This window comes from Acinetobacter sp. PFS20 (genome assembly GCF_052261015.1).
Taxonomy (GTDB): domain Bacteria; phylum Pseudomonadota; class Gammaproteobacteria; order Pseudomonadales; family Moraxellaceae; genus Acinetobacter.
Window position 1 is genome coordinate 3,113,526 of sequence record NZ_JBPVZE010000001.1, and the last position, 115,343, is coordinate 3,228,868.

General features: G+C 37.6%; 111 protein-coding genes, 1 other RNA gene, 1 pseudogene and 1 riboswitch (1 of these 114 only partly in view). Of the genes and pseudogenes, 47 read left to right on the forward strand and 66 right to left on the reverse strand.

Going from position 1 to position 115,343, the window contains the following annotated elements; translation table 11 throughout:
- The first annotated feature begins 37 nt into the window (after positions 1 to 37).
- The 8 genes and pseudogenes from ACS125_RS14640 to ACS125_RS14675 all read left to right on the forward strand — a co-directional run bounded on the left by ACS125_RS14640 (position 38) and on the right by ACS125_RS14675 (position 11,731).
- On the forward strand, positions 38 to 895 hold the full coding sequence (locus ACS125_RS14640; RefSeq protein ID WP_004791915.1) for an alpha/beta hydrolase family protein: 858 nt from the start codon (positions 38 to 40) through the stop codon (positions 893 to 895).
- 323 nt (positions 896 to 1,218) lie between these two features.
- Positions 1,219 to 4,074 (forward strand): phosphoenolpyruvate--protein phosphotransferase, encoded by a 2,856-nt coding sequence (ptsP, locus tag ACS125_RS14645; protein ID WP_443272941.1) that lies wholly within the window; start codon positions 1,219 to 1,221, stop codon positions 4,072 to 4,074.
- 15 nt (positions 4,075 to 4,089) lie between these two features.
- Positions 4,090 to 5,037 (forward strand): 1-phosphofructokinase, encoded by a 948-nt coding sequence (gene pfkB, locus ACS125_RS14650; protein ID WP_443272943.1) that lies wholly within the window; start codon positions 4,090 to 4,092, stop codon positions 5,035 to 5,037.
- Entirely contained in the window at positions 5,024 to 6,742 is a 1,719-nt protein-coding gene (locus ACS125_RS14655; protein ID WP_443272945.1) for a fructose-specific PTS transporter subunit EIIC, read from the forward strand. Before pfkB ends, ACS125_RS14655 begins: the two co-directional genes overlap by 14 nt.
- A gap of 848 nt (positions 6,743 to 7,590) precedes the next feature.
- Complete coding sequence (locus tag ACS125_RS14660) at positions 7,591 to 8,055, forward strand: MarR family winged helix-turn-helix transcriptional regulator (RefSeq protein ID WP_031948545.1); 465 nt, start codon at positions 7,591 to 7,593, stop codon at positions 8,053 to 8,055.
- Positions 8,056 to 8,235: 180 nt separating this feature from the next.
- Positions 8,236 to 8,451: a hypothetical protein gene (locus ACS125_RS14665; RefSeq protein WP_003652142.1), complete on the forward strand. Its 216-nt coding sequence runs from the start codon at positions 8,236 to 8,238 to the stop codon at positions 8,449 to 8,451.
- Positions 8,452 to 9,051: 600 nt separating this feature from the next.
- Positions 9,052 to 11,147, forward strand: a pseudogene (locus ACS125_RS14670) (sensor domain-containing protein).
- 140 nt (positions 11,148 to 11,287) lie between these two features.
- On the forward strand, positions 11,288 to 11,731 hold the full coding sequence (locus ACS125_RS14675; protein ID WP_004791904.1) for a universal stress protein: 444 nt from the start codon (positions 11,288 to 11,290) through the stop codon (positions 11,729 to 11,731).
- A 56-nt stretch (positions 11,732 to 11,787) separates the two neighbouring features.
- On the opposite strand, the gene ACS125_RS14680 is transcribed toward ACS125_RS14675, so the two are convergent.
- The gene (locus ACS125_RS14680) at positions 11,788 to 13,227 is read right to left on the reverse strand and encodes a glucose/sorbosone family PQQ-dependent dehydrogenase (protein WP_443272948.1); all 1,440 of its coding nucleotides are present in this window, start codon (positions 13,225 to 13,227) and stop codon (positions 11,788 to 11,790) included.
- A gap of 393 nt (positions 13,228 to 13,620) precedes the next feature.
- Here ACS125_RS14680 and ACS125_RS14685 point away from each other — a divergent pair, with 393 nt between their 5' ends.
- Together ACS125_RS14685 and ACS125_RS14690 are read left to right on the forward strand one after the other, a co-directional pair.
- Positions 13,621 to 14,253 carry an SOS response-associated peptidase family protein gene (locus ACS125_RS14685; RefSeq protein WP_443272950.1) on the forward strand — a complete coding sequence of 211 codons (633 nt, stop codon included), beginning with the start codon at positions 13,621 to 13,623 and terminating at the stop codon, positions 14,251 to 14,253.
- Between the two features lie 225 nt (positions 14,254 to 14,478).
- Positions 14,479 to 15,933 carry a SulP family inorganic anion transporter gene (locus tag ACS125_RS14690; protein ID WP_443272953.1) on the forward strand — a complete coding sequence of 485 codons (1,455 nt, stop codon included), beginning with the start codon at positions 14,479 to 14,481 and terminating at the stop codon, positions 15,931 to 15,933.
- Positions 15,934 to 15,976: 43 nt separating this feature from the next.
- Here ACS125_RS14690 and ACS125_RS14695 read toward each other — a convergent pair whose 3' ends face one another.
- The 6 genes from ACS125_RS14695 to kynU all read right to left on the reverse strand — a co-directional run bounded on the left by ACS125_RS14695 (position 15,977) and on the right by kynU (position 22,004).
- The gene (locus ACS125_RS14695; protein ID WP_443272955.1) at positions 15,977 to 17,161 is read right to left on the reverse strand and encodes a S8 family peptidase; all 1,185 of its coding nucleotides are present in this window, start codon (positions 17,159 to 17,161) and stop codon (positions 15,977 to 15,979) included.
- 238 nt (positions 17,162 to 17,399) lie between these two features.
- Positions 17,400 to 17,513, reverse strand: coding sequence for a hypothetical protein (locus ACS125_RS14700; protein WP_228128898.1), 114 nt, complete (start codon positions 17,511 to 17,513; stop codon positions 17,400 to 17,402).
- A 193-nt stretch (positions 17,514 to 17,706) separates the two neighbouring features.
- A complete protein-coding gene (locus tag ACS125_RS14705) occupies positions 17,707 to 17,991 on the reverse strand; it encodes a DUF6527 family protein (protein WP_004791894.1) in 285 nt (94 codons plus the stop codon).
- A gap of 561 nt (positions 17,992 to 18,552) precedes the next feature.
- Entirely contained in the window at positions 18,553 to 19,299 is a 747-nt protein-coding gene (locus ACS125_RS14710; protein ID WP_443272958.1) for an alpha/beta hydrolase, read from the reverse strand.
- Positions 19,300 to 19,306: 7 nt separating this feature from the next.
- Entirely contained in the window at positions 19,307 to 20,713 is a 1,407-nt protein-coding gene (locus tag ACS125_RS14715) for an amino acid permease (RefSeq protein ID WP_443272960.1), read from the reverse strand.
- Between the two features lie 40 nt (positions 20,714 to 20,753).
- A complete protein-coding gene (kynU, locus tag ACS125_RS14720) occupies positions 20,754 to 22,004 on the reverse strand; it encodes a kynureninase (RefSeq protein WP_443272962.1) in 1,251 nt (416 codons plus the stop codon).
- 147 nt (positions 22,005 to 22,151) lie between these two features.
- On the opposite strand from kynU, the gene gigD reads away from it, so the two are divergent.
- On the forward strand, positions 22,152 to 22,601 hold the full coding sequence (gene gigD, locus ACS125_RS14725) for an Lrp/AsnC family transcriptional regulator GigD (RefSeq protein WP_443272964.1): 450 nt from the start codon (positions 22,152 to 22,154) through the stop codon (positions 22,599 to 22,601).
- 29 nt (positions 22,602 to 22,630) lie between these two features.
- Complete coding sequence (locus tag ACS125_RS14730) at positions 22,631 to 23,170, forward strand: GNAT family N-acetyltransferase (RefSeq protein ID WP_443272966.1); 540 nt, start codon at positions 22,631 to 22,633, stop codon at positions 23,168 to 23,170.
- On the opposite strand, the gene ACS125_RS14735 is transcribed toward ACS125_RS14730, so the two are convergent.
- Positions 23,152 to 23,445, reverse strand: a complete 294-nt coding sequence (locus tag ACS125_RS14735; RefSeq protein WP_004791883.1) for a hypothetical protein — start codon at positions 23,443 to 23,445, stop codon at positions 23,152 to 23,154. The genes ACS125_RS14730 and ACS125_RS14735 overlap by 19 nt on opposite strands.
- A 401-nt stretch (positions 23,446 to 23,846) precedes the next feature.
- Here ACS125_RS14735 and ACS125_RS14740 point away from each other — a divergent pair, with 401 nt between their 5' ends.
- The 4 genes from ACS125_RS14740 (at position 23,847) to ACS125_RS14755 (ending at position 26,679) form a co-directional block, all read left to right on the forward strand.
- Positions 23,847 to 24,533 carry an HAD-IA family hydrolase gene (locus ACS125_RS14740; protein WP_443272968.1) on the forward strand — a complete coding sequence of 229 codons (687 nt, stop codon included), beginning with the start codon at positions 23,847 to 23,849 and terminating at the stop codon, positions 24,531 to 24,533.
- Positions 24,517 to 24,945, forward strand: coding sequence for an RNA-binding S4 domain-containing protein (locus ACS125_RS14745; RefSeq protein WP_005306259.1), 429 nt, complete (start codon positions 24,517 to 24,519; stop codon positions 24,943 to 24,945). Before ACS125_RS14740 ends, ACS125_RS14745 begins: the two co-directional genes overlap by 17 nt.
- Before the next feature lie 145 nt (positions 24,946 to 25,090).
- On the forward strand, positions 25,091 to 26,137 hold the full coding sequence (gene recA, locus ACS125_RS14750; RefSeq protein ID WP_049836882.1) for a recombinase RecA: 1,047 nt from the start codon (positions 25,091 to 25,093) through the stop codon (positions 26,135 to 26,137).
- 59 nt (positions 26,138 to 26,196) lie between these two features.
- Positions 26,197 to 26,679: a regulatory protein RecX gene (locus ACS125_RS14755; protein WP_192453971.1), complete on the forward strand. Its 483-nt coding sequence runs from the start codon at positions 26,197 to 26,199 to the stop codon at positions 26,677 to 26,679.
- Between the two features lie 14 nt (positions 26,680 to 26,693).
- Here the strand turns inward: ACS125_RS14755 and ffs are convergent.
- Positions 26,694 to 26,790, reverse strand: an RNA gene (ffs, locus tag ACS125_RS14760) — signal recognition particle sRNA small type.
- A gap of 313 nt (positions 26,791 to 27,103) precedes the next feature.
- On the opposite strand from ffs, the gene ACS125_RS14765 reads away from it, so the two are divergent.
- Positions 27,104 to 27,967 carry a YbgF trimerization domain-containing protein gene (locus tag ACS125_RS14765; RefSeq protein ID WP_111854123.1) on the forward strand — a complete coding sequence of 288 codons (864 nt, stop codon included), beginning with the start codon at positions 27,104 to 27,106 and terminating at the stop codon, positions 27,965 to 27,967.
- Positions 27,968 to 28,025: 58 nt separating this feature from the next.
- Here ACS125_RS14765 and lpxA read toward each other — a convergent pair whose 3' ends face one another.
- The 12 genes from lpxA to rimO all read right to left on the reverse strand — a co-directional run bounded on the left by lpxA (position 28,026) and on the right by rimO (position 40,364).
- Positions 28,026 to 28,814 (reverse strand): acyl-ACP--UDP-N-acetylglucosamine O-acyltransferase, encoded by a 789-nt coding sequence (lpxA, locus tag ACS125_RS14770; RefSeq protein ID WP_003652175.1) that lies wholly within the window; start codon positions 28,812 to 28,814, stop codon positions 28,026 to 28,028.
- The gene (gene fabZ, locus ACS125_RS14775; protein WP_003652176.1) at positions 28,811 to 29,296 is read right to left on the reverse strand and encodes a 3-hydroxyacyl-ACP dehydratase FabZ; all 486 of its coding nucleotides are present in this window, start codon (positions 29,294 to 29,296) and stop codon (positions 28,811 to 28,813) included. Before fabZ ends, lpxA begins: the two co-directional genes overlap by 4 nt.
- Positions 29,297 to 29,302: 6 nt before the next feature.
- Positions 29,303 to 30,373: a UDP-3-O-(3-hydroxymyristoyl)glucosamine N-acyltransferase gene (lpxD, locus tag ACS125_RS14780; RefSeq protein WP_049836884.1), complete on the reverse strand. Its 1,071-nt coding sequence runs from the start codon at positions 30,371 to 30,373 to the stop codon at positions 29,303 to 29,305.
- Positions 30,374 to 30,377: 4 nt separating this feature from the next.
- Positions 30,378 to 30,878 (reverse strand): OmpH family outer membrane protein, encoded by a 501-nt coding sequence (locus ACS125_RS14785; protein ID WP_004643108.1) that lies wholly within the window; start codon positions 30,876 to 30,878, stop codon positions 30,378 to 30,380.
- Positions 30,879 to 30,918: 40 nt separating this feature from the next.
- Positions 30,919 to 33,429, reverse strand: a complete 2,511-nt coding sequence (gene bamA, locus ACS125_RS14790; protein ID WP_443272973.1) for an outer membrane protein assembly factor BamA — start codon at positions 33,427 to 33,429, stop codon at positions 30,919 to 30,921.
- A gap of 36 nt (positions 33,430 to 33,465) precedes the next feature.
- On the reverse strand, positions 33,466 to 34,821 hold the full coding sequence (gene rseP, locus ACS125_RS14795; protein WP_144734646.1) for an RIP metalloprotease RseP: 1,356 nt from the start codon (positions 34,819 to 34,821) through the stop codon (positions 33,466 to 33,468).
- 1 nt (position 34,822) lies between these two features.
- Positions 34,823 to 36,019, reverse strand: coding sequence for a 1-deoxy-D-xylulose-5-phosphate reductoisomerase (gene ispC, locus ACS125_RS14800; protein ID WP_174765174.1), 1,197 nt, complete (start codon positions 36,017 to 36,019; stop codon positions 34,823 to 34,825).
- Complete coding sequence (locus ACS125_RS14805; RefSeq protein ID WP_004791856.1) at positions 36,020 to 36,844, reverse strand: phosphatidate cytidylyltransferase; 825 nt, start codon at positions 36,842 to 36,844, stop codon at positions 36,020 to 36,022.
- Positions 36,844 to 37,596 (reverse strand): polyprenyl diphosphate synthase, encoded by a 753-nt coding sequence (gene uppS / locus ACS125_RS14810; protein ID WP_004791854.1) that lies wholly within the window; start codon positions 37,594 to 37,596, stop codon positions 36,844 to 36,846. The genes ACS125_RS14805 and uppS overlap by 1 nt, the downstream gene beginning before the upstream one ends.
- A 5-nt stretch (positions 37,597 to 37,601) precedes the next feature.
- Positions 37,602 to 38,156, reverse strand: a complete 555-nt coding sequence (gene frr, locus ACS125_RS14815) for a ribosome recycling factor (RefSeq protein ID WP_004791853.1) — start codon at positions 38,154 to 38,156, stop codon at positions 37,602 to 37,604.
- Between the two features lie 85 nt (positions 38,157 to 38,241).
- Positions 38,242 to 38,970: a UMP kinase gene (gene pyrH, locus ACS125_RS14820; RefSeq protein WP_004791851.1), complete on the reverse strand. Its 729-nt coding sequence runs from the start codon at positions 38,968 to 38,970 to the stop codon at positions 38,242 to 38,244.
- Positions 38,971 to 39,020: 50 nt separating this feature from the next.
- Entirely contained in the window at positions 39,021 to 40,364 is a 1,344-nt protein-coding gene (gene rimO / locus ACS125_RS14825; RefSeq protein WP_004791849.1) for a 30S ribosomal protein S12 methylthiotransferase RimO, read from the reverse strand.
- A gap of 342 nt (positions 40,365 to 40,706) precedes the next feature.
- Here rimO and glnL point away from each other — a divergent pair, with 342 nt between their 5' ends.
- The 5 genes from glnL to ACS125_RS14850 all read left to right on the forward strand — a co-directional run bounded on the left by glnL (position 40,707) and on the right by ACS125_RS14850 (position 45,950).
- Entirely contained in the window at positions 40,707 to 41,816 is a 1,110-nt protein-coding gene (glnL, locus tag ACS125_RS14830; RefSeq protein ID WP_004791847.1) for a nitrogen regulation protein NR(II), read from the forward strand.
- A complete protein-coding gene (gene glnG, locus ACS125_RS14835; protein WP_174728712.1) occupies positions 41,803 to 43,296 on the forward strand; it encodes a nitrogen regulation protein NR(I) in 1,494 nt (497 codons plus the stop codon). The genes glnL and glnG overlap by 14 nt, the downstream gene beginning before the upstream one ends.
- 252 nt (positions 43,297 to 43,548) lie before the next feature.
- Entirely contained in the window at positions 43,549 to 44,202 is a 654-nt protein-coding gene (locus tag ACS125_RS14840; protein ID WP_151963020.1) for a TetR/AcrR family transcriptional regulator, read from the forward strand.
- 112 nt (positions 44,203 to 44,314) lie between these two features.
- Positions 44,315 to 45,232: an ornithine carbamoyltransferase gene (argF, locus tag ACS125_RS14845; RefSeq protein WP_151963021.1), complete on the forward strand. Its 918-nt coding sequence runs from the start codon at positions 44,315 to 44,317 to the stop codon at positions 45,230 to 45,232.
- Positions 45,233 to 45,425: 193 nt separating this feature from the next.
- Positions 45,426 to 45,950 (forward strand): protein tyrosine phosphatase family protein, encoded by a 525-nt coding sequence (locus ACS125_RS14850; RefSeq protein WP_004791839.1) that lies wholly within the window; start codon positions 45,426 to 45,428, stop codon positions 45,948 to 45,950.
- Here ACS125_RS14850 and ispF read toward each other — a convergent pair.
- Positions 45,938 to 46,429 carry a 2-C-methyl-D-erythritol 2,4-cyclodiphosphate synthase gene (gene ispF / locus ACS125_RS14855; protein WP_004791837.1) on the reverse strand — a complete coding sequence of 164 codons (492 nt, stop codon included), beginning with the start codon at positions 46,427 to 46,429 and terminating at the stop codon, positions 45,938 to 45,940. The two genes, ACS125_RS14850 and ispF, sit on opposite strands and share 13 nt — an antisense overlap.
- 99 nt (positions 46,430 to 46,528) lie before the next feature.
- On the opposite strand from ispF, the gene ACS125_RS14860 reads away from it, so the two are divergent.
- A complete protein-coding gene (locus ACS125_RS14860; protein ID WP_199944479.1) occupies positions 46,529 to 47,173 on the forward strand; it encodes an A1S_1983 family putative colistin resistance protein in 645 nt (214 codons plus the stop codon).
- Between the two features lie 44 nt (positions 47,174 to 47,217).
- Here the strand turns inward: ACS125_RS14860 and ACS125_RS14865 are convergent, their stop codons facing one another.
- From ACS125_RS14865 to galE, 7 genes are all read right to left on the reverse strand, one after another.
- A complete protein-coding gene (locus ACS125_RS14865) occupies positions 47,218 to 48,462 on the reverse strand; it encodes a D-amino acid dehydrogenase (protein ID WP_013197482.1) in 1,245 nt (414 codons plus the stop codon).
- Positions 48,463 to 48,637: 175 nt separating this feature from the next.
- Positions 48,638 to 48,725, reverse strand: a riboswitch (glycine riboswitch).
- Between the two features lie 150 nt (positions 48,726 to 48,875).
- A complete protein-coding gene (locus ACS125_RS14870; RefSeq protein ID WP_004791829.1) occupies positions 48,876 to 49,367 on the reverse strand; it encodes a hypothetical protein in 492 nt (163 codons plus the stop codon).
- A gap of 321 nt (positions 49,368 to 49,688) precedes the next feature.
- A complete protein-coding gene (locus ACS125_RS14875) occupies positions 49,689 to 50,240 on the reverse strand; it encodes a cysteine hydrolase family protein (protein WP_004791827.1) in 552 nt (183 codons plus the stop codon).
- Between the two features lie 298 nt (positions 50,241 to 50,538).
- The gene (locus ACS125_RS14880) at positions 50,539 to 50,769 is read right to left on the reverse strand and encodes a hypothetical protein (protein ID WP_004791826.1); all 231 of its coding nucleotides are present in this window, start codon (positions 50,767 to 50,769) and stop codon (positions 50,539 to 50,541) included.
- A gap of 414 nt (positions 50,770 to 51,183) precedes the next feature.
- On the reverse strand, positions 51,184 to 51,501 hold the full coding sequence (locus tag ACS125_RS14885; RefSeq protein ID WP_238611554.1) for a hypothetical protein: 318 nt from the start codon (positions 51,499 to 51,501) through the stop codon (positions 51,184 to 51,186).
- Positions 51,502 to 51,704: 203 nt separating this feature from the next.
- Positions 51,705 to 53,099, reverse strand: a complete 1,395-nt coding sequence (fumC, locus tag ACS125_RS14890) for a class II fumarate hydratase (protein WP_004791824.1) — start codon at positions 53,097 to 53,099, stop codon at positions 51,705 to 51,707.
- A gap of 116 nt (positions 53,100 to 53,215) precedes the next feature.
- The gene (gene galE, locus ACS125_RS14895) at positions 53,216 to 54,223 is read right to left on the reverse strand and encodes a UDP-glucose 4-epimerase GalE (RefSeq protein WP_174759666.1); all 1,008 of its coding nucleotides are present in this window, start codon (positions 54,221 to 54,223) and stop codon (positions 53,216 to 53,218) included.
- A 65-nt stretch (positions 54,224 to 54,288) separates the two neighbouring features.
- On the opposite strand from galE, the gene tusD reads away from it, so the two are divergent.
- The 4 genes from tusD to ACS125_RS14915 are packed head-to-tail and all read left to right on the forward strand — an operon-like array spanning position 54,289 to position 55,684.
- The gene (gene tusD / locus ACS125_RS14900; RefSeq protein ID WP_004791822.1) at positions 54,289 to 54,657 is read left to right on the forward strand and encodes a sulfurtransferase complex subunit TusD; all 369 of its coding nucleotides are present in this window, start codon (positions 54,289 to 54,291) and stop codon (positions 54,655 to 54,657) included.
- 44 nt (positions 54,658 to 54,701) lie between these two features.
- Positions 54,702 to 55,052 (forward strand): hypothetical protein, encoded by a 351-nt coding sequence (locus ACS125_RS14905; RefSeq protein WP_174728075.1) that lies wholly within the window; start codon positions 54,702 to 54,704, stop codon positions 55,050 to 55,052.
- Between the two features lie 17 nt (positions 55,053 to 55,069).
- Positions 55,070 to 55,354 carry a DsrH/TusB family sulfur metabolism protein gene (locus tag ACS125_RS14910; RefSeq protein ID WP_107880843.1) on the forward strand — a complete coding sequence of 95 codons (285 nt, stop codon included), beginning with the start codon at positions 55,070 to 55,072 and terminating at the stop codon, positions 55,352 to 55,354.
- A gap of 18 nt (positions 55,355 to 55,372) precedes the next feature.
- On the forward strand, positions 55,373 to 55,684 hold the full coding sequence (locus tag ACS125_RS14915) for a TusE/DsrC/DsvC family sulfur relay protein (RefSeq protein WP_443272984.1): 312 nt from the start codon (positions 55,373 to 55,375) through the stop codon (positions 55,682 to 55,684).
- 2 nt (positions 55,685 to 55,686) lie between these two features.
- Here the strand turns inward: ACS125_RS14915 and ACS125_RS14920 are convergent, their stop codons facing one another.
- The gene (locus tag ACS125_RS14920) at positions 55,687 to 56,550 is read right to left on the reverse strand and encodes a DMT family transporter (RefSeq protein WP_443272986.1); all 864 of its coding nucleotides are present in this window, start codon (positions 56,548 to 56,550) and stop codon (positions 55,687 to 55,689) included.
- 123 nt (positions 56,551 to 56,673) lie between these two features.
- Here ACS125_RS14920 and ACS125_RS14925 point away from each other — a divergent pair, with 123 nt between their 5' ends.
- A complete protein-coding gene (locus ACS125_RS14925; RefSeq protein WP_443272988.1) occupies positions 56,674 to 58,065 on the forward strand; it encodes an aminotransferase-like domain-containing protein in 1,392 nt (463 codons plus the stop codon).
- Between the two features lie 16 nt (positions 58,066 to 58,081).
- Here the strand turns inward: ACS125_RS14925 and ACS125_RS14930 are convergent, their stop codons facing one another.
- The 12 genes from ACS125_RS14930 to ACS125_RS14985 form a co-directional block, all read right to left on the reverse strand.
- Positions 58,082 to 58,564, reverse strand: a complete 483-nt coding sequence (locus tag ACS125_RS14930) for a winged helix-turn-helix transcriptional regulator (RefSeq protein WP_004791810.1) — start codon at positions 58,562 to 58,564, stop codon at positions 58,082 to 58,084.
- Between the two features lie 217 nt (positions 58,565 to 58,781).
- On the reverse strand, positions 58,782 to 60,017 hold the full coding sequence (locus ACS125_RS14935; RefSeq protein ID WP_443272990.1) for a molybdopterin molybdotransferase MoeA: 1,236 nt from the start codon (positions 60,015 to 60,017) through the stop codon (positions 58,782 to 58,784).
- Positions 60,017 to 60,940 carry a bifunctional molybdenum cofactor biosynthesis protein MoaC/MoaB gene (gene moaCB / locus ACS125_RS14940; protein WP_014207007.1) on the reverse strand — a complete coding sequence of 308 codons (924 nt, stop codon included), beginning with the start codon at positions 60,938 to 60,940 and terminating at the stop codon, positions 60,017 to 60,019. Before moaCB ends, ACS125_RS14935 begins: the two co-directional genes overlap by 1 nt.
- Positions 60,941 to 60,963: 23 nt before the next feature.
- Positions 60,964 to 61,449 carry a molybdenum cofactor biosynthesis protein MoaE gene (locus ACS125_RS14945; RefSeq protein ID WP_013197471.1) on the reverse strand — a complete coding sequence of 162 codons (486 nt, stop codon included), beginning with the start codon at positions 61,447 to 61,449 and terminating at the stop codon, positions 60,964 to 60,966.
- A 3-nt stretch (positions 61,450 to 61,452) separates the two neighbouring features.
- A complete protein-coding gene (locus ACS125_RS14950) occupies positions 61,453 to 61,707 on the reverse strand; it encodes a MoaD/ThiS family protein (protein WP_031962498.1) in 255 nt (84 codons plus the stop codon).
- Complete coding sequence (moaA, locus tag ACS125_RS14955; RefSeq protein ID WP_443272993.1) at positions 61,708 to 62,748, reverse strand: GTP 3',8-cyclase MoaA; 1,041 nt, start codon at positions 62,746 to 62,748, stop codon at positions 61,708 to 61,710.
- 228 nt (positions 62,749 to 62,976) lie between these two features.
- Positions 62,977 to 65,250, reverse strand: coding sequence for a molybdopterin-dependent oxidoreductase (locus ACS125_RS14960; protein WP_443272996.1), 2,274 nt, complete (start codon positions 65,248 to 65,250; stop codon positions 62,977 to 62,979).
- Positions 65,251 to 65,399: 149 nt separating this feature from the next.
- Positions 65,400 to 66,029 (reverse strand): molybdenum cofactor guanylyltransferase, encoded by a 630-nt coding sequence (gene mobA / locus ACS125_RS14965; protein ID WP_443272998.1) that lies wholly within the window; start codon positions 66,027 to 66,029, stop codon positions 65,400 to 65,402.
- Complete coding sequence (locus ACS125_RS14970) at positions 66,026 to 68,809, reverse strand: molybdopterin-dependent oxidoreductase (RefSeq protein WP_443273000.1); 2,784 nt, start codon at positions 68,807 to 68,809, stop codon at positions 66,026 to 66,028. The genes mobA and ACS125_RS14970 overlap by 4 nt, the downstream gene beginning before the upstream one ends.
- Before the next feature lie 18 nt (positions 68,810 to 68,827).
- Positions 68,828 to 70,450 carry a nitrite reductase small subunit NirD gene (nirD, locus tag ACS125_RS14975; RefSeq protein ID WP_443273002.1) on the reverse strand — a complete coding sequence of 541 codons (1,623 nt, stop codon included), beginning with the start codon at positions 70,448 to 70,450 and terminating at the stop codon, positions 68,828 to 68,830.
- 14 nt (positions 70,451 to 70,464) lie between these two features.
- Complete coding sequence (gene nirB / locus ACS125_RS14980) at positions 70,465 to 73,011, reverse strand: nitrite reductase large subunit NirB (RefSeq protein ID WP_443273004.1); 2,547 nt, start codon at positions 73,009 to 73,011, stop codon at positions 70,465 to 70,467.
- Between the two features lie 27 nt (positions 73,012 to 73,038).
- The gene (locus tag ACS125_RS14985) at positions 73,039 to 74,379 is read right to left on the reverse strand and encodes an MFS transporter (RefSeq protein WP_016140699.1); all 1,341 of its coding nucleotides are present in this window, start codon (positions 74,377 to 74,379) and stop codon (positions 73,039 to 73,041) included.
- 455 nt (positions 74,380 to 74,834) lie between these two features.
- Here ACS125_RS14985 and ACS125_RS14990 point away from each other — a divergent pair, with 455 nt between their 5' ends.
- Together ACS125_RS14990 and ACS125_RS14995 are read left to right on the forward strand one after the other, a co-directional pair.
- Entirely contained in the window at positions 74,835 to 75,425 is a 591-nt protein-coding gene (locus tag ACS125_RS14990; RefSeq protein WP_016140698.1) for an ANTAR domain-containing response regulator, read from the forward strand.
- On the forward strand, positions 75,426 to 76,448 hold the full coding sequence (locus ACS125_RS14995) for an ABC transporter substrate-binding protein (protein ID WP_174728047.1): 1,023 nt from the start codon (positions 75,426 to 75,428) through the stop codon (positions 76,446 to 76,448). It begins immediately after the preceding gene.
- 1 nt (position 76,449) lies between these two features.
- On the opposite strand, the gene ACS125_RS15000 is transcribed toward ACS125_RS14995, so the two are convergent.
- Positions 76,450 to 76,569 (reverse strand): hypothetical protein, encoded by a 120-nt coding sequence (locus ACS125_RS15000; RefSeq protein ID WP_081399497.1) that lies wholly within the window; start codon positions 76,567 to 76,569, stop codon positions 76,450 to 76,452.
- 499 nt (positions 76,570 to 77,068) lie between these two features.
- Between ACS125_RS15000 and sbnA the strand changes: the two genes are divergently transcribed.
- From sbnA to accC, 11 genes are all read left to right on the forward strand, one after another.
- Positions 77,069 to 78,073 (forward strand): 2,3-diaminopropionate biosynthesis protein SbnA, encoded by a 1,005-nt coding sequence (sbnA, locus tag ACS125_RS15005; RefSeq protein WP_312821810.1) that lies wholly within the window; start codon positions 77,069 to 77,071, stop codon positions 78,071 to 78,073.
- Positions 78,074 to 78,094: 21 nt separating this feature from the next.
- The gene (sbnB, locus tag ACS125_RS15010; RefSeq protein WP_443273008.1) at positions 78,095 to 79,108 is read left to right on the forward strand and encodes a 2,3-diaminopropionate biosynthesis protein SbnB; all 1,014 of its coding nucleotides are present in this window, start codon (positions 78,095 to 78,097) and stop codon (positions 79,106 to 79,108) included.
- A 71-nt stretch (positions 79,109 to 79,179) separates the two neighbouring features.
- Entirely contained in the window at positions 79,180 to 80,820 is a 1,641-nt protein-coding gene (locus tag ACS125_RS15015; protein WP_443273999.1) for an IucA/IucC family protein, read from the forward strand.
- Between the two features lie 3 nt (positions 80,821 to 80,823).
- Positions 80,824 to 82,029, forward strand: coding sequence for an MFS transporter (locus ACS125_RS15020; RefSeq protein ID WP_443273010.1), 1,206 nt, complete (start codon positions 80,824 to 80,826; stop codon positions 82,027 to 82,029).
- Positions 82,026 to 85,553, forward strand: a complete 3,528-nt coding sequence (locus ACS125_RS15025; RefSeq protein ID WP_443273012.1) for an IucA/IucC family protein — start codon at positions 82,026 to 82,028, stop codon at positions 85,551 to 85,553. Before ACS125_RS15020 ends, ACS125_RS15025 begins: the two co-directional genes overlap by 4 nt.
- Positions 85,546 to 86,319, forward strand: a complete 774-nt coding sequence (locus tag ACS125_RS15030) for an HpcH/HpaI aldolase family protein (RefSeq protein ID WP_443273014.1) — start codon at positions 85,546 to 85,548, stop codon at positions 86,317 to 86,319. Before ACS125_RS15025 ends, ACS125_RS15030 begins: the two co-directional genes overlap by 8 nt.
- 153 nt (positions 86,320 to 86,472) lie before the next feature.
- Positions 86,473 to 88,722: a TonB-dependent receptor gene (locus tag ACS125_RS15035; protein WP_443273016.1), complete on the forward strand. Its 2,250-nt coding sequence runs from the start codon at positions 86,473 to 86,475 to the stop codon at positions 88,720 to 88,722.
- A gap of 267 nt (positions 88,723 to 88,989) precedes the next feature.
- The gene (locus ACS125_RS15040) at positions 88,990 to 90,315 is read left to right on the forward strand and encodes a Y-family DNA polymerase (RefSeq protein WP_443273018.1); all 1,326 of its coding nucleotides are present in this window, start codon (positions 88,990 to 88,992) and stop codon (positions 90,313 to 90,315) included.
- A gap of 235 nt (positions 90,316 to 90,550) precedes the next feature.
- Positions 90,551 to 91,006 carry a type II 3-dehydroquinate dehydratase gene (aroQ, locus tag ACS125_RS15045; protein ID WP_004791768.1) on the forward strand — a complete coding sequence of 152 codons (456 nt, stop codon included), beginning with the start codon at positions 90,551 to 90,553 and terminating at the stop codon, positions 91,004 to 91,006.
- 17 nt (positions 91,007 to 91,023) lie between these two features.
- Positions 91,024 to 91,443 carry an acetyl-CoA carboxylase biotin carboxyl carrier protein gene (locus tag ACS125_RS15050; protein WP_004791766.1) on the forward strand — a complete coding sequence of 140 codons (420 nt, stop codon included), beginning with the start codon at positions 91,024 to 91,026 and terminating at the stop codon, positions 91,441 to 91,443.
- A 17-nt stretch (positions 91,444 to 91,460) separates the two neighbouring features.
- The gene (accC, locus tag ACS125_RS15055) at positions 91,461 to 92,831 is read left to right on the forward strand and encodes an acetyl-CoA carboxylase biotin carboxylase subunit (protein ID WP_174740718.1); all 1,371 of its coding nucleotides are present in this window, start codon (positions 91,461 to 91,463) and stop codon (positions 92,829 to 92,831) included.
- A gap of 47 nt (positions 92,832 to 92,878) precedes the next feature.
- On the opposite strand, the gene ACS125_RS15060 is transcribed toward accC, so the two are convergent.
- Together ACS125_RS15060 and ACS125_RS15065 are read right to left on the reverse strand one after the other, a co-directional pair.
- Positions 92,879 to 93,382, reverse strand: a complete 504-nt coding sequence (locus ACS125_RS15060; RefSeq protein WP_004791762.1) for a hypothetical protein — start codon at positions 93,380 to 93,382, stop codon at positions 92,879 to 92,881.
- A 155-nt stretch (positions 93,383 to 93,537) separates the two neighbouring features.
- The gene (locus ACS125_RS15065) at positions 93,538 to 94,701 is read right to left on the reverse strand and encodes an MFS transporter (protein ID WP_443273022.1); all 1,164 of its coding nucleotides are present in this window, start codon (positions 94,699 to 94,701) and stop codon (positions 93,538 to 93,540) included.
- A 261-nt stretch (positions 94,702 to 94,962) separates the two neighbouring features.
- Between ACS125_RS15065 and ACS125_RS15070 the strand changes: the two genes are divergently transcribed.
- Positions 94,963 to 95,595: an SOS response-associated peptidase gene (locus ACS125_RS15070; RefSeq protein WP_443273024.1), complete on the forward strand. Its 633-nt coding sequence runs from the start codon at positions 94,963 to 94,965 to the stop codon at positions 95,593 to 95,595.
- A gap of 49 nt (positions 95,596 to 95,644) precedes the next feature.
- Here ACS125_RS15070 and ACS125_RS15075 read toward each other — a convergent pair whose 3' ends face one another.
- The gene (locus tag ACS125_RS15075) at positions 95,645 to 96,058 is read right to left on the reverse strand and encodes a hypothetical protein (protein ID WP_443273026.1); all 414 of its coding nucleotides are present in this window, start codon (positions 96,056 to 96,058) and stop codon (positions 95,645 to 95,647) included.
- A gap of 585 nt (positions 96,059 to 96,643) precedes the next feature.
- On the opposite strand from ACS125_RS15075, the gene ACS125_RS15080 reads away from it, so the two are divergent.
- Genes ACS125_RS15080 through ACS125_RS15090 form a run of 3 tightly spaced genes read left to right on the forward strand, consistent with a single transcriptional unit; the run spans position 96,644 to position 99,632 of the window.
- Positions 96,644 to 97,138, forward strand: a complete 495-nt coding sequence (locus ACS125_RS15080) for a LexA family protein (RefSeq protein ID WP_443273028.1) — start codon at positions 96,644 to 96,646, stop codon at positions 97,136 to 97,138.
- A 2-nt stretch (positions 97,139 to 97,140) separates the two neighbouring features.
- Entirely contained in the window at positions 97,141 to 98,439 is a 1,299-nt protein-coding gene (locus tag ACS125_RS15085; protein ID WP_443273030.1) for a Y-family DNA polymerase, read from the forward strand.
- A 38-nt stretch (positions 98,440 to 98,477) separates the two neighbouring features.
- Complete coding sequence (locus ACS125_RS15090; protein WP_443273032.1) at positions 98,478 to 99,632, forward strand: hypothetical protein; 1,155 nt, start codon at positions 98,478 to 98,480, stop codon at positions 99,630 to 99,632.
- 122 nt (positions 99,633 to 99,754) lie between these two features.
- Here the strand turns inward: ACS125_RS15090 and ACS125_RS15095 are convergent, their stop codons facing one another.
- The 15 genes from ACS125_RS15095 to ACS125_RS15165 form a co-directional block, all read right to left on the reverse strand.
- Complete coding sequence (locus tag ACS125_RS15095) at positions 99,755 to 100,300, reverse strand: glycoside hydrolase family 108 protein (RefSeq protein WP_443273034.1); 546 nt, start codon at positions 100,298 to 100,300, stop codon at positions 99,755 to 99,757.
- Positions 100,301 to 100,341: 41 nt separating this feature from the next.
- Positions 100,342 to 100,731, reverse strand: coding sequence for a hypothetical protein (locus ACS125_RS15100; protein WP_443273036.1), 390 nt, complete (start codon positions 100,729 to 100,731; stop codon positions 100,342 to 100,344).
- A gap of 76 nt (positions 100,732 to 100,807) precedes the next feature.
- A complete protein-coding gene (locus ACS125_RS15105) occupies positions 100,808 to 101,059 on the reverse strand; it encodes a hypothetical protein (protein WP_443273038.1) in 252 nt (83 codons plus the stop codon).
- 11 nt (positions 101,060 to 101,070) lie between these two features.
- Positions 101,071 to 103,194 carry a phage tailspike polysaccharide lyase family protein gene (locus ACS125_RS15110; protein WP_443273040.1) on the reverse strand — a complete coding sequence of 708 codons (2,124 nt, stop codon included), beginning with the start codon at positions 103,192 to 103,194 and terminating at the stop codon, positions 101,071 to 101,073.
- Between the two features lie 62 nt (positions 103,195 to 103,256).
- On the reverse strand, positions 103,257 to 103,865 hold the full coding sequence (locus tag ACS125_RS15115) for a hypothetical protein (RefSeq protein ID WP_443273042.1): 609 nt from the start codon (positions 103,863 to 103,865) through the stop codon (positions 103,257 to 103,259).
- Complete coding sequence (locus ACS125_RS15120) at positions 103,858 to 104,451, reverse strand: DUF2612 domain-containing protein (protein WP_443273044.1); 594 nt, start codon at positions 104,449 to 104,451, stop codon at positions 103,858 to 103,860. The genes ACS125_RS15115 and ACS125_RS15120 overlap by 8 nt, the downstream gene beginning before the upstream one ends.
- Complete coding sequence (locus ACS125_RS15125; RefSeq protein ID WP_443273046.1) at positions 104,451 to 105,635, reverse strand: baseplate J/gp47 family protein; 1,185 nt, start codon at positions 105,633 to 105,635, stop codon at positions 104,451 to 104,453. Before ACS125_RS15125 ends, ACS125_RS15120 begins: the two co-directional genes overlap by 1 nt.
- A 2-nt stretch (positions 105,636 to 105,637) precedes the next feature.
- Positions 105,638 to 105,991, reverse strand: a complete 354-nt coding sequence (locus ACS125_RS15130) for a hypothetical protein (protein WP_443273048.1) — start codon at positions 105,989 to 105,991, stop codon at positions 105,638 to 105,640.
- A gap of 34 nt (positions 105,992 to 106,025) precedes the next feature.
- Positions 106,026 to 106,688 carry a Gp138 family membrane-puncturing spike protein gene (locus tag ACS125_RS15135; protein WP_443273050.1) on the reverse strand — a complete coding sequence of 221 codons (663 nt, stop codon included), beginning with the start codon at positions 106,686 to 106,688 and terminating at the stop codon, positions 106,026 to 106,028.
- Between the two features lie 2 nt (positions 106,689 to 106,690).
- Positions 106,691 to 107,650, reverse strand: coding sequence for a phage protein (locus ACS125_RS15140; protein ID WP_443273052.1), 960 nt, complete (start codon positions 107,648 to 107,650; stop codon positions 106,691 to 106,693).
- On the reverse strand, positions 107,651 to 107,944 hold the full coding sequence (locus ACS125_RS15145; RefSeq protein WP_443273054.1) for a phage baseplate plug family protein: 294 nt from the start codon (positions 107,942 to 107,944) through the stop codon (positions 107,651 to 107,653).
- A 1-nt stretch (position 107,945) separates the two neighbouring features.
- A complete protein-coding gene (locus tag ACS125_RS15150) occupies positions 107,946 to 108,539 on the reverse strand; it encodes a phage baseplate protein (protein WP_443273056.1) in 594 nt (197 codons plus the stop codon).
- A 60-nt stretch (positions 108,540 to 108,599) separates the two neighbouring features.
- Positions 108,600 to 109,322, reverse strand: coding sequence for an HNH endonuclease (locus ACS125_RS15155; protein ID WP_443273058.1), 723 nt, complete (start codon positions 109,320 to 109,322; stop codon positions 108,600 to 108,602).
- A 3-nt stretch (positions 109,323 to 109,325) separates the two neighbouring features.
- On the reverse strand, positions 109,326 to 110,555 hold the full coding sequence (locus ACS125_RS15160; protein WP_443273060.1) for an AAA family ATPase: 1,230 nt from the start codon (positions 110,553 to 110,555) through the stop codon (positions 109,326 to 109,328).
- Positions 110,533 to 110,922 carry a hypothetical protein gene (locus ACS125_RS15165; RefSeq protein ID WP_443273062.1) on the reverse strand — a complete coding sequence of 130 codons (390 nt, stop codon included), beginning with the start codon at positions 110,920 to 110,922 and terminating at the stop codon, positions 110,533 to 110,535. Before ACS125_RS15165 ends, ACS125_RS15160 begins: the two co-directional genes overlap by 23 nt.
- Before the next feature lie 57 nt (positions 110,923 to 110,979).
- On the opposite strand from ACS125_RS15165, the gene ACS125_RS15170 reads away from it, so the two are divergent.
- Both ACS125_RS15170 and ACS125_RS15175 read left to right on the forward strand, forming a co-directional pair.
- Entirely contained in the window at positions 110,980 to 111,330 is a 351-nt protein-coding gene (locus tag ACS125_RS15170; protein ID WP_443273064.1) for a lysozyme inhibitor LprI family protein, read from the forward strand.
- A gap of 37 nt (positions 111,331 to 111,367) precedes the next feature.
- Positions 111,368 to 111,724, forward strand: coding sequence for a lysozyme inhibitor LprI family protein (locus tag ACS125_RS15175; protein ID WP_443273066.1), 357 nt, complete (start codon positions 111,368 to 111,370; stop codon positions 111,722 to 111,724).
- Here ACS125_RS15175 and ACS125_RS15180 read toward each other — a convergent pair.
- The 5 genes in view from ACS125_RS15180 to ACS125_RS15200 are tightly spaced (at most 15 nt apart) and all read right to left on the reverse strand, a layout consistent with a single transcriptional unit that may run on beyond the window.
- Positions 111,721 to 113,745: a hypothetical protein gene (locus ACS125_RS15180; RefSeq protein WP_443273068.1), complete on the reverse strand. Its 2,025-nt coding sequence runs from the start codon at positions 113,743 to 113,745 to the stop codon at positions 111,721 to 111,723. The genes ACS125_RS15175 and ACS125_RS15180 overlap by 4 nt on opposite strands.
- A 7-nt stretch (positions 113,746 to 113,752) precedes the next feature.
- A complete protein-coding gene (locus ACS125_RS15185) occupies positions 113,753 to 113,944 on the reverse strand; it encodes a DUF6889 family protein (RefSeq protein ID WP_405210344.1) in 192 nt (63 codons plus the stop codon).
- Positions 113,941 to 114,405: a phage tail assembly chaperone gene (locus tag ACS125_RS15190; protein WP_443273070.1), complete on the reverse strand. Its 465-nt coding sequence runs from the start codon at positions 114,403 to 114,405 to the stop codon at positions 113,941 to 113,943. Before ACS125_RS15190 ends, ACS125_RS15185 begins: the two co-directional genes overlap by 4 nt.
- Positions 114,405 to 114,848 (reverse strand): phage structural protein, encoded by a 444-nt coding sequence (locus ACS125_RS15195; protein WP_016802833.1) that lies wholly within the window; start codon positions 114,846 to 114,848, stop codon positions 114,405 to 114,407. The genes ACS125_RS15190 and ACS125_RS15195 overlap by 1 nt, the downstream gene beginning before the upstream one ends.
- A 15-nt stretch (positions 114,849 to 114,863) precedes the next feature.
- On the reverse strand, positions 114,864 to 115,343 hold the 3' end of the coding sequence (locus ACS125_RS15200; RefSeq protein ID WP_443273072.1) for a DUF3383 domain-containing protein. Its footprint extends 996 nt past the window's final position; only the last 480 of its 1,476 coding nucleotides appear in the window; its start codon lies beyond the right edge, outside the window — the gene reads right to left on this strand; its stop codon occupies positions 114,864 to 114,866.

Consider the following 115,343-nt stretch of genomic DNA (forward strand, 5'->3'; position numbering starts at 1 on the left):
ATTAAAGTCATTAATAAGCCAATCATTACGCAATATTATGGATAACACTTTTGAATCATTTTGGATGACCTGCGAAGATGGTTATCAACTTGCAGCACAATTTTATCCAACTCAATCAAAGAAATCGGTACATCCTGTTTTGATTTGTCCAGCAACAGGTATTACAAAAAACTTTTACCATTCTTTTGCTACATGGTTAAGTCAGCAAGGCTATGATGTATTAAGCTTTGATTTCCGTGGAATTGGAGATTCATTGCATGGGCCATTAAAGCAAAGTACAGCGAGTATTAATGATTGGGGAACGCTTGATATCCCTTGTGCAATTGAAACTTTATTAGAAAAAACTCAAGCAGAAAAAGTTACTCTTCTTGGCCATAGTGCGGGTGGGCAACTGCTAGGGATTGTGCCAAATTTTCATAAAGTAGCAAAAGTTGTTGCAGTAGCAGGTTCTACAGGCCATGTAAAAGGACTAAAAGGTAAAACAAAATTTCTAGCCCCTGTCATGTTTAACGTTATCTTTCCAATTTCAAGTAGTTTAAAAGGCTATGGTGCTACTCAATTTATTGGAATGGGTGAAAACTTGCCTAAAAAAGTCGCACAACAGTGGCGAGAGTTTTGTAGTCACCCGGGCTATGTGAAAAATGCTATTGGTAAAACTATCTTTCATGACTTTCATACTGAAATTATTTGCCCTATTACTTCAATTTGGGCAAGTGATGATGAAATTGCTACTCAACACAACGTTGCAGATTTATTAAGTTTATATCCGAATGCGTCTACTAAAATGCTAGAACTGAACCCAACAAAACTCGGCTATAAATCAATTGGGCACATGTTAATGTTTAAAAAATCACATCAAAAGCTATGGTCAGTCTTAGAGCAAGAAATTCAATAGTAATTTAAATTCTATCATTTAGTTTTTGCCTCTATGCCCGTAATCCGGTGTAGAGGTTTTTTTATTATTAGCAGTCCCCCATTTTATAAAATAACTTTATTAAATTTATAGTTACCATAAAAAACTAAAATATATTAAGTCATGATTCCTTTGTATTTTTAATAAGCATTATTTACGTAAATACGTCGATATAAACTTAAAGTTCTGCTATGGTAATTTGTCTGAAGCTGTTGTTTAAAAACAGGTAAACCAACCTATTTTAATACAAACAGCTTCTTTTTTTCTGTTTTAGTTAAAACCTAAGAAATTGTTCAAGGATAAGTATGCTAGCACTCGAGCCTCGACATATTCATATGAATCAACATGCTGTTGATAAAAAGCATGCATTACAGTGTCTAGTAGATATATTAGTAAAAGATGGGTTAGTTACACCTGAATATATGACAGGACTCATCAATCGTGAACAACAAAGCGCTACCTATTTAGGCCAAGGTATTGCTATTCCGCATGGTACTCCACAATCCCGTGAATTTATTTTACAAACAGGTATTCGATTAGCTCACTTCCCTGAAGGAATAATATGGGATGGGGAAAACACGATTTATTTAGCTGTTGTTATTGCAGCAAAATCTGATGAGCATTTACAAGTACTACAAATATTAACTAGAGCGTTAATGCAGGATGTAAGTGAACAAGTAAAAAATGCGACGCAACCTGAGCAAATTATTGAACTATTACAAGCTCAACCCCTATCCTTAACTCTGCACGAAAATTTAATTCAAACTGAAATTGAATCTCAAGATATCGAAGACTTATTGTGGTCAGCCTCTCAAATTCTCAAAAAACATAATTTCGTAAAATGTGGTTTTTTAAGCTCACTTGAGCCAGATCAAGTTATCCAGTTACAAGACCAGATCTGGTCTATTTCAAGTAGTAAGTTTGTTCAACAGCCAGCAATCAGTATTGTAAAGCCACGCCATGCTTTAGATGTAAATGGACAAAAACTGAATACACTCGTCTGTATTGCTGCCAATGAGCAGTTAGATAGCCAAAGATTCAACCGACTGATTGATATTTTATTTAATCCAGAACAAGTCGCACAGCTAGATCAAACACAAGCACCAAATGAGATTGCTAAAATTATTGGTGCTGATGTTATTCCAGATTGGCCTCATCGTTCAGTTGTATTAGCCAATGCCCATGGCTTACATGCTCGACCAGCGACTCATTTGGTAAACTTAACTAAAAGTTTTCAAGGTGATATTCAAATCGCAGTAGACGATGGTAATTTTGTTTCGGCCAAAAGTTTGACGCGCCTCTTAGCTTTAGGGTGTAAACGTGGCCAGACTTTACGTTTTATTGCTGAACCGGAAACAGATGCTGTAGACGCTTTAGATAAAGTTATTCAGGCCGTGCAACAAGGCTTAGGAGAAGAGGTTGAACCAATTCAATCTTCAGATAGCCAAGAAGCTCAATCGCCTCAAACAGTAAAATCATTGCCGAAAACATTGAGTACAAATACAGGTATTCCAGCTTCTAGTGGTCTAGCTTTTGGCCCCGTACATGTCATCAAACCTAAGGTTTATCAATACGAACGTATGGGTTTAAGCGTTAAAGCAGAAAAAGAGAAAATTGATATTGCTCTTCACGCAGTTAAAAACAATATTCACCAAGTTATTGCAAAATCTGAAGTAGCTGAAATTAAGCAAATTTTCCAAGCACATTTGGAAATGCTAGACGACCCAGATCTTATTAATGGTGTTTATCAAAAGATTAACTTAAACCTTTCTGCTCCTGCTGCTTGGCATGAACATATTGAAGCAGCAGCTAAAGAGCAAGCAGCTTTACCAGACCGCTTACTGGCTGAGCGTGCTACAGACTTACGTGATATTGGCGATCGGGTTTTAGCACAGCTCTGTGGTGAGGTTATCATCGAGGAACCTAAAGAGCCTTATATTTTGATCATGTATGATGTGGGCCCAAGTGATGTGGCGCGCCTTAATAAAGATCGAGTAGCGGGTATTTTGACAGCTGTAGGTGGTGCAAGTGCACATAGCGCTATTGTTGCTCGTGCTTTAGGTATTCCTGCAATTGTTGGTGCTGGTGATCAAATACTAGAGATTGAACAAAAAAGTTCTCTTTTAATTAATGGAGATACAGGAACTTTTGTATTAAACCCGAATACTCAGCAAATCGAACAAGCAAAACAAGAACGAGAGCTTCAACAAAAAATTCGTGAAGAGGCTGAACGTCACAGCCAAGAACCTGCGATTACCCTAGATCAACATCAAATTGAAGTTGCTGCCAATTTAGGAAAAGTTCAAGCTACAGCTCATGCAGTAGAATGTGGTGCTGAAGCAATTGGCTTACTTAGAACAGAGCTTGTTTTTATGGCTCATAGCAGTGCTCCAAGTGAAGCTACTCAAGAAGCAGATTACCGTGTTGTGCTAGATGCCCTCGCTGGTCGCCCACTTGTAGTACGTACTCTTGATGTAGGTGGTGACAAACCACTTCCTTACCTTCCAATTGCTGAAGAAGAAAATCCATTTTTAGGCTTAAGAGGTATCCGTTTGACACTAAGACAGCCAGAGCTGTTACGTCAACAACTTATCGCTTTGCTTAAAGCCGCAGATGATCGTCCTTTACGAATCATGTTTCCAATGATTGGCCGTGTGGAAGAATGGCGTGCTGCCAAAGCTATTCTTGATGAAGTTAAAACTGTACATCCATGCGCCAACTTACAAGTTGGTATTATGATAGAAGTTCCTTCTGCTGCCTTACTTGCGCCTATTCTTGCTCAAGAAGTGGACTTTTTCAGTATAGGAACAAATGACTTAACCCAATATACTTTAGCTATTGACCGTGGTCACCCTATCCTCTCGGCTGAAGCAGATGGCCTCCACCCAAGTATTTTGCAATTGATTGATCACACTGTAAAAGCTGCGCACAAGCATGGCAAATGGGTGGGTATATGCGGAGAACTCGCAGCTGATCCAAAAGCTGTACCGATTCTTATGGGATTAGGCGTAGATGAGCTCAGCATGTCTCCAAATAGTATTCCTTTAGTAAAAGCCCAAATTCGTACACTTAACTACAGCCAAGCTCAAGCGCTTGCAAAAAGCGCACTACAATGTGAGAGCGCTACTGCTGTACGTCAGTTATCCGAACAAGAAATCTAAAGATTAGGAACAGTAATGGCTAAAGTTTTAACAATTACTTTAAATCCTGCAATTGATGTAACGATACAACTCAATGAGTTACAGGTTGGCGAGGTAAATCGCCAAGAATCTGTAGAAATACATGCAGCAGGCAAAGGATTAAATATTGCACAAGTTTTAAAAGATTTGGGGCATGAAGTTATTGTTTCTGGCTTTCTAGGAACAACGAACAGACAAATTTTTGATGATCATTTTAAAGAAGCTCAATTCCAATCTGAGTTTATTTATATTGAAGGTGAGACTCGTCAAAATATAAAAATTGCTGAACATTCTGGGCGTATGACCGATTTAAATGGAAAAGGTTTCTTGGTTTCTGAACTAGATAAAAAGAACCTCTTTCAAAAAATCCAAATGATTTTGCCACAAGTAGATGTAGTTGCCATTGCCGGGAGCCTTCCACAAGGTTTTAGTATTGATGAATTACAGCAACTTATTAAGCTCATTCAACAGCAAGGGAAAAAAGTTGCACTTGATACAAGTGGTAAAGCATTGGTCGCTGCAATTGAATGTCAACCATGGATGATTAAACCAAATACAGATGAGTTAGTAGAAAGTTATCAGCTTCCTGCTACGACTTATTCTGAACAAAAAAAGCTTTTTGAAAACTTAGCTAAAATTGAGCATGTCGTTATTTCGATGGGCGAAGACGGTGTAAACTGGCTACACGACACTCACCCACTTCATGCCAAAACCCCTAAAGTGATCGTTAAAAGTACCGTTGGTGCAGGTGACTCTCTTTTAGCAGGCATGATTCATGGCCTAATAAATGGCTTCTCTGACGAAGAAACATTAAAAACGGCTACGGCAATTGCGAGCCATGCTGTAACTCAAATTGGCTTTCGGATTCCAAATGCCGAAACGCTAAACCAGTTAAAAGCCCAAACTACAATCAATTCATTGAGTGAATCTGATGCCAACTGCTAAACATTTATTATTTGTCATTAATAGTCCGCAACAGCAAGTCAATGCTTTGATTTTAGCTCGTAAACTTGCACAAGTCGCATCCCAACAGGGTTATCCAAATAACATTATTTCGCTTGATGAATTCGAAATAAGTGAAAATTTTGATCAAGTCATTGTTGTTGGACAACGCCCGAAAAATCTTAATAGTTTTGGTACACATCCATTATCTTTTATTAGCATTGAAGAGATAAAAAATGATGCTCACACAGCTTTCCAAACTGCCTTAGATCATTTTAAGCCAGCTCAAGATTGGCTAAGTGATAATAGCTTAGTAGTAACTACTACTAAAAAGTTTGTAGCAATCACTGCGTGTCCTACGGGTGTTGCCCATACTTTTATGGCTGCGGAAGCTTTACAACAAGGTGCAGAAAAGCTTGGATATGAGATTGAAGTAGAAACACAAGGTTCTGTTGGTGCAAAAAATATTTTATCAGCTCAAGCTATTGCTGAAGCGGACATTGTGATTCTTGCCACTGACATTGAAGTTAACACAGACCGTTTTGTAGGTAAGCGTGTTTATCGGTGTGGTACAGGATTTGCTCTAAAGCAAACAGATAAAGCCTTTGCTGAAGCAATCAGCAATGCACAAGTTTTAGAACAAGGTAAGCAACAAGCTTCGACAGAAAATAAAGATAAAACCGAAAAAGTTGGCGTATATAAACATCTCTTAACTGGTGTTTCTTTTATGTTGCCTATGGTGGTCGCTGGAGGTCTGTTAATTGCTCTCTCCTTATGCTTTGGTCTAAATGCTGCTGAACAAGCAGGTAGCTTACCCGCCATATTAAAACAAATCGGTGCTGCTGCATTTATGCTCATGGTCCCGATGTTATCGGGTTATATTGCCTATTCAATCGCTGATCGCCCTGGTCTTGCACCTGGTCTAATTGGAGGATTACTCGCCTCTCAACTACAAGCAGGTTTTTTAGGGGGTATTGTTTCAGGTTTTCTTGCGGGTTATATCGCGCTATTTATTGCTAAAAAACTTAAACTTCCTACAAGTTTAGAAGCACTTAAACCGATTTTAATTATTCCATTATTAGGTACATTATTTGTTGGTCTGATTATGTTCTACGTGGTTGGACAACCTGTAGCACATATTTTCGAGTTAATGAAAGACTTCTTAAATAACATGGGTACAACAAATGCTGTGTTAATGGGAATTATATTAGCAAGCATGATGTGTATCGATTTAGGCGGTCCAATCAATAAGGCAGCCTACGCTTTTACTGTGGGATTATTGACAACAAATACCTATATGCCAATGGCAGCAACAATGGCGGGTGGTATGGTCCCTGCTATTGGTATGGCTATTGCGACTTTCATTGCTAAAAATAAATTTAGTACCGGAGAGAAAGATGCAGGTAAGGCTGCTTTCGTATTAGGTTTATGTTTTATTTCCGAGGGTGCAATTCCCTTTGCAGCTAAAGACCCAATGCGCGTTATTCCAACTTGCATTTTAGGGGGGGCTGTAACTGGAGCTCTTGTTGCATTATTCCATTGCGAATTAGTTACTCCTCACGGCGGCGTATTTGTTCTTTTAATTCCAAATGCAATTAACCATGCTTGGCTATATCTCGCTGCTATTGCAGCAGGTAGTATCGTTACAGGCATAAGCTATGCGATTGTTAAGAAAAAAATAGAAGAAAAAATTGTGACCACTGCATAATTAAAAAAGGGAGAATATAAATTCTCCCTTTTTTACATTTCATATGTTTTAACAAATAAAATTCTTCAATTACCCGCTTTACGCTACTCGCATAATTTAATCTGAATAACTGTCGCTATAAGCTGCGCTAGCACTCCCTCCTCCAACTTTATTGTTAAAGTGAACCTATCTGAGATTTAGATGATGAGTAGCATAAACATGAGCAAAAACTCTTAAAAATTTAATTTATAGACAAAAAAACTAAATATATAAGGTTAACCACTCCATCAGATATTTAATTTTATATATAATAATCAATAAGTTAATAAATAAATCAAATTTATTTCACTAAATAATAGATGATTCATGTTAAATGTATGGTAAATTTCACAACCCACAAAATTAAACAAATAATTGATATTTATAAATATTTATTATTTAAATGTCTTAATTTTTCATAATTATGACTTTAGAGACAAAAACTATCTCGTTCAATGCCACGTTCAAATCATCATTTTTTTTCTACGATGCGCTTGTAAGCCAATATCGTTCAATTAACGATCAAGCAAGCCTAGATGCAATCTTGTATATCTGTTCAAAGATTTTAAGGAATTAATGGCTATGACTCATCAAATCACATTAACTTTCAACAAACTTTGACCATAGTAGAAGAGTATTTTTAGTTTGTGCAAAGTATAGGAAAACTTATCAAGACAAGGTCCTTTAAACCATGTCATTGTTAAATTTAGCTATATAAATTTTGCTCACCAAGTAAAGTCCTGATATAACTTGCTTGATGAAACTATATTTTTCAACTATTAAAGATAGTTCACCAGAAATGCGATCCACCAAGGTATGGGGAAAAGTCAATGACAAAGAAGTATGCGCGTTTTTTACCTACAACAGAATCTTTTACTCTTGAAGATTTTCCATATTATTGGATTACTCAAGTACATGCTCAGTATGTACAAAATATTGATAATGCTTTAAAAAAATATGGTTTAGATAACTCACGTCGACGCATTATGTTGGCTTTAAGTAGTAAGCCCCATGCGAGTGTTTCTGAACTTTCAGATATGATTATTTCAAAAATGTCGACGACTACCAAGATTGTTTATCGTTTAAAAGATGAAGGTTTGGTGGAAACCTATTCTTGCCAGACCGATGGTCGAATCACCCGCGTAGTACTTACAGACAAAGGTATTGAAATGATCAATAAGATTAATGATCTAACCAGCGTAGTACTCGAACAATCTTTCGAAGGTATCACCCCTTTGCAATTAGAAAAAATGATGGAAAGTTTAAAATTACTTTTAAAGAATCTTTCTCGTTAAAAATAAGATAGACATCTTATTAAGCTCTCTTAGGAGAGCTTTTCTATTTTAATGCCTTGTCTAGCTATTGATAGAAACAACACCTCACATAAAATAAGCAATTAACTTCTCATCTGTTGACTTGAGTCCTTAACTCCAGTAGAAATTCTCTTTCAACAACTGCATAGCAAATTTTTGAAAATGGCTAAAAGAAAATACAAAAGTGACAAGTTTCAAGTGCGTCGTATTAACCGTCAATGGTGGGTACTTGAAAAAGACCTTGAATCAAACTGTTATTTAAAACATGAACAAGTGGCAACAAAAACCTTAGCAAACAACTATGCCGATGATTATATTGAACAATATTATATGAATCTTTATATTCAACAAGAGTTGAAAAAGCCTGAAACTGTATAAAAAAGCCATTTGGCTTTTTTTATTTTTAATATTTAAAGATTATAAAGTCAAAAATTAAGGATAAAAAAAACCTACATCTTGGGGAAAATGTAGGCTATAAAATGCACAAAAAGGAAATATATATCCTTCTTGATGGAAAGAATTTTACGATAATATAAGCCTTTATTTTATATTACTTTTGTAAACTTAATGGTGGTTATTGTATTTTTTAGACTTTTTAAAATCTCCGCTCTTATATATATTATGGTTAAATTTTGGCTTATTAAGATTTTAATCCTCGCAATTTAATCCTTCTCATTTTTTATAATTTATTTTCATGGCTTTTATTAAGATAGTCCTGCAAAGACCAATATAAGTTTCTGTTTTAATAAGTTTTTTACAAAAATAAGCATAAATCTTTTTTTAACTTAAGACAGATAAAAATTAATAAATAACAAAAACATAAATTAAATATTAAGTATATAATTTATTTAAGATCTCAATTTTAGTTCAAAAAAAAGACGATTGAAATTTATTTATTACTGTTTTGATTACTACAGAAAGATTACAATAACGACTAATAATTAGATTACCCGCCCATACAATCTTTCTAGGCATGTTATGACTTCAATGTCGAACAACACCCAAAAGCATTTTATTGTTGAGCAGATTCCACTACCGACTTGGGTCAGTGATGAAAATGGCTTGATATTATATTGCAATGTAGAGTGTACAGAATATTGGCAGGATACTTTTTCTCCATTACCTCAGCAATGGTTAGATTTTATATCTCCTGTCGATTTAGACGAAGTCAAAAATAGATGGCTCGAAGCAATTCGCCTGCGAAAAAGAATAGAATTAAAATGCCGACTTTTACAAAGTGGCAATCAATATAGATGGTGCAAACTTTCCATTCAAGCATCTAAATATCGCGGCTCTTCTCTAACTAGCGAATGGTATGTCAGCTTTTTAGATATTGATCACGATATTCAAGAGCAACAAAACTTGCAAAAGAATATTGAAATACAAAATCAAATGTTAGACATCAGTGTAGATTGCATTAAAGTATTAAATGTAGACGGCACAGTTTCTCATATGAATAAATCAGGATGCCTCGCTTTAGGTGTTCCTGTTGATGAAACAAAATTTGGGATGAAATGGCTTGAGCTATTGCCACCTCATATTCGTAAACGTGGACGTGTCGCTTTAAAAAAAGCCCTTCAAGGCAAAGTTGCCAGATTCGCTGGAATGAGTTGTTTACCAGATCAGGACCCCGAATATTGGGATAATATGTTGACCCCGATTCATCGGGAAAATGGGGAAATCATACAAATACTGTGTGTATCTCGTAACGTCACTCAACAGCATCTGACAGAAAATCAACTTAGAAATATGAGTGAACGAGATGAGCTGACCGGATTATGTAATCGGCGTTCATTTAAATTTCAGCTTAAACGAACCCTCGCATATTCAAAAGACAGCCAAACAAGTGTGGGTTTACTATTAATTGACCTTGATCATTTTAAGCATATTAATGACACATTAGGGCATAGCGCAGGCGACCATCTTTTAAAAGTTTTATCCAAACGTTTTAATCATTGTGTTGATGATGAAAGATGCTTTGTCGCAAGACTGGGTGGAGATGAATTTGCGGTTATTATTAATAACCTTAAATCTGAAAGTGATGTGCGTGACCTAGCCGCAATTTTACTTCAGCAGCTGAATCAACCTATTACCTATTTAGGCAATGTTCTAAATGGCGGTATGAGTATTGGTTGTGCGATTTATCCTCAAGATGCCGTCGATCAATCAGGTTTACTCAGTTGTGCAGATATGGCATTGCATGATTTAAAAGCACGTGGCCGTGGTGGTATTCGCATGTATGACCCATGCATGATGCAGATGACCGAAACAGTCGCTTCTCAGCTTAATTTAGCACGTCAGCTTATTCGTCATCATACCATCCAGCCCTACTATCAACCTAAAGTCGATTTAAAAACTCATCGTGTTGTAGGTTTTGAAGCTTTATTGCGATGGCATACAACTTCCGCTCAAAGAGGCTATCCTTCTCAAATTGCAGAGGCTTTTAAAGATTATAATTTAGCGAGTAAAATCGGTGAAACGATGCAACATCAAGTTTTACGTGACATCGCAAAATGGATAGATCTTGGTATTAAACCCCTTCCTGTTTCACTCAATGCTGCTCCAGTTGAGTTTCTAAGAGACAACTATGCTGAACGGCTTTTGAAAAAAATCAATCAATTTCAAATTCCAACACATTATATTGAAGTAGAAGTCACTGAACATATGTTGGGCGATCGAGGTTCAGAGTATGTGATCCGTGCACTTAATAAATTAAAACAACATGGCGTACATATTGCTCTAGATGACTTTGGTACAGGTTTTTCATCACTTACCCATATCCGTGACTATCCAATTGATAGTTTAAAAGTAGACTGTAGTTTTATACAAAAGATGCAACATGACCCATCAATTTATGCGATTGTTCAAGCAATTGGATTACTTGCTCCAAATTTATCACTGGGGCTTATTGCAGAAGGAATTGAAACCCCTGAACAAGAAGAACTACTTCGACAATTTGGATATAGTATAGGCCAAGGATTTTTGTTTGAATCTGCTATAGATGCCAATCAAGTCATTTCAATACTTAAACAGAATCAACTTACTTAAAAAGTCACTATCACACTTTAAGATAAAATTTATAATAAAATCTCTCACTTTTTTTCATACTAAAAATAAACAATAATCTTTCAAAAATTGTTCATAATATAAGCATAAAGATAATAAATCGGTGTTTTGGCACCATACATTGTCACAGGACAATAAGGAGCAATATATGAGTTATCACCATATCTTGGTTCCAGTCGATGGTTCTCCTACTTCACTCATTGCTGTCAATCATGCAGCAACACTTGCTAAGGCCTTTGGTAGTAAAGTGACTCTAGTATATGCGCTTACTATAGATCCTTTTATTTCTGTAGAATTCATTGATAGTACAGAATTGGCACAGGATTACTTTAATAAAGCTAGAGCATCTATTCAGGGTATTTTAGACCAAGCGAAAGAACAATTTAGCCAACACGGAATTTCTGTTGAAACAAAAATTGTTGAGGGTCAAACAATTCATACAGAAATTATTAAAGCCGCTACTGAACTCAAAGCAGACCTATTAGTGATTGGTTCTCATGGTCGAAAAGGGTTTAAAAAGTTCTTCTTAGGAAGTGTGACTCAAGCTCTTTTAGGAGAAATTCATTTACCGGTATTAGTCGTAACTGAGTAGTTTTTCTTAATCTAAAAAAACCGATCTTATGTAGATCGGTTTTTTAATGGCCTGTGTTACTGAGCTTTATATGTAAATTTAATTAGAGATCCTGGATTTTCTAATGTATTCGTTACAGAACCATCATCTTTTTGGACATTTCCAGCAGTATCAGTCAACACGTATAAAACATTCCCATCTGGACTTGCAATCACGTCACGATAGCGGTTGTTGCTTTTAAACATCGGCACAGCGTCATCATAAGTAGCACTGTAAGTTGGATCTAACTTAATACGGAAAATAACTCCGCGTTTTAAAGATGGAACTAATAATGTATTTTCCCAACCCGCAATTGCTTTTTTGCCGCCCTTATAGACATAAGCAGATGACGGTGCAACGGTTGGCCAGCAAATGTAGGTCATATCCCCACACGTTGGGTCATTATAGTTATAGGTATCCTGCACGGTATATAAAGTTTTTAACGGCGGTACAAAGTTTTTACCAGTCCATTCAGACTCTTTCGTCACAGGTACACCTGCTGCTACTTTTAAACCATTTTGCCCTAAATCTTTAATTTGTGCTTTATTGGTTGCTGCTGAATAATTTGCATAGGCATAACCACTGTCATCTTTATAACCTGCTACATTTGGCCAACCATAGTTCCCCCCTTTAACAATGAGATTAATTTCATCGTCAGAGTTTGGGCCCTGTTCAGATTGCAATAGTTTTCCATTCGGAGTAAATGCTAAGCCCTGTGGATTACGGTGTCCGAGCGTATAAATATGGCTAACGACTCCGTTAAAACTTGGGTTATCTTTTGGAATACTTCCATCAAGATTTAAGCGTAGTACTTTACCCATATAGGTATGATAGTTTTTGCCATTCAACTCTTGTTGAGTCGGCGTATGTTGTGCTTGATTTGGCAAGAATAAATAAGCAAGCTGGTTACGTCCTTGATCACCAATCGTATAGTAAATCTTTTGGTCTGGACCAATGACAAGACGACCGGATTGATGGTCTTTCGATGAAGGTAATCCTGCTAATAAATCGACTGGCTTCTCAAGCGTATCAGTTGACTTGTTATAAGTATATCGACGAATAATTGTTTGATTCGGTAGTTCTTTATCTGTAGATTTCGGATTTTTAAATGTACCTGAAATATAGATATAAGGATTATTTTTAAAATCAGGATGGAAAGCAAAGCCTAACAAACCATTTTGTCCATCAGCATCATTTACAATCTCAGGCACCTGAAAAACTGTTTTTACGCTACCTGTCTCTGGATTCACTCTTAGAATCTTGCCTGTTGCCCGCTCTGTTAACCAAATTTGATTATCAGGTCCCCACAACAAAGCATGTGGCTTATTTAAATTAGATAGAATAACTTTCTTGTCAAAGTTTTCTGATTTTGCTTTAGCAAATTGAGAGGGAGTTAGAGGAACATCAGCAAATGTTGAGAGTGTAACTAGCTGAGCAGCGCCTAATAAAGCAATTTTAACCAATAAATGTTTATTCATGTGTCCACCTTATAAATTGTCAAAATTTTCCGAGAATTTTTAAACCTCTAATAAAGGGTTTGTACGAGTTCTCTATATAATTTGTATTATGATGAATAACGAATCTATTAAAATCTAAATTTCTGAAAGGCTCTGTTGCATAAAAGTAGCTATTAAAACTGAATAAACTCTCTTTAAGATGAGTAACTTAACTATATGATTTATCTCTTCTATTCATTTTATATCTGAAACTTTTTTGAAATAGCTATCAGTTAAATAAATATTTATTAACGAAGTAATTGATAGTTAAAAATTAATACTCAAAGAGACAATTCTAATTATAAAAATATACATCACTAAAGACTAAAAGTTAGAAGCTGTAATTGAGAGCTATTTTTACAACGAAGGTGTCTTATGTGTGCAAACTTTAAACCTATTAAGAAAATACATGCCAATCAATTAGACTTATTTGAACCCACTTTTGAATATAAGATGGATATTTTCCCAAGTGATGATTGTCCCCTCCTTTTATTGAATCAAAATGAGCTTGTGTGGCGAAAAGCTAAATTTGGAATGCTCCCTCCCTATGCCAAAGAAATCGCATTCAAATATGCAACTTATAATGCCAGAACAGAAACTGTAGAACAAAAGCGCACCTTTAAACATGCATGGTTAAATAACCAATTTGCGCTTGTCCCTGTCGAAGCCATTTATGAACCTAAATATATCAATGGAAAAGCACATTGGTATGGTATTTTCCGGCAAGATGGACAACCTTTTACACTTGCTGCGATCTTTGAGGAAACACTTATTGATGAACAGAAAGTGAGATTAATGTCGCTATTAACAATCAATGCTGATCATCACCCTTTTATGAAACAATTTCATAAACCAGATGATGAAAAACGTTCGATTATTGTGATACCGGATCATCTCAGAAATGATTGGCTCAACTGCACTCATTCTGAAGCAAAAGACTTTTTCTTAGATATGCCTTCGAATGAGTTTACTTCAATGCCGAAAGCTGAAATGAAAAATTATGATTAAGTCAGTTTAGTCGACTTAGGTTAGTCAACCTTAAAAACTTATGCTATTCTTCGGGCACTTTTAAATGCCTCAAACTCTCTATACCTATGACACTTACGCCACCTTAAGTTTATTTACGCTTATCTCCTGTAAATAACTCATCACTGTTTAGTGATGTGGTGTAGTCGCTTGTGTTGGTATATCACATCACTAGCCTTTCAAAATTTAGAACTTAGGCTATTTCTCATGTTATCGAATGTCCGAGAACAATGGTTCTCTAATGTCCGCGCAGATATTCTTTCCGGTCTTGTTGTGGGTCTTGCTTTAATTCCAGAAGCAATTGCATTTTCAATTATTGCGGGTGTAGATCCCAAAGTCGGTTTATATGCATCCTTTTGTATTGCCGTTATTATTTCTTTCGTAGGCGGTCGTCCCGCTATGATTTCGGCGGCTACAGGCGCAATGGCTTTGGTTATGACAACGCTCGTAAAGGATCATGGACTTCAATACTTATTTGCAGCAACGGTATTGACTGGCGTCATACAAATTTTAGCTGGATATTTCAAACTCGCTAAACTCATGCGTTTTGTTTCTAAATCGGTGGTTATTGGATTCGTTAATGCCCTCGCCATACTCATCTTTATGGCTCAATTACCAGAATTGGTAAATGTGACATGGCATGTCTACTTACTAGTAGCAATTGGTTTAGGAATTATTTACCTTTTCCCCTATATTCCAAAAATTGGAAAGTTCTTTCCCTCACCTCTTATTTGTATTGTAGTAGTCACATTACTCGCTATTTTTTTAGGTTTTGACGTTCGAACAGTGGGTGATATGGGATCATTACCAGATACGTTACCTATATTTCTAATCCCGAATATTCCGTTAAATTTAGAAACCCTTCTTATTATTCTTCCATATTCTTTAGCCCTTGCCGCGGTTGGCTTACTTGAATCGATGATGACTGCAACAATCGTTGATGAAATGACAGATACATCTAGTGATAAATTTCAAGAATGTAGAGGTCAAGGTATCGCAAATATTGCTTCAGGTTTTATGGGCGGCATGGCTGGTTGCGCCATGATTGGTCAATCAATGATTAATGTAAAATCGGGTGGTCGTACACGTTTATCCACTTTCTGCGCAGGCATATTCTTACTTATTTTAGTTGTATTTTTAAGTGATTGGTTAAAGGTGATTCCTATGGCAGCTCTGGTTGCTGTCATGATTATGGTATCGATCAGTACTTTTGAGTGGAACTCTCTGACTCAATTTAAAAATAATCCTAAAAGTAGTAATGTCGTTATGATCGCTACCGTTATTGTAGTGGTGGCTACCCATAACTTGGCGCTAGGTGTATTAACTGGCGTATTACTTTCAGCACTTTTCTTAGCAAATAAACTTGAAAACGATATTCGTATAGAAACTTCATTCGAGAATCAAGCTCGTCTATATGAATTAAGAGGTCAAATATTTTTCAGTTCATCTGAAAAATTTATGCAAAGTTTTAACTTTAAAGAAGCAGTTAAAGAAGTCATTATTGATCTCACCCATTCTCATATTTGGGATGTGACTTCAGTTGCTATGCTAGATTCAGTAGTAAATAAATTTCAAAAGAACGGTATTAAGGTAACGGTTCGCGGCTTAAATGAAGCCAGTTCAATCATGATTGATAAATACGGTACTCATGCAAAAATCTAAAAAAGGTCCTTCGGGACCTTTTCCAATTTTAAAACTTCCTTTATTAAGGTGATTTATATAATAGCCGATTTGGGCTACCAGAAGGATTTTTTACCACATTACTACTTGCTTGATTTAAAAGATTGGTCGAGATGGTCTGAGGTGTTGCTGTAGGTGTACTTTGCAACATTTCAGCTACAACACCAACAACATGTGGAGTAGCCATTGAAGTTCCATTTAAAACTTTAGTTGCTGTATTACTTCCAATCCATGAAGAATTGATCTGGCTTCCCGGCGCAAAAATATCAACGCAGCTTCCATAATTAGAATAACTCGCTCGTGTATCAGTATTATCTGTAGCAGCGACAGTAATTGCTTTACTCACTCTTGCTGGAGAAGAGCTACAGGCATCTGCATTAGAATTTCCTGCAGCGACAACCATCACATAACCGTTATTAAATAAGTTTTCTACTGCGCTATCTAAGGATGTGTTCGCATCACCGCCTAAAGACATATTCACCACAGCTGGCTTTTTACCATTTTTTAATATCCAATCTAACCCTGCAATCACGTTACTCGAAGCACCAGACCCATCACATCCTAAAATTCGTATTGGTACTAAACTTACGTTTTTAGCAACACCATACGTACTCCCACCAACTGTTCCTGCTACATGAGTACCATGTCCATTACAATCTGTTGTACCATTTCCGTCAGATATCGCGGTATAGCCACTTAATACACGCCCAGAGAACTGTTGATGTGTAGATAATATTCCCGTATCAACAATATAAGCTGTTGTGCCCGAGCCTGTTTGCAAATATGAATAAGCTGAATCTAAAGGTAAAGTTTTCTGATCAATACGGTCTAAGCCCCAATCTGGATTGCTTTGTGTAGTTGCATCAATTTTCATGACTGTGTCATTTTCTACTAAAAGAACTTTGGGATTTTTTTTCATGGCTTCAACAAAAGCAGTACCCGCAACATCGGGTAAATAAATTGCAAATCCCTTAAGTACAGTATCGTAAGTCTGTAATATTTTTCCCCCATGTTCTTTAGCAATACTTTGTGCAAAATCATTAGAAGGGCCAACATCCTTATTGAGAATAACAATATATTGGTTTTTAATAATTCCTTTTGCTTCAGAGGAGCTTAATACAGAATTTGTTGTAGCAGGTGCTGCATGGACATGGACTAGATTGACGGCGGCCATTGATAAGAAAGCAGCCGATATTTGGCAAAATTTCATAAAGAATCTCCATATTTTTTACTTCAGACATCGTTGTTATGATCAATACAGTCTTTATATTTAGAGGTTAAAATTTTTTAGAAAGGAATTTTTATTATATTCTCCATGTATTATAACCAAGTTATATTTTCATAAAACTTGGGTCTATACAATACTCTTATCTTTTTCAATTAAAAGTGAGAACCAGTTCAAATAAATTAAAAAATCGAAGATTATTTTAGTCTATTGATAATTTAGATTAATTGGGATGTATAATGTAAAAATATATAATCATTAAAAACAATATAAATGTAGAAATAATGAGATATGTTCCAATGGTGTTAAAACTTCTTAAAAATTTCCAGATATCCATAAATAAAATATAAAACAGTGAATTATATAAATTTTTGCAAATTTCAATCCTAGCTTCAACCAAAATAAATTTACAATTTCTTTAACTATACGTATTTAGTATTAAACATGTAAAGATATACTAAAAAAGTCTTTATTACTTACCGATTATAAAAATTTTAAATAATTTTAAATATATAATACAAATACCAAAATTAATAAAACCTATAATTTTTTAATTTTAGTTCTGGCAACTCAACCGTACATCCTGCTAAATGATGTCTACAGTTAACACTATATTCAATAAAACCACCTTTAATAAAGTAATTACAATGCCCATACATAATTATGAGCTGATCAAAAGTTGGTTTTTCCAAATCATGATTAAAAGTCCACTGGTTACCATTAGAAAAAGGATAATGTACAGGAATATAGTGAAGATACCCGCAACCTGGACACATATGTTTATACATGTCACCTTCAAAATATTGTACTTTCATAAAGGCTCCTTTATAAATAAAAAAACCCACTCATGAGAACCGACTAAATTAATTACTTTCAAATGCTATATATATTATTTAATTATTTTTATAATTTTTATTTTCTTATATTTTATCGAGCCTATATGACAAACTCATGAATGATTAGTAAGCTTATATTTTAATTAATCTATTTATTAAATGATAATTCAAGTTAAATCATGAAAAGAAAATCCTAATTTATTTCTTATTTATCACAGGTATATCTTATTCATTCATATTAATCTTTGGATAGATATTATAGCTACATCACCCTTTATCTTATTGTTTTTAAAAGTAAAATAAAAAAGTCCGCATCTTGGGAAGCTACGGACTTAAAAACTCAACTAAACAACAGCTAAACAATTTATTGTCTAGTGAGAAAGCACTATCTTTTTAATCTAATTAAGTTCCACTGTTAGGTCAACAACAATAAATAATTTCTACAAAAAAATAGGTTGAGATGTGATTCATCTCACACTTTATCTTTCTATAAAATTAATTACTCATACAATCACATTGCATATATTGTAATTCGACTGCTTAAACTAATATAGACTTAAAATAGTGTTCCAAAATAGAGTAATGATTAACTTTAGGAATAAGCTTAAAAGAAACAAAATTCTGATCTTGCTCTTTTTTAATTTCAAAATAATTTTGGCTTTGCCATTTCAACTCTTCGAGCTCAAGCTCACCACAGAAAATTGAACATGGAATAGTAATTTGATCACTGTGATGAATAGGACTATATTTTAAGATATCTTCGCTTGAAAGATTGAGAGCATGATTTAAATGAGTGCTTTGTATAGGCCTTAAGTCATAAATTCCACTTAGCAACACCATCTCAGATATGAATGGATGTCCTAATGACAAAGCAACCAGATGCGCCCCTGCTGAATGCCCAACCAGAACCATCTCATCGGTTCGCCAGTTTTGCTCTCGAATAAAATCGAGAGCTTGATTAACTTGAGAAGCAATATCTGAAATTTTGCTTTGTGGTGCCAGATCATATTCTAAAAGAACACACTGGGCTCCTTTTGCTAGAACATACGGTACGATGAATCCAAACTCTGATTTATCACACCATTGCCAATAGCCGCCATGAATAAAAATAACAGTCTTTTTAGCTTGCTCTAATGGGAATAAATCTAAGGTTGACCTTGGGTGCGTCCCATATTGAATATCTGCAATATGAATAAATTCTTGGTAGCTCTGTAAACTTGTTCGTTGAAATTCTGCCAATATCTCATGTTCATTGGCCACAGTTCTAGCATTGTCATAGAGTCTCATAGGTCTCTCACTTCAACGATTCTTCATGAGCATTTAAAGCAAGCTTGGCTGACGAGCGTTTTAAATAGTAGAAAACCGTAAGCACAACAACTAATGGGACTCCAAATTGTAAAGTTGACTTGAACTCATTGGTAAACCATGTGGTGACTGTGATACTTAAAATTGCGATTAATCCTAAGAATGAAATTAACTGACTTGCTGGAACCTTAAACTTTAATTGCTGGCCTTGTTGTGCCATTTTCCGTCTAAAAAACATATGGGTAATAAAAATACTGCCCCAAGTGAACAATGCACCAAACATAGATAAAGCAATCATGATCGGAAAAGCAGAAGCTGGGGTAATCGTATAAACAATACTCGCAATACCAATACCCACTGCTGACAACAGCAATGCGTTAATTGGTACGCCATTATGACTAATGCGACCAAATAATTTCGGTGCATCACCTGCGCGTGACAAACTAAATAGCATACGTGTCGAGATATACAACATACTATTCATGGCTGATAAGGCCGCGACAATTACAATAAAATTTAAAATACTGTCCGCATATGGAATACCTACAATTTTCATTACCATCACAAAAGGGCTGGTCGCCTCGGCTCCAATTAAAGTTGTCCAAGGAACAAGTGCCACAATGAGAAATAAAGACAGTAAATAAAATAGAATTAAGCGAATTGCAGTACTTTTAAAAGCTTTCTTAACTGCTCTTTCCGGATCTTTAGCCTCACCAGCCGCAACAGCGATCATTTCAATACTTAAATAACTAAATATTGAAATGATTACTCCAATCCAGACCCCACTAAAACCATGAGGAAAAAAGCCCCCATGCTCGGTTAGATTAGAAACAACCTGAACTGCTCCTCCATGACTTTGAGTCAAAATACCAATTGCTAAAAGAATAAATACAATAATTGCAAAGACTTTTATTGTCGAAAACCAATATTCAACCAATCCAAAAGCTTTAACGCTATATGCATTAACCACAAGCAAAGTCAGAGAGAAAAAAGCGATCCAGACCCAAGAGCCTACACTTGGAAACCATAATTTCATATAGTCAGCAACTGCTGTAATTTCTGTACCGACCGCTAATACAATACATGCCCAATAACAATAACGGACTAAAAACCCAGCAAGAGGACTTACATAATGCTCAGCATATGCTCCAAATGAGCCTGACGTAGGATGCTGAACTGTCATCTCAGCCAAACAAGCCATAATAGCAAATGCGATTAAGCCACCAATGGCATAACTCACGATGACAGCGGGACCAGCAAAGCTAATTGCAAACTTGCTTCCCATGAACAGCCCTGTACCAATCGCTCCACCAATTGCAATCATTCCCATCTGTTTTGCGGATAATTTCTTATGTAAACCCGCTTCTCGATTTTGTATTTCATCAAAACTGCTCATAGGCCCTCCTAGCCATTATTCTGATATTAACCTTTAACGATCAGGTCACTTCGCTACGTACCAGATAACGCTCATTTTTCCATTCATTATTCAGCATAATTTGCTTAAGTTGCTGTACAGCATTCCAGATATCTTCAAAACCTAGATATAAAGGTGTAATTCCAAAACGTAATACTTCCGGCTCTCGATAATCCCCAATCACACCACGAGCAATAAGCGCCTGAATAATTTCATAACCAAACTCATGTCTATAACTGACATGACTGCCACGATATTGATGGTTTAAAGGTGTAATCAGCTCAAAACCAAACTGAGGACATTCTTGTTGAACAAGTTGAATAAACAAATCAGTTAATTTGAGGGATTTCTCGCGTATTTGTTGCATATCAGCTTGTAAGAAAATATCGACACCACATTCGATTAGACTCATCGAAATGATAGGTTGTGTTCCACACAAATAACGACGAATACTGTTAGCTGGTTCATAGTGCTGAGCCATATCAAATGGTTTTTTGTGCCCCCACCAGCCTGATAAAGGTTGCCAGAACTGATCACGATGCTTTCGATTTACCCATAACAATGCTGGAGAACCTGGGCCACCGTTTAAGTATTTGTAAGTACAACCAATCGCAAAATCACTATTGCTTTGATTAAGATCCATAGGCACCGCACCAACCGAGTGACATAAATCCCAAATAATCAAAGCATCTTTAGCGTGAATTTGTTGATTAATAGATTCCATATCATAGAAATATCCAGTCCGATAATTCACATGAGAAAGAACAACGACAGCCACATCTTTTGCCAAAACACGAGATAGATCATCTGCACCATCAATCAACTCAACTTGATAACCTTGATTAATCAAGTCGATAAAGCCTTCAATAATATAAATATCTGTTGGGAAGGCATCTTTTTCTGCAACAATAATTTTACGTTCCGGAAATTTTTCAGCTTGAATTTTTACCGCTGCTGATAAAACTTTAAATAAATTTAAGGTCGTTGAGTCTGAAATAACCACTTCCCCTTTTTCGGCACCGATAAGCTGCGCAACTTTATCTCCGAGTCTAGTCGGTAAGCCCCACCAATCTGCTTTATTCCAACTATTAATAAGGTCCTCGCCCCACTCTTTGGCAATAATATGCTGAGCAACCTCTAATGATTTCTTTGGTCTTGCACCTAAAGAATTCCCATCTAAATAAATGACGTTTTTTGGCAGTGCAAATTCATCTTTAAACTTTTTGAGTTCATCTTCCTGATCCCAATAGAGGCATTGTTCGTGAGTAATCATTTGTTATTTCACCTATTTTCAACATTTCCTTTGTTTTTGAATTTTATCATGCTCATTCTTTCGATTTATTCGATAATATTTGATTAAAATTAGATATTTTCGTATAAAATTCGAATTAAAATTAAAAAACTTGGATGATATTCGAAAATGAATGTAGATGCAATCGATCTAAAAATTTTGAAGTATTTACAAGATAATGGTCGGTTAAGTAACCAAGAACTGGCCGATCTCGTTAACCTTTCGGCTTCAGCTTGTCATCGGCGAGTTAAAATTCTAGAAAGCAATGGTGTAATTGAAAAATATCAAGCGAAAGTTAATTATGAAAAACTAGGCATAAAAATTGAGGCAATCGTCGAAATAAAACTTGCTCAGCTAACAGAAAATGATCACAACTTCTTTTTAAGTCAGATCAAAAATTTTGATGAAGTCATTAATGCATATATTATTACTGGCGAATCTAATTATGTTTTACACGTTGCGACCAAAGATTTGAGTTCTTTTTCTCATTTCGTTATTAATACCTTAAATAAAATAAAAGGTGTAGTCAGCATTAATTCCAAGATCATTTTACAGAAGATTGTGCAAAAACCACTTTGACCCCTCATTTTCAATTAAAGAGCCATCTCATGATCGAAACAAAACGTTTAATTTTAAGACAGTGGAAAGAAAGTGATTTTGAGCCATTTATAACAATGGGCTTAGATCAAGATGTTATGCAATTTTTCCCAAATCTTTTAACACCCCAAGAAAGCCTTAATTTAATCCAAAAAATTTCATCTCTCATTCAAGAAAAAGGTTGGGGCTTTTGGGCAGTAGAATTAAAAGAAACCCATCAATTTATCGGGTTCATTGGTCTACACAGCCAACCTGAACAATTTGACTTTTCTCCATGTGTGGAAATTGGGTGGCGGCTTACAAAAGAATTTTGGAAACGAGGTTATGCAACAGAAGGTGCAAAAGCAGTTTTAGATTATGGTTTTAATATACTGAATTTAGATAAAATCGTTTCATTCACCGCTACGATTAATACCCCCTCTCAAGCTGTCATGAAAAGACTTGGAATGCACAAAGTTAAAAACTTCGAACATCCTAAAGTTCCTCTTCATCACGAATTAAGAGAACATGTGCTATATGAAATCACGAATGCTTACTCATCAAAATCATAGCCGACGGAGGTCGAACATTCCCAATATTCATTAAGTTTATCTGCTATTTCTTCTTTTTCCATGGTGGTAAGTACGTAAAAAAGTTTAGCCTCTTTATTCTTTCTTAGAATTAATAAATTGTAATAATCATACTCAGGTCCATTCAGCCCTAAGGTAAGTTGTGACTCACAATGTTTTTCTGCTTTGTAGTGCCACTCAAGTTTATAAGTATCAAGGCCATCGGCAGCATTGATTACGATACCGTCATTGGTTCCACCAATAAATCCAATTTTCATTGCTTTCTCTAAGTTCTTATAGGAATAATTTTAAATATAACTTTAAATAAGTATCCTTCAATTTATAAAATGTTTGTCAATACGTATCCTATGTAAGCAAATTTAATCTTAGGAGCTAAAAACCTTAAATAAATTTTAAATATTTTTAATTTAAGGAAGGAGTTTTCTACTAAAACTGTCTCATTATTATTTTTTGTTTTACCAGATTCCGCGTTATAATTTCAAACCATTTATCTCTCCTATCCATCCTATGAAGCTATGTAAATTTTAGAAAATTATGGGATGTAGCTTTAAATTAGTTTGAGTATTTATAAGTTTATTTAATTTATGATTTTAAAAGGATATATGGTAAATGTGTCTTAAAAATTTTGCTATAAATGATTTTGGAGATATTTAAAAAAATGTCTAAAATCATAATGTTTGACATGGACGGAACACTCTTAGATCTCGCTTTTGATGATTTCATATGGAATGAATGTCTTCCTGAACGACATGCAAAAACACATCAACTTTCTCTCTCCAAGAGCAAAGAAAAGCTATATCAATTTTATCAATCACATCGCCATACGCTTGTTTGGTATTCATCAACCTATTGGACTAAAACTGTAGGCGTTGATGTACTCAAATTACAACAAGAATTTCAATCTAAGATTCAAGCTCGTTCTGGCTGCATTGAGCTTTTGCAACAACTTAAAGAGCAAGGATACATGTGTTGGCTCGTGACTAATGCAGACCGCGCGAGCTTACGCTTAAAACTCGATAATATTGCGATTGAACATTTCTTTGATGTCATCATATCAAGTGAACAAGTAGGTTATGCCAAAGAGGACGTCAATTTTTGGCAAGAACTCCAAAGATTACATCCATTCAATCCAGATGAAACGATTTTTATTGACGATACGGCTCCCGTATTAAAAACGGCAGAAAAATTTGGTATTCAACACTTGTTTACTATCTCACAGCCCTCAAGTCTAAAGGATATAAAACAGCATCAAGATTTAGAATTTAAAGCACTAGATCGGCTTACAGAATTGCTGTCTATATTGAATGAAATTGATAGAAAGGATAATGATGTCAAAATTGCCTGAAAACGATGCTGTAGAGACCATGCGTGTCGACAAATGGTTATGGGTTGCTCGTTTTTTTAAAACTCGTTCAATTGCTAAAGGAGCGATTGAAGGAGGTAAAGTACATCACAATAATGAGCGTGTAAAAGTTTCCAAAGAAATTCGAGTTGGAATGGAACTTGTTATTCAGCAAGGGTTTGATAAGAAAACTGTTGTGATAAAAGCTCTTTCGAACACACGTGGTCCAGCTCCCATCGCACAGCAACTTTATGAAGAAACCGAAGTAAGTATTGCTAGACGGGAGTTGATTGCATCCCAACGAAAATTGCATAATCTAGCTCGACCTGACCATAGACCGGGTAAAAAGGATCGTCGTCAAATTATTCGGTTTAAACAGGAGAATGATCAAAATTGGTCATACGGTGATGAATAAAAACGTCGAGTTGTGTCGCACACACACATACAACACATAGAAGCTATAGAAAAAATCTGTCACTATTACCCTAGTGAAACAAGTTGAGATTCAATGCATCCACTTGGGTTAAACGTGATGAACATAGAGTATTGAGGTTTTTGAGATGGATGAGAATAAAAGCAAAGCATTACAAGCCGCGCTAAGTCAAATTGAGAAACAATTTGGCAAAAATACGGTGATGCGTCTCGGTGACAACACTGTTCAAGCTGTTGAAGCTGTATCTACAGGCTCTTTGACTTTAGATATTGCATTGGGGATTGGCGGTTTACCAAAAGGTCGTATTGTCGAGATTTATGGTCCAGAATCTTCTGGTAAAACCACAATGACTCTACAAGCAATTGCACAATGTCAAAAAACTGGTGGTACGTGTGCCTTTATCGATGCAGAGCACGCATTAGATCCACAATATGCACGTAAGCTTGGTGTAGACATTGATAACCTGCTTGTATCGCAACCTGATAACGGTGAACAAGCACTCGAAATTGCAGATATGCTCGTTCGTTCTGGTGCAATTGACTTAATCGTTGTCGACTCAGTCGCTGCACTTACTCCTAAAGCAGAAATTGAAGGTGAGATGGGTGACTCTCATATGGGCTTGCAAGCTCGTTTAATGAGTCAGGCACTTCGTAAAATTACGGGTAATGCTAAACGTTCAAACTGTATGGTTATCTTCATTAACCAGATCCGTATGAAGATTGGGGTAATGTTTGGTAGTCCAGAAACTACAACTGGTGGTAACGCATTGAAGTTCTACGCTTCTGTACGTTTAGATATCCGTCGTATTGGTCAAGTAAAAGAAGGCGATGAAATCGTTGGCTCTGAAACCCGAGTTAAAGTGGTTAAAAACAAAATGGCTCCTCCTTTCAGAGAGGCTATTTTCCAAATCCTATATGGTAAAGGCACAAACCAGCTAGGCGAACTTGTAGATTTAGCTGTACAACAAGATATCGTACAAAAAGCAGGTGCTTGGTATTCATATCAAGGTAATAAAATTGGTCAAGGTAAGAACAATGTTATTCGCCACTTTGAAGAAAACCCTCAGATGGCTGGAGAAATTGAACGTAACATCCGTGAACAGTTGTTAACAACAGGTACTAATACTGCTCAAGTTGAAGATGAAGAAGAAGCTGATCTTCTACTAGAATCTTAATTATTCATGAGCCTTAAAACGCCCTTCGGGGCGTTTTTTTACAAGGGAACCCTAATACTATGTTCAAAAGAACTGAAGAACAGTCTCAACAAAGAGCTTTGCTTACAGGTCAACGTTTACGCTCTTATGCTTTTGCTTTATTGACTCGTCGAGATTACTCCAAAGCAGAGCTTACCGAAAAACTAACTCGTTATGCACAAAACCCTGAAGAGGTTAAGCAGCTTGTTGAAGAATTATCTGAGCAAAACTATCAAAGTGATCAACGCGTTGCGGAATTAACATTGGCTAGCCAGATACGTAAAGGCAAAGGTCCAAAACGTATTAAACAAGCTTTAAAAACAAAACAAATAGAAAATGATTTAATTGCTGATGAAATTCATAATATTGATTGGGTAGAACAGGCTTATCAACTGAAAGTGAAGAAATTTGGTGAAGAAGTAGAAAAAGATCCTAAACTTAAAGCAAAACAGATGAGGTTCTTACAATATAGAGGATTTGATTTAGATGTAATTATGAAGGCAATCCAACGGAGAGTGGATTAAAAGAATGGTGGCAGCCCCACTAGCAAAACTTCGGCACATCATAGATCTGCTACCGTTGCTACCTTCCGGTCCTGGCGGGGTTCACAGAGTACAATTGCGAAGCCACCAGCGGGGCTACCATTGCAAAACAGAGTATAGAGATTTTTAAAATAGTTGCAAGCCTTCTTCACAGTTTTAAGCAAGTTTATGTTTCAATTGATTAATTCATCAGCAAAAAGCCTTAAATTCCTATACTTCTCTCCCCTATATTCTTTCTTGTATCTAATTTTGGATAAAATATGCTTGAAGATTGTAAACTATTCTTGCATTTATATTGTTAGCTGTTTTAATTGCATTGACCAATTAAAATCTTAGATAGTTAAGTGAATAGTTTATATATTCCTTTTTTAAGTTGGCTTTTACATAAAATTATGGACCTATACTCATGCGATTGATGAAGCATTCTTTCTTATTTATTGCCTTAATGAGCACTACCTCTCTCTATGCCAACATTCCAATTGAGTCTCGCGGTTTAAGCCAAAGCGGTGGTAGCGCAACTAATTCTTCTTCTAATAATGTTTCGGTACCTAGTAATTTAAACTGGGAATTAATGCAAAAAAATCAACAATTAGAAAATGATATACGTACCCTACGTGGGCAGTTAGAAGAACAATCAAATGATATTGAACAATTGAAAAAAGATCTATCTAATCGCTACACAGACCTAGATCAACGCCTAGAACTCCTTAATCAGAAAGTTGATCCTGAAAGTGCACAATCAGATAATCCAGCGAACAGTGATACGCCTGCTACGGCAAGCACAGAAACTCCTGCAGTTGAAAATAAAGTAGTGAACGCTGCTCCAACAAGTACCCCTTCCACTACTCCTCCACCACAACCAGAAGCCTCTCAACCACCTTCACAAAACCAATCAAACCCTATAGAGCTTGAAAAGGCAGCTTACACTGTCGCTTTAGATGCCTATAAGCAAGGTGGCGCAAAAAAAGCGATTGCTCCAATGCAGAACTTTATCAAAAATCATCCTAATAGCGTCTATACTGGGAATGCCTATTTTTGGTTAGCTGAGTTTAATTTAGCAACTGATCCGGTGAATTATAATGAAGCTAAAAAGAACTACAATGTAGTAGCAACTCGATATCCAAATTCGAGTAAAGCTCCTCGCGCCCTTTATCAACTCTATAGCATTGCTAAAGATGTCGATAAAAATACAGCTTCAGCAAACCAATATAAAACTAAAATTTTAAGTCAGTATCCAAAATCTGAAGAAGCCAAATTTTTTAATAAATAATAATTTTAAGAAAAAAAAGACACTGCAAAATGCAGTGTCTTTTTTTTAATATATTTTCTTAACGCACAATACCACGTTCTGACTGTTCAACAGAGTCAATTAGTAATTGAGCTTCAGGAACATTCGGAAGAATATCATTTTTAATCTGCTCAACAGCTTGAACAGAAGTAAGACCTGATTTAAAAATTAATTTATAAGCCTCTCTGAGACCTTGAATTGTATTCTTGGACCAACCCTTTCTACGCATTCCTTCGATATTAATACCGAATGCATGAGCCGGGTTACCAGAAGCCATAACGTAAGCTGGCACATCTTTTAAAATTAGTGATGCTCCACCCACCATACTGTAAGAATCAATTTTACAGAATTGATGAATACCAGAATTACCACCAATAATGATGTGATCACCTATGTGTACGTGCCCAGCAACACCAACGTTATTCGCGAAGATATTGTGATCACCAACAATACAATCATGTGCAATATGTGTATTAACCATCAATAGGTTATGACTTCCTATTTTAGTTAAAGCATTATCTTGCACAGTTCCTCTATGTAAACTGCAATGTTCACGAATTAAATTATGATCACCAATCTCTAACCAGGTTTCTTCACCTTGATATTTCAAATCTTGGCAAACCTCACCAACACTTGCGAACTGGAAAATCTCATTATTTTGACCAATTTTGGTAAAACCACCCACTACTACATGAGAATGAAGTTTAGTACCCGCACCAATCGTCACATTTGGACCGATAACGCAATAAGGTCCTATCTGGACATCTGGAGCAATCACTGCAGATGGATCAATAATGGCCGTAGAATGAATTAAGTCGTGATTGCTCATGCCTGCTCTGTTTTTTGGTGTGAAATCATAATTTCAGCGGTTGTTGCTACAATACCATCCACGGTAGCCGTACAATTATATTTGTAGATACCGCGTTTTTGCATTACTAATTCAGATTTTAATACAAGTTGGTCACCAGCAACTACTTGTTTTTTAAATCTAACTCTTTCCGCACCAGCAAAAAGGAATAAAGAACCAGGTTTTGGCGTTTCATTGTTCATAATAAACCCTAGAACACCTGAAACTTGAGCTAATGCTTCAACAATTAGAACACCAGGCATAATTGGATATTCTGGGAAATGTCCCTGTAGGAACTCTTCATTGATAGAAACATTTTTATAACCAACAATACTATTGTCAGTAACTTCAGTCACACGATCAACCAATAAGAAAGGATAACGATGCGGCAAATATTGACGAATCGTTTGAATCTGCATTGGTAATTCAGGGATGGCAAATTTAGGTGTAGTTGACTCGGTCATAATATTCTATTTACGCAAATTAAAGGTTGATTCAAGAGACTCTATTTGAGCTTGTATATGATCAAGTCGTTTAGTGATTTGGGTCAATGGCACATCTGCTAATTGTCGCAAGCGTACAATTGTCTTTTTCCAATGGCTATTTTCAAATAATCCAATTCCCGAAGAGTAAGTACCAGGTTCAGAAATATTTTTTGTGACCATTGACATTCCGGTCAAAGTCACATTATCGGTAATAGAAAGGTGGCCTGATACACCGCAAGCCCCAGCTAGAATACAGTTTTTGCCAATTTTAACACTACCAGCAATTCCGCATTTAGCAGCGATAGCTGTATTTGAACCAATATGAACGTTATGTGCGATTTGCACAAGGTTATCAATAATTACCCCATCTTCCAAAATGGTGTTGTCGAGTGCACCTCGATCAATACTACAATTTGAACCAATGCGAACATCATTACCAATAACAACTGAACCCAATTGAGCAATACGATGCCACTTTCCTTGATATGGCGCAAAGCCGAAACCTTCACTACCAATTACAGTGCTTGCATGAACTCGCACACGATCAAATAATTTAGACCCACCAGTAATAGTGACATGAGCATCAATAAAACAATCTTTTCCAACTTCCACATTATCATCCAGTCGAGTATGAGACTGAATAATTGTGTTATCACCAACTACACAATTTTCGCCAATGACGACGTAATGACCAATATATGCTGTTTCAGAAATGATCGCAGAAGGATGAATTTGAGCAGTACTTTCTATACCCACCGATGTGATTTTTTTATCGAAAACATGCGTAAGTATGGCAAATGCTAAATATGGATTATCAACAATAATAAAATTTTGTTTGTCAGGAAGTTGTTCTTTAATAAGGCTTGTAACAATGTACGCACCCGCACGGCTAGCCTTTGCTTGATCAATATACTTTTCGCCATTCACGAAAGCAATTTGATGAGTTTCAGCATTTTCTAAACTTGCTAAGTTTATAAATTGAAGACTACCCGTACCTACTAACTCACCATTTACTAGGTGAGCTAGTTCATCTAAACGATAATGTTGCACTTTCATTAATTTATTTCATTGAATTAACCTTTTGTATCATTTTATCAGTTAAATCATATTTAGCGTCATAGGCAACAGTTGAATTTTTATTCAAAATGAAGTCAAGATTATTTTCTTTTCGTAATTGTTCAGCTGCTTGCTTCACACGAGTCTCAAAAGTTGAGTTCATTCCTTGCAAACTAGTTTGAACTTTAGACTGCAAACCTTGTTGAGTAGAATTAAATTCATTGAGTTTTGTTTGATATTGCGCCTGAAGCTTTTTAATGTCATCTTCTTTCATTTTTTGCCCTTGAGTTTGGGCTTGACGTTGAAGACCTTCTAATTCTTTACCCAACTGCTCAAGACGAGTTGTAGTTGGCTTAACCGATTGATTTAAACTTGCGTTTTGTTGTTTCAAATAAGCACTACTTTCAACAACTTTAGCAAGATCAATAACACCATAACCAGCAGCATTAGTCATAGCAGAAACTGTCAGACCTAGTCCTAACATTAATATATTTAATTTTTTCATTTAAGTTTGTGTCCTTATTTCATGTTTAGTCAAGTCGTACTTAGAAAGTACGACCGATTTCGAACTGAATCTCTTTGGTTTCATCACCAGGCTTATCATTTAGAGGGAATGCATAGCTAAGAGATAATGGTCCAATCATGGTAATCCATGTGAAGCCAACACCTACGCTATAACGCATATTGCCTAAGTCGAAACCATAGTTATCTTCACAGTATTTTTTAGCATCCGCAATTTGCTGACCATTCATAATCATAGAATAAGAACCAGTGTCACACTTGGTATCAAATACTTGACCGCCTTCAGCAAATAAAACTGGACGTACTTGACGGGTCCAATCTCCTTTGAAAGGTAATGGTAAAGCTAGCTCAGTACCAAATTGTACAAGAGCGTTACCACCTACTTCCTCTGGAGAAGAGTCATTTTTACCTTCTTCTTGTAAATTTACACTTGAATATTTCGGACCCAAGGTACTGTTATCATAGCCACGCACAGAACCATAACCACCTGCATAGAAGTTTTTATAGAACGGCAAATCATTACCATAGCCCAACTTACCATAGCCACGAAGTACAAAGCCTGTAGTACCAATAGGGAAAAATGCCTGAGCATCATAAGTTGCTTTTTGGTATTCAACATCACTACCCGGCAAACCAATTTCAAGGCCAACACGATGTGACATACCTGAAGTTGGGAAAATTGGTCTATTTAATGTGTTATATGACCAACCTAAATTCAGGTTATAGGTAAAGAACTCACCTTCAAACGCATTATCATAAGTTACTTCTGTAACCTTACATTTACCTGCCTCAGTATCATACTGTGAATTACCAGCAGCATCTGTTGGGCAATATGACCCCTTACCTGTTGCCTTACCACCGTTTGCCTTCAAGTAGTCACGAACATAGGTAGAAACAAAGGCACCTGTGGTTACTTTAGTATTATCAATACCGACTGAAGCACTTAAACTTTGATTTTCATCAATTGGATAACCAAAACTTAAACTACCACCGAAACTATCGGTAACGTAGTTATTAACGTTATAATCATCATTTAGCTTTGTTTTACGATAGTAAACGTTATAACCTCGGCTCACCCCATCAATTGTAAAGTAAGGGTCGGTAACACTTAAGTTATAGTAATCTTGAGTTTCAGAACGAGATAAATCGATCGCAACACGGTTACCCGTTCCCATAAAGTTAGTTTGGCTCAAACCTGCCTGGAATGTGATACCACCACTTTGTGAGTAACCTACCGCTAATGTTGTAGTTCCCGAGTGCTGTTCTTCAACATTTACGTTTAAATCCACCTGATCTGGTGAGTTTGGAATACGAGCTGGTTTAATATCAACAGTCTTGAAGAATCCTGTACGCTCTAAACGAACCTTCGATAAATCGATTTTTTCATTACTCGCCAAAGCGCCTTCCATTTGACGCATTTCACGACGTAATACTTCATCGGCAGTTTTACTGTTACCTGTAAAATTAATACGACGCACAGTAACTTGCTGACCTGGATTTACATAGTAATTTAAGTCAACAACACCTGTATCATTATTAATTTGTGGAACAATATTCACATCTGCAAAGTAATAACCAGCATTACCGTATTTACGCAATAATAATTGCTTAACGGCATTTACTTTTTCTTGCGAATAAGTGTCACCATCTTTATAGATTTTTAAAGCTTGTAACTCTTCAGGTTTATAAAGTGCATCACCTAAAAATTTGGTTTGTCCAAATTTAAATTGACTACCTTCCTCTACAGCAACTTCAATAAAGATGTTCTTCTTATCTTCACTAATATTAAGCTGTGAGTTATTGATATGAAAATTGATATAACCCTTATTCAGATACATCGCACGCAAAGCTTCAAGGCTCGCCGCCATTTTCTCTCTAGCATAACGGTCATTCCGAGTTACGATTGAAGCCCAACCGCTTTCTTTAACTGCAAAGGCTTGTTTAATTTCACTGTCTTTAAAAACAGTATTACCAATAATATTGATATTAAAAACTTTAGCCGCAGTACCTTCATTAAAATTTAATTTAAGTTCAACACGATTATTTGGACGAGCTATAGTATCAACAGTTACATCAGCATCATAACGGCCTTGCTGGGTATATTGCTGCTCTAATTCAGTTTCAATTGTTTGTAAAGCTGACTTCTTAAAAACTTCGCCTTCAGCAATGCCCATTTTTTTGAGACCTTGCTCTAAAGCCTCCTTAGGAATAAGTTTGTTACCCTTAAATTCAAGTTTTGAAATAATTGGGCGCTCTACGACATTAAAAACTAAAGTATCGTTGTCTCTTGATGCTTTAATATCGTCAAAAAGTCCAGTGGCATACAATGTTCGAATTGCTTCTGCGATCATCGGTTCATTAACGCGATCGCCACTGTTGATTGGCAACATGGTAGAAACATTTGCAGGAGTAAGACGGACCAAACCATCTACACGAATATCTCGAACGACGAAATCATCAGCTGCATATGCTTGTTGTACCGCTGCCATAGCGCTAACAAGTGCCAAAGGCATTAAAAAATGTGTGTGCCGCATGCCAGTTTTTCCAGTAAGTTATAAATCCATATACGTTTACAAACGCATAAAATCGTTAAATAAAGCTAAAAGCATCATACTACCGAGCAGTACCATACCAATTTTTAGACCAAACATTTGTATTTGTTCAGAAACAGGCTTACCACGAATAGCTTCAATAATGTAATAAACGAGATGTCCACCATCTAGCATTGGAATTGGCAATAAATTTAAAATTCCAAGACTTACACTCATTAAAGCCATAAATGAGATAAAAGTCTGCCATCCCATTTCTGCACTTTGTCCCGCTACTTTCGCGATTGTAATTGGTCCAGAAAGATTCTCTAAACCAATTAATCCCTTAACCATTTTTACTATTGAACTCAATATCATGCTAGAGATTTGACCAGTTTTATCTAGTGACATCTCGAAAGCTTGTATTGGAGTATATTGAATTGTTTGCTTATATTCGTCAGGAATTGTAATTTTTCCTGCATCACTTTTCACACCCAAAACACCACTCACTTGCCCCATGTTATCTCGTTTCCCTTGAGGCATAACTTGCAAATGGACTAATTGACTATTACGCAACACATCAATATTGAGTAATTTTTCTGGAGAATGTTGTACGACCTCGACAACATCAAACCAGTCTTTCATTGCTTGACCATTAATTGAAACAATACGATCACCTACTTTCATTCCTTGACGAATTGCAGCTCCATCTTGAGTCAATTCAGTAACAACAGCAGGAATAACAGGACGATATGGTAAAAAACCTAACACATCTAGGGCTGATTCATTCTGGTTTTTTAAGAAGTCCTTAATTGGTAAAACAATATTTTTTTCAGTACCTGCACGGTCTACATCAACATTTACACTACCAGTTTCACCTACACGATCAATCAAAGCAAAATTAAGTTTTTCCCAAGTTTGCGTTTCTTTTCCATCAACAGCAATAATCTTGTCACCGACTTGCATTTGTGCAGTTGCTGCTGGTGAGTTTGGTATAACTTTACCGACTCTAGTGTTCAGTTGTTCTTGTGCTGGTAAAAACAAGATCCAGAAAAGTAAGACAGCAAAAATCAGATTAATTAATGGACCAGCTGCAACAATTGCTATACGTTTCCATGGCTTTTGGCGGTTAAATGCATAAGGTAAATCTTGCTCTGCAACATTACCTTCACGCTCATCGAGCATTTTTACATAGCCGCCTAATGGTAAAGCTGAAAGTTGATATTTGATACCAGATTTTTTTGATGTCCACTTGAGTAATGTAGGCCCAAAACCAATCGAATACACTAAAACTTTAACACCTAGTTTTCGTGCTACCCAATAATGACCAAACTCATGAATTGCAATTAAAGGACCAAGTAAAAGAGCCGCTGCTGCAATCATAAATAATGCACTCATTTCAGCCTCCTATACTTGATATATATTGCTGTGCTACATGTCGTGCTATTTCATCTTTAGCTAAAATACACTCAATATTTTCAGCAACTGAATTTTCCAATTTTTGCAAAGTATGCTCTACCACTTGTGGGATATTTGTAAATCCAATCTGTTCCTTTAAAAATGCAGCAACAGCAACTTCATTTGCAGCATTTAAAATAGTAGGTGCCAAACCTCCCGCACGCATTGCATGACGAGCCAAATCAAGTGCTGGGAATTTCTGAATATCTGGCGCTTGGAAATTAAGTTGAGAATATTCAAACAAATCTAAAGCAGGAACACTCGTCTGTAAACGCTCAGGCCATGCTAAAGCATGTGCAATTGGCGTACACATATCTGGGTTACCCATTTGCGCCAACGTTGAACCATCCACATATTGCACCATAGAATGAATAATACTTTGTGGATGAACAACAACTGTAACAAAATGTTCAGATATTGAAAACAAATGACATGCCTCAATTAACTCTAATCCTTTGTTCATCAAAGTAGCTGAGTCAACTGAGATTTTCTGCCCCATAGACCAGTTGGGATGCTTACAAGCCTGTGCAGGAGTAACTTTTTCTAATTGTTCTAACGAATGGTTTAAAAATGGTCCACCTGAAGCGGTCAATAAGATTCTTGATACACCCTGTTGCGGTTGTCCATTTCTTTCAGCTTCTAAATAGTTATGAGGCAATGACTGAAAAATAGCGTTGTGTTCTGAATCTACCGGTAATAATAATGCCTGATGATCACGTGCTGCTTGCATCATGATTTCACCAGACATAACCAAAGCTTCTTTATTAGCAAGCAATACGCGTTTACCAGCTTTCACCGCAGCTAGAGTTGGCAACAAACCTGCAGCACCAACAATTGCAGCCATAACAATATCAACTTCTGGATGTGAAGCAATGCTTATCAGGCCTTCCTCACCAACCAAAATTTCAATATTTTGTAATTTATTATATGAAAATAGAGCTGTTAATTCGGCAACTTTCTGCTCAGGAACGACCACAACTTTTGGTTGGAAATGTTTGCAAATTTCAACCAACTCAGAAATTCGACTATGAGCTGAAACCGCAAACACTGAATACTTATCAGGATGTTGATTTAAAATTTTTAAGGTACTTTGACCAATGGAACCGGTTACACCTAATATGCAAACAGATTGTGTCATCTATAAATCTACACCAATAAGTTTTAATATATACATTCCCGTTGCAAAAATCGGGGCTGCAGCAAGTAAAGAATCAATACGATCTAACACACCACCATGACCTGGTAAAACACGACCAGAATCTTTAATACCGGCACGACGTTTAATCATTGATTCAAATAAGTCACCTAAAACTGAACCAAATACCGTAATTAACGACAATATAAGAAACAGAATTTGCTGAATTAAAGTTAAATTTAGATAATGATATTGCACAACCACCATTATTACTACGGTCGTAATAATACCACCATACAAACCTTCCACTGATTTATTAGGGCTTACAGTTGGAGCTAATTTTCTTTTTCCAAATTTACGACCAACAAAGTAAGCACCACTATCCGCGCCCCATACGAGCAAGAACAGATACATTAACCACCATGGTGAACTTTGCCATACTACAAAAATTGATGTTACTGCAGCACAGACTAAAATTATGCCAATCACATACAAGGTTGCATTATACCAGCCATCAAATTCAGGAAATGACTTAACCCAATATACACTGACAATCCAAGTTAAAATTGAAGCAGACCACAAAAGTAATGCAATATCGTGGAAAAATAGGGCGACACCTGAAACAAATGCAACAAGCAGACCGTAACACCAAGCTTTAGGTTTTACAGCATTTGCAGTTTCGCGAGGCATTAATTTATACCACTCATACCCCGCTACCCCTGCTGCAACAATCATAAGAACCAACATTGGATAATGTGATTGCGTAGCAAACATACAGCCTAAAACAACTGCAACAAGTACCAATGCGGTAACAATCCGCTCTAACATTATAAATTCTCTATTTTCTCTTGCTGAATTTGTTCAGATGTTTTGCCAAAACGACGTTCACGCCCTGAAAAAACATTCAATGCATGATCGAACTCTTTTACTGTAAATTCTGGCCATAACGCTTCGGTAAAATACAGTTCCGCATAAGCTGCTTGCCACAACAAGAAATTAGATATGCGATAATCTCCACCTGTGCGGATTAACAAGTCCACAGCTGGCAGATCGTTTAGACTGACATATTTTTCGAACAAATCAACATTTATTTGATCAGCACTAAATTCACCACGGGAAACGGCCTCTGCAACCTGTTTTGCTGCATTAGCAATGTCCCACATCCCACCATAGCTTATTGCAATGGTTAAGGTCATAGTGTCATGGTGTGCTGTTTGTTGCTCTGCATCTTCCATTAAGGCAACTAAGTGTGAGGATAATCGAGAACGATCACCGATAAAACGCAAAGCAATATTAAATTTCTTCATGCGAGGTATTTGCTCATGAATACTTTCTTCCAGAAGCTTCATAAGCAGATCGACTTCATACTGCGGTCGATTCCAATTTTCACTTGAAAATGCAAAAACAGTTAAAGCACGAATACCAGTTTTTTTACAATGTTCAACGATAGGATCAAGAACATTTTTACCTTCCCGATGCCCATCACCTTTTTGCATTTGATTTTTTTTTGCAAAGCGGTTGTTGCCATCCATAATGATGGCAACATGCTTGGGAAGATGATACTCTTCAGAATCGGTCATAAAAATTAGACCTTCATCAATTCTGCTTCTTTCGCTGCAAGACGCTTGTCTACTTCTGCAACATATTTGTCAGTAATTTTCTGAATATCATCACCTGCACGGCGCTCATCATCTTCAGAAATTTCTTTTTCCTTCAATAATGCTTTGATATCACCTAAAACATCACGACGAATATTACGAATTGCAACTTTTGCATTTTCAGCTTCATTACGTGCAACTTTTTGCATATCACGACGTGTTTCTTCAGTTAATGCTGGTAAAGGCACACGAATTGCATCTGCTGTAATCGGGTTTAAACCAAGATCACTTTCACGGATTGCCTTATCAATAGCTGAAACCATTGTACGCTCAAATGGCTGAACAATAAGTGTACGAGAGTCTTCAATACCCACGTTTGCTACTTGATTTAATGGCACATCAGAACCGTAGTAAGGAACCATCACACCATTTAAGATTGATGGGTGCGCACGGCCGGTACGAACTTTAGCAAACCCGAGTTCTAAAGACTCTAGAGTTTTTAACATACGCTGTTCGCTGTCTTTTTTCAGATCGTTAATCATATGATCTACCTTACTTATTTATTCAAAGATATATTTAACAAATTTAATTTAGCGCTAGTATAAAGAGCTTTCGGTAACACGTACATTACTTAGTAACGCGCGTTCCTTCTTTTTCACCCATCACTACCGACAATAATGCACCTGATTTATTCATATCAAAAACTTGCAATGGCACATTATGGTCACGACATAAGCAAATAGCAGTCAAATCCATAACACCAAGTTTTTCATCTAACACCTGATCAAAAGTTAAATGATCGTATTTAACAGCATCATCATATTTACTTGGATCTTTATTATAAACGCCATCAACTTTAGTCGCTTTTAAAATCAAATTCGCTTCAATTTCAATACCGCGTAAACATGCTGCTGTATCTGTTGTGAAAAATGGATTTCCTGTACCCGCAACGAAAACACAAACTTCACCTTGACTCAAATGACGAATCGCATCACGACTTGAGTAAGACTCTACCACTGTGCCAATTGGCAATGCAGACATAAGACGAGTTCTGATGTTACGGCGAACTAGAGCATCACGCATAGCTAAGCCATTCATTACAGTTGCAAGCATACCCATTTGATCGCCTGTTACACGACCAACCAAGCCATCTTTTTGCAACTGACTACCGCGGTACAAATTACCGCCACCCACAACGATACCCACTTGCACACCCAAACCAACCAAGTGCGCAATTGAAAGTGACATATGATCTAAAACTTGGGCATCAATACCCATATCTTTATTACCTGACAATGCCTCACCAGATAATTTTAATAGAATACGTGAATAACGTGGGCTAATTGTTTCCGCCATGACTTTGCTCCAAAACCTCTTAAACTGAATGCTCTTTAAATATATTTCGATTAAACCGATTTAATTTTAATTAACTTTGCAAATAAATCGTATTCATCTGCATCGGTAATTTCGACTTCCAATATATCGCCCGGTTGAATAGTGCTCTTATCGATATCTTCTACAAACACATTACCGTCAATTTCCGGAGCATCGGCATAAGAACGTGCAACGGCAACAGGATATTCGTCTTCTAAACCATCGACTAATACAGTCATCGTTTGACCAATACGTTTTTGTAATTTGGCAGCAGATATTTGCTGCTGCACTTGCATAAAGCGCTCGTAACGCTCTTGCTTAATTTCTTCTGGCACATGATCGGGTAAATCATTTGCCGTAGCGCCTTCTACTGGTGAATAGGTAAAGCAGCCTACGCGATCAAGTTGAGCTTCAACTAACCAATCTAACAAAATCTGGAAGTCTTCTTCAGTTTCGCCTGGAAAACCAACCACAAAAGTAGAACGGATCACAAGATCAGGGCATTTTTCACGCCACAACTTAATTTTTTCTAGTGTATTTTCACTATGTGCCGGACGCTTCATTAATTTAAGAACGCGTGGACTTGCATGTTGGAAAGGAATATCAAGATATGGCAAGATTTTACCTTGAGCCATTAAATCTATAACTGCATCAACATGTGGATATGGGTATACATAATGTAGACGCACCCAAATACCCAATTGGCCGAGTGCTTCACACATATCGAAGAATTTTGTCTTAACAGGCTGACCATTCCAGAAGTCAAGTTTGTACTTGGTGTCTACGCCATAAGCCGATGTATCTTGCGAAATAACCAAGATTTCTTTAACACCCGCTCTTTTAAGTGCCGCAGCTTCTTCCAATACACTACCAACTGGACGAGAAACCAAGTCACCACGCATGCTTGGGATAATACAGAAGGTACAACGATGGTTACATCCTTCAGATATTTTTAAGTAGGCATAATGCTTTGGTGTTAAGCGAATTCCTTGTTCAGGAACCAAATCAATAAACGGATTGTGTTTAGGTGGTGCTGGTACATATTCATGTACAGCTTCCATCACATCTTGATAAGCTGCTGCACCAGTAACCTTTAAAACGTTCGGATGCATTTGACGAATTTTATCTTCGTCTTTACCTAAGCATCCTGTAACGATTACTCGACCATTTTCACTCATGGCCTCGCCAATTGCATCTAGCGACTCTTGTACCGCAGATTCAATAAAACCACAGGTATTAACAACTACTAAATCAGCACCATCATAATCTGATGCAACTTGATAACCTTCAGTCTTTAACTGAGTTAAAATTCGTTCAGAATCTACCAATGCCTTAGGACAACCTAAAGAAACAAAACCGACTTTGGGGGTCTTCATGAATCTGCGCTCCACTTGAATGCGCGTATTGTATGTCTTTTCTTGTCTCAAGCATAGGTGGAAAGGCTACTCTTTGTGTAATGCACCAAAATACAACCAACATTTGCACCAAAACTCACCTTTGCACCAATTTAGATCATGTTATTATCTAGACTAAAGCTATTTGTTTTGATCAAAAGATATAAAGAACGATTTCAGCGCGTTTTTAAGTACCTTAAAACTTTAAAATAACCCATAAACAAAGTTGGCGTATATTTTGCATCGTTCATGTTCTATAACGGTGAAAATCCGATAACCAATGAAGATGCCATTGCGCTATTTTAAGACAGGAACGATTCGCTAATGGATCAACACAACCCTATCGACTATCGCCTATTGGTAGACAATTTAACTACTGCGATTTTATTAATCGATAGTAACTTGAATATTTTTTATTTAAATTCAGCCTGCGAAGCATTATTTGACATTAGTTTGCTTCGTGCTTCAGGACAGCCTGTTTTAAATTTACTTCATGCGCCAGATGATACTTTTAATACACATGAAGCTTTATTAAACACCATAAAAACCGGACAGCCTTATACGCGTCGAGAAGCTGTCATTAATGTCAACTTTAAAGACCTACATGTTGATTACACAGTTTCTCAATTAAATGCAGGTAAAAGCTATCATCCATTATTGTTGATTGAGCTCAACCCAATTGACCGCATGTTAAAGATTTCAAAGGAAGAAAATCTTGTTCAACAACATCAGGTTGCTAGACAGCTTGTCCGTGGCGTTGCTCATGAAATTAAAAACCCACTTGCAGGTATTCGGGGAGCAACCCAGTTACTCGCTCGCAGTTTAAATGATAAGACTTATGCTGAATTCACCGATGTCATCATTAATGAAGTAGATCGTTTAACCAACTTGGCTGACACCATGTTAGGTTCTAGACAATTACCAAGCTATGAAAATGTTAACGTACACGAACCTTTAGAACGTGTACGCTCGCTCATTGCGAACCAGACAAAGAAAAAAATTAAAATTATACGTGACTATGATTTGTCTTTACCTGATGTGAATGCCGATCGTGATCAGTTAATCCAAGTCATGCTCAACATTAGTGTAAATGCAATTCAAGCCATAACAGAGAATAAAGCATTCTTTATCGATCATGAACCAGAGCTAATTCTACGTACTCGCATTCAACGACTTGTCACAATTAATGGTGTGCTGAATCGATCTACCGTGCGGGTTGATATTGAAGACAATGGGCCAGGTATACCTGAGAGTATTTTAGAGTCCGTATTTTACCCATTGGTTACCGGACGAGCAAAAGGTACTGGGCTTGGCCTGAGTATTGCACAGAATATTATGCATCAACATAACGGAATGATTGAATGCCAATCTGTTCCTGGAAAAACTATTTTTAGCTTATATTTACCTTGGGAGTCAGACCGTGTCGCGAAATAAAATATGGGTTATTGATGATGATCGCGCCATGCGATGGGTATTGGAAAAGACCTTTAAAGAAGAAGGCTTTGACGTTACCAATTTTGAAGAAGCTCAAACTGCACTTGAACGTTTGCATCATGATGCTCCCGATGTCATCTTAACTGACATTCGAATGCCTGGAATTGATGGTTTAACTTTTTTATCTAAAGTCAAAAACACTCATCCTGATTTACCTGTCATTATTATGACAGCACATTCTGACTTAGAGTCTGCTGTATCAAGTTATCAAACAGGTGCATTTGAGTATTTACCAAAGCCATTTGATATTGATGAAGCTTTAGCTTTAGTCAATCGTGCAATTCTGCATATCAATAAACTACAACAACAAGAAGCTACAAAAACAGCTTCACCACTTCAATCAACAGAAATTATTGGTGAATCTCCTGCCATGCAAGAGGTTTTCCGTGCTATTGGTCGTTTATCTCAATCTCATATTACTGTTTTAATTAATGGTGAATCTGGTACAGGTAAAGAATTAGTTGCACATGCTTTACACAAGCACTCACCACGCCGTGCGAAGCCTTTTATTGCATTAAATATGGCAGCAATTCCAAAAGACTTGATTGAAACCGAGTTATTTGGTCATGAGAAAGGTGCATTTACAGGTGCAAACACTCAACATCAAGGTCGCTTTGAGCAAGCAAATGGTGGAACACTATTCCTCGATGAAATTGGCGACATGCCATTTGAAACACAGACTCGACTACTTCGTGTGCTCGCCGACGGTGAATTTTATCGTGTAGGCGGACATATTCCAGTTAAAGTTGATGTTCGAATTGTGGCAGCAACGCATCAGGACTTAGAAAAACTGGTGAATGAAGGCCGATTCCGTGAAGACTTATATCACCGTTTAAATGTAATTCGTATTCACATTCCTAAACTTGCTCATCGTAGCGAAGATATACCAATGCTGGCACAGCATTTTCTCGCACGTGCCGGTAAAGAACTTGGCGTGAGTCCAAAAATCTTACGCACTGAAACAACGGACTATATGCAACAGTTACCGTGGCCCGGCAATGTTCGACAACTTGAAAACACATGTCGCTGGTTAACTGTGATGATCACTGGACGTGAAGTTTATCCAGAAGATTTACCTTCTGAACTTAAACAAGTTCCACTGCAAAAGAACAGTGATGCTGGGCAACCTACCCCTTCATTTGAACGCATTTCTCTACACCATTGGGATGAGTTACTAAATCAATGGGCAATTCAAAAGCTTAAGAATGGTGAAATGAAGATTTTGGATATTGCTACACCAATGTTTGAACGCACCTTAATTAACGCTGCTTTACAACAAACACGTGGACGCAAACGTCACGCAGCAGAATTATTAGGCTGGGGCCGCAACACCTTAACTCGCAAGTTAAAAGAACTTGGAATGGATTCTGCAGACGATGATGAAGAAGATGAACATAAGGTTAGCCAAACCGAGGCCTAAAAAACTTAGTGCCTAAAATAAAGCGGCTAAGACATTCTTAGCCGCTTTATTTTTTATTAAATTCAAAATTGAACATCAGGTTACATCATTAGATCATTTCAAAATTCACTCTAAGTTTATATTTTCTATTCTTTTATTTTTTTAAATTTCTACTTACTGTTCAGCAGATGATCTAAAAAAATAGCGATGACCATCCTTAAAGATAGTTTTGCTATACTAAACAAGCAAAGTTAACTGTTGTTATGAAATTTTATGCATGATTCCGTCCTTGAGTCACATCATTCAGTATGTGAGAAGCCCCAAACACGCAGAGGTATAGAACGTCGCCTAGCTCTTTTGCTAAGCGCAACCGAGCTGTTTCTGGATAAAGGATATGAAGCCGTTTCTCTTGATGACATTGTTAATCATGCCGGTGGTTCAAAAGCGTCTATTTATAAATATTTTGGCAATAAAGATGGTTTATTTACCGCAATTTGCGATTATCGCCGTGAAATGTTTTTTAAAGATATTTGTGTACCATTTCAACCCTCCCAAACATCTTTACGCAACTATTTAATTCAAACACTCATTCGCTTTTATACTCATATTATTCAACCCGAACATATCGCTTTTTTACGGTTGGTTATCGAACAAACACAATGCAATGCAACTTTGAGCAAATACTTATATGAAAAATGTGCTCAAGATGTGCAAAACACAATTGCTCAGGCACTTCTAATTTCCCATCAAACTGAAGAAATTCTTTGCACATCTCCAGATTATTCCTCACTCATGTATTTTGGAATTTTACGTGACATAGAATGGCGCATGATTATGGGAATGCCCCTACCACCCACTGAGGAAGAAGTAATTGATTATATTAACTATTGTGTTGATGTTTTCTTAAAGGGTCATCATAAAGTCTAATTCTTTTGCATTTTAAAATGCTTATAGTATAGTAGACTTCTTTTTTCCCACATCCACCCAGCCAACAACAGATAATTGTTGTTTTTCATAACAATTATTATGGAGTAGCTACATGGCTCTAAGACATTTCCTGACTTTACGTGATCTATCCACTCTAGAACTTAATCGCATTTTAGAACGCGCAAGCGAACTTAAAAAAATGCAGCATGACAATCAGGTCTACCAACCTTTTGTCGGTAAAGTATTGGGAATGATTTTTGAGAAATCAAGCACGCGTACACGTATCTCTTTTGAAGCAGGCATTAATCAATTTGGTGGTAGCGCGATTTTCCTATCACCTCGCGACACACAATTAGGCCGCGGCGAACCAATTGAAGATTCAGCACGTGTAATTTCTAGTATGCTTGATATTGTGATGATTCGTACTTTCGGTCATGACATTGTTGAACGTTTTGCATCGTATTCAAAAGTTCCTGTGATTAACGGTTTGACAGATGACCATCATCCTTGCCAGTTACTTGCAGATTTACAGACTTATAATGAACATCGCGGTAGCATTAAAGGTAAAACCGTTGCTTGGATTGGTGATGGCAATAATATGTGTAACTCATATATTGAAGCTGCACACATGATGGGCTTTAAACTTAAGATTGCATCTCCGAAAGGATATGAGCCTAAACCTGAATTTTTAGCAGAGTTTGGTCATTGTGTTGAAGTTTTTGACAACGCAGAAGATGCTGCTGTAAATGCTGACCTGATTGTGACAGATGTATGGGCAAGCATGGGACAAGAAGAAGAACAAAAGCTTCGTGAAAGAGCTTTTGCTGCTTTTCAAGTCAATGAAAAATTAATGGGACTTGCTCATCCTGAATGTTTATTTATGCACTGCTTACCTGCTCATCGTGGCGAAGAAATTTCTGAAACTATGCTTGATCATAAAAATGCAGTGGTATGGGATGAAGCAGAAAATCGTCTTCATGCTCAGAAAGCTTTAGTAGAATTTTTATTGAATGAAAATCTAAAACCATAATTATTTAGACAAAAAAACAGCATCTTTATGATGCTGTTTTTTTATTTTATAAAACTTGTACTTTTCCAGTTAATTATTTTTAAAGTTTTGATAACATTGTCGAATATATAAGCAGGCTGTATTTCAACTATTCCCTAGAATCGTGTATAACATTCTACACAATAAGCTAAGCCTACTCTCGTAGAGTGCGATCATGACTACCCTTGAACAATCATTATCTCAAATTCCCGCATTTTCAATTATTCATGAACATTTATTTAGTTCAGCACAGCCTTCTGCTGAACAACTGAAACTAATTAAAGAATATGGTTGTAGTACAGTCATTAATCTCGCTTTAAGTAACGCACCAAATCATATTGAAAATGAAGATCGTATTTGTTTAGACCTCGGTTTAAATTACATCCATATTCCAATTGACTGGGAAACTCCATCGGCCGAGCAATGTTTATTGGTACTCGACCTTATTGATCATTTAGTCCAGAATGAAATTGTCTGGATTCACTGTTCTAAAAACGATCGCTCTAGTTGCCTAATGTATGTCTATAGACAGTTTTATATGAATATGGACATGCCTACTTCTCAAGATTTACTTCATGAAATTTGGGAACCCAATGAAACTTGGACAGGACTTATTCATAGTATTACCTTACAGCTACAAGGCCGTAAGGCAACTCTTGAGCTTCAGCAGTCTTTGCAACAAGCCGATCACTTGGTGTGATGAGAGACTAAAACAGTTGCTGTAGCTAAAATCCCTTCTTGACGACCGGTAAACCCAAGTTTTTCGGTTGTCGTTGCTTTAATACTGATTTGATTAACATCTACATTTAAAACATCAGCAATACTTTGACGCATTTCCAAATTATGTTTAGCTAATTTTGGACGCTCACAAGCCACCGTAATATCAGCATTATTTAACTGATAACCGCGATCTAAGATTAACTGGTAAACATGTTTTAATAGTACTCGACTGTCAGCACCCTTAAATTCTGGGTCAGTGTCAGGAAAATGTTGCCCTATATCTCCAAGTGCCAAAGTACCTAACAAAGCATCACATAAAGCATGGAGTACAACATCACCATCAGAGTGTGCTTTCAAGCCATGCGTATGTGGAATTTGAATGCCAGCCAATGTAACGAAGTTCCCCTCTTCAAAGGCATGCACATCCATTCCTTGTCCAATACGAATTTGAGCAACCATATAACTATTACCTTCCATAAAAACTTAAGAAATCTTGTATTCAGCCTTTCTGTTTCGCTATAGTACACCTAGCAAAGTAGACTGAAAGTATAAGCGATCATGCTGTCTAATACTGATATGAATCAATTGAAAAGATTAAGTTTTGCCGTGACACTGAGTTGTTTATGTTCATCTCATGTTTTTGCAGAACCAATAGACTGTTCCAATCGTGGAGCTGAGCTTAAAATCTGTTCAAAAACATTTAGTGAATCGAGAAAGCAACTCAATAATAAATATCTTTCTGCATATTTAGTTACTGATGCTCCCTTACAGCTTTTGCAGGATACACAAAAGTTATGGTCTAAACATACTCAGCAATGCAAGAGTAATTCATGTTTTCAACAACAGTTTGATTTACGAACTGACGACCTAAATTTTTATGCATCACTTAAGCAAACGCTTACCCAACATTATCTTAAGTTTGAGAATGGACATCTAGCAGCACAGCCTGTTCACATTCAGGTCCATCAGCTCGCAAAGGATAAAATCAAAATTGAAGGAATAGCATACCGAAATCCAAATAACCGTAAAGAAACTCAAACAATTTCTTTGATGGCCTATAGTTCACCTGAACAAAAAAATGAAATTTTAGACAATGAGCACAACTGCAAATATCAGTTTAATTTTCAAAAAGCTTTACTGAATGTGAAAACCCAGCAAAAAGGCTGTGAGCGTTTTAGCGGAATCTACCGATTATATGATTAGTGCGTTAAATAAAAGCCAGTGTTTAAACACTGGCTTTTTACTTTCTAGATCGGATATTTTTGAGCAATATCCTGACCAACTAAAACAGCAGTTGCCGCAGACAAAGTCCACCCTAAGTGCCCATGTCCTGTATTATAAAAAATACGAGGCTGTCTAGATTGCTTCACCACTGGCAGCATATTAGGCATCATGGGTCTTAACCCAGCCCAAGGTACGACATGCTCAGTTGAAATATCAAAGTTACGGTTTACCCAATTTACCAAAGGTTGAATACGATCAGCCCGTATATCGCGGTTGTAACCATTAAATTCAGCTGTTCCCGCCACGCGCAACCGATCTTTACCTAAACGAGAAGTCACAATTTTAGCGCTCTCATCTAGTAAACTAACCCACGGTGCATTCTTTACACTTTGCTCATCTTTTAATTGCACGGTAATTGAATACCCTTTTACTGGGTAGACATTTACTCGCTCCCCAATCATATCGGCGAGTTGATAACTTCCTACCCCACCGCAAACTACAAGCACATCCCCCTCGATCTGAATACTATCGGATTCAACAAGATAAGGATGCTCTGCACTTGGCTGACAACTTACGATCACTTTGTCTGGATGACACTTAATATCTGTAACTTCCAGACCGAATTTATACTCAACACCGTATTGTTTAGTCTTTTCAGCCAAAGAGGTTGAATATTTATGAATATCCCCCGTTGCATCACTTGGTGTGTAATAACCACCAAAATATTCACCTGTTAATGATGGTTCTATGGTTTTCATCTCATCAGGTGAAACTGAATAGCGCTCTAATGTACCTTTATTCAATACATTGTTTACTTGTTTAGCAATCTCGTAGTCAGCCTTACTATGATACATATGGAGAATTCCACGTTTCTCCAAATCAAACTCGAGCTGCTCTTTTTCAGCAACCTCAAATAAACGCTTACGAGCAAGTAATGCCAAACGGACCGTCTCAATCGTGTTTGCTTCATAGTTTTTAATATGGGATAAAAACTCAACTAGCCAGCTATATTTATGCAAACTAAATGAAGGATTCAGCAGTAGCGGTGCGTCTTTTTGTCTCATCCACTTAAAGCCTTTAACTACAGTGGCTTTTTGGTTCCATACTTCGGCATTACAAGCCGATAATTGCCCTCCATTGGCAAATGATGTTTCCATTGCAGGATATAGATGTCGATCAATCACTGTGACTTGATAACCCAGTTGCGATAATTCATAAGCAGAGGTAACCCCTGTGATTCCCGCACCTATCACAATAACATGTGGCATAACAGACTCCTCAGAAATGCAAAACATTTCATCAGTACAGCCCATCTGTCATTGGTACCTGAGAGTTTCGACCCCAACGTTACCTTTTAACGTTTAGATCTTCCCCTTCGGTGAGTTTATAATTTATAAGTTATTATTTTCAATTCTTATAAATCTAAGCTTCTCTCCAGATTTTTTAATTATTACAGTCCTTCTGCCTGAGAGTTTCCGGGCTTGTTGCTCCTTCGGCGGGTTCTTTCGAACCTCTCTCCCGCAATAATTTTGTATTTATATAAGCAATGTATCTGCCACTTTAGAAAAAACGCATTCTTTTCTTGTAAACTTTTGTACCAGCAATTATCAAGTTATAAGCCATTAATTTAATTATAAAAATAAAAAAGGTGAATTTTTATAAATTCACCTTTTGTGTTTAATTAGAATTTTCCATTGAGCACTGGGTCTGAAACTGTACCCTTCCATTGCTCACGCAGGGTTGGTAAATAAAATTTCTCACCAATAGTGACCAATTCTGCATCAATTAATGCGTGAACTTCGTGCATAAAAATATAATCAAGAGCAACCAAAGAGAGCTGATGATTTTTTTGTGCTGTTTTCTTACGTTTCGCTTGAGCTTGTTTCACTAACTCATTCGCAAAGTTTTTATCTTTATAAGCCGTAATTGCATTTAAACGGAGTTCAATAACACCCCATCCAGCCAATAGCTTTTTAAAGACATCAAAATCTTCTGAAGTTGATTCCCATGTTACATTTTCTAAATCATTATCGTCAGGTAAAACTGGCAATAACAGGTCACCTGTACTTGGGAAAATCTTTTTAAGATTTAACAGAAACTTAACAGGCTGATCACCGGGATAATCATTAAATTGCACATGTTGTTGAGTATCTGTCAAATAAATAGAGAGCATTCAAAAATCCTTAGCTAAGCTTCTGTTTTCAATCACTTTATCTTCAGTTTTGCAAAATAAATGCAAAACAAAAACAATATAAAAACAGGACAAGGTGGGCATTTTAACAATTATGACAGCTTATTCAACGCTAATTCGCCATTAATTAGTGAAACTTATACCCTCTTGATAAAAAGCCCTCCGAAAAGAGCTCTTTGTTGATACAAGTTCAATTCTTGCTATCACTAAAAACCGACCAACCTAGTCATCAAAAGATTTTCTTATACTTTATTGATACAGCTAATAAGACTTTTTGAATAAAGTTGTCGGTTCATTTCTAAATTAAATTTGAGAAATGAGCTCTTCCGTCGTTTTTAACTTAGCAAAAGCATTACTTAAAATTTGGTTATGATGATCAATTGCTTGCTGAGCATTTAAAGCTGCTGAATCAGTTGTGGTGTGGCCATCTGAAATTAATATCAATTTATATCCGTACTCAGAAGCAGCCCTAACAGTAGTATCAATGCAATACTCAGTTTTCATGCCAGTAATGATGAGTTCATCAACACCCAGTTTCTCTAACACTTCTTTTAAAACAGTATTTTTAAAACCACTCGGGTACATTTTTTCAATGACTATATCTTTATGTGGATTAAAAGCTAACTCTGTGATTAGCTGAGTGTTCGGTCCACTTGGATCTAATGGTGTGCCTATCTCACCAACATGCCGAATAAAGATAATTGGTCTATCATTTAAGCGGTAATATTCAATAAGACTAAGAATATTTGAAAGTACGAGTTGAGCATTATGTGGCTTAGATTGGCTGTTAAATAGGCCATTTTGCATATCAATGACCAGTAAAGCCGATTTTGAATTGCTATTGAGTTTTTCCATCATTTCTCTCTGTAAGAACCAATAATGAACAGAGAAAAATTAACCCAGCCATTATTGGCCGGGTTTAGTCATCTTATTAAGTCACTTTAATAAAAATCACACACAGCCTTCTTTAGAGGTCGTGGTGGTGGTGATTTTATTCAATAAACAGTTCATTTGTTTTAACTGCCCAAAATTAAAGCTTAAATAACCATACCATAGCTTTTTCAATAAAAACAAAACTTTTTAGCTTTTATTGTATGAAATATCTTTTAAGCATACCTAGTTCTTAAAGAAATACTTCATCATAAAAACTAATTTATTTAACTGAAAGTAAGTATTCGTATGCAGTTTTTTCATTACTCTCTAATTTAATGACTGCATCAGTTTCATCATTCAAAGTAAGGTTAAATACCTTCTCACCATCATAAGAAATTTGATGACCCATACGAAATTCTGAATCAATTGACTCAAGAATAATAAAATTTCCTTCTATATTCGAAGCGATATAGTAAGTATTGTTCCGATGAACATATCTAATTGTATACATCACTGTTTAAATTCCATCTAAAAAATTATGTTTTTTCTTAATTAATGAAAAAGCCTGCTTTCTCTTTTCACCTAAAAATAAGCCTAACGAAAAAGTTGCTTAAAACTAGAATTGGAAAGATACATACAGTCATTTTCCAATTTGATAACACCTAAACTCCATCAATATAAATCGAATTAAAAATAAAATAATTCAAATATTTAAAACCAAAAAACATATAAATTTATGCTGATTTGAAAAGATCCCCCCTTCTTTTGATTTCTAACACCAATCATTTAGCGCTAAACTTATATACAGATATTACAGAAATACTTAACAATAAAAAACCCCGCCATTAGTCGATATCTAATCAGTTTTTTATACTGCCATATGTCCAATAAAATTAACTCTCGAATGAATTAACTAGTATTTAAATTAATCTTTACACTTAACTTTTAAAACAGCTGCTTTGGTATTCACTGGAATAAGCATCCTCGAATTATAAACACTATTATGATTTACGATTTTGTTATTAATATCCAACTCATCAAAACCCTTATCTTTACATATTTCTTCTGCTTTACTGATTAACTTTGCCCTCAAGGCTTCTCTTGAACCAAATGCATTACTTTGAGCCTGAAGTTGATAAACCCCAGGATTTACCTCAGCGACAGTAGGTGGAAACATTTGTAGACAACCCGACAAGGTACAAGTTATTACTGCTAAAACAAATATTGATTTAGTCTTTTTCATTTATTTAAACTTAAAATAAAATAACGTAGCAAAAATAAAGTCTAGATATGACATTTATATTTCAAGATATAAAAAAAGCCTACTTTTTCAAGTAGGCCTTCCCCTTATGATTTTTTGCGCTGATCATTCAGGACTTTTGTTGTACTTAGCAACTCGCGGATATTACAGAAGTATTTAAGAATAAAAAAGCCCATTCGGAGAGATTATTTACTATTTGGTGAAACCATTTTTTCAGGTTTAACCACTTCATCAAATTGCTCTGCTGTAACTAAACCAAGCTCAACAGCAACCTGCTTCAAAGTTTTATTTTCCTTATAGGCAGTCTTGGCAACTTTTGCAGAATTTTCATATCCAATCACTGGGTTTAAAGCAGTAACCAACATGAGAGAGTTGTGCAAGAAGTGATCAATTTTATCCTGATTAGGCTCAATTCCTACCGCACAGTGATCATTAAAACTATTACAAGCATCACCAAGCAATTGAATAGACTGCAATAAGTTATAAGCAATCACAGGCATAAATACGTTTAATTCAAAGTTACCTGAAGCACCAGCCACATTAATGGTCGTATCATTTCCCAGCACTTGCGCAACAACCATGGTCATTGCTTCACTTTGTGTTGGGTTTACTTTACCCGGCATAATGCTTGAGCCAGGTTCATTTTCTGGAATACGGATTTCACCGAAACCACAACGTGGACCACTGGCCAACCAACGAATATCATTCGCAATTTTATTTAAACTAACTGCAAGCGTTTTTAATGCACCAGAAGCAAAAACAGCAGCATCACGTCCTGCAAGCGCTTCAAATTTGTTTGGAGCAGTCACAAATGGTAAACCTGTAAGCAAAGCAAGTTGAGCAGCTGCCTTCACTGCATAGTCAGGATGTGCATTTAGCCCTGTTCCTACCGCTGTACCACCCAATGGTAATTCATATAAACCTGTCAACGCCTGTTGTAAACGAACTAATCCATGCTCAAGCTGAGACACATACCCACTAAATTCTTGACCTAGTGTTAATGGAGTTGCGTCTTGTAAATGGGTACGACCAATTTTAACAATGGACTGAAACTCATCTGATTTTTTTTGCAAAGTCGCTTTAAGCTGTTCTACAGCAGGAATAAGCAATTCATTAATTTGCAAACTTGCAGCAACATGGATTGCTGTTGGAAATGAATCGTTCGTTGATTGAGCACGGTTGACATGATCATTTGGATGCACAGGTTTTTGTGCACCCAACGCTTGACCTAATTTTTGGTTGGCAATATTAGCAATCACTTCATTACAGTTCATGTTACTTTGCGTACCAGAACCCGTCTGCCAGACCACTAAAGGAAACTGTGAATCCCATTTACCATCGATGACTTCTTCAGCCGCACCCACAATATATTGGCTCAAATCTTGTGGTAACTGTTCAAGTTCAGCATTAGTTATTGCAGCAGCCTTTTTCACCAGCCCCATTGCTCGAATCATGGCACGGGGTAATCGTTCTTGCCCGATTTTAAAGTTCTGTAAGCTGCGTTGAGTCTGTGCCCCCCACAATGCTTCATTTGGAACTTCAATCTCACCCATAGTGTCATGTTCAATTCGTGTTTGCATAGAAACCTCAGTTGTCTGGTTAAAGAACTTACGGGCTGAAGCAATTATTTGCTCTGGCTAGTTAATTTTCAGTATCGTACTCAAGCATTTCATTATTGTAAATAAGAATCATTATCCTATCTTCCATTTAATGTATTTTGATAAAAGCGCCATTCATCTTCAATCATTTGTTTTAACGGACGTTTAGGTGTCCAATTCAATAATGTTTTTGCTTTGGATATGTCTGCCGCAACTTGGCTTAATTCAACATGTTTGTAAATCGCAGGTTGAGTCGGAATTTCAGATTGAGTTACCTGTGAAATTTCATCTAGTAATTGACGAATAGAATGAACTTGGTCATGGGCAATATTAAATGCTTCACAACAATGTGTTTGATCACGTAGCCAATGTAAGCTGGCAGTTACAGCTTCACACACATCTAAAACGTGTAGAAAACTGCGTTCAGTCGTATGATCTGATGTGTCAGCTTGATCTTGTAATTCAATCAAATCACGTTGCATTGCAGCAACTTGCATGGCAAGCGGTACAATATTTTTAGGGAGCTGCGCGACATACTCTCCGAGCACCCCATGTTCAAATGCACCTACGATATTAGATAAGCGCAAGATCGCAATTTTCCACTCATGATCAATTTTATAAGTATCACGGATAATTTCTTCAATCATCTGTTGAGACTTAATATAAGGGTTAGGATAAGCATAATTGAATTCGTCTGTTTCGCTTAATTGCAGACCGGATTTTCCATATGCTGCAAGGCTAGACAAATGAATAAAGTGACGAACACCTGTGCGTTGCATGGCACGTAGTAAACTCATGATGCAACTTACATTATCATTATAATATTCAAGAGGTTTAAGATTAGATTCTTCAATTGATTTAAACCCAGCAGTGTGAATAACCGCATCAATTGAATATTGCTCGAAGACCTTATTCAATGCTGGTGTATTACGTACATCAAGTTTAACAAATGGAACGTACATGCCAGAAATAAACTCTAGGCGTTCCAGCGTTTGCAAGGTTGAATTAGCCAAATTATCGACAATTACCACTTCTTGCCCCTGAGCCATGAGACTCAACGCAATATGTGAACCGATAAAGCCTAAACCACCTGTCACTAAAATCATTGTATACTTACCTTTCTCTTAATGCATCTACGCCCATTTAGACGTATGACCATAGTGAATTCTCAATGAGTACATTACTACTAATTACCTCTGCCCCTACTTCCATTCATGCTTGGCATGCGTTAGGACTTGCTCAGGCACTCAAAAGTAAAAATGAAGACTTTCGTGTATTCTTTTACCAAGATGGCGTGCAGGTTGCTAATGATTTTCAATGGGTTCCTGACGACCAGCGTAATTTAACGCATGAATGGCAAAAGCTTGCGATTCGACTTCCTGTATGTGTGAGTGCTGCTCTCGCTCGTGGTATTACCGATGCAGAAAATGCCAGTCGCCATCACCTTACTCATCATAACCTTGCCAAAGACTTTCAACTGGTCGGGTTAGGTGAACTTGCTGATGCGGTACAGTCAGCATCTCGTCTTATTCAATTTTAAGTTACTTTGTTTGCTTAGATTGTTGCTTTTAAAAGGTATATTGTGTGAAATCTGTACTTGTCATTTTAAGCCAAGCCAACTTAACCAGTCTGCAAATCAATGAAAGCCTTTCTGCTACTATGGTTTTAGCAACCTTTGGCTCACCAGTCAAAGTATTATTGAAAGATGCTGCGCTTAGCCTTTTACAAAATGACTTAGGCTTTAGCCAACTTCATCATGCTTTCAAAGTCGCATCAAATATGGTCGAAAGCTTTGAATTTTATGATTTAAGCCCAATTTTGATCGAAAGCAAAAATCAGCAAAATCCTTTTGTTCAGCAAACAGAACAAGAGCTCGAATTCATTGAGTTAAATAATGAGTTCATTCAGTCTTTTGACCATGTCTTATATTGGTAGATGAAGGTGTAATTTTAATGAATCCATCAACACTTTATCTCGTGCAATCTACTTATCACAATACACCGAATGTTATTGATGAATTAGGTAACCTTTATCAGAAAGGTGACCAGATTATTTTTATGGGTGATTCTGTTGCACGACTTTCGGCTGAAGTGATTCAACAGTTTGAAAGTGTTTCATGCTTAAGCATCGAAAAAGATTTAATCGATACGGATACTTTAACTCAGATAAATGTATTGGACTATGATCAATTTGCAGATCTTGTTTTAACATTTAATCGTTGTATTTCTTTTAAATAATATATTTAGGCTGGTTTCATGAATTTAGAATTAGACCAAGATGGTCATTTGGTTGATTATACAATCTGGAATCCTGAGGTTGCACAAGAGCTTGCGAAGTCACTTGATATTGAATTGACCGAGTGGCATTTCAAAGTTTTAACTGCTGTACGTCAGTTTTATCAACAGTTTGGACATTCTCCAGCAACTCGCCCGCTCATTAAATTTTTAATGAAAACGGTAAGTTCAGAGATTAATAATGCTGTTTTACAGCAACAATTTAATACTGGTTTAGTTGCCCGTCATTTGAGTCGTTTGGCAGGTGTTCCTAAACCAGCAAATTGTTTATAAAGTTAAGTAAACTTTTTGGCAGCAGCGACACATAAAATAGTTGCTGCTGTGACCACTAACATTGACCAGCTCACATGTTCGTGTAATAAAACCGCTGCAATACCAAGCCCCATTAAAGGCTGTAAAAGTTGTAGTTGGCTTATGGCAGCAATACCGCCTTGTGCCAGTCCTTTGTACCAAAAGAAAAAGCCAATGAGCATACTAAACAAAGACACATAAATAAGACCAACTAAAGCTGATGGAGACACACTTTGGAATGAAGCTGGCATATAGAAAATAGTAAGCAACAACATAAAAGGTAAAGACAAAATCAGCGCCCAACAAATGACCTGCCATCCACCTATTTTTCTTGAAAGTACACCGCCTTCTGCATAGCCAAAGCCACAGAAAATAATCGCCATTAACATATAAAAGTCCCCTATTCCAAGTGATGTATCACCAGAAAGGAAGAACATATAGGTGAAAACAACCGCACTCCCTAATACTGCAAATATCCAGAAAAAATGATTAGGTTTTTCTCCGCCTCTGAGTACAGCAAATATTGCCGTTGCAAGCGGTAAAAGACTAACGAATACAATTGAATGGGCTGCATTCATGTGCTGTAGAGCAAGTGCTGTAAACAACGGAAAACCAATCACCACCCCCACAGCAACAATGGCAAGAGGCCACCAATCTTGCTTGGCTGGTTTCTTTTGTTTTAAAACCAATATAAGAATAAGCCCTAAAATACCAGCAATTGCCGCACGTGCCGCGGTTAGAAAGCCCGGTTCGAACCCCATTACAGCTACACGTGTTGCTGGTAATGACCCCGCAAAAATAGCTACGCCAATAAAACCATTTACCCAGCCATTCATAAACCTATTCATAATTTTCTCCGTCACTATACGAAGAATTTAAGCTGTGCTAAGGTGATTAAACCAGATACAGAGCAGTACAATTTAAAAGAACTGTTATGCACTAACAACCAGTACAGTTGAGATTTTAAGCGCGTGAACCAGAGCAAAACAAAAATTGAAATTGTCATTTCAGAAATTGAGCAACAAATAAAAAATCGATCTTTATTGCCGGGAGCACGCTTGCCTTCTGTTCGTAAGTTAGCAAATGATCTGGGATTTTCAGTATCAACAGTTGTAGAAGCGTATGAAAGATTAATTGCTTTAGGCAAAATCGAATCAAGAACCGGATCTGGTTTTTATATCGTTGGTCCGCTCGCACCTTTAGCTTTAAGTGAATTAGGCCCTAAATTAGATCGTTCAGTTGATCCATTATGGATTTCACGTCAATCTTTAGAAGCGAAAGCAGATGTTTTTAAGCCCGGCTGCGGTTGGCTACCTGATGACTGGATGCCACTAGACAGTATTCGTAAAGCTTTAAGGATGGCTGCAAGGAGTTCAGACGCTTGTTTAATGGGTTATTCAACCCCGTTAGGATTACCACCTTTACGGGATTTATTAGCAAGGCGTGCACAATCAAAAGGAATAGATGCAAATCTGAATCAAGTACTTTTAACAGATTCTGGTACTCAATCGATCGATTTAGTTTTCCGGTTTTTACTAAAGCCCGATGACGTCGTTCTGATTGATGATCCTTGTTATTTTAACTTTCATGCATTGCTTAAAGTTCATCAAGTCAAGGTCATTGGTATCCCGTACACACCAACAGGTCCCGACTTAGAAGCATTTAAAGAAGCAATTGATACTTATAACCCACGTCTTTATATCACCAACTCAGGAATTCACAATCCAACTGGAGCAACGCTTTCTCTTTCTACGGCACACCAACTCTTAAAATTGATTGAGCAATCTAACTTAATTGTAGTTGAAGACGATATTTTCTCAGATTTTGAATATACACCAGCACCTAGACTCGCGGCTTTAGATAATCTTTCACGCGTCATCTTTATTGGAAGCTTTTCTAAAACCTTATCTGCTTCTATTCGTTGTGGCTATATTATTGCCAAACCTGAATGGATGGATCAGCTCACCGACCTAAAAATTGCCACAAGTTTTTCTCACAATGGTGTTTCTGCTGAAGTTTTGCTTACCGCTTTAACAGATGGTTCTTACCGTAAACATATAGAATTATTAAAAGTTCGTTTAGCAAAAGCGATGCACGATACCATTACAAAACTTGAACCTCTGGGTATAAAGCCATGGATTAAGCCTCAAGCGGGAATTTTTGTTTGGTGCCATTTGCCAGAGGGTATTGAAGCTTCAAAAATTGCGAAATATTGCATTAATCATAATGTTATTCTTGCGCCAGGCAATGCTTTTAGCCAAGCTCCTAATGCTGGTCAATTCATACGTTTTAATGTAACACAGTCAAATCATGACCACATTTATAAGACTCTAGCTGATGCTATTCAACAAGAGTCTTCATAATTTATAGAGAGAAAAATTAAGCTTGTTTCTGTTTTTGTTCAATATATGCAAAATAACCTGGCCCAGCTGAAACTTGCACTTGTTTTGCATGTAAAGGTTCATGGCAAACCGAACATACCATGACTGGTTCAAACTTATGGCCACAAGTTTTATGACGATACTCTAAAGGTTTACCTAAACCTTGATCCATCCATTTATCTGCCCAATTCGCCATCGATAAAATAATTGGATAAAGTTCAAAACCCTTATCAGTGAGGCGATATTCAAAGCGTTCTTGACGATCAAAATAAGGAGCTTTGGCTAAAATTTCATATTCAACCAAACGCTTTAAACGATCTGAAAGGACATGACGAGTTACACCTAATGATTTTTGAAAATCGTCAAAACGGCGTATTCCCATAAAAGCATTACGTAATATTAGCATCGTCCATCGATCGCCAATCACTGATAGCATACGAGCAACCGAACAAGGTTGATCACCGATGTCATCCCATTTCATCTTTATGCGTTCCTCGATATTTCCTAGCCTAACGGCCCTATTGTTTATACCCTAAACCACTTAACACGATTTATGCAAGATTCATTATAAAAATAACTTCTTATCAACTTTATAAAAGAATTTTTATTATAAAAAATAGAAAGCTATTATATAAAATTCGGTTAACAAATATAACTCACCTAATTGTATAGGGAGCTATATCTATTATTACTCATCATTAATTTGAGATGAATACACCCTTCAAAATATAACCTGCTTCTAGTTTCACACTTGCTGGAATTCGCACCAGACAATTGGCCTGCATTAAATTACTGAGCATGTGTGATTGCTGTTTTGCCAGACTTTTAACTTTAAGTTGTCCATTGTCAAAATAAGCATGCATTCTTAGAAAACGTTCACGCGCATCTTCTTTTAAATCATGATCTAAAATTGCACTAAACCACTCCGGCCCTGTTTGATTTCCCTGTAAAGTATCAAACAATGCTTTACCGTAAATTTGCATTGATACATAGACCGCAGCCGGATTACCCGGTAATCCCAGCAAATAACAACGGTGATCTTTTTCAGGTTGAGAATATTCAGCAAAAAAGAGTGGCTTACCTGGCTTTTGTTTTACTTTCCAGAAGATCTGTTCAAAGCCAGTCTCAAAAGCACATGGCCGAACAAAATCATAATCACCTACTGACACTCCGCCTGTGGTTATGATGACATCATGACTATCTTTTAATCGGTCGAAATATTGTGTGACCTGTGCTGCCTCATCTGCCACATGAATAATTTCAACATCTAAGCCATAATCTTTAAACCAAGCTTTTAGTAATGGACCATTTGCATCAAAGATTTTACCTTCAGCAAGATCTTCTGCTTTTTCGGCAACTTCATCACCAGTGACTAAAACAGCGACTTTCGGTGCACGATAAACGTCAACCGTTTGTACACCCGCCATACTTAAGGCAGCCAAGCTTCCAATATTTAAAAACTGTCCAACTTCAGCAAGCAACTGCCCGTTTTTGATTTCTTCACCTGTAAAACGAATATCAGCTTGAGGACGAATATGTTCAGTTAACGAAATTTCTTGTGCTGAAACGACCTCTACTATTTCCTGCCTAGCAACATGCGTTGTGCCTTCAGGAATTTTGCCACCTGTAAATATACGAATTGCTTGACCTTCGCTTAGGATGTCATGACTTTCGCTTCCAGCACGAATCTCACCCGTAACCTGAAACTTTTGATTATTTAAATCTTCTACATGGCTACAAAGCGCATAACCATCTACAGCACTTTGAGAAAAGCTTGGCAAATTAATTTCTGAGTAGATTTCTTTAGCAAGATACCTACTTAGGCTATTTTGAAGTGCTTGCTGAATTGAGCCTAATTTTTTAGGACGATTACTCATTAGCTCAATTGCTTCATCTACGCTAATCAACCCACGCTCTGTACCACAACCTGACATTATTCATAGCCTCCCGGATGGGGTAAATCACGGCAAACATCAAAAATATGAACTAATGCGGGCAGGATAGCAGCCATTGATTCGCTTGCTCCACCACGGCTTCCCGGTAAAGTCACCACCAATGAACGGTCAATAAAACCGGCTACTCCACGTGACATTGCAGCATATGGCGTGCGTTTTTGTCCAAATGAACGCGCAGCTTCCATTAAGCCATCTAGCTTACGCTCTAAAAGGGGTTCTAACGTATCAACCGTAATATCACGCTTACCAATTCCAGTGCCACCAACGGTCATAATGCAAGCATATGATTTGCTCAACTCAAGCACTAAGTTTTTTAAAGTATCTGCTTCATCTGGCAAAATTTGGTAATGAATTGGATCGAATCCTGCCTCAGTTAAAGTTTCAACCACAGATTTCCCGGCAGTATCGGGTTTTCTACCTGCTGCTACGGTGTCTGACAATACAATAACCGCAGCCGAAACAGGCTGACGAAGAACTCGCTTAAAGTGTGATTTGCCACCTTTTTTCTTAAGCAATTTACATTGATCCATCCAGAGCTCTTCTGGCTCACAATGCGGTTTTAACATGTCGTAAATAGTTAACCCTGCAAGACTTGCAGCCGTTAAGGCTTCCATTTCTACGCCAGTTGGACCAATGGTTTCAACCACAGCAATAATCTTTACAAAATCATGTTCTAATTCATATTCAACATCTGCACGATAAATCGGCAGTGGATGACACAAAGGAATCAGCTCATCAGTTCGTTTTGCTGCCAAAATCCCTGCAACACGTGCGGTTTTTAATGCATCCCCTTTTTCAGTATTTCCTTGTCTTAATAATTCAATACAGTGCGGTGGTGCATATAAAATTGCTTGTGCTTCAGCAACACGATAACTTTCCGGCTTCATTCCTACGTTTTTCATTATTTATCCTAGTTTTGCTTATTTCAGTGTGAGTGTTCATGGCCGGCATGATGGTGATGTTTGTGTTCGTGCGGTGCATCCTTACGAATACAGCAGCCTTCTACATAGTGGCTTGTACCATCTGTAAAGAACTCCTCTTTGAACACAGGCACTTCATGTTTTACCCGCTCAACCGCTTCTTCGCATGCTTGAAAAGCTTCACGGCGATGGGCTGCATAAGCAATTGCAATAATTGCTGTTTCACCCACATCTAGATATCCAATCCGATGAACCACTCGCACATAAGATACCTGATACTTTTTCTCAATTTCCAGTTCAATTTCACGTATCATTTTTTCAGAAAGCGGTTTATACGAGGTATATTTCAAGGCTTTAACAGCTTTACCTTCATGATGATTACGAACCGTACCCATAAAAATATCAATTCCACCGCATTCAGGAAATGATTCAATAGGATCAAAGGTATCAAGGCTTAAAGCCTGCTCTTGTATACGTGCAAAATCTCGCATGACTTACCCTCCTGCAACTGGTGATAATAAAACCAAAGTACACGGCTCACTTAAGGCAGATTGTCTGGTTATAACGTTATCCTCTATCGCACATGCACATTTTTCCATGGCCTGTGTACATTCCGGATGTAAAGTCACAATTTGATCTAAGACATCTTTCACTAAAATATTGGTAGGACAAACGATCGAAAGATTTTGAGGAAGCAATTTTTCAATTGCACCGAATGATTCGATTTTAATTTGGATAGATTGCTGCATTTATCCCCCAAGCATATGCATACTGATTTTACGGGTTTGTTGATGTTGTAAGGCATGAAAGCCTTTGGCTTTATTCCAGATATACGGCATAACTTTCTCTTTTAACTGCTGACTATGCAGCAGATAATCGGTTGAGTTCTGTGCGCGTAATAGCGCTTGAAGCTGTGGCTTAATATTTAAACCCTGCTGCGCAAAGAGACAGTTATATAGCTCACCTTGCGCCGTTAGTCGTATGCGGTCACATTGGTGGCAAAATGAATGAGTAATGGTAGAAATGATGCCTAGAGCGTAGCTATTATTAAGCAGATATTGACGAGCTGGCTCATGTTGTTGCTGGATGACGTGTACCAAATAATGCGGTTGCAACTCCTGTAAAATTTCAGCTTCACTCACCACATCTTTATTTGACCAGAGTGCATCACCATCGAGAGGCATGAATTCAATGAAACGTAGTGGAATATGATTGGCAATCGACCATCTCACCATAGGTAAGATCTGATCATCATTTTTATTTTTCATTAACACACAGTTAATTTTAAAGGGTAGACCTGCATCTTTTGCAGCTTGAATACCCTCAAGAACTGGTTCTAATTTCTTCTTGGTGAGTTCTTTAAATTGGATCGGATCAAGACTATCTAAACTAATATTTAAGTCATCTAAACCAGCATCTTTTAACTGCTGAGCGTATTTAGCAAGATAATGTCCATTGGTGGTCATTGAAATACGTTTTAAACCTATCACTTTTAAGGCTTGTAAATCACGAACGAAATGAACAATGCCTTGACGCATTAATGGTTCACCGCCTGTAATACGGATACTTTCAATACCTTGTTGCACCATAAAACGACAAAACTCAAAGAGTGCCTCAAAACCAAGCAAGTCTTGTTTGTTTAACCATTCAGGATGTTCAGGCATGCAATATACACACTTAAAATTACAGCGATCGGTTACCGAAATACGTAATTTTCGCTTGATACGCCCATATTGGTCTTGTAGAACAGATGGCGTATTTTCAGAGTGATATTGTTTCATCATTTGCACTCATGTCGAGAACAGTCCAAATATTGCTGGCACTTTTTATGGGCAATTAAAATAGAAAATTGCGCTTCTATAGTGCTCTGATGTTTATGCAAAATTTGTTCCAATTCTATTTATCATCCATAACTCTTTGGGTTTTAATTAAAATATTGGCCTACTGTTTTAGCTCAGATTTAAAAAGTCTTGCACAATCAGCGCGGCCTCAACTTGTTATATTGCCCTACTTTATTTCTAGCACTTTTCTAAGCGAATGGGTACATATTTATGGTACGGCGTTTTAGATAATGGATCACAATGTTCAGCGGAAATCAGTCGATTTAATTGTGGTCCAATTGGTTCACTACCCTGAAAGCGCATGCCATAGCCATGTGGAAGTGAAACTACCCCTTTTCGCATTCCTTCATCAAAATCTACAGTAACCTGAATTTCTCCATGTTGAGAAATACATTTAAGCTGACCGCCTGCATCTACATTTAGGTGCTTTGCATCTTCAGGATGAATGCGTAAAGCACCTTCAGCATCTACTTTTCGCCAAGCTGGATCACGGTAAATTTGATTGGCGTTATAGCTACGTCGCTCACCCGATAAAAGTATGAAGGGAAATTCTTCTACATTAACCTGATGATTTTTTAAATTTGCAAGCTCGTTTAACATCTCTGGAATAGCAAGACGTATTTTCTTATCCTTATAAGCCATTAGTTTCCAGACTTCATCATATTCATGTTGTGACAACACCACACCTGAACGTTGCTTTAAAATTTGCTCGAATAAACGGACGCCTAAAGTTAAAGGATTACCTTTATAACCTGCACGGCGTACCGCTTTGGTGTGTAACACAGCATATTGAATTGACAGTGGCAGTAAAAAAGCAACTGAACCAGCTGATTTTTCTAACTGTTTTCCTAAAGTGCGATAGAGAATTGAAGCGGCAAAAGGAATATATTTTTTATGTCGGGCAAAAGTTAAACCTAAAGCGGTTAGATAAGGTAAATAGGCTGTTTTTTTCGAGTCAACCGCAGCAATTTTTTCTAAAAGCGAAAAGCGTTTTGGAATCACCTGCATAGCTTCAAGTAATCGTGTATAAATTTCTGCCTCTGGCAAAGTATTCGCTTGAGCGGTCAATACTGGATGTCTTAGGTGAAAACCATTTTTAGGAAATTCCAAATTAAAACCAGTAAATTCCCATTTCTCAAACTGAGTATGTGCAGGCAAAATATAGTCAGCGAGTCTAGCAGTTTCTGTCATGGCCACATCGACTACAACCAACAAATCTAATGCTTTAAAGGCTTCCTCAAAAGCAGGTGTATCGGGATAAGTTAATAACGGGTTACAGCTATCTACAAAAACTGCGCGAATTCGCTTTTCCCCTGCTTTCAAGATTTCATCGGGTAAAATGTTAGGTGGAAAAAACCCTGATATTGGGAACATTTTATGGTAAACACTACGTCGATATTTTGGCTTTCTTTCATCCGTATCGCTTAAGATTGGAATAAACATAGTATGCAAATTATTGGTACCTTGCTTTCCAAAATTCCCTGTTAATAAATATAAAAGCTTTTCTAAATAACCATTTAAAGTCGTATTCAAAGTATGTTGAATACCTAAATCGATACGTACACAGCCTCTTTTTGCCTTGGCAAAATCTCGAACAACCTGATAAATCAAATCGACTGGAACATCTGCTTTGGCAATATAGTCTTCAATCGGCACTCTGCTAAAGGCTGCTTTCACCTCTTGAAACCCTTGTGTGTGCTGCTCAATAAACGCTGCATCATAAAGCTTTTCTTTAATAATGATTGCAATCATCGCCGACATTAAAAAAGCATCTGTTCCCGGTTTTAGCTGCACATGAATATCAGCTTGTTTGGCTGTCTCGGTAACACGCGGGTCAAACACCACCATGGTTCGGTTCGGATCTTTCTTAATATGTTTTAGCGTATCTCGTGCGTTGGGAATGCCATGGGCCTGAAAAGGATTTGTTCCAATAAAAAGAACGTAGTCGGCGTGTTCAACATCTTCTGTGGTATGGCAAGCCTGACTCCCAAATAACCGCCCATTGAGCCAGAAATCACCTGTTTTTTCTTGTGCAAGAGAGTTGTAAGCATAATAACTTTTCATGGCCAGCAAAAGTTGGCGACCATACGCGGCACCCAGATGATTGCCTTGACCGCCGCCCCCAACAGAAGCAAAAGCAGTTCCACCAAAATCATCTCTAATCTGCACTAATCGATCAGCAATTTCTTGTATAGCAGCATCCCAACTCACTTCTTGAAATGAGCCATCTGGTTGGCGCTTTAAAGGTGCAGTCAAACGGTCTGCATGTTGCTGATAGTGCTGTAATCTAGCAGCTTTTTGGCAAATGTAGCCTTGAGAAAATGGATGTTCAGGATTACCTTTAATTTTGACAAACTGATTATCTTTAACTTCAACAGTTAAACCGCAGTTTCTAGAACACAAAATACATGCGGTCACATCTGTTTTATTTTGCTGAACTGCATCGATCATTTTTCTGGCTCCATTTATTTTTATACATCTGGCTAGAATGAAAACAACAAGTTCCAAAATAGAACTTAAATAATAAATAGTCAACAGTACAAAGATTAAAAACGTGTTTCACTCCACTAATATAAGTTTTAAAGCACTCATATACGAAGTTAATTTGCTGTAAAAATTTCTTTAAATGCTTTGATTTGTTTATATTGCTGAAGCTCATCCAATGAATTAATACTATGAAAAAACAGGTTTTGTTTTTGAAATATAGCCACTTGAGCATGTAAAAGCTTAAAGCACTCTTTCAAACTTAACCGCTGCTTTTCAATTTGCTCTGTTATGGTATTTAGGCTTTCACGTTTTAATAAGCAAAATGGGTATAAGGCATCTCCATTAATTGAAACATAAGCTGCCTGAGCCTGTTTATTTTTCCGAAGTGCGCCATGTAATTTGGCAACGACTTGCGTAGGTATATAGGTCACATCACAAGGGATAAATAAAACATAGTCCGCGCTTACATTTGACCATGCACTTTTCATTCCCATGAGTGGCCCGTAAAAGCCTGCTGCATCATCTTGATAACATTGAATGTCCGGCACAATACTTTGATAAATTGAATAATCGCGATGGCTATTCACCCAAATTTCAGACACTGATGACCTTAATTTCTGATGAATTTTAATTAGTTGAGTTTCACCATCAAATTGCTGTAACAACTTATTTAAACCATTCATACGGCGGGCTTGTCCGCCTGCCAGAATGACCAAATCAGTTACGGGATACCCCTTATTCACACTTCCACCTCCTGTTGGCAAGCTTTAATCAAGCCTCGGATTTCAGGTAAACATGAACCACAATTACCACCTGCTTTTAAACAAGCTGTCACTTGCTTTTCATGAGTAATATTTTGAGTTTTGATTGCGTCTATAATTTTGTTCTTACCTACTTTAAAACAACTACAGACTAAAGGTCCGTCATTATTTGTAGCAGACATTGGCATGCCAGCCAGTAACGCTTTTCGGTGTAACGCACTTAAACGCTCACGTTTAAACAGACTTGCGACCCAATCACGATCCGGCAACAAATCTGGTGGGGCGATATATAAGCTTGCGATCACCACGCCGTCTTTCAAAATAATGCTATGACTGAGTTGTGAAGAAATATCTTCGATACTCAACCATTCAAAAGTTTCATCGGCAAAGGGTAAGAAGCTTTTTAGGTTTTTTTGAGTGTCATGAAAAGTTTGACGATCTGCGAGTTCGTAACGGTTGGTTTTCACCATTTTGACCTTAGTCCACCATGCACAGTGATGTAGCGATTCTTGAATATGTGAATCATATCCTTCACGTACATAAAGCACTCCCTGCCAAGTGGTATAGAACGGTTGAATAGTGACAGGTGTATGTTTGAACTCAGGTTCACCTGAAATAGCATCGACTTCGGGGTTAACGACTTTACCAATGCGAGCATCGGAAGCAACTTGTTCAGTCCAGTGAATTGGGGCAAAAATTTGCCCACGACGTACTCCCGACGAGAACGTTACACGTAGTACACAACTGCCCCATTTTGAACGGACTTCGACCAAGCCTTGATCACGCACACCAAACTTCAAGGCATCACTCGGATGAATCTCGCAAAATGGCTCAGCACGGTGACTGGTCAAATTTGGTGACAAACCTGTACGCGTCATGGTGTGCCATTGGTCACGAATACGTCCAGTATTCAAAATAAGTGGATAGTCTTCTGAAACCGCATGAACTGGGTCAATTGCAACAGTTGGAATCAATTTCGCCTTAGCGTTTTTATGACTAAACTGACCCTTGCCAAATAGCTGTTGAACGGCTTTAGTGTCTTGGTTTTTACTCCAGACTGGCCATTGAATGGGTTGCAATGCATCGTACTCAGCAGTACTCAGATTCATTAACCCTTTCAGATTGAAATAACGAAAATTATTACTTTGTTCACGAGCATCTATGTCTGCATTGTCTTGTGCAGATAAAGCTGCATGCTCATTAAAGATGTCACTTGCACTCGCAAAGTCAAAACCATTAAAGCCTAATTTTTTCGCGACTTGGCTAACAGACCACCAGTCTGCTTTTGCTTCACCTGGCGCAGGTAAAAACGCGCGTTGACGTGAAATACGACGCTCAGAGTTCGTCACAGTTCCATCTTTTTCGCCCCAACCTAAAGCTGGAAGTAAAACATCGGCATAAGCAGTAGTATCCGTATCTGCACAGATATCTGACACAACAACCAATTCACATTTCTCTAAAGCACGTTTAACTTGATCGGCATCTGGCAGGCTCACGACTGGATTTGTCGCCATAATCCAGATGGCTTTAATTTTTCCAGCTTCAACGGCACGGAATAAATCCACTGCTTTTAAGCCAGCTTGATTTGCAATGAATGGACTGTCCCAGAAAGTTTGAACAACTTTTTGATGTAGTGGATTATCTAAATCCATGTGCGCAGCCAACATATTGGCTAAGCCACCGACTTCACGGCCACCCATCGCATTGGGCTGACCTGTCATTGAAAATGGAGCAGCGCCGAGCTTACCAATTTTTCCAGTCAATAAATGACAGTTAATAATGCTATTGGCTTTATTTACACCCTGACTTGATTGATTCACACCCATTGAAAATAAGGTAATGACTTTTTCAGTTTGAGCAAATTTTTCAAAGAAATGCTTCAATTTATCTAAAGAAATACCACTACGTTTTGCCACATATTCGATATCAGCTTCTGGCTGACTACTTGCCAAAACATCTTGCAGACCTTCGGTATAAGCATCTACAAAGGCCTGATCGGCATGACCATTTCCATATAAATATTGAAATAAGCCATTAAACAATGCGACATCTTGACCCGGCAAAATCGGTAAATGTAAATCCGCTTGTTCACAAGTACTGGTAAAACGTGGGTCAATTACCACCACAAACATATCCGGATTTTGGCTTTTAGCCTGCATGATCCGTTGATAAAGCACAGGATGGCACCATGCGGTATTAGAGCCGACTAAAACCACCATGTCGGCATGTTCAAAATCTTCATAGCTTGCAGGGACAATATCTTCACCAAAGCTGCGTTTATGCCCAGCAACCGCAGATGACATGCAAAGGCGCGAGTTGGTGTCGATATTTGCAGTACCCAAATAGCCTTTTACAAACTTGTTCACCACATAATAGTCTTCAGTCAAAAGCTGACCTGAAACATAAAATGCAATGCTGTCACGGCCATATTGGTCGATACAAGATCGGAATTTATCGGCAATTTTATTGATTGCCGCATCCCATGTCGTTACTACCCGATCGGCTTTTCGTCCCATCATCGGTTGTAAAACACGTGTTTCTAACCCCAAAGTATCCGCCAAGCGGCTGCCCTTAATACATAAGCGTCCAAAGTTGGAAGGATGCTCAGCATCCCCCTCAACTTGTACCAGAGGTCCTTGAGGTTTTTGCTGGACGTTTACGCTAACACCGCAACCCACCCCACAATATGGACATGTTGTTTTGGTTATAGTTGTTGCAACATGGTCGGAGCTATCGATTTCAACGCTTGGAATACTATTCATAACTGCTCCTTTCCCTATTTAGCCTGCATTTTTTAATGCAAAATCTCGACCAAATAGCAGTTTATTTCTAAATGATGAGACTGGGGTTTGATCTGCAATTAACTCTGCATACCACATGCCATCTTCAGTATCGCCAAATAAAACTGCGCCAATCACTCTATCATCTTGAATAATAATGCGTTTATAGATGTGACGTTTTTCATCATTCAAAATAATGTCTTCATAATCATCTTTAGGCTCAAAGTTACCCGCCGAGAATACATCGACACCGCTCACCTTTAACTGAGTCGGTACGGTCGGTGCTTTAAAAGTTAAGCTGCCGTGCTCTGCTAAGTGTGTCGCGCAGATAAATGCTTGGCCCCATAATGGTTCAACCAAACCAAAAGTTTGTCCACGGTGTTCAATACACTCACCCACTGCATAAATACTTGGGTCAAACGTTTGCATGGTGTCATTCACCAACACACCGCGGTTACAACGTAAACCGGCACTTTGCGCCAAGCTAATATTTGGACGAATACCGACTGCAAATACCACAAGATCGGCTTCTAAAACCGTGCCATCTTTCAAACGGATTTGCTTCACATGACCGTCTTCATCACCAATTAACGCTTCAGTATTCGCTTCGGTAATAATATGAATGCCTTTTTGCTCAATACTATGACGCAGTAACTGACTCGCACGGCTGTCGAGTTGACGCTCCATAATGCGGTCCATTAAATGCAGCACAGTTACATTCATACCGCGTTGTTTTAAACCGTACGCTGCTTCTAAACCAAGTAAACCACCGCCAATCACCACTGCATTGGTTTTTGAACCGCAGTATTCAATCATGGTGTTAACGTCATAAATATCGCGGAAAGTTAACACGCCTTTTAAGTCAACACCTTGAACTGGCGGAATAAACGGAGCCGAACCTGTTGCCAAGATCAAACGGTCATAATCAACAGTTTGCCCTTTTTCGGTGTAAACCACTTTACGTGGACGATCAATTTTTACAGCCTTGTCACCCGCAATAAACTTGATGCCTTTATCGTCATACCACTTTGGTGGGTGCAGCATGATGTCTTCAATGGTTTTTTCGCCTGATAAAACCGGAGATAGCATAATGCGGTTATAGTTTCCCCATGGTTCTTCACCAATCACCGTGACCTCATAACGGTCTGGTGCCATATCAAGTAAATCTTCTAGACAACGCATCCCTGCTAAACCATTACCAATCAATACCAGTTTAAGTTTGTCTTGAGACACACCTGTATTGGTAATATAGGTTTTTTGCGGCACAGGGTTGATCAAAACACGACCATCAACAATTTTGCTCGGATAAACTGAGAGTTTTTGATCTTTATCTTCTAAACAACGACCCGTTGCCAAACTAAAGTGTTGTTTATAGATTGGCGATGCAATGACCCGCTCACCTTGCAAATCGCCAATAATGCCGCGGCTCATGACGTTGGCTTGGCTAAACGGATCTTTATTGCTCAGCACGTAAACACGTTTTTCATGCCCCACACGGAAGATTGCAACCGCTTGACCGCCCACTAGCGCACCTGCGCCAGTATTTGGGGTTAAATCATTGAGTGCACATACATCAATCCATTGATCATCAGGAAGCATATTTTTGTCTTGTACAATATTCATAGAGATTCTCCTTGTTATGCTTCAACCATTGGAATGCGGTCTTCTGAACGTTCAGCATCAGTTAATGGGCGGATCTGACCACGTTCAGTCGTAAATTGAATGTGTGGATCGGCCTGTTCACTTACATCTGCATTGATATAGGTCTGGAAGCGTTTACGTACTTCAGGATTTTCTACCGCAGTACGCCATTCGTCTTGATATGTGCCAATAATGTGTTCCATACGGCGCTCAAGCTCGGCAGCCAAACCAAGAGAATCATCAACAACTACAGATTTAAGGTAATCTAAGCCACCTTCCATGTTGTCGCGCCATACACTGGTACGTTGTAAACGGTCTGCGGTTTGAATGTAGAACATATAGAAACGGTCGATGTAACGGATGAGCGTTGCTTTATCGAGGTCAGATGCGAGTAATTCAGCATGACGTGGTTTCATACCACCGTTACCACAAACATAAAGGTTCCAACCTTTTTCAGTCGCGATAATACCGACATCTTTACCTTGTGCTTCCGCACATTCACGTGTACATCCAGACACAGCCATTTTTAATTTATGGGGTGAACGTAAACCTTTGTAGCGGTTTTCAAGTTCGATCGCTAAACCAACCGAGTTGTCTACACCGTAACGGCACCAAGTACTTCCCACACATGATTTCACGGTACGCAATGATTTACCGTAAGCATGACCAGACTCGAAACCAGCAGTATTTAACTCTTCCCAAATGAATGGAAGTTCGTGAACTTGCGCACCAAACATGTCTACACGTTGACCGCCAGTAATTTTGGTGTACAGGTTATATTTCTTCGCGATTTGACCAATGGCAATCAAACCATCTGGAGTAACTTCACCGCCAGCCATACGTGGTACAACCGAGTAAGAACCATCTTTTTGGATATTCCCCAAGTAATAGTCGTTACTGTCTTGTAAGCCTGCATGGCTTGGCTCAAGTACGAAATCATTCCAACAAGAAGCCAAAATATTTGCGGCAGTCGGTTTACAGATGTCACAACCCAAACCATGGCCATGTTGGTGAATCAAGTCATCAAAAGTTTTGATTTCATTGACACGTACCAAGTGATGTAGCTCTTGACGCGAGTACGGAAAGTGTTCACAGATATGGTTATTTACAGTCACACCTTGACGTTGTAATTCTGACTTTAAAACTTGCGTCACTAATGGTGCACAACCACCACATGCAGTTGCTGCTTTGGTGCATTTCTTTAATGCACCTAAAGAGGTCGAACCATCACTAATCGCTTGGCAGATGTCCGCTTTTGATACGTTGTTACACGAACAGATTGTTGCGCTGTCAGGTAACAAATCTACACCGCTACCACCAGATTTTCCTGCGGACTGCTCAAAGCCCGGCATGATCAAGCTTTCAGGCACTTCCGGTAAAGCCAGACCGTTTAACATCATTTGTAAAAGATCGTTGTATTCTTTGGCGTCGCCTACCAAAACTGCACCAAGCAATTTGGTTTTGTCGGCATTTACAACGATCTTTTTATAAACCAGTGCATGCTCATCTGCATAGAAATAGCTTAATGCACCCGGTGTCATGGCATGAGCATCACCAACAGAAGCAACGTCCACCCCCATTAATTTCAGTTTGGTACTCATGTCTGCGCCAGCAAAGCAGTTACACTGTTCATCAGAAATGTGTTTTGCTGCAATACGCGCCATGTCATAGCCCGGTGCAACCAAACCATAAATCTTGTTTTGCCAAAGCGCACATTCACCAATGGCATAAATGTTCTTGTCTGAGGTTTGGCAATAGTCATTAATGACAATACCGCCACGCTCACCAATCGCGAGACCACTATTGCGAGCAAGCTCATCACGCGGACGAATACCTGCAGAGAATAGAATCACATCTGCTTCAAGCTCGCTACCATCTGCAAATTTCATTACATGCGTAGTGCTGTTGCCCGATTCAATAGATTGAGTCGCTTTTTGTGTATGAACTTTTACACCAAGATCTTCGATTTTGCGGCGTAAAACTTTACCCCCTAAGTCATCAATTTGAACTGCCATTAAACGTGGCGCAAACTCAACAACATGGGTTTCTAGATCTAAATCACGCAACGCTTTGGCTGCCTCAAGACCAAGTAAACCACCACCAATGACTACACCTGTTTTTGCATTAAGACTTGCTGCACGAATCGCGTCTAAGTCTTCAATCGTACGGTAAACAAAACAGTTTTCACGGTCATTACCCGGAATTGGTGGAACAAATGCATAAGAACCCGTTGCCAACACCAATTTGTCATAGCTAATCACATCGCCATGGTTGGTTGTGACTGTTTGTGCAGCTGTATCAATTGCAGTTGCTTTTGTATTAAGACGTAAGTCAATGCCATGCGCATCGGCAAAGTCAAAACGAGCTAAAGATAAATCTTTTGCCGATTTCCCCGAAAAATATTCTGTCAAATGTACGCGGTCATACGCGATACGAGGCTCTTCCGCGAGAATCGTGATTTCCAGTTCATCATCTGCTTTTTCTAAAATGGCTTCGATGAATTTGTGGCCCACCATACCATGACCAATCATTACCAATTTCATAGTGTTTCTCCTCAAATCACGTTGCTTTTAAGCTGCGTTATTGCGATCTAAAATAGCTTGCTCAAATAGACGTTGTTCTTTTGCCTTGTGCTCTACCGAGAAGCGAATCAACATCACGAAGCATCCAGCGACAATGACAAATCCACCTAATGCCATCAGGCAAGATTGAATATCTGTCATACCTTTTAATAAAAAACCTGCAACGACCGCGCCTGCATTGCCTCCGGCACCGATAATGCCAGACACACCACCCAGTGCTTCACGGTCGATAAATGGAACCATGGCATAGGTCGCACCGCATGCCATGTTGATGAAGAGTGCAAAGACCACCATGCTCATGATGGCCAAATGCGCGACATTCATTTGTGAAAATAAGATCAGGAATAGCCCTTCGCCCAAAATCATGACAAAGAGTAGTTTTGTACGGCCATCCAAGCCTTTTTTGATTGCTACTTTGTCAGAGAGAAAACCTCCCAAAGAGCGAGCAAAGATGGCAAGTAGACCTAAAATTCCGGCAGTTAAGCCTGCCTCTTTTAAGCCAAAGTGAAATTTTTCGACGTAGTACATGGCCAAGATGTTGTGCATAAAAATCTCAACACCAAAACATGCGCCGTATGTCCCAAATAAAATCCAGACGCGGTAATTACCAGCTGCTTGTTTCATTACAGCCCAGCCGCCTTTTTTACCGCTATCTGTTGCAATGCCTTGAGCGCGCAGCTCATCGAAGTTGCCTTGTGGACAGTCTTGGGTAAATTTCCAATACATGAATGCCACTACAAGCATCATTATGCCGGGCATTAAAAGTGCAATACGCCAGCCCATAGATTGCTCAACGCCAAACATCACAATTGCGGAGAGAATCAAAGGCATGACTGCTTGTGTGGTACCACCGCCGGCATTACCCCAACCTACGGCGGTTGCATTGGCTGTGCCCACTACATTGGGAGCAAACATGACGCTGGTGTGATATTGAGTGATGACAAAGCTTGCGCCAATGGCACCAATCAAAAAGCGGAAAAAGAGAAAGGATTCGTAACTTCTAACAGCAGTGATCCCAATGACCGGGATACTGCCAACAAGTAAAAGTGTGATGTATGCTTTACGTGGGCCATATTTGTCACACAAAGGCCCGACAACCAAACGTACGACAATCGTGACAGCAACGGCCGCAATGCTAATGTTAGCAATTTGGTCTTTTGTTAAATGGAACTCACCTGCAATGACTGGCATGAGAGGTGCACAGGCAAACCACGCAAAAAAGCAAGCAAAAAAAGCGAGCCAACTCATGTGGAAGGCCCGCATCGCTGGAACTGTAAAATTAAACAGCTTAATAGATGTTGCTTTTGTGGCTGACAAATTCAAAGACATTGCCTTCACTCCGACTGAACGTAACTTCTTTGTGCACACCTAGGTATTCACAAACTCGATCAGAACGGACATCATTGGCCGTCTTTAAAACTCATGGTCGTCTTCGACCTGTTATAAGTAAGCATTTTGCATGCCAGCTTTTTAAAAAATTAAATTAATTATTTTTTATTATTATTTTTCATATAGATAAAGTTTTAAAAATTATAAAAATGAATATTCTTATATTTTGGACTGCTCTAACCTTGCACAGTTATAGTGTTCAGGTAAAAATACGCTCTGCTACAAAATGAATCGTACTTTTGCACCAAGATTGATCAATAGTGCCATTAAGCATGCTAATTTAGCCTTAAAGCTCGTTTTTTTCTTTAGTTTGCTATGGCATTAATCTTGCTTAAATAATTGATAACAAAAACGCGTCGAATTGGCGCATTTTCTTAGCCTGATTTTCTGAACTTATGCCAAAACTCAAAATAGCCCTTATTGATGATGATCATGCGCGAGCCGACTATATAAGAAAAAGTTTGCTTGAAAATGATTTTGAAGTAGTCGCATGCCTTACTTTGGATCATTTGAATATCTTTCGTCTGGAACATTTGCAAGCTGATGTCATCTTGCTTGATATGGATCATCCCCATCGTGACATTATTGAAAGTTGTGTCAGTAGTTATGACCTACCTACAGTTCTATTCACCAAAAATTCTGATAAAGACACCATTAAACAAGCCATCGATGCGGGAGTAACTGCGTATATTGTCGATGGCATCGACCCTTCCCGCTTACATACCATTTTAGAAATCTCAATTGAGCAATATAAAAAGCACAAAAAACTCGAAGGTGATTTAAAAGAGGCTCAAACCAAACTTGCCGACCGTAAGGATGTTGAAAAAGCCAAAGTACTACTGATGCAACTGCATGGCCTACCTGAAGAAACTGCATTTCAGCTTCTTAGAAAAAATGCGATGAGCCATCGGATTACAATTGGAGAAATGGCACGGCGTTTACTTGACGCTCAAAAATTACTAGGCAATCAACTAAAGGATGAATAAATGAGCACATTAGAAAAGACTCAATTACAACTTGGCTATATTCCTTTGCTTGATTGTCTTGCGTTGCTTTGGGCAAAACAAAGAGGTTTCTTTGAAGAAGTAGGTTTAGAGGTTACTTTAGTTAAAGAAGCATCGTGGGCGAGTCTGCGCGACCGTCTTGCTTTTGGATTATTAGACGCGGCCCATTGCTTATCGGCAATGTTACCTGCGGCGGCTGTAGGCGCAGATCAAATTGGTACACCTTTACAAACGTCACTGGTTTTAAGTGAAAACCGTGCTTATATCAGCTTAAGTCAAAAGCTTACTCATCAACTTGCAATTCAAGAAAATGACACCGCACAAGTAACGGCACAAAAAGTGGCGAGCTATCTTGAACAAGGTCATCCTCTTTCTTTAGCGCATGTGTTTAAGCATTCTATTCACCATTACTGTTTAAGAGAATGGCTGGCTTTATCAAACCCAAAACTTGCGCAGTCTATTCAGCTCAAAACATTACCACCACCTTATATGGTCGAAGCACTCGACAAACATGTGATTGATGGTTTCTGTGTAGGTGAACCTTGGAATACCCAAGGTGAGCTTCTTGGTTTAAGTAAAATGATTTGCTCAAGCCAAAACGTTATTCCTCCTGTCGCTGATAAGGTTTTAGCCGTAACGCAAGAATGGGCGGAGCAGCATCCACAAACGCTCGTCGCGCTCACCGCCGCAATCATGAAAGCCCAACAAGAGTTGAGTGAGTTACAAGACTTTGCGCCAATTTTAAAATTATTGGTTGAGTCTGGAATCGTTCGTTTTCATTGTTCTGAAGAAGTACATGTCGATAAATATTTTAAGATTCAGGACATTGTTCGTCATTTAGTAAAAGAAAGTGCGCTTCCAAAAGTAGAAGACTTTTATTGGCTACTTGAGCAAATGCAAAAGTGGGATGAACTACAAATCAACCAAGCACAAATTACAAGCTTGGGAGCTCAATGCATTAATCTTGAGGCTTATGAACAAGCCAAACAGCGATATTCTTCATAAGTCATCTAAGAATCAAATCAGCATAAAAAAAGCTGTCTTTTATAAAAAAGACAGCTTGAAAGACCCATAAGACAAAATGCGAAACACGCATTACTATATTTTTTGGACTCAACTGATCCATTGAAAATATAGCGCTTATGCAAATGATCATATGTATCTAAACATATCATTTTCAGACATTTTCATATCAATAACTGCCACATCATCAATTTCGTTAATCATTCTCAACCTTTTAAGAGAGTACCCAAATAGTCCTCTCTTTTTATGCATAAAACTTATCTATGATCTCTACAAAATAGTGATACACAAATTATGTGGGTCAGGTCATAAATTTTATTGCTTCAAAGTAATTTCAAACATCCGTCTTAATTAGATTATTTTTTTTAGCTAAAAAGTAATTTATTGCCTATCTAGTTATATTTAAAACATTTATTAATTTTTCTCTTTATAAAATATAAATATTACGATTCAAATAATTACACAAAAAAAATTAGTGAAAAATCCTATAAGTGCTCCCTATTTTGAGTTACAAACCGCAACAATCATGGCACAAATGGTAATAATAATTAAATTAATAATCATTATCATTCACAACACATAAAAACCTGAGAAGATCTACCATGATCCATGAAAATATTCTCGACTGCATAGGTAAAACGCCACTATTACAACTATCAAGGCTATTCACGCATCAATCAGTCTCAGTGATTGCGAAAATGGAATTGTTAAACCCAGGAGGAAGTATTAAAGACCGTCCAGCATTATTCATGCTACAGGAAGGATTGAAATCTGGAGTCATCAATAAAGATAGTCATATTGTTGAAAGCTCATCAGGGAACTTAGCTATTGCGCTTGCAATGGCATGCAAAATATATGGATTAAAATTTACTGCCGTTATTGACCCCAAAATTGCCTCAGCAAACCTACAAATGCTGAAGCTTTACAAAGCCAACATCGAAATGGTCTCTGAAAAAGACCAAAACGGCGGTTACTTAAAAACCAGAATTGACACTGTAAAACGACTCTGCCAACAACTGCCGAATGCTGTCTGGATTAATCAGTATGCAAATCCAAACAACTGGAAAAGCCACTATTTTGGTGAAGCAGAAGAAATCCTAAATCAAATTGATCGCAAGATTGATTACCTCGTGATTGGAGCAAGTACCTCCGGCACGATTATGGGCGTGTCTCGTCGCCTTAAAGAAAAGTTTCCCGAATTAAAAGTGATCGCTGTCGATATCGTCGGCTCTGTGTTGTTCGGTGGCACATCTGGTCCACGCGAAATTCCTGGCATTGGTGCAAGTACTGTCCCTCCACTACTCTCCCCCGATGAAATTGATGATGTCATTTATGTAGATGACTATGAGTCGGCACTCGGTTGCAGAGAGCTTCTTGAACATGAAGGAATTTTTGCAGGCGGTTCGAGTGGCTCATCTATTTCAGCCATCAAAAAACTGATTCCAACCATTCCTGCTGGGTCATGCGTTTTAACACTGTTGCCTGATCGTGGCGACCGTTATTTAGATCTGGTTTATGAAGATGAATGGTTCGAAATGATTAAGAAACGTCACTTCAATCGAAATGTACGACGCCAAGAAAACCTTACTTTACAAAATGTTGTTTAACCTTCTCCTTAGGACATATTCATGAGCAATTTGGCTACCCTTCGCTACTTAAGTCAATCAGATTTATTAAATCTTGGCGCAAATCATAGTAATTCATTTATTGAAGCGATTACTGAAGGTTTAACCCTGCATGCAAATAAACAGTTTGTACAACCCTTAAAACCTTATCTTCGCTGGCAAGGTGCCGACCATATTGCTGACCGTATTATTGCCATGCCTTGCTATTTAGGTGGCAATGACCCGATTGCCGGAATTAAATGGATTGGCTCAAGACAACATAACCCTAAAAAATTCAATATTCCACGTGCTAGCGCACTGATTGTTTTAAATGACTCAGAAACAAATTATCCAGTTGCAGTGATGGAAGGCAGCTTAATTAGTGCCATGCGAACTGCTGCAATTACCGGTGTTTCGATTAAATATCTAGCGAAAAAAGACTTTTCAGACATTACCGTGATTGGCTGCGGGCCAATTGCTCAAATGCAGATTAAAACTGTGCTTGAACAATATGCTCAAGTGAAAAAAATCCATTTATTTGATGTAAATCCAGAAGCAGCTGAAAAACTCAAAACATTGTTCCTTTCCGAATATCCACATTTAGAAATTGAAATTCATGACAGCGCCAAGTCTGCGATTCAGCAAGCTGATGTCCTCATTACCTGCACAGTTTCAGATAAACCTTACATTCCGTTTGAGTGGCTTAAAAAAGGCTGCTTTGTTTCAAATATTTCAATTATGGACATCGAGCCTGAAGTCTTCTTAAAAGTGGACAAAGTGATTGTAGATGACTGGGACCAATCAAACCGCGAAAAGAAAGTCATCAACGTACTCGTTGAAGATGGCTTATTCAGCCGTGAAAAACTACATGCTGAACTTGGTGACATCATTATTGGTCATAAAAACGGTCGCGAACACGAAGATGAAATTATTTTGCTCAACCCAATGGGCATGGCGATTGATGACATTGTCTGCGCTAAGTGGTTCTTCAATGCCGCACAAGAACAAAACGTTGGTACGGTTCTACCGCTTTTATAAGAATAGGAATAAATAAAATGTTAGATCGGATTTACACAGCACAACTACAAAAAACGATAGATGCACTCTACATGGAGAATTATGGAGATTTTAAAGATCATATTTCCTATAAAAAGCCTTATCTGGCAATTACTCTCAATGATGAGTTGGAACTCTATTTCAATTGTTTAAAAGTAGATGGTGTAAATCCTTTCTATGTTACCCAACCCGAAGTTTTGCTTCATAACCTGTTGAGCAATACCACATCTAAAATTTCGATTTCTGAAGTTTTTAGCTATTTAACCCAAGCAAATTGGTGGCCGTCACCACACCATCAAAAAGCGATTGATTATTGGCTCGACAACTTAGTAACGGCTGAAAAAATCCCTCAAATTTTACAGTCAGCACTTTCATTTTCATCGCCTTTAGTTACTAGTGAATTGCTCTCGCTAGTAGCTGATCGTCCATTTCATCCGTTCGCTCACTCAAAAGGTGAACTTGCACCACTCACAACTCAAAAAGAAATTGAGGTGTATTGGTGGGCTTTTAAGAAAGATGACGTGATCAATAATATGGAGTCGATTCCTCATAAAGAGCTTCTGTTATCCGAAGCTGAGAACAAGCATATTACTGAAAAAATAGCGAAGCTTTCAGATGATTACTTAGCCCTGCCTTTGTTAGAGACTCAACATCGCTATTTAAAGTTTGATGAAAATAAGTACGGCGCTATTGACCTAAACCATGTCACCACAATTGGTTTACCGACTTCTTCTTTAAGAACGCTTATTCACAACGCAAACCCTACTCTGCATTTAAAACTCTCAACCAATGCCAAAACATTAGGTGCAATCCGCTCTATGCCAGGTCGTTATTTAATGAATGGACATACGGCTTATGATTTTTTAAATGAAGTCATTAATGAAACTTCTTTATTAAAAAATCGCCTCTTTTTGAGTAATGAAACGCATTGGTGGGTACTCGGTAAACAAGAGCCGATTGTAAAAAATTTAGGTGTAATCGGTTGCCAAGTCAGACATTTACCCGATTTTTGCCAAGACAAAAACGTTACACCTATTACCATGTCAGCTTTAAGCTGTACTTATGTTGACCCTTGGGAAACATTAGGCATTGAAGGCGACAAATGGACATTATTAAAAGACTTAAGTGTTCATTTTATTCAAACATTCTTAACGCTTTGGGCAAAAGGAATCATGCCGGAATGCCACGGGCAAAACACGATGGTGTGTTATGAAAATAATAAGTTTAAATGCTTTATTTTACGTGACCACGATACCTTAAGAATATGTACCACAGCCATTGAAGAAAGCGGTTTTACACCTCCGATCTATACCATTGATACCAGTACACCGAACAATCTTATCTTTACTAAAAATGAGGACTTATTTAACTACTTCATTACCTTAGGGATTCAAATTAACCTCTACCCGATTGCTCTAGCTACTCTGAAATATACAGATCGTACAGAAAGCGATTTTTGGGAAATGGTTCAAGACATTATTCAAGATTTTGTAGAAACCCAACCGATTTCAGAGCAAACAAAATCACAAATTCAAACTTATCTTTTTGACAATAAGACTTGGCCATTCAAACAGCTACTTACCCCTTTACTCGCGCAAGAAAGTGACTCAACAGGCATGCCAAGTAAAATCGGGACCACACCCAACCCTTATCAGAGCTTGTCTGTTTCTAGCTATGAGACCATGGATATTTAAATCATGCGCTCATCTCGCCTAGATCATTTCATTATTTTGCTCTGTCAGTTTTTTTCCACTTTCGGGCTCATGGTGCTTATTCCGATCATGCCGCTTTATATGGAAAAACTGACGGCGCATATGAGTGCTCCCACTATCTGGGCAGGTTTAGCACTCGCGGCTCCCGCCATTGGCAGTTTATTTACCGCACCGATTGTGGGACACCTATCCGACACATTCGGCCATAAAAAAGCCTTGTTACTTTCTTTGGCTGGCTTCTGTATTTCAATACTGCTCATGGCGAGCGCCCAGCATTTATACCTATTTATTTTCGCGCGAATTTTACTTGGTTTTTGTGGTCTTTCCGTGATTTTAAATGCCTATGTTTCATATCTTTCCAATGAGCAACAACGAGGCGCCGCTTTTGGACAACTGCAAAGTAGTGTCGCGCTAGCTTGCTTATGTGGTCCCGTACTCGGCGGGATATTTATGGATCAATGGCGGGTTGAAGTATTACTCAACGCGACAGCTTTTGTTGTGATGACACTCATTGTGATCGCGTCATTTGTACTAACCAAGCCCGTTAAAACCGAGGCGCCAAAAACCAAAGAGAAATCTAAGCTTCCAGCTTTATTTGATAGAACAATTTTTTCATGGTTAAGCGCGGGCATTTTGGTTCAAGCCGGTGGCTTTGGTTTGGTGTCTTGCTTCGTTTTATACATTAGCGAAATAAGCCAAAGCACTCATTCATCATTATCCGCTGCAAGTTTAACTGGAACAATTCATGCGCTTTCATGGGGAGCAGCCTTTATTGCTGCAACCTATTGGGGAAAAAGAAATGATGATAAAGGAGATTCTTTTAATAACTTCATTTACGCATCTTTAATTTGCGGTATCACGATTTTCGCATTGATCTGGGTTTCGAATATTTGGCTAGTTCTTGTATTACGACTCATACAAGGCTTTTGCTTTGCAGCCCTTATTCCTTCGATCTTGCACACAATTTCTCTAAAAGCCGGCGCTCAAAGCCAAGGAAAAGTGATTGGTATTTCTAACAGTGCCTTTGTCTTAGGACAACTTATTGGCCCAATCACCATCACGCTCACCTACTCATTTTTCAATATCACCGCTGCATTAATCTGCACTTCACTATTTTTTATCGGTGCGGGATTAGTAGTGATTTTAAACAGATTCTTAATGGATACAATTTTAGAAGAGGCACAAGAATGAACTCAATTATTACAACAGATGCATGGTCTTATAAACTTTTCGAACAGTACCTGAATACTTTCTTTCGTGAACTTAAAGTGAATCTTGAAGAACGCATTATCCCAGCTCAAGACTCTCCTTTATTCACACTGTATGCGGAGCAACCAGATACCCTGTATTTTGCTTATACGTTTAATGCATCTAACACGACTGTTTATGGCGCAGTTCAGCATCTATCCACCACTGGTTATCATAGATATCAACGTGGTTTTAGCCTACAAAACTTAAGCAACAATACATTTGACTCGCTTACCGACCCTAAAAATTTAGTGAAGCTGATTACAGATGAGCTGAATAGCTTATTTAAAGATAAAAATCAAAATAAGAACCTGTATTTTGATATTGCTAATAGTATCGAGAATACAAAATTCTTTTTAGAAAATAAGCCTTCCCAATCAGCAACTAAAGCGTTAAGCGGTTTTCAAGCAACTGAACAAGGCATGTTATATGGGCATCCTTTTCATGTGACTTCTAAAGCCAACTTAGGTTTTTCTAAAGAAGACATGAAAAAATATAGCCCTGAGCTAGGCGCCAGTTTCCAACTTCACTACTTCGCGGTTCATTCTTCTCTAATTCAAAAGCTGGTAAGTGAAGAACAGCCTTCTTACCATATTGAAGATGAAGTTTTAGAAACCGCAAAAGAGCGTTTGCAAGAAAACTTCGCAAACTATGAGCTTATGCCAACCCATCCTTGGCAAGCCAATTTCTTACTTCAACATCCATCGTTAAAGAAACATTTAGACAGCCAAGATGTAATCTATCTAGGTGCATTAGGCCAAACCGTATGGCCAACTTCATCCGTTCGTACAGTGTGGTTACCTCAATTGAACCTATTCTTAAAACTCTCTATTGATGTACGTATTACCAGTTTCATTCGTAATAACCCAATGGATGAGATGGAACGCGCGATTGATGCGAGCAAAATTATTATCAATCACAAGATTAATGAGCAATATCCAGACCTTGTGATTCTGCCAGAGTTAGAGGCGAAAACAGTCAAAATACCTGAGCTTGAAAGTTCATTTGGCATTATTTATAGAGCGGGACTTCCGCCAGAGGTATTAGAAAATACCCGAATGCTCGGCGGCTTGGTTGAAGAAAACGAAAACCATGAAATCCCACTTTTAAGCTTTATTCAGCAAGCGGCACCGAATCAAAATTTGCAATCGAACGATGCGAAAGACTTCATTACTTTTTGGTGGAAACAGTACGTTAAAGTTTCACTTATTCCATTAGTTGAGCTGTTTGCAAACAAAGGCATTAGCGTAGAAGCGCACATGCAAAATAGCTTAATGGAATTTAAAAATGGCTATCCACACCGTCTTATTCTTCGAGACATGGAAGGCATTAGTATTGTTCCAGAAATGATAGAAGACGACTCATCTATTTCTGAAGATAGTACCGTTTGGTTCTCTCAAAAAGATGCATGGACGTTTTTAAAATATTATCTCGTGATCAATCACATTGCTCACCTCATCAGTGCAATTGCACGAGTTACGGTCATTGAAGAATCTGAACTTTGGCAAGCCACCCGTCTTACGCTCACACAAGAAAACTTTAGCGCCAAAGGTCAGCAGTACCGCGATTTATTAATTAATTCACTCACATTACCAATCAAGGCAAATATGTTAAATACGCTCTACCACAGTGGTGGCAATCCAATCTGGATTGAAGTTGAAAACCCTATTTATAAATATCGCGGCGCAGAGGCACTTTGCTCTCTTCAACCAACACAACAAACCAATTATAAAACCCACGCGGAAAATCGCGTGATGGGCCAATTATTAGAAGCGCTTATTTTTGAAAATACCTTTAAATACGAGTTTTCTAAAGGTCAAATCAAGTTTTATATTTCCGATACTATTTTTTATACCTGCGCGGCCAAACGACATTTTAGTTTTAAACGAATTAAGTTAGATCCTTCAAGCTTAGTTCGTTCTGATATTACTTTAGACACTGAAACTCGCCCTAACTTAAAAACGCTACTTGCCGATCTAAAAAATATTATTGAAGCAGACCCAGTTAAATGGCAAAACTTTAATGATGAACTCAATTTAACTTACGTTAAACATGCGCAAACTTTAAGCCAAGCGCCTGCTCAACCATTAAGAACTTTGCCTTACCTAGAACAAGAAGCGCGAATTACCAATGCGCATTTATATCACCCAAGTTTTAAGTCTCGTATTGGCTTCGATTTAAAAGAAAACCAGAAATATGCACCAGAGCTTTCTGAAGGTTTTACGGTTCAATGGGTCGCGACTCATAACAGTTTATGCAAACTGGTTTTAAGTGAAACCATTAATTTAGAGCAGCTTTATAAACAGCATTTTTCAGAAAAAGATTTACAAACTATTAATGATCAATTGAAAGAGCAAAATGTAGATTTTAAAGATTATATTCTCACCCCAATTCACCCGTGGCAGTGGGATAAAATTATTGAATTATATTATCAAGATGCAATTAGCAACCAACTGATCATTCCGTTAGATATTGAAGGCCCAACTTATTTACCACAGCAGTCAATTCGAACCTTATCAAATATTAGTGATATCTCGGCGCTTTCTCTCAAATTGGCAATGAACTTGGTCAATACTTCTACCTCTCGTGTATTGGCACCGCATACCGTTCAAAATGCTGCAAAAATGAGTGACTGGCTTTATAACATTGTTGAGCAAGACCATATTTTAGAAAAACAACGTAAGCCTGTTATTTTAAGAGAGATTGGCGGTCTTTCAGTTAACCAGTCGATTGCTCTTCCAGTTCAATACGGCGCACTCGCCTGCATTTGGCGCGAAAGTATTTACAGTTACTTAAAAGAAGGTGAATCAGCAACGCCAGTAACCGGTCTAATGCAACTCGATACAGACCAAAAACCTTTAATTGATGAGTGGATTCAAGAGTACGGGATTGAGTTCTGGTTAGAAAAGTTACTCACCAATGCTTATTTACCGATCATGCATATTTTATGGTGCCACGGCCTTGCTTTAGAGTCACATGCACAAAACATGGTGCTCATTCATAAAAATGGCTTACCCGTTAAAGCTGCTTTGAAAGATTTCCATGATGGCATTCGTTTTAGCCGCCATCTGTTGCGCGAGCCCGACCTTTTACCTAACTTGCAAGATGCGCCGAAAGAACATGCCAAAATTAATCCGAACTCTTTCTTGGAAACCCATTCTCCAAATGAGTTAAGAGACTTTACTCAAGATGCGCTGTGGTTTGTAAATCTGGCTGAGTTAGCGATTTTCTTAAATGAACATTATGACTTCGATGAAATCAAATTCTGGACTATGTTAAGAACCATCATCAATCAACATAAAGAAGCTCACCCAGAATTTAGCGAACGATATGAATTATTTAACTTTACAGATGACACTATCGACATTGAACAGCTTGCAAGCCGCCGTTTCCTTCCAGAAATTCGCCTAAGAGTACAAACCACACCAAACCCGCTTAGTCTTATTAAGGAAATTGAATATGAATAAATATTCGATTTCTTTTAAGAAACGAATAGCACACGGCGAGACGCTCTACGGAATATTTTGTTCCGTAGCTTCTCCGATTAATGTTGAACAACTGGCACTTGCGGGCTATGACTTTATTATTATCGACTTGGAACATACTTTATTTAGTACGTCTCAAGTCGAGACCATGATTTTAGCCGCTAGAGCTATGAGCCTTGATGTGTTTGTAAGAGTGCCTTTAAACGCGAACCACCTCGTACTACCTCTGCTCGATGCAGGGGTAACGGGCATTGTGTTTCCACGTATTGAAAATGCGAAGCAGGCACAAGAGGCGGTGAACTATTGTCACTATATGCCGCTTGGACAAAGAGGGCTGAATTCGACAAGGTTAAATCGATACGGTATTGATGATTTAGCGAGTTTTGTTCAACAGGCAGCAAACGAGACTGTTGTCATTGCTATGATTGAAAGCTTAGAAGGACTAGAACAACTTGATGAAATTTTAAAAGTTGAAGGCATCGATATTATTCTTGAAGGCGCTGCTGATCTTTCCCAATCGATGGGAATACCTTGGCAAACCAGCCATCCAAAACTGAAAGAAAAGGTTCAAGAGATGTATATAAAGACTAAAAATAGTCAAAAGCATTTCTGTGCTATTCCCCGCCAACCTGAAGATATTGCTGCATGGAAACAACAATCCGTTCAGCTTTTTGTACTCGGTGATGACCGCAGCATTATTCGCCGTGCCCATCAAAACCATCTAAATACCTTTAAGGACAACTCATAACTGTTCACACCTTTTTAGGGGAATAAATTCCCATTCCCCTAATTCATTGAATAAATTTCAAATATATTATTTTAAAGCAATTAATAATATTGTTAATTACAATGATTCTCATTTATAATTCGCTCAATTTAAAATCACTCTCAGGGCGAGATAATGGGAAATAACATAAAAAGTAATAAACTTTTTACAAGAAAGTCTGAAGTTAAAAATATCATTCCACTTCTTTCACTTGGTGGAGCTATTTTCCTTTCAAACTCAGCATTTGCAGCTTCACCTGCTGAAACCACAGAAACAGAAAAGAAACCTGAATCACTTCCTACAATTACGATCACTGCTTCACGGGCAGATGAACTCTCTACCTCTGCCAAACAAGTCACCAAGTTAGATGAAAAACAAATTGAACTTTTAAGAAATGGTTCATCTGGCAGTATTGCAACCGTTTTAGCGAAAGCCGTACCAGGCCTATCGGACTCAAGCCGAACCATTACCGATTATGGTCAAACCTTACGTGGTCGTAATGCCCTGATCTTGGTCGATGGCGTGCCGATGAACCTTACACGCGATACATCACGTGGACTTTCAGCAATTGATCCTGAAAGTATTGCGAATATTGAAGTGATTCGCGGCAGTAATGCTATTTATGGCGGTGGTGCTGCGGGTGGAATTATTTCAATTACGACAAAAGCTGCGGGTGGTGAACCTACCGCAAAAACCGTGGTTGGACTTCAAACACCTTTAACGAATTTCCGTTCTGATGCTTTGGGTGGAGATATTCACCAATATTTCACAGGCAGCTTTAATGCATTTGATTATGCGCTCGACTTTGGTTATCAACGTATTGGTAGCCCATACGATGCAAGTGGTGACCGTGTTGCACCGGAACCAAGTCAGGGTGATTTATATGATGCTGATGCTTACAGCGTAGGTGGTAAACTGGGTTACCATATTGATGACAACCAATACCTACAGTTTGCTGCAAACTACTATAATGCCGAGCAAGACTCAGATTATGCATCTGACACAAGCGTTAAGAATGCCCCTGCTGGAACTGTACCGGCAAAAGCAATTAAAGGCTTAAAGCTCAAAGATCAGACGAAAAACGAAAACCAAATCTACAATTTGACTTATAACCATAAAGACTTTTTTGGTAATAAGGTTGATGCCCAAATTTATTACCGCGACTTCTTTACTCGTTTTTCACCATTTGACGCACGTGTTGCCCCAGATAAAGTCAGCCCACGTGGTGGACAAGTGGATCAGGTATCTCAAGAAAATAACGTACTCGGTAGCCGTTTAACTGTTACTACACCACTTGAATTTTTAGGCGACACATCATTGGTTTGGGGTGGTGACTTCAGCCGTGAAAAAAGCGAAATGCCTCTAGATATTTTCGATCCTGATATTTATGATCAATCTGGTGGCTTAGAGTTTGTAAAAACTGGCAAGCTTATTTATTTACCTGAACTTACCACACAAAGTGTGGGTGGCTTTGTACAGTTAAAGCACCGCTTTAATGATCAATGGTCAGCAGAAGCTGGTACACGCTATGAAGATAGCTACGCCCAAATTGATAGTTTTGTTCCATTATCACAATTAGGTAAACCCGACCCTTACACAGTTCAGGGTGGAAAAGTGAAAGCTGATGCATGGTTGTACAATGCTAACGTGACTTTCTCTCCAAATGACCAACACTCGATTTATGCATCGTTTAATCAAGGTTTTCAATTACCTGATGTTGGTGTAGTCATTCGTAATGCCAGCACAGGTTTTAATCTTGGCTCATCATTTTTAGAACCTGTAAAAGTTGATAACTATGAGTTGGGTTGGAAAGGAAACTTTAATAACTTCTCTTCAAGTTTAGCTGTATTCCACTCTACTTCTGACCTTGGTGCAGTGCAACCAGTAAGTAATAGTTTGGATATGACTAGAACCAAAGAAAAAGTTACTGGTGTGGAAGCAACTGTTGACTATCTTGACGATGCTAATGTTTGGGGAACGGGTGGTAGCGTTACGTGGATGAAAGGTCGTGAAAAACCGCAAAACGGTACTGAACAAGACATGACAGGCTTCCGTATTCCACCATTAAAACTCACAGCTTACGTTTCTTATAGTCCAACTGAAACTTGGACCAACCGTCTGCAAGCTACTTACTTCGGTTCAGAAGATTATCGCTTGAACGGTGTAAATAGTTTTGGACGCTACGATGTAAAAACTTATACAACAGCAGATTTAATCAGTAGCTTTGCGCTTAACAAAAAAGATACTGTCACAATTGGTTTAGAGAACATGTTTAACCGCAAGTACTATCCTCTTTATAGCCAATTATTAAGATCGGGTAATAATACTAGCCATTTAGTGGCAAATGGTGCAACGCTGAAGGTTTCTTATAGCCATAAGTGGTAATCAAAACTAACTTAGACTGTTTCACAAAAAGGAGATCCATGGGATCTCCTTTTTTTATTAAAAATATTAAAGCCTTATTTATTTTTTCCATGGTTAACCTAAGTTAAACCCACAGAACCATCCTAGTATTCTGCTAAAAATTTTGTTAACTTGATTTTGTTACACATTCAAAATGCAAATTTTTTCACCTAACACTCCACATCAACGTGTTTATGAAAATAATATCAATATGTCGTTTTACCAATATTTTTAATGGGGTAAGTCACAATGGAAATCTCACACCGAGAAATTTACGCGCTTGTAGACATTAATAACTGTTATGTCAGTTGTGAGCGCTTATTTAACCCCAAACTTATTGGTCTGCCTGTTGTAGTACTTTCTAATAACGATGGATGTGTTGTATCACGTAGTGAAGAAGCAAAAAATATGGGTATCAAAATGGGTATTCCATGGTATCAAATTGAAAAAGAAGCTCTCCAAGCAGGTGTACACGTCTATTCAAGTAACTACACTTTATATGCTGAGATGTCTCGTCGCTTTTTTTCGGTTTTAGGTGAATTCTTCTCATCCGATGATTTAGAAGCTTATTCGATTGACGAATGCTTTATTCGCCTTACCCCTTACCTTCAATCTATAGATATTCATTCTTATTGTGTCAAAGTCGTAGAAACCTTAGAAAAATGGTTAAGCTTACCTTGTTGTATTGGCATCGGATATTCAAAAACTCAAGCTAAATTAGCCAATCACTATGCTAAAAAGATTCCAAGCTTTAATAAAATTTGTAATTTCACTACTTTAGATCCCCTACTGCTTGAAGACCTCATGCAACAAACTTCCGTCAAAGAAGTGTGGGGAATTGGCTATCAATTGGTCAAACAATTACGAAGCTATGAGATTTATTCATGCTTAGACTTAACTTTTGCCAATGAACACCATCTCGCAAAAGCTTTTTCTGTAGTTATGGCACGTACCATTCGTGAGCTAAAAGGCCAATCCTGTATTCAACTCGATGATCCTGCCATCGTCACAAAACGAATTTTAGCTTCACGTAGTTTTGCTCAAGCTTTATCCAGCATTGAGATTATTAAACAAGCGCTTATCTTTCATCTCAATCGTGCTCATCGGCGCTTAATGAAACAAGAACAGCTGTGTGCCTGTATTCAGGTCATGCTTTATGAAAAAATAGATAAACCACCTTATAAAAAAGCATCTTCTCAAGCGATAGGTTTAACGTATGCAACAGATGACCTATGCATATTAACTAAAGCAGCCATGCAACAAATTGATGTTTTATATAAAGAAAATAAAAAGTACATTAAGATTGGAGTATTATTTTGTGGTTTGCACGCCCGTCAACATCACATTGATGACTTATGGCAACCTCTTGAGTTAATTCAGCAAAGACAACAACTCATGAAAACACTAAGTACAGTTCGTAATCGATTCGGCAGTCACTATCTACAAGTCGGTTATCATTCCAGTAGTCCATCTTGGCATATGAAACAATGTCACCGTTCAAAAAACTATCTAACTCGATGGAATGAGCTACTTGTAATTGGAGAGAATTCTACAGCCGTTACACAAAATACATGAACTGTTTTTGTCAATTCAGTTTAAAATGAGCTTCATTAAATTACTTGAAATTTTGTCATTTTTTAACATTGCTAAATCATCGCAAAATTTACAATATATAAGCCGAATTTGGTATACCCTTTCTGCGACAATTAAAACAAATTATAAAAAAATTGTAGAAACATATGCCATAATAAGCAAACTTTGCAGACATCTTGCAAAGAATATTTGCAACTTTAGAGCTGGAGCAATCTGAATGAGTTCGACCATTTTGGTGATTCATGGACCGAATTTGAATTTGCTGGGAAAACGCGAACCAGAAGTATATGGTCATCTTACCCTAGGTGATATTAACCAACAACTCGTTATCCAAGCTCAAAACGCATCAATTACATTAGATACTTTTCAAAGCAATTGGGAAGGTGCCATTGTTGACCGTATTCATCAGGCACAAACCGAAGGCGTAAAACTTATTATTATTAATCCTGCGGCCCTCACCCATACTTCCGTTGCTCTACGCGATGCCCTACTCGGCGTTGCCATTCCATTTATTGAAGTACATTTGTCGAATGTCCATGCAAGAGAAGCATTTAGACATCATTCATATTTATCCGATAAAGCAATTGGCGTGATCTGTGGTCTTGGTGCAAAAGGTTATAGTTTTGCACTCGATTACGCTATTGAAAAAATTCAACCATCTAACCCAAACTAGTTTAGGAATAGTCGCCCATGGATATCCGCAAAATTAAGAAACTCATCGATTTAATGATTGAGTCTGACTTGCAAGCGATTGAAGTTAAAGAAGGTGATCAATCAATCGCTTTAACTCGCCGTAGTCCAGTCGTTGCTGCGGCTGGTGTAGCACTTCCGGCAGCTCCTGTTGCAGCAGCACCAGTTGCAAAAACACCACGCGGAGCAGTTGAAACTTCTCCAATGGTTGGTGTGTTCTACGCTGCTCCAAGCCCAGGCGAAGCACCATTTGTTAAAGTAGGTCAAACTGTATCTGCTGGTGAAACTTTGGGTATTATTGAAGCAATGAAAATCATGAACCCAATTGAAGCAACTCAAAGTGGCGTGGTTGAAGAAATTTTAGTGAAAAATGGCGATGTAATCCAATTCGGTCAACCTTTATTCCGTTATCGCGCGTAATTACCTCGGGGACGTCTATGTTGCAAAAAGTTTTAATTGCAAACCGTGGTGAAATCGCTTTACGAATTACCCGGGCTTGCAAAACATTAGGAATCAAGACTGTTGGTATCTATTCAGATGCTGATAAAGATTTGATGCATTTACGTTTTGTTGATGAAGCAGTATGTATTGGTCCCGGTGCAAGTAGTGATAGCTATTTAAATATCCCGGCAATTATTACTGCTGCAGAAATTACCGGTGCCGATGCTATTCATCCCGGCTACGGTTTTCTTTCAGAAAATGCTGAATTTGCTGAAATTGTAGAAAGTTCAGGTTTTACTTTTATTGGTCCACGTCCAGAACACATTCGCCTTATGGGGAACAAAGTTTCTGCGATTGTTGCCATGAAAAAAGCTGGTGTACCTACTGTACCTGGTTGTGACCATGCTGTAACCATCCACAATGCCCTTACAGAAGCTAAAGAAATCGGCTTCCCGCTTATTGTTAAAGCGGCATCTGGTGGCGGTGGACGTGGTATGCGTATTGTTGAGCGTGTAGATACACTACTTGAATCAGTTCAAGCAGCTCAGCGCGATGCAGAAATGTGGTTTGGTGACGATACCGTTTACATGGAACGCTTCTTACAAAAACCTCGCCATGTTGAAGTGCAAGTTCTTGGTGATGGTAATGGCCATGCGATTCATTTATATGACCGCGACTGTTCATTACAACGTCGTCACCAAAAAGTGTTAGAAGAAGCACCTGCTCCAAATCTACCAGAGCAAGCTCGAGCTGATATCTTAGAAGCATGTGTTCATGCATGTCAGTTAATGCAATATCGTGGCGCTGGTACGTTTGAATTTCTATTTGAAGATGGTGAATTCTTCTTTATCGAAATGAACACTCGTGTTCAGGTAGAGCACCCTGTTACTGAAATGGTTACTGGTGTTGATATTATTGAACAACAGTTGCGTATTGCAGGCGGCCTAGGACTAGAGCTTCAACAAGAAGATATCAAAGTTAATGGTCATGCAATCGAATGTCGTATCAATGCTGAAGATCCAACAACTTTCTTACCTTCACCAGGTAAAATTGAAAGTTTCTATGCGCCAGGCGGTGCTGGTATTCGTTTAGATTCTCATATCTACCCAGAATATAGCATTCCACCTTACTATGACTCTATGATTGCTAAATTGATTTCTCATGGTAAAGACCGTGAAACTTCACTTGCTCGTATGCGTCAAGCGTTAGATGAAATGATCCTTACAGGAATTAAAACTAACATTCCTCTGCATAAAGATCTCATTTTGCAAGATAAGAGCTTCTGTTCTCAAGCAATGGACATCCATTACCTTGAAAAGCACTTGTTAAAGCAATTGGAAGAAAAGAAGAAAGCTGAAACTGCATAATAAAAAAAGCCTCTTATACGTAAGAGGCTTTTTTTATATCCATTAGTTTATGGTAGGACTCTACGTAAAGTCGCAAAACACTGCTCACCCTTAGCGGTTGAACAGAAGTTGATAGTATGGTCATTTTTCCACTGTACAAAATACTGAGAAACATCACCTGTTTGATCTTGTTTCTGACCCGAACAATCTACTTTATTATTATCAAATTTAATTTGCATCACTAAAGCAGCTAACTGCTCTTTAGGGTCATCAGATGGTTGATATTCATATAAACCGTATGACCACTCTTGACCACTTTTGATCACTACATCATTACTACTACGGAAGTTATAATATTCCACACATTTCTTATTATTTGGAATTTCCATTCCCCATAATCCCATAATTTCAGGACGCGTAACAATACGTATAGCATTAGGATTACTTGCAGTCCGAACGGGTTGTTCGGCTGGCTGTTGAGTAGCCGTTTCTGCCACAGCTAAACCAGAACAAGCCCACAATAATCCAATAATATAAATATTTTTCATAGATTTATTAATCATTAAACGCATGAAGTTAAGTTAGCATATTTTTTGACAAAATCACTGTTCCATAACCATATAAAAACAATATTTTTCAACTGTAACGTGCCACAACAAGTCATCAAACAATTTAATATTTACTTGCTTTTTTCAATATAAACTCTTTGTTTTAAATTATCTCAAGCTTAAGCAGCTGAAGAATCGACTTGTTTCGGAAGCCACATTACAAAGCACAAACCTAACAGTACAACCACGCTGGCACACATAAAAATGAGTTCACCAGAAAGAATTTTCCAGAAATGCCCAGCCAGCACACTACCAAAAGCTACACCGAGTCCCCACATGGTACTGTAAAGAGCTTGTCCACGCCCTTGCTGTCCAGCAGAGAAGTTTTGAAAAATAACTCTCATTGCAATTAAGTGAAATAAACCAAAACTAAAAGCGTGCAAACATTGTGCAAAAAGCTGACCAACAAAGTAATGTGAAAATAGTGCAACAAGCATCCAACGTATGCTCGTCACTAGCAAACACACAACGACTAAACTGCGCCACGAAAAACGTTGAAAAATCTTTGAGGCAATTGAAAACATAAAAATTTCAGCAAAAACCCCCATTGCCCATAAAAATCCAATTTCAGTCGTACTGAAATTCAAAGATTTTAGAAAGTTACTATAAAAACTATAAAAAGGTGCATGTGAAAAAAGTAAAATAAATTCAATTGTGAAAAATGCAGCTACTGTCGGGCGCTTTAGTACAGGAAGTAAAGACTCTAACTTTTTCTGTGAGGTAGGTGCACCATCTGGTTCTCGAATGGTAAAAGACCAAATAAATGCCAATGAAGCAATAATTAATAATAAAATTGGAAGCATCGAAATAGGTACTATTTCCAGAAGCGCACCAATAACAAAAACACCGACAATAAATCCAATAGATCCCCACTTACGAATTTTGCCATAAAGTTTAGCTTTTTGATCACCCAACCAAAATAAAGTAACCCCTTCAAATTGAGCTAAAATAGCATTTTGGAAGAAGCTAAAAATAAGCATGAGTAAAGCTATGGATTGAAACGTATTTGGCACTATAAAAATAGCCAACCATATACATGATTCCATCCAAGTTGCTAGCCGCACTAACAGCATTCGCTTACCAGATTTGTCGGCAACCCATCCCCATACTAAAGGCGCAAAAAAACGAGTTACAATCGCAATTGATGATAAGACACCTATTTCTTGATAATTAAACCCTTGATCTTGAAGATATAAATTCCAATAAGGCATGAACGTACCAACAATGGAATAGTAAAAAAAGTAGAATCCTGATAGTTTGGTTGTGATTGTTAAGGGTTGCATTGGTTTGCTTTATCTTGCATTTTCAAATGGTTATACATAATTAAGGTTGCATCCGCTTGTACTGATATGTCGCATATTGCATTTCATTAGTCTACAAATCAGTCTACAAATTAAATTTTCAAATAAACTAAGAAAATTTGTAGACTGGCTGTTTTCTGTGCGGAAATCACACAGCAACTTACTGAAAGTCGCAATTCTATCATTTTGAATAAATCAAATTTGATTTATTGTTAACTAAAATAATAAACATGGAATTGTGTAATGTGCTCAAACTACGAACCAATCGCAAAAGATAGAATTCATCTGTTGGATCTATTTGAGCCAACATTTGAATATAAAGATCACATTTACCCAAATTATGAAGCCCCTCTCTTATTCTCAAAAAAAGAGCAAATGGAATGGCGCTTAGCAAGATTTGGATTGGTAGCACCTTGGGTAGAAGATTTAAAGAAAGTTAGGAATACATACAATGCCAGAACTGAGACTGTGGCAACTAAACCAAGTTTTAGGAATGCATGGAAGAGAAATCAGTTTTGCTTAATACCGGCTGATGTAATCTTTGAGCCAAAGTATATAAATGATAAGCCAGAATGGTGGGGAATTTATCGCAAAGATGAAATGCCTTTTACAATTGCTGGGATTTATGAGTATGCAGAGTTAAATGGTGAAGCAATCAGATCAATGAGCATGCTCACAATCAATTCTGATCATCACCCTTTCATGAAGCAATTTCACGCACCCAATGATGAAAAGCGCTCAATTATTGTTATTCCACCAGATTTACGGGATGACTGGCTGCATTGTAAACATGAAGAAGCTAGTGAGTTTTTTCTTGATATACCAGCCGATGAGTTCACAGCTCAACCAAAAAACAAATTAAAATATACTGACTAAATACTTATAAAAAAATAACTGCCATTTTCGACAGTTATTTTAAATATTATTAATCATCATTATCAAATAACTGTTGAATTATTATTGCGACTAATGAAAATATTATAGTTATTCCGAATTTACCATAATTTTTCCCATACCACCTTTGTTCATTTTCTTCATTACTAACACTTCTCTCTCTAATCCCTAGCCAATCCAACCAATCATAACTTATTGGTTTTAATGAATAAAAACCCAAAATAGGATAAAAACAGAAACTTAATAAAATACCAAAAAATAGATAAAACCAGATTTTTGGATATCCCATATCATCGTAAAATTTGTATAAAAAATAACAGCATAGTGTCCACATCACTAATAAAAATAAAGTATAAAAGGCTGTTTTTAAATCAAATCCAAACTTTATACTAAAATAAAAAATTATTGCTGCTGTAATGACTAATAAATATGAAAAAATTCTCATTAAAATAAATTCCATGTAAGAATTAAAATATACAAATCAATACTACCCAACTTTTTTATAATGATAAAACCACGCATTTGTAACTAAATATTTCGTAATAAAATCCCATTTTTTCAAACATTATCGGTCTATACACGAAAGACTAATCTGTCTAGAATTATAATAATTATTATCTACAAAAAAATATAATAGATTATAAATATTATTATATAATTCCATTTTATTTTAAATAAAATTTAATAAAAACAAGGTATTAAAAATAAAAATAAAATTATTTGTTGACTATTTTATTAATATTTAGTGTTACAATAATTAAAATTTCAAAATGCTTTAAAGAAAAAACTTATTAATAAAAAATGCACTATATACCGCATATTAACAATAGTATTTTTTATAATAATTTTTTTAGTGATACAAAAGCTAAATAATTTTCAATTTTATATGTTCACTTTCTGACCAACGGTATGATCTACGACGTCAAGTTTTGACTTCCCTTTGTTTATCCACAATTTTTTTAATTTGAATTTAAAGCAAGCTCTAGCATATCATTTGATTTTGTAACGAAATCAAATTAAGGGGAATGCTATGAGCGATATTGTACCGTCCATCATTGAGATAAAGCACTATCTCAATCAACCGATTGTTTTAGCTGATCTTATCTCAATTAAGCTCGTAATCCCCTCGACTCAAATGTTAATCCCCTATGCATTAGAAAAAATCAATGCAGGCTTCCCCTCCCCAGCTCAGGACTACATTGATAAAGCGCTGGATCTGAATGAGCACTTAATAAAAAATGAAACTGCAACATTCATTGTCAAAGTCGCATCACTCTCAATGCTCAACGCTGGCATCGACATTGATGACGAGCTCATTGTCGATCGTAGCTTAGATGCTAAACACGGCGATATTGTCGTGGCACTAATTGATAATGATTTTACGGTTAAGCGCTTAATGATTGAAGAGTCTAGAAAATGGCTCAAAGCCGAAAATCCAGAATATAAAAATATCTATCTACAAGAAGGCCAAGAACTACTTATCTGGGGCGTTGTCACCTGTATCATCAAAATGATAAGAAATTAGTCATGAAACATGAGAACAAAGTCTTCTTTCTCATCGATGTAAATAACATGTACGTTTCATGTGAGAGAGTCTTTGACCCAAGTTTGAACAATAAACCTGTGATTGTGCTCAGTAACAACGATGGGTGCGCCGTGGCACGCAGCAATGAGTCGAAATCCCTAAATATAAAAATGGGTGTGCCGTTATTCCAAATTAAAGATATTGTTCAGCAACATAACGTAATCGTACTTTCAAGCAACTATGCAATGTATGCAGAAATGTCGAGGCGTTTTCATAAGATTCTGAGTTCGTACGTAACTGATGAAGAAGTTGAACCATACTCAATCGATGAATGCTTCGTTGACTTCTCTGCTTATGAAAAAAACTTTGATTTAGAAAAAGTCGGTCAGCAAATGCGACAACAAATATGGAAATGGCTTGGTTTACCAGTTTGCGTCGGTATCGGTAGAAGCAAAACAGAATCGAAGATTGCTAATCACATTGCTAAAAAGAATGCTGGCTTTAACAGTGTGTGCGATCTCGTAAATATGGATCCGTGCAACAAAGAATATTACTTCGCGCATATTGATGTAAGTGAGGTCTGGGGGGTTGGCCGTAAACACTCAAAGAAATTGCAATCAATAGGCATTAATACTGTTTTAGATCTGGCCTGTGCAGAACCTCGAGAGATGCAGAAAATGTTTTCAATTGTGATGGCAAGAACCATTTACGAATTGCAAGGCATCTCATGCATTGAGATCGAGCACACTCCTCCGTCAAAAAAGCAGATTGTTGCCTCTAGGTCTTTCAGTGGTCGCGTTACTGAATTAACGGATCTAAAAGAAGCTATCTCGATGTATGCGCAAGATGCTTGTAAGAGATTGCGTGATGAAGGTCTACTATGCGGTTGTATGATTGCTTTTGTACAGTCAAACCCTTTTGATCCAAATGTGCCGTTTTACAATAAATCTATTACAGGCTCTTTTTCAGAACCGACTGACTGCGCTGTAGATTTTGTTAGAGCGGCAACAAGGATGTTGAATGATATCTACAAAGCAGGTATTAAATATAAAAAATGCGGAGTTGTGCTGACAGGTCTTGAGCCAAAATCTGGCCATACATATGACCTCTTAACTGACTTTGCACACATAGAGAAAAAGGAATGTTTAATGCAGGCTATGGATAGTATCCATAGTAAGTTTGGAAAGAAAAAAATTAGTGTCGGACCTTGTTTTGTTCCTAGTCGAAACTGGTCGATGTCGAGAGATAAATTGAGTAGAAATCCATTTCGGTGGGATGAGTTATTGACTATTGAAAAATAAATGTTTTTAATCAGATTAAATAATCAAGACTAAATAAAATGGACTCTAGAGCAGAAATAAAAGCATCATTATCTTCAATTGAATTTCACTTAGATGAAGTTAAGATATTTGACTATTTTGTATCGAAAGGAATCATAACAGATAGACCTTATGATGCAGCACTAAAATTTCGTGAATTTAAAACTCAATTTGAAAAATATAGTATCTTCTTTGATGAAGATTTATTAAATATATTAAATCTCAAATTAAAAGAAGCTATGAGTCCTTTAATCACTTTAGATATAAGGGATTTTTGGTTTCACGACACCACTTTAGATAAATTAAATAAAACAATTGATTATTTAGAAAAACTACCAAATTTAAAACTAGAAAAATTTAATTTTAGCCCTGAGATAACAATTAACGACTTAAAAAATTTATTGTCCGATATAAGTGAAAAAATTAATATCGTTGATGACTTAGATCTCACAAATTTTTTAAAAAAAATTCCCTCAGAAAATTTAGAAGAATGTGCACGGAATTTAATTCAAGTGCATAATACTCTTTATGCTAGTTCCACCCAAGACCCTGACATAATTAATGATTGTTATCAATACTTTAAAGAATTAAAGAAAAATATTGAATTGGAACAATTAAATGAAAAAATTTCAACAGCTCAAGATAAATTAATTGAGGTAAGAGCTGAAACAGGTAAAAATAGCAATAAAAAATTGGGGGAAATATTTAAAACTGAGTCTGAAGCATTAAAATGTATGATTCGTATATATACTGTTGTTATCATTTCTACTTTTCTAACACTTATTTGTTTTTTAATCTATTTTATCTATAATTCTGCCGTATTAGATAAATATAAATTTCCTAGTGATAACCACTTTTATTATTTTTATATTTCCTTAATACTAATCATAACCGGCTTCCTTACCTTTATAATTAAGGAAAGGACTCGATTAGTAAACCATGCTCACTACTGTAAAATTTCTTATTTAGAAATACATGCCCTTTCAGATTATTGTTCTGAATTAGAAGAAAAAAGTAAAATTGATGAATTGAAAATTAAATTAGCAGATAGGTATTTTAGGGGACCAAACCCAATTGGTGAAGTTCCTTCAGATATAAACAATGTTAGTTTAATTACTTCTAAGTTATCTGAGATTTCTAAAGCTGTTCAAGAAGTGAAATCAGCAATTAAGTAAAATAAATTCTCAATATGGTTTGTTTTAAAGAAATTAAAAATCAAATTTATAGTGAAATATCAATATTAATGGTATGAGATGGAGCATCTTATTTTTCAAGATGCTCCACAAAACAAGAATAGTCAAAACGAAATCCGGTTCGCAATCCAGCCATAGAAAAACTGTTTTTGCGAAGGATTGCGTTCACAGATTTCAATGTAACGTTGGCCTTGCATGATATTAAGAACTCGCACCAACACTTTCTCCCCATCTTTACCACGCTTGGCCAAATAAGTTTTAAGTGCATTTAATGTCGCTGGGCCATAAATCCCATCTACTGATAGATCTGGCCATCCTGCTTTGCCTTGGTTGTTGAGCAAATTCAAAGCACGTTGTAAAAGTGGCTTTGCAAAGCCGGTACCACAGTTAACACCTGTATCTAAGAGCTCTTCAGCTACTGCTGAGCTGATTGTATTCACTTGATCAAAACGCGGAGCTGTCCAGTATTGTTTGCGATAAATTGACTTGGCCACTTCAAGAGGTAAGTCTTTCATGTTGCCCTTAAAACCGTTAGTACGTGCTACTGCCTCAGTAATACCGTATTTGGTTGCCCCCCCTCGATCTGCTGGATTATTTACATACCCACCTTCACGCTTAATCAAATCATTAAGATATTGTTCAATATTCATTTCAATTTCCTTTAGATGTAAAAAACCGCCCGAAGGCGGCATTAACTGTTTTCTATGTCTTTTTTGGCTTTCTTTACTTCTTGGATAACTTCGATAATGGTCTTACCTTCCTGTTTATCAATGAAGTTAAAGATCCATCGGACTAGAGCCCATCCGGGCAATCCACAAACAAAGAAAAATCCACCTAATGCAGTCATTCCCCATATATCTGTAACCCACTCATGAAGCCCCCACTTCACAATTATGAATGAGCCACCCGCCAAACTCGATACAACCGTACAAATCATACCAACAGCCCACTCTCTAGGTGAACGTGGCATCCGTGTCATCATCACAACCATTGCAACCAGTGCGATTGCAAGTGTAATCATAATTGCTGTCCCATAAAATTTTAAAAGTGCTGTTAAACCGCTTGTGGAAACTGGTTCCATTAATAATCTCTCCAGAGTTTAGATAATAAAAAAGCCCTAGCTTTTAGGCTTAAGGCTTAAGTTGTTCAATTAAAATTTATTGTGAAGTACCTATCTCGAATGCTTCTTCTTCGGAATCTGCGAAACCTATAATTTCACGTTCATACTCTGGTGCTTGCAACCCTTCCCAACGAAGTACATTATTAGCTTCGTCATAAAGATAATTTTCTTCGCCAACAAGAAGCCCATCCAAACATTTATAGATAATAAATGCTCTTCCTTCCTGCTCATCCTTTAATTTTCCAATATAAATTGGAAAGCCCGCTGTTTTATATGATGTGTAGTACATCTGATTCTCCATTATGTTAGGTGACGACCAATTGCGGTTACATCAATAACTACACCAGCACTTGCAAATGATTGTGCAGCGAAGCCAAATAGTGTTGCTGATGATGAGGTAGGATTTAAAACTTTAATTGAAGCGCATGCATTATCAAGCGAAGTGGCAATGATAGTTGGCACCCCAACAAATGATTTAGGATAAGTCCAAGTGATATCTGTCGACTTATAACCTCCTGCATAGGTGGTATTGATCGGAACAGTAACATTAATGCGTTGGCGACAAATCATAGAACCATCAGACTGCTTAATCCACGAACCGTTATTATTAACCGTGTCAGTACCTGATTGGCTAAATACACTTTTAGCCACATTAGGCAAAACAACATCACCTTGCAGCAAGACTACTGTTTCGCTTAACTGAGTTTTTGGGCGAGTAATTTGAATAAATACAGGCTTTATTGCAGATGTACCTGTGGTATAGCTAATTAATCGATTGAATGTTGAAACATCGCCATTAATAGCAAAACCATCTAAAACATACTTACATGGCTGGTTAGTATTAAGAATTGACATAAGCCCAATAAGTGAAGCATTAGCTTCAACTATCGGATCTACTATAGAAAAAGTAGCTGGCTTACTTAATTTTTCAAGAAATGTAGATGTTTGCCACATCATCAATGTTGTGGCAATGCCCGTGGAAAGAAAAGTATCTCCAAAACTTCCAATATCACCACCAATAACCTCTGTTAAATGAATAGGCGATCGAATCTCACCTGCAGGAGATGTAATCCGATTTCCAATCGATTTACAGCTGTCACCTGCTAAAGAAACTCGGCCTTTAATCTCACAGTTTTTATAATAACAAGCGATTGCATTCCCGTGAAAATCAGCAGCATGTAAAGTTGTGGTAGGATCATTTTCAATTACGATTTTTTCAAAGTAAATTCTGCGACATGGTACCGCCATATCATTATTGTCACCTCCCACTGCAGTACCATGTCGCCCGCCGTACGCATAATCAGCTTCAATGAGAATATCTTGGCTATTACTGACAAGAATGCCGTAATCTGTTCCTGTGCCCGATACACCTTTCTTAATGTATCTACCACCCTTCACATGACAATCAAAGCAACGATCGATATAAAATGCATTTTGTGAACCAACATTATTTTGCAGATTATTTGCATTAAAATTAAAGGAGCTTTTTACAGCAAGACTTACTTTTACTGCACTAATTCCATTACCAGTAAAGGTTATTCCATTAATTTCAAGGGTTATCGGTTCAATTTTCCATACCTTATCCTCAACACCACTTGGATAGCTAGATTCAAGTTGTGCTTTCAAAGTTATGATATTGTCTAAAACCGACTCAACCTCTCTTATTTCCCCATCATAATAATAGCTTCGATGTGTCGACAATGAAGACACGCGACTATTGTGAATAGCGATCAAGTCATTTTGGTTTAAAGAGACATTCTGATTGAGTGTAATCGTTTTGCTATTTTTCGAAGCTACTGCTGAAATATACCCAATTTGTGTTTTTGTACCTGCGAAAGTTATATAGTTGCCATCACTAATAAATTCGCAATTTCCGTTGAAAATGAGCTTTTGATTGGGAGCAGTGAAAGTAATATTTCTGGTGTGTCGATATTTGCTATCAGAAAAATCATTAAATGTTGCAGCATTGGCAATCATATAATTTCGGCATGATTCAACAGCATTTGAATCATCAGCAACCCCATCACCGATTGCGCCCCACATCTTAGGATTTACATAGTTAATAATTGTCAGGTTTAGATTATTTTGCGAATCGTTAAACTGCTTTTGGGTACCACCTGCGTAAGCTACTAAATCAGCAGTCCAACCATTTGCCCCTGCACCAGCAGCTGCGGCAGCTTCAATAGCTTCATTAAAAGCAGAAGTTCGCTCTTCAATTTTCTGATCAAGAAAGGTTAGAGTTTCAATAGCTTCATCTAGAGTAATTTGTCCATCTTCAGCAATTTTATTAAGTTGAGCTAATACTTCATCAACTGTTGTTTCATCAACTTTTAACTCAAGCAAAGAAAGTACTTTTCGTAAAATAGCTAGAATATCTGCTGAATTATTAACGTTTGCTAATACCGCATTCCAGTTTGTTGCCATATCAGAAGTCTCCACGCAACAAAAAACCGCCGGAAGGCGGTTAGTAAAATTAATAAATAAGGTTAGTAAAGGACTACTACTGTACAAAGCTGAGGTGTATACGGACCTTGAGTGTTATCCCCGCCATAAGCCCCCATAAGGCGGAACTTAGTTTTAGTACGAACAAAATCGGCACGCTCCTGAAGGCTTACCGCATCCGAATTGTTGCTGGATCCTGTACAAAGTATCCCAAAGTCAGTATCTGGTGCAGCAGTAGAGAGCGTAAATTCAATTTGACCTCCACCAATATTTGAAACGGAGGAAAAACCAGAGTTCTTGACGATTTGATAAGACGAACCATTGAGGCGAATTACAGCGATTGCTTTAACGCCAAGTGCAGCTTCAAAAGTAGTATCGATACTTATATTTTGTGAACCATCAAATGTACTTTCTCCTTTTACTACGCCTGTAAAAGTAATTTTTCTAGCGGTTTTTAATTTATCTGCAGAAACAGCAGATGCATCTTTATCCAATTTATCATCAATGATTTCATTGATTTTCTTGGTAAGAGAATTGAATAACCAATTGAACCACTGACGAGCAGGTTTTTGATTAGATGGAAATCCACTTAATAAAGTTAGTCCATCGGTATTTTTCGGCCCGTTCCGGCTAAATTCTTCTAACTTATCCATCAATTAATTCATCCGAAAAAATTAACTCAACTCCGCTTGGTAAAGGAAACAACAAGCGAACTAGTTCTTTATCTATGGGTTGAAAAGTTGCAAGAAATTCAAAGGTTACTGTCATGTCTCTATTGTCCTTTAGCTTAAAAGGTACATCAGTTAATAACTTGCAAATTTCAAATGCGTCATCCAGGGTGCAATCACAATTGTTAAGTAGGATCTTAGCTTTAACTACATTGGGTAACTTTTGAGGTGAGATAGTTTCACCTCGGAAACTATTCATGCCTGATTCACGGAAAAAACCACCAATTTCAGAATTATCAGTCTCGCCAAATGTTAATGATTCAGGTTGATCAGAGAACCCAAAGAAAGGCAGCGGGACCGTGTTTGGAACGACTGTAGGTGCTCCTACCCACTCGGCCAATATTGTTAGCTGGTCACCTGATGCTGTATCTAAATCAAATTTTTCATGAAGTGTTTTAAGAGCATTCATACAATCAAGTATTGGCTCCATTGACACTTGTACTGTGTTCTTAAACTTGGGTTTAGTTCTGTGTTGGTTGATAATTAAATTTAGGTAATCCTCTGTCTGCATCAAGCACCTCCGGTTACACTAATTTCAATATCATCAGAATCACAAAAAGCGACTTCATTAAATGCCAATGTGTAATCACCTATTATTGGGGATCCATTAATAATTAATTGAATGCTGTCTAGTTCATATGTTCTTGCCTCTAAAGCACCATACAAACCAGCTGGCACATAAAGCTTATTAAGACTTATTCGGTCGCCAATATCGAGTTGGTTTACATAATCAGCGATCGCAAATTTGATCTGTTCGCCAATATCAACTGTGTAATCTGTTGTTGTTCTTAAATCTAACTTCAAACCAACTACTACTTGATTTGGACGCCAGTATTCAATTGATACAGGATCACCATAAACCGTTGGACGAATCACAGTTGTATTTCCATATAGATCACAACCGGGTGCCTTCTTTACTCGAATCGTCTCAGCAATCAGTTGATCATCACCACCAGCTACCACAACGGCTAAAGAATTTGGCGGCAAGCCCAGTGGGTCTACGAAAGGCTTTTTATTTTCATATACCTTGCATCGGCTTACGCCATCAAGGCTAAAAAGCGCTCCTAAAATCCCCTCCGTGTATGACCGTGAAGGAATAGCTGTTGATAATGCTTGCCGTTGACGTAATTTAGTATTGCTTTCGACTGGTGCACCAAGAGTAGAAGCCTGAGGATTATTAACTGAGTGCCAACCACGCATAGGCTTAGAAATGGTTGTAACTGAGTATGGTAAAGCTAAAATCGCACCAGGCTTTTCAGCTGTAGCCGTAGTAACTATTTCGCCTGCAGATGGAATAATAATTTGAGCCGGCAATAACCAACGATTATTATTTTTGTCGCTCACAATACCATTATTAATAATTGTGCCAGCAACACCGACTAACACCACTGAAACACTTGATTGTGTAGCCACTGCACGACGAATACCGTTAATTTTTACATTCCGGGATAGCGCATCAGTATCGGCTGTACTCGGCGACATGGAGTTATAAGCATTAATAACTTCAGCATTACAGTCAGCAATTGCACGTGCGATAACACCAATCCACTGACCGTCTTGACTATCATTTTCCAAATAAACATCTTGGCCATAAATCTCTCGGTACTTTTCCTTGAGATACTCAACTACTTCACTATAAGTTGCCGCTGTAGCACCATACTGATTAATTACAGGGGCTATGCTAGTTAATGCCATCTTTAAATCTCCCCTTGTAAATTGGCTGAACCGTAAATTGTGGTGATACTCGATTGAATGGATAACTTACGTGTATCGCCATCAAATTGACTATTAAATGAATCAATTCTGAGTACACCTGGTGTGCCTAAAATGCGCTGGCGAATCATGAGCTCAAATAGGTGGTCGGTAAATTTTCCTAAAACGTCTGTTGTCCACCCCGTACCATCTGAGGTATCAGCAAACCATTCACTCACCCAAAACTTAAGACGCGTCATAACTGCCTGCGCTACACCCTCAGGTGTATTTATATGGAAATTATTTTGACCTTGGCCAAAGCTATAATCCCCATCTTCATCTAGCTTTCTATAGCGCATAAAAAAAGCCGCCTTTCAGCGACCCCTCATTCTTTTATGGTTTCGGTGGACCAGACTCACCATTACCCGGCTGTACTTTCGTATGGCCATGTGTTGAGCCTACATCCACATTATTGTTTTTAAGCGAACCTAGGACACCTAAACCGTCTTTCATTTCTACAGGACAATTAAAAGAAGCCTTAGTGCCAAAAAACTCCAACTCTCCAGCATCATTAATCCGGATCTTGGCATTACCGGCATCATTTCTTAATTCTGCTGCATCGGTGGCCACATTCTTTAAACGTTTAGGTTGAGATTGTGGCGCAAAGGTAGCAAAGCCATCAGATAGGTCATGTTTACGGTTTTCAAAAGGTGGTTGAATACCACCGTTTTGCCACCAAAGATCTATGCAGCGTGAAGAAAAATGAACCAGACACTCATCACCCTGCTTAACTGGAAATGTAAGTGCAAAACCACCAGCTTTAGGCCAACATACAGGTACATCGGGAATTTTTGTTATTTCCTCATGTTTCATAGAACCATCTTCCAGCATTACTGGAATTTTGATTGCAGATGTAACTGATACTGTTTGCTTGTCACTGTCATATTCTTCAACAATACAAGGTAGATTGGTCCAAAGTACTGCCAAGGCCGATTTAATCGCGTCATTGACCGTATTAAGCAAATGAGGCGATCTTTCGTTATTACTTAAAGCCATAATTAATCCACCGCCGTAATTGTGATACCAGATTTAGGAACTACTGCACCTTGTCCAATGGCAACAAGACTTGTATACCAATCATCACCGCGCGTATCTCCGTAATGCTCAACTGCCTTAATGATATAAATACCGTTTATGCCGCCAGCCGTTTTAAGATCTTTTTGAGCCTGATCTTGACCTTGTGTCTGGTAATCAATATCAAATGCCTGAGTTTGAATGCTTGTAGTATCAACATGAATCCGCCCACCACGCCGCAACTGAGGATTAAGCAAACAATTGACCATTAGCCCCTCAGTGGTGAGCTGAGGCATTCCAATCATTCCCGAATTTGCATCCATTTCATAAACAGAATCTAACAAGTAACTACTGATACCAACCATGAATAAATATTCATCGTCAATGAAGTACTCGGTGTTTGTGTCTTTGCAAAACTGGCGGATCTGATCGTCTAATGAACCAAACATGACTTTGCCACGAACATATTTCTGATCACTAAGCTGTGGCAGTTCACCAGTATCCACCCCATTCGCTTGATACTCTTTTGCGAGCTCATTCTTGACTTGATCGACTGATGTACCCGCTGCAATGGTTTTATTAACCAATGCATAGTTTTTAGCTTTATCACCAGACTGAGCCAGAATGCATAAAAAGGTATCTGTCGGGCTTTCACGTCCACGGCGATATTGGAATGTTGAACCTTTAAAAATTGTGGCCAACTCATCACCATAGCCGGCTTCAAAAGTTACCATGGCTCCAACATTTGAATTGTTCTCACCGGCAAGCCGATTCATAGTATCGACCGACAAGTTATAGATATAAAACTCTGCTGCCTTAGGAGTTTCGGCAGTAGGTTGATTAATACGAAAAACAATCCGCATTTCTGATAAATCTAATGCCTCTGGCTCCCCATATTTAAGCTGGACGGTTAGCCGGCAATTTCGCTTCCATTGTTCAGTCATTTAAGGATCCTGCCAAAAAAGCTTTATGTTGGTACCTAAATCATTAAATGTTTGGCTCTCATCTTCATTGAGGTTTTGAACGTACATAGAACCGTTCATTACATGACTAAACGGGCTTAAAATATCGATACCTGATACTAAGGGAATACCTAAGGCAACAGGATCAGAATTAGTTTGAAAAATATCTAGGTACCATCGTTTTCGATAAACAAGTTTGAGCTGGTAATTCACCTTGTTCAGTTTGATAAAAAACTTTTGATTGCGATCGAGCAAAGGGATTTCATACAAAGCCATATTAAAGCCCTACCGTATAAGCACCGCCAACCTGCCCCAAACCAGTGATTTGAGACAACATAGACTGTTCAACTTGTTTAGGCTGTTTAGATCCCGAGTCAACCACATCAGAGGTAACTTCTGGATTCTTCTGATCAGCAATCGATACCAATGTTTCTTTTGTCGAAACAATAAAAACCTTCTTAAAAACAATATCGATCATCAATGCATTTTCTGAAGTCTCATCTGTGACATTCTTTAAAGACTTGATGAGCATGTCTGTATAGAGGCGCTTTCCTGTTGAGATGATGAGCCGCTTGCCTTGTAATGCCTGCAAGCCTTGGTAAATCCCTAAAAGAGACAAATCAGAACCGATAAACGTATTACCAATAAGGCCGTTCATTCTCCCAGCACTTTCAGACCAACCAATTTTCATAGTGACTTCTGGTGGTGCTTTATAGCAGTGATCAGATATCGGTGAGCCCTTTTCTACTGGATGCTCGGTAATAACGAGCTCATCAGAATGATTTTCCTCAATTACCACATCAGCAAATAAACCCATAATGGAACGGTGACCACCTAACAAGAGTGAGCCAACTGTTTCAGTGATAGCCATACTTTTCTCCGGGCATTAAAAAACCCACAAGAATGTGGGTAATAAAATTAATCAAAAACTTTAAGAACGTGGATCAAGCTTTAACAAAAGTGATTTTTTGTGTAAATCCTCTAAATCATCATCCCATACCCCATTATTTATTAGACAAGTTTTAATTGTCAGATAATGACGGTTCGAATGTAAAGTTGAGGTCAAAAAAGCTGAATATGCCTTATTTGATTGACACGATTGCAGAAGGAAAGTTAAAGAATCTTTTGTCGAATCAATATCTGATAAATTATTAACTATTAATTCCAGTTGCCTATTAATTTCATTGCAAGCTAAAAACCTAGGATAAATAACACGTTCATCATCATTCAAATAAAGTTTTTTAATTGTCATTTTTCCCTTTTCATCTTTTGCATAAAGTCTAAATGCTTCATGGCTAAGGTGATTTCTAGGGTCATCCTCATATGGATTAACAATTGGGTGAGTGATTACGTCTAAAGTCCATTTCTTTCTATTGCATCGTGCACACGAAGGTAATAAGTTTTCCCAGTTGACTACATCGTCAGGATAAGTGTCTTTATCTTTAAAATGCTCTACTTGCATATAGGAATCTTTAATCTGAAGTTCACACTCACAGTATGCACATTTATTAAAACTACTCTTTAATAGCCCGTCTCCAATTTTGTCATGCTTCCAAACAGTTGATTTTGGATTTTTCTTAAATTGAGTAGTTAATTGGGAAACTTTTTCATCCGTTAAAAATAGTGGTCTATCACCACGGTTCAATTTAATCATGGATTACTCTCCAAGACTATCTAACTGAATCTTAAAAACAGGACGTAGCGGGTAATTGGGATGTAAAAGTTTATCTAACTCTTTATATGCTTCTAATGCTTTTTCTTTATCCTTTTTATCTAAGGCATTATCAAATCTTTTTTTTACATCATTATATTTTTTTGTCCTTAAATCGGGCATCCCCATAATATCTTCTAAAATTTCTTCGATAGTCCACCCTAAATAACCAAATTCTTGATCAACTAAGTCTCTTTGTTTAACATCATTTCCATCTCTTTCTAGAGCAATAACTTCACCTTTTAATGCAGTTTGAATTACATGAGGGCTATGTGTTGTTAGAATAAACTGGGCATTAGGGAAGGATTTTTTTAAAACCTTACAAATTTCACCCTGCCACTCCGGATGAAGGTGTAATTCAATTTCATCTATAACAATTATTCCATCAAATTCACTTGCATTTATTGGTAACTCTTTAAACCTGTATTCTAACTCTTTAATAATCCCCCAAATTATGCAAATAATAGATTTAAAACCAGAGGATAAATACTCATAAATAATTATTCCATTTGGAGTATTTATTAAAATCTCCATACTTTTGGAATCAACTGCATGAAAAGTATATTTTTTATTTAGAAAAGAAAAACAATCTGTTGCTAATTTATAATTATGAATTTCCTCAGGTGTTAACTCATCAGGTTTGTATGATCTAAGATTTTGAAATATAAACCAATTTTTAGTTTCCTGACTATCAATACCTGAAATAGATTTGTGAGATGCCTGTCGATCATTTATCTCCTCACCTTTGCCAAGATGAGATAAGTAAGTATAAGTAAATTCTCTATTTGTCTTTAAAAAAAGAAACTTTTTTGCTTGTCGCATAAGTCCTTGTAAATATGTAGATTCATGTGGTTTATATACATCAACTTTAAATAAATTTTCATAAATATTTTCTTCATCAATTTCGATTTTATATTTTATCTCTCCTGAATCAGCATTTACATTTCGCTTTAAAAATGTACTCGATGACTCAACAAAAATATGGGCAATAGAATCAATAATAGTTGTTTTTCCAATTCCATTAGGTCCACATATTATATTCATTTGAGGGTCAAAATTATCTAATGTTAATTTTTCAATCCCCCCAATATTTACAATTTCAAGTTTTTGAATTTTCATAAATATCATACCTTTTTTAAATAACTTCTTGATTTTAACGCGTTCTATAGCAAGCATCCATCTTACCATTTAGTTGCTTATAGCAAAGCCAAGCATCTTCTTTGTAAGCTTTAAGCTCTTTCTTCGTTTTCTTGTCCCGGTAGTACTCTTTAGCTTCCAATAATTCATCGGAGTCGCCACCCATAGCTATCGATCGTTCTTCACTATCAGGATTCATGGTTGATTCTTCAATTAAGTATTCCTTGTCTCCAATTGAAAGAACTGTGTACATTCCACCAGCACCTCCCCCAGAGGAGACGATGCAACCTTTAGAAATATTCTTCCCATCTACTACAAAGCACTTTCCGATACGATCCGGGTTTTCATGTGCGATTGCTGAGGCTGAAATTAAAATAGAACATATTAAACAAATAATAGTTTTCATGGAAAATAATCCGTTTCTTATTTAAGATTAATTAACTTTTAAAAACTGATTATATCCATGAAAAGATTACTTTTAATAACATTAACTTCATTATTTAGTATTAGTGTTTTTGCCGATTGCTCAAAGACTAAAACATCATTTGAAGCACAGAAATGCTTAAATCAAGAAGTTAAAGCATTAAAAACCCAACTCAATGCAACCTATAAAAAAGCGTATGAGATAACTTCAGCAAAAGAAGAGTTAGATAGTGCTCAAAAACAATGGTTAAGCTTTAAAGAAAAACAATGCGGTGATTTTGTTGTTGCAGACACTCAAGGAAGCCCAGCAACAGTTGAATATGATTTAACTTGCCAATCTATTCTTTATAAACAACGCATTGCATTCTTAAAAGAATTGTTTAACCAATAAGTTCAATCCGCTCACCTATCTATCTTGGACTAAATCAATGAATAAACTACTTTCGCTAATATTCACTTCAACGATGAGTATGAGCGTTCTAGCAAACTGTGAGATTTACTTTAATGACCCTACTGATGTAGCGAAATGTTATGAAGATGAATCATATGCAAAAGTTACTTCTAATCTTAAAAAATTAAAAGAAATTTCCAAGGAACAGTTAACTTACAATCCTAATGTCATAAATGATTTGAATAAATCACAAAAAGCATGGTTACTTTACCGTGACAGCTATTGCACAACATATAGCTTCTATCACGGGGAAAGAAACGCACATGCGAACTGTATCGTCCAGTTAAATAATGATCGTGCAAAACAGCTAAAAATAGATATTGATGCCAATTAACCAATTAAACTCTTAGTGTTGCGAGCCATTAGAATCATCGTATTTTCTTGCTGTTTTTTTACAGCGTTAGCAGATTCTATTGGCTCTCTTGCTCCATTGATTACCATATCTGTTTTATAGCTTTGATATATTACTACTGATTTAGCAGACATATTTGAAGAATTATTAACTTGTGCTTTGTCTGGATTGCCATTAGGTGGACCAAAATTATTAATCTTAGTCTCACCATTATTAATGATCTTTTCACCAACATTTGCTGAGTTAAAATGCTTGTTAAACCGGCCTTTTTGATATTGAACAAACTGTACAGGAGTTTGACCTTTAATAGGCGTATTTACTCTTATTGCTTCAAGAGTTTTAGCAGACACCTTATTAGAACCCTTTAATGCGGGAATAATTCCCGGTCCAATATTATGGAGTAGATAAAGATTCTCCCCCGTAACTGCCAATCCATTTTTAGTAAGAATATCTGCATTCTGTTTAGCCAAAAGACCTGTTGCTAAAGTATTAATATGCTTGTCATAACGAGGATCGTTTTTAGTCCGAAATCGTTTGCCAATTTTAGTCATACCAATTTCTTTTCCTTCGGCAGTTTTTGCCAAACCATCCCAAGTCGATTGAATAAACTGTCCAGTACCGATTGCTCCAGTAGGTGACATTTTCCCAGTCCAACCATCCTCCATTTTAACGAAGCCACGTAAAACCCTCTCATCAAGACCATACTTTGTAGCAGCCTCATGAATGTATCGATCAACATCTTTACCAAAGCTAAAACCATAACTCTTAGAAACGCTTTTCTTAATAGTACTTACGGTTGACTTAGCTACATTCGCAACTACTGCTGCACCCGTTTTAGCAGCTTGAGTAGCTGCCTCGGCTGTCTCTTTCGCGGTAACTGCTGGATCATCAATTGCCTTAGTAACAAACTCTACAGTTTTATCTTTTAGGTTTTTGATTAGCTCGGCTAATTCTTTAATACGTTTAATAGCGGTCTCTATGCCGCCTTCCCACTTAGACCAATCGATAAGGCTTTCACCACCATTTTTCCAAGTTTGGTAGTCATCCCACAAAGCAGCAATTGCAGCAGCTAAAGCCAAGACAATACCTATTGGTGATGCTAAGAAGGCTAAACGTAAAGACTTGATCAGGAATAAAAGGCCTTTAAGCATTGGTAACACTGAGGCTAATTTAGCGATCGTGCCAATAAAGCCACCAAAGATAATCGCGAGTAAAGCAAACTTTAGACCCGTGGCCAGAATTGCTTTAAACCTTGGATCTAGTTCAGCGAACCAAGCAATAGCGCTTCGTAAGAAATTGTTGATCATCTTAAGAATCGGAATTAGTGCTTGCCCTGCGGTCATTACAACAACTTCAGTAATTGCCTTAGTCGTCATCGTAATGTCACGGAACTGGACCATGAACTCTGTACCAGATTTAGTTAGGTCATCAGTTAAACCAACGTCTTGCCGTAACTTCTGGTACTTCTCCATGTTGCTAATGAACTTATCATCACGCATGGCCATAAGAGTATTTTCATCAATACCCAAAGAACTTGCATAAGCATTGGCTTGGTAGTAATCCATACCTTTCATTGTTTTAGAAAGGTCTTTCATGACCTCCACACGATCACGTAACTGGCCATTACCGTCACGGGTAGCAACGCCCATTCCTGTAAGCATGCCTTCATAACCAGGTGAATTACGCATCTTCTGCGCTACATTCTCAAGCGACTGTAAAGCATTTTGAGCATTACCACCCATTTGAGAAATAGCATCACCATACGCACGGATGTTTGAAGCAGATGCGCCTATACGTTGAGATGAGTAATACAGCTTATCTAATTCACTAGCTGTCTTAGCTACAGCAACAACGGCACCGGTTGCAAGAAGCAATAATGTTTTATGCAGTAATTTAGCTTTGAGCTCTACCCCTTTAAGGGCATCACCCATTTTTCTAGCGCCTTCGTTATCTGTAGAAAAACCTAAGGACACTAAGAAATCACGAATAACTGTATCACTCATGTCTATCTCAACTTTTTTTCTGTTCGTTATATTGCTCGAGTAAAAGCTGGTTATCTGCCTGCACATCTAATGCATCATTCATCAATGCAATATCGGCCAGATCTACTGTTCCATCTTTTAAGGACTCAAAACGACAAAGACCACGAATCACAGGCCGTAAAAGCCAGTCCTCGTGGTCTGGTAAATGCTTAAATTTTATGTGGGCTGTTTCTTGCTCAATGCCTTCGTAAGCAGCCCTTGAATAAAATTTCCCAAGTTAATACGAATCGCTGCAATTGTTAGCGGAAGGATGTGCTCGATACCCAAGTCGTCAAACATCAATGCATCTTTAACTACTAATCTTGCACCATCGCGTGTAACGACTGATAAGCACTTTTTCATAACGTAGTTAGCATCTTCTTCAGGCATCTCTGCAAATGCATCGATAAAAGGCTGAATTGCCGCGCCAAAACTATTTAGGTCAAAATCTTCTAAAGCGCTTAGATCTGGGTTATCTGGATCATCACCGAATTTATCCAATAGGTCCATAATGTTGCTTTTCAGAATTTCAGTCATGAAAGGAACAATCGTAGGAACAATTGGTGCAATTTTGCGAGATACGTGAAATTGATCAAAAGCATCCAATCGGCCAATTTCGTAATTATGATTACCAATTTGCATTAGTCATAAGCTCCTAACTTCTGGTCAATCTTGATTGCATCAAAAGCCCACTCATTAAAGTCACCGACTGACTTATAAGCTAAATCCGCATGTTTCTTAAAAGCACATTTTGTGGCGGTAGCGTTGTCACCAGATCCGGTATGGTTCAATGTGATTGTGTTCTTACCCCACTTCTTAGTGCTTGAACGCTGGATGTGGTAAAGATTGGATAGCTTGGCATTAACCGGAGATGTTTTTAATAATCGTACAGTCACAGTACCAGACTTATTAGCACTTAATGAATGCATCCCTTCACCGTCTGCGCCAATAGTCATTTGGTTAGCATCAGCAGCCATAGCAATGGTAATACCTTCATCTGCCACGCCAGCACCATAACCTAGGTCAATTACCCCATCATCACTGGCGAGCGTGCATTGAGTATCCATAAATGAATATGTAGACATATTTTCTTGTCCTTGTTAGCGATTTACTGAGACAAGCACATCAGAGAAATGTGTTGCACCAGCCAATTTGATTGCGATCTGGAAAACTGGAGATTTACGAGCCTCACGCTCTGATTGAGCTTGATCATCCAGACTATTGGCAAACACGTAATATCCTTTTGGAAGGTAGTCACCAGTTTCTAGAGCCCCAAAAGAATCACCATTCCATTGACCAGGACCAATAAGACCATTAGTTACAGCTTGTTCTAATGCTCGTTCAAGCACCGTACATTGGCGATTTACGCCACTCTCCAGCTGCGGAACTTTAGTTGGTGTGGTGTAAAAAAGATTCCACAGTGCCGTTTCTAAATGGTTTTGCAACCAATCAAGACCATGACGCTCATCAATGAATGAGCCATCACACATAACGCCTTCTTGCAAAATGGCTGTGTCGTTGTTGTATCCAGCAAAGACATTACAGTTTTTAGCGTTTAAAGCTTTTGCTTGAGAGACTTG

What these genes read in the sequence shown, in the direction of transcription:
- ACS125_RS15135 (WP_443273050.1), bottom strand. Translation starts at nt 106,688, where the DNA reads ATGGCTTTAAGTAATAACGAAAGATCGCCTCATTTGCTTAATACGGTC.
- ACS125_RS14665 (WP_003652142.1), top strand. Translation starts at nt 8,236, where the DNA reads ATGGCTAAAAGAAAATACAAAAGTGACAAGTTTCAAGTGCGTCGTATT.
- ACS125_RS15035 (WP_443273016.1), top strand. Translation starts at nt 86,473, where the DNA reads ATGGGAAATAACATAAAAAGTAATAAACTTTTTACAAGAAAGTCTGAA.
- ACS125_RS14915 (WP_443272984.1), top strand. Translation starts at nt 55,373, where the DNA reads ATGAATTTAGAATTAGACCAAGATGGTCATTTGGTTGATTATACAATC.
- ACS125_RS14910 (WP_107880843.1), top strand. Translation starts at nt 55,070, where the DNA reads ATGAATCCATCAACACTTTATCTCGTGCAATCTACTTATCACAATACA.
- ACS125_RS14950 (WP_031962498.1), bottom strand. Translation starts at nt 61,707, where the DNA reads ATGCAGCAATCTATCCAAATTAAAATCGAATCATTCGGTGCAATTGAA.
- tusD (WP_004791822.1), top strand. Translation starts at nt 54,289, where the DNA reads ATGAGTACATTACTACTAATTACCTCTGCCCCTACTTCCATTCATGCT.
- ACS125_RS15125 (WP_443273046.1), bottom strand. Translation starts at nt 105,635, where the DNA reads ATGGCATTAACTAGCATAGCCCCTGTAATTAATCAGTATGGTGCTACA.
- galE (WP_174759666.1), bottom strand. Translation starts at nt 54,223, where the DNA reads ATGATTTTAGTGACAGGTGGTTTAGGCTTTATCGGTTCACATATTGCG.
- ptsP (WP_443272941.1), top strand. Translation starts at nt 1,219, where the DNA reads ATGCTAGCACTCGAGCCTCGACATATTCATATGAATCAACATGCTGTT.
- ACS125_RS14740 (WP_443272968.1), top strand. Translation starts at nt 23,847, where the DNA reads ATGTCTAAAATCATAATGTTTGACATGGACGGAACACTCTTAGATCTC.
- rseP (WP_144734646.1), bottom strand. Translation starts at nt 34,821, where the DNA reads ATGAGTGCATTATTTATGATTGCAGCAGCGGCTCTTTTACTTGGTCCT.
- moaCB (WP_014207007.1), bottom strand. Translation starts at nt 60,940, where the DNA reads ATGAAAAACGTAGGAATGAAGCCGGAAAGTTATCGTGTTGCTGAAGCA.
- ACS125_RS15065 (WP_443273022.1), bottom strand. Translation starts at nt 94,701, where the DNA reads ATGCAACCCTTAACAATCACAACCAAACTATCAGGATTCTACTTTTTT.
- lpxD (WP_049836884.1), bottom strand. Translation starts at nt 30,373, where the DNA reads ATGAAAGTGCAACATTATCGTTTAGATGAACTAGCTCACCTAGTAAAT.
- ACS125_RS14660 (WP_031948545.1), top strand. Translation starts at nt 7,591, where the DNA reads ATGACAAAGAAGTATGCGCGTTTTTTACCTACAACAGAATCTTTTACT.
- ACS125_RS15105 (WP_443273038.1), bottom strand. Translation starts at nt 101,059, where the DNA reads ATGTACTACACATCATATAAAACAGCGGGCTTTCCAATTTATATTGGA.
- ACS125_RS15080 (WP_443273028.1), top strand. Translation starts at nt 96,644, where the DNA reads ATGAGCGATATTGTACCGTCCATCATTGAGATAAAGCACTATCTCAAT.
- ACS125_RS15165 (WP_443273062.1), bottom strand. Translation starts at nt 110,922, where the DNA reads ATGAAAACTATTATTTGTTTAATATGTTCTATTTTAATTTCAGCCTCA.
- ACS125_RS15020 (WP_443273010.1), top strand. Translation starts at nt 80,824, where the DNA reads ATGCGCTCATCTCGCCTAGATCATTTCATTATTTTGCTCTGTCAGTTT.
- ACS125_RS14870 (WP_004791829.1), bottom strand. Translation starts at nt 49,367, where the DNA reads ATGCTCTCTATTTATTTGACAGATACTCAACAACATGTGCAATTTAAT.
- ACS125_RS15075 (WP_443273026.1), bottom strand. Translation starts at nt 96,058, where the DNA reads ATGAGAATTTTTTCATATTTATTAGTCATTACAGCAGCAATAATTTTT.
- ACS125_RS14700 (WP_228128898.1), bottom strand. Translation starts at nt 17,513, where the DNA reads ATGGATATCTGGAAATTTTTAAGAAGTTTTAACACCATTGGAACATAT.
- ACS125_RS15025 (WP_443273012.1), top strand. Translation starts at nt 82,026, where the DNA reads ATGAACTCAATTATTACAACAGATGCATGGTCTTATAAACTTTTCGAA.
- ACS125_RS14765 (WP_111854123.1), top strand. Translation starts at nt 27,104, where the DNA reads ATGCGATTGATGAAGCATTCTTTCTTATTTATTGCCTTAATGAGCACT.
- ACS125_RS15115 (WP_443273042.1), bottom strand. Translation starts at nt 103,865, where the DNA reads ATGGATAAGTTAGAAGAATTTAGCCGGAACGGGCCGAAAAATACCGAT.
- fumC (WP_004791824.1), bottom strand. Translation starts at nt 53,099, where the DNA reads ATGCAAACACGAATTGAACATGACACTATGGGTGAGATTGAAGTTCCA.
- ACS125_RS14710 (WP_443272958.1), bottom strand. Translation starts at nt 19,299, where the DNA reads ATGAGACTCTATGACAATGCTAGAACTGTGGCCAATGAACATGAGATA.
- ACS125_RS14990 (WP_016140698.1), top strand. Translation starts at nt 74,835, where the DNA reads ATGCCAAAACTCAAAATAGCCCTTATTGATGATGATCATGCGCGAGCC.
- ACS125_RS14730 (WP_443272966.1), top strand. Translation starts at nt 22,631, where the DNA reads ATGATCGAAACAAAACGTTTAATTTTAAGACAGTGGAAAGAAAGTGAT.
- ACS125_RS14945 (WP_013197471.1), bottom strand. Translation starts at nt 61,449, where the DNA reads ATGCGAGATTTTGCACGTATACAAGAGCAGGCTTTAAGCCTTGATACC.
- ACS125_RS15060 (WP_004791762.1), bottom strand. Translation starts at nt 93,382, where the DNA reads ATGCGTTTAATGATTAATAAATCTATGAAAAATATTTATATTATTGGA.
- ACS125_RS14970 (WP_443273000.1), bottom strand. Translation starts at nt 68,809, where the DNA reads ATGAATAGTATTCCAAGCGTTGAAATCGATAGCTCCGACCATGTTGCA.
- recA (WP_049836882.1), top strand. Translation starts at nt 25,091, where the DNA reads ATGGATGAGAATAAAAGCAAAGCATTACAAGCCGCGCTAAGTCAAATT.
- ACS125_RS14655 (WP_443272945.1), top strand. Translation starts at nt 5,024, where the DNA reads ATGCCAACTGCTAAACATTTATTATTTGTCATTAATAGTCCGCAACAG.
- ACS125_RS14735 (WP_004791883.1), bottom strand. Translation starts at nt 23,445, where the DNA reads ATGAAAATTGGATTTATTGGTGGAACCAATGACGGTATCGTAATCAAT.
- argF (WP_151963021.1), top strand. Translation starts at nt 44,315, where the DNA reads ATGGCTCTAAGACATTTCCTGACTTTACGTGATCTATCCACTCTAGAA.
- ACS125_RS14865 (WP_013197482.1), bottom strand. Translation starts at nt 48,462, where the DNA reads ATGCCACATGTTATTGTGATAGGTGCGGGAATCACAGGGGTTACCTCT.
- ACS125_RS14805 (WP_004791856.1), bottom strand. Translation starts at nt 36,844, where the DNA reads ATGTTAGAGCGGATTGTTACCGCATTGGTACTTGTTGCAGTTGTTTTA.
- ACS125_RS15150 (WP_443273056.1), bottom strand. Translation starts at nt 108,539, where the DNA reads ATGGCTATCACTGAAACAGTTGGCTCACTCTTGTTAGGTGGTCACCGT.
- ACS125_RS14880 (WP_004791826.1), bottom strand. Translation starts at nt 50,769, where the DNA reads ATGTATACAATTAGATATGTTCATCGGAACAATACTTACTATATCGCT.
- ACS125_RS14985 (WP_016140699.1), bottom strand. Translation starts at nt 74,379, where the DNA reads ATGTCTTTGAATTTGTCAGCCACAAAAGCAACATCTATTAAGCTGTTT.
- ACS125_RS15090 (WP_443273032.1), top strand. Translation starts at nt 98,478, where the DNA reads ATGGACTCTAGAGCAGAAATAAAAGCATCATTATCTTCAATTGAATTT.
- kynU (WP_443272962.1), bottom strand. Translation starts at nt 22,004, where the DNA reads ATGATTACTCACGAACAATGCCTCTATTGGGATCAGGAAGATGAACTC.
- ACS125_RS14875 (WP_004791827.1), bottom strand. Translation starts at nt 50,240, where the DNA reads ATGGAAAAACTCAATAGCAATTCAAAATCGGCTTTACTGGTCATTGAT.
- ispF (WP_004791837.1), bottom strand. Translation starts at nt 46,429, where the DNA reads ATGGTTGCTCAAATTCGTATTGGACAAGGAATGGATGTGCATGCCTTT.
- ACS125_RS14930 (WP_004791810.1), bottom strand. Translation starts at nt 58,564, where the DNA reads ATGAAATGGGATGACATCGGTGATCAACCTTGTTCGGTTGCTCGTATG.
- ACS125_RS14705 (WP_004791894.1), bottom strand. Translation starts at nt 17,991, where the DNA reads ATGAAAGTACAATATTTTGAAGGTGACATGTATAAACATATGTGTCCA.
- fabZ (WP_003652176.1), bottom strand. Translation starts at nt 29,296, where the DNA reads ATGACCGAGTCAACTACACCTAAATTTGCCATCCCTGAATTACCAATG.
- ACS125_RS15155 (WP_443273058.1), bottom strand. Translation starts at nt 109,322, where the DNA reads ATGATTAAATTGAACCGTGGTGATAGACCACTATTTTTAACGGATGAA.
- glnL (WP_004791847.1), top strand. Translation starts at nt 40,707, where the DNA reads ATGGATCAACACAACCCTATCGACTATCGCCTATTGGTAGACAATTTA.
- sbnB (WP_443273008.1), top strand. Translation starts at nt 78,095, where the DNA reads ATGAGCAATTTGGCTACCCTTCGCTACTTAAGTCAATCAGATTTATTA.
- nirB (WP_443273004.1), bottom strand. Translation starts at nt 73,011, where the DNA reads ATGAAATTGGTAATGATTGGTCATGGTATGGTGGGCCACAAATTCATC.
- ACS125_RS14935 (WP_443272990.1), bottom strand. Translation starts at nt 60,017, where the DNA reads ATGTCAGGTTGTGGTACAGAGCGTGGGTTGATTAGCGTAGATGAAGCA.
- ACS125_RS15175 (WP_443273066.1), top strand. Translation starts at nt 111,368, where the DNA reads ATGAATAAACTACTTTCGCTAATATTCACTTCAACGATGAGTATGAGC.
- ACS125_RS15085 (WP_443273030.1), top strand. Translation starts at nt 97,141, where the DNA reads ATGAAACATGAGAACAAAGTCTTCTTTCTCATCGATGTAAATAACATG.
- pfkB (WP_443272943.1), top strand. Translation starts at nt 4,090, where the DNA reads ATGGCTAAAGTTTTAACAATTACTTTAAATCCTGCAATTGATGTAACG.
- ACS125_RS15195 (WP_016802833.1), bottom strand. Translation starts at nt 114,848, where the DNA reads ATGTCTACATATTCATTTATGGATACTCAATGCACGCTCGCCAGTGAT.
- ACS125_RS14715 (WP_443272960.1), bottom strand. Translation starts at nt 20,713, where the DNA reads ATGAGCAGTTTTGATGAAATACAAAATCGAGAAGCGGGTTTACATAAG.
- uppS (WP_004791854.1), bottom strand. Translation starts at nt 37,596, where the DNA reads ATGACCGATTCTGAAGAGTATCATCTTCCCAAGCATGTTGCCATCATT.
- ACS125_RS14695 (WP_443272955.1), bottom strand. Translation starts at nt 17,161, where the DNA reads ATGAAATTTTGCCAAATATCGGCTGCTTTCTTATCAATGGCCGCCGTC.
- ACS125_RS15050 (WP_004791766.1), top strand. Translation starts at nt 91,024, where the DNA reads ATGGATATCCGCAAAATTAAGAAACTCATCGATTTAATGATTGAGTCT.
- ACS125_RS14960 (WP_443272996.1), bottom strand. Translation starts at nt 65,250, where the DNA reads ATGATCGATGCAGTTCAGCAAAATAAAACAGATGTGACCGCATGTATT.
- ACS125_RS14995 (WP_174728047.1), top strand. Translation starts at nt 75,426, where the DNA reads ATGAGCACATTAGAAAAGACTCAATTACAACTTGGCTATATTCCTTTG.
- ACS125_RS15040 (WP_443273018.1), top strand. Translation starts at nt 88,990, where the DNA reads ATGGAAATCTCACACCGAGAAATTTACGCGCTTGTAGACATTAATAAC.
- pyrH (WP_004791851.1), bottom strand. Translation starts at nt 38,970, where the DNA reads ATGGCGGAAACAATTAGCCCACGTTATTCACGTATTCTATTAAAATTA.
- ispC (WP_174765174.1), bottom strand. Translation starts at nt 36,019, where the DNA reads ATGACACAATCTGTTTGCATATTAGGTGTAACCGGTTCCATTGGTCAA.
- ACS125_RS15160 (WP_443273060.1), bottom strand. Translation starts at nt 110,555, where the DNA reads ATGCTTGCTATAGAACGCGTTAAAATCAAGAAGTTATTTAAAAAAGGT.
- ACS125_RS14840 (WP_151963020.1), top strand. Translation starts at nt 43,549, where the DNA reads ATGCATGATTCCGTCCTTGAGTCACATCATTCAGTATGTGAGAAGCCC.
- ACS125_RS14745 (WP_005306259.1), top strand. Translation starts at nt 24,517, where the DNA reads ATGTCAAAATTGCCTGAAAACGATGCTGTAGAGACCATGCGTGTCGAC.
- ACS125_RS15180 (WP_443273068.1), bottom strand. Translation starts at nt 113,745, where the DNA reads ATGAGTGATACAGTTATTCGTGATTTCTTAGTGTCCTTAGGTTTTTCT.
- ACS125_RS14885 (WP_238611554.1), bottom strand. Translation starts at nt 51,501, where the DNA reads ATGAAAAAGACTAAATCAATATTTGTTTTAGCAGTAATAACTTGTACC.
- frr (WP_004791853.1), bottom strand. Translation starts at nt 38,156, where the DNA reads ATGATTAACGATCTGAAAAAAGACAGCGAACAGCGTATGTTAAAAACT.
- ACS125_RS15015 (WP_443273999.1), top strand. Translation starts at nt 79,180, where the DNA reads ATGGAGAATTATGGAGATTTTAAAGATCATATTTCCTATAAAAAGCCT.
- ACS125_RS15000 (WP_081399497.1), bottom strand. Translation starts at nt 76,569, where the DNA reads ATGGATCAGTTGAGTCCAAAAAATATAGTAATGCGTGTTTCGCATTTT.
- lpxA (WP_003652175.1), bottom strand. Translation starts at nt 28,814, where the DNA reads ATGAGCAATCACGACTTAATTCATTCTACGGCCATTATTGATCCATCT.
- ACS125_RS15145 (WP_443273054.1), bottom strand. Translation starts at nt 107,944, where the DNA reads ATGGCTTTGTATGAAATCCCTTTGCTCGATCGCAATCAAAAGTTTTTT.
- ACS125_RS14690 (WP_443272953.1), top strand. Translation starts at nt 14,479, where the DNA reads ATGTTATCGAATGTCCGAGAACAATGGTTCTCTAATGTCCGCGCAGAT.
- ACS125_RS14785 (WP_004643108.1), bottom strand. Translation starts at nt 30,878, where the DNA reads ATGAAAAAATTAAATATATTAATGTTAGGACTAGGTCTGACAGTTTCT.
- ACS125_RS15130 (WP_443273048.1), bottom strand. Translation starts at nt 105,991, where the DNA reads ATGCGCTATAGAAAGCTAGATGAAGATGGGGATTATAGCTTTGGCCAA.
- accC (WP_174740718.1), top strand. Translation starts at nt 91,461, where the DNA reads ATGTTGCAAAAAGTTTTAATTGCAAACCGTGGTGAAATCGCTTTACGA.
- ACS125_RS14920 (WP_443272986.1), bottom strand. Translation starts at nt 56,550, where the DNA reads ATGAATAGGTTTATGAATGGCTGGGTAAATGGTTTTATTGGCGTAGCT.
- ACS125_RS14755 (WP_192453971.1), top strand. Translation starts at nt 26,197, where the DNA reads ATGTTCAAAAGAACTGAAGAACAGTCTCAACAAAGAGCTTTGCTTACA.
- ACS125_RS15070 (WP_443273024.1), top strand. Translation starts at nt 94,963, where the DNA reads ATGTGCTCAAACTACGAACCAATCGCAAAAGATAGAATTCATCTGTTG.
- gigD (WP_443272964.1), top strand. Translation starts at nt 22,152, where the DNA reads ATGAATGTAGATGCAATCGATCTAAAAATTTTGAAGTATTTACAAGAT.
- nirD (WP_443273002.1), bottom strand. Translation starts at nt 70,450, where the DNA reads ATGAATATTGTACAAGACAAAAATATGCTTCCTGATGATCAATGGATT.
- ACS125_RS15170 (WP_443273064.1), top strand. Translation starts at nt 110,980, where the DNA reads ATGAAAAGATTACTTTTAATAACATTAACTTCATTATTTAGTATTAGT.
- ACS125_RS14675 (WP_004791904.1), top strand. Translation starts at nt 11,288, where the DNA reads ATGAGTTATCACCATATCTTGGTTCCAGTCGATGGTTCTCCTACTTCA.
- ACS125_RS14685 (WP_443272950.1), top strand. Translation starts at nt 13,621, where the DNA reads ATGTGTGCAAACTTTAAACCTATTAAGAAAATACATGCCAATCAATTA.
- ACS125_RS15100 (WP_443273036.1), bottom strand. Translation starts at nt 100,731, where the DNA reads ATGGAACCAGTTTCCACAAGCGGTTTAACAGCACTTTTAAAATTTTAT.
- ACS125_RS15190 (WP_443273070.1), bottom strand. Translation starts at nt 114,405, where the DNA reads ATGCAAATTGGTAATCATAATTACGAAATTGGCCGATTGGATGCTTTT.
- ACS125_RS14860 (WP_199944479.1), top strand. Translation starts at nt 46,529, where the DNA reads ATGCTGTCTAATACTGATATGAATCAATTGAAAAGATTAAGTTTTGCC.
- ACS125_RS14640 (WP_004791915.1), top strand. Translation starts at nt 38, where the DNA reads ATGGATAACACTTTTGAATCATTTTGGATGACCTGCGAAGATGGTTAT.
- ACS125_RS15110 (WP_443273040.1), bottom strand. Translation starts at nt 103,194, where the DNA reads ATGGCAACAAACTGGAATGCGGTATTAGCAAACGTTAATAATTCAGCA.
- sbnA (WP_312821810.1), top strand. Translation starts at nt 77,069, where the DNA reads ATGATCCATGAAAATATTCTCGACTGCATAGGTAAAACGCCACTATTA.
- bamA (WP_443272973.1), bottom strand. Translation starts at nt 33,429, where the DNA reads ATGCGGCACACACATTTTTTAATGCCTTTGGCACTTGTTAGCGCTATG.
- ACS125_RS15095 (WP_443273034.1), bottom strand. Translation starts at nt 100,300, where the DNA reads ATGAATATTGAACAATATCTTAATGATTTGATTAAGCGTGAAGGTGGG.
- ACS125_RS15140 (WP_443273052.1), bottom strand. Translation starts at nt 107,650, where the DNA reads ATGACTGAACAATGGAAGCGAAATTGCCGGCTAACCGTCCAGCTTAAA.
- ACS125_RS15030 (WP_443273014.1), top strand. Translation starts at nt 85,546, where the DNA reads ATGAATAAATATTCGATTTCTTTTAAGAAACGAATAGCACACGGCGAG.
- aroQ (WP_004791768.1), top strand. Translation starts at nt 90,551, where the DNA reads ATGAGTTCGACCATTTTGGTGATTCATGGACCGAATTTGAATTTGCTG.
- rimO (WP_004791849.1), bottom strand. Translation starts at nt 40,364, where the DNA reads ATGAAGACCCCCAAAGTCGGTTTTGTTTCTTTAGGTTGTCCTAAGGCA.
- ACS125_RS14850 (WP_004791839.1), top strand. Translation starts at nt 45,426, where the DNA reads ATGACTACCCTTGAACAATCATTATCTCAAATTCCCGCATTTTCAATT.
- ACS125_RS14680 (WP_443272948.1), bottom strand. Translation starts at nt 13,227, where the DNA reads ATGAATAAACATTTATTGGTTAAAATTGCTTTATTAGGCGCTGCTCAG.
- ACS125_RS15120 (WP_443273044.1), bottom strand. Translation starts at nt 104,451, where the DNA reads ATGCAGACAGAGGATTACCTAAATTTAATTATCAACCAACACAGAACT.